Raw genomic sequence first — 111,601 nt, forward strand, 5'->3', positions numbered from 1 at the left:
CGGGGCGGAGCCTCCGGCTCCGTGGTGCGGGGGTGACGGCTCCGCCGTCACCGTGCGTGGTGCCCGGGGGCTCCGGGCTCCGCCGGGGGGTGGGGTGGTTGGAATGCGGCTCCGCCGCATTCGTTGGGGGGTGCGGGTGTGGTGGTGGGGGTGGCGTTGACGTTTCACCGCGTTTCCTTGGTTGGGGCCCTTCCCTGGGGGTTGCCGGTCGGGGCTCCGCCCTCGACTGGAATGCGCGTTGACGATTCACCGGAATTCCTTGGACCGGCCCTTTGCCGTGAATTCGGGTGAGAGGCCGGAGGCCGGGGCGCAGCGCGGGAGGGCCGGAGGCCGGCGCCGGGGGCCGGCGCCGGGGCCGTGACGGGCCTGGACGGGGCACGGGAGGCCCGGGGGCGGGCGCGGGCACCACGGGCCGGGGTGAACCCTCCACGGGCCCGTGACGGGCCGTCCTCGCCCCCGGGGTGGGGAGGCCGGGCTCCGCACCGGCCGGACCGGACGCGCACCCCGGGGAACGGGCCAGGCCCAGGCAGGCCCGGAAACGCCCCGGACGGGCCCCAGCGGCCCCACGGCGCCCCCTCCGGCCGCAGGCCCGCAGAGAGCCCTCCCCGGGACGCCAGAGGGCCACCAGGCCCCCGGGCACGGCAGGGCTCCGCCCCGCACGGCGCGCACCCCACCGGGACGACCGCCACCGGCCACCAGGACGACCGGGCCAGCCACCGACCGCCCGGGCGCAGCACCGGCCACCCCCACGGACAGGGCACCACGGGCGAGCACCGACCGGCCACCGGCACGGCAGGCACCAACCGGGCTCCGCCCCGGACCACGGAGCAGCAGACGCCACCACCCGCCACCCGGGGCCGACCGGCCACCGCCCGGGCACCACCCGACACCACCACGGCCACCGGCCAGCCCGGGCGCACCGCTGGCCGGAGACCGGACTCCCACCCACCACCGAGACGAGACACCAGCACAGCCACCCCGGGCACCGGGCACAGCACCGAGCCCACCGGCACCGCCTGACGACCGGGCGCAGCACCGACACCGGCACCACCACCAACAACCCACCCACACACGGCAGTTCACACACCCACCCACACACCCGGCTCCAACACCCAGACAAACCAACCCAGTTGAGAACACCCCACCACCGGCACCAACACCGGCCCGACGACAGCGCGCAGCACCGGCCACCGGCCACCCGCCGGACGACAGCCCACCGACACCGGCCACCCCCCACCACCACCCCAACCAACCGCGACCGGCAACAGCCGGACGCACCGCTGGCTGGCCTCGCGCGCACGAGGGCCCGCGGTGGTGGGTTGCTCTTCTTTAGAAGATGGGGGCACGCCTGTGACCTGGGCAAACGCAAAAGTTATATGCACTCAGGGGCGCATGGAACGGGCTGCTGTGGGACGCATTTGCATGCATCCCTTACCTGCATAGATCGGCGGACTGGCACACCAAGAGAGGCACGGGGTTGCACGGCGACCTCGAACGGCCGGTTGTCCTCACCCCGAGGGCGGACGACACGGCGAGATGCAGGCGAGATGCAGGCCTTTTCATATGCCGTCTGATATGTTCTCAGCCGTTCTGGAGGACCACAGAGAGGACGGCCGGTGACGGAGTCCACGCCTGGCCGGCGCCGCAAGACCCCAGCTCAGAAGGTCACCAACGGGCTGGAAGACATCCTTGGTGACAGCCTGCAGAAGCTGCACGAAGCCAACCCAGGGTTCGGCTTCACGCTGATCGCAGACACCAAGAAGCCCAAGAAGCGTGAGGCCACGACGCAGGGTGGCAGCTGGGCGGGCATCGACAAGCAGCTCTTGCGGAACATCCATCTGTTCGAGTTCTCGAACAAGGAACGCGCGGTCCTCGACAACATGACGGCCGACGCTGACCGGGACGGTCTCTGGAGGGGTACGCAGGCAGCCCTCGCTGTAACGCTGCAGTGCAACCAGACCACGGTCTCGCGGGCGATTGTTAGGCTAGATCGCAAGAACTTCGTCTGGAAGGTCGCGCGAGGCACATACCAGGTTAACCCGACCTGGGCATTCGGATGGGGTACCGATTACTCCGCCAAGGTTATTGCCAAAATCGGCAAGGATTTCATGGCCAAGAAGGTCATCAATATTCCCGGGAAGAAGGCGGCCTGATGAGCTCACCCGCTGAAGGAATCCCTCAGACCCCTCACGAAGAGTTCTGGATGAACTCTCTGGCGCACGAGTACTTGCCGAACGCCAAGCTCACTTCAACGGAGCGGGACGTCCTGGACATTCTGTTCAGCCGGCAGGAGTTCGGCGGTTTGGTCAATATCACCCAGGCCAAGCTGGCAAAGCGCTTGGGCGTGCAGCAGCCGAACATCAGCCGCGCACTCACAGGCTTGGCGCAGCGTGGCCTCATCGACCCGCCCGAGATCCGACGGCGGGGCCAAGTCCGGATCCATCCCTTGTTCGCGCGCTACCCCAGTGCTCGTCACGCCTCGGCGGTCCTGCAAGACCCCGACCTCGTCACCTGGCCTCTGGCCATCCCCACACCTGAGATGCGACCTCCGCGCTTGGAGGTCGCATCCCGGTCGGCAGAACGGTCTGGGCGAGGTCAGCGTCCAGACCTCCGAGTAGTCCGAGGCTGAGCGGTCCGCCATGGTGCCACGATCCCCAACTGGGCCTGGCACCATGGCCTTTGCACATGCGGGCGGAGATGTATGCGCGGACCATGTGCGGATTGATATGAACTACAGGCAGCATCCCTGCCCCCGCCGAGGGCGCACCAGGGGCCCTCGGGAGATGCATGCACGAACATATCCCGTTTGATATGTAAGGCCCATCGTGAAGCGCCTGGCCGAGACTTCGCTGGCCGCGGTCGGCCTCCAGGCTTTCCGCCGTTGACCTGCAGCTGTCTTGCGGCAGAGCGGATCACTGTTGCTGAGGATCACGGTGATCCGCACCGTCCATCGCGCCTGATCGGCCCGGCCGCCCCTGCGGGGACGATGCCTTCGCACCTGGACGTCGCCCGGCCGGCGCGGCGATCTGGACGAGGGCAGCGTCTGGGACCCCGGGGCCCGCGGCTGCTCATGCTCCTGCAGAAGGTGGGCGTCATCCCGGGGGCACGGGTCCCCTCTGCGCATCACTGTTGCGGGCAGTAACAGTGATGCGCACGGATCGCCAGCGGCCTCGGTCGCTCGGCCGATCCGCCCAAACGGACCGCGAGCCACTGGCAGCTGGTTGCTCCGGGCCGGGCCTGTCGCACGAAGCCGAGCTGCATGAAGGGTGCCCCCCGCCGCCGCCGTGGTCCGCGTCCACTCATGACTGACCTGGCCGACGCCGCCAGCACCCGGGCGGCCTCTCCTGCAGGGAATTACCAGAGGTTGTTCATAATCCCGCACCCATGGCATCTGAATATATTCGCAACGGCGGCGAAAAAGCGGCAATTGGGCAATTGGATGGCTTTATGGATTTGAAGGTCCGGAGTCAGGCCTCCGACTGGCTAAAGGTCACCGAAAGTACTCGCCTTGGTCGCCAGACAGGCTCCGGCCAGCCGGGAGCACCTGACCACTAGAGGTCTGGACAACTGGCCTCATGGCTCTCCCTGGCCTCTAAGGTCGTCAGACTCAGAGGCGGCGGAGTACCGCGACGACCTTGCCGAGAATGGTGGCGGTCTCGCCGGGGATGGGCTCGTAGGCCGGGTTGTGCGGCATCAGCCAGACCCGGCCGGTCTCGCGCTTGAGGCGCTTGACGGTGGCCTCGCCGTCGATCATCGCGGCCACGATGTCGCCGTTCTCGGCCACCGGCTGGCGGCGGACGGTGACCCAGTCACCGTCACAGATGGCGGCCTCGATCATCGAGTCACCCCGCACGGTGAGGGCGAACAGCTCACCCTCGCCGACCAGCTGACGGGGCAGCGGGAAGACGTCCTCCACCGTCTGCTCGGCCAGGATCGGACCACCGGCGGCGATCCGGCCGACCAGCGGCACGTACGAGGTGGAGGGGCGGGCTGAAGCAGGTGCGGGGGCGCCGACGATGCCGAGACGGTAGTTCGAGAGGCAGTACGCCCGCGGGCGGTGCGGGTCCTTGTACACCAGACCCTTCTTCTCAAGAACCGACAGCTGGTGGGCCACCGAGGAGGTCGAGCTGAGGCCGACGGCCTGGCCGATCTCCCGCATGGACGGCGGGTATCCGCGCTGCTGGACTGAGTCTCGGATACACCGGATGACCGCTCGCTGGCGATCGGTCATCCCGTCGTCGCCGGTGCGGATGCCGGGCGGCCGGCCGGAGCGCACGGAGGGCTGGGTCTCGTCCGTCACGGCGCACTCCTTCTGTGTGGATCTTGGGGTCGCACTCTATGCCCGCCTCTCTGGCCTCGTCCATACACTTTCCGCACTCCGACCTGCGGTGATGTCGTTCTGTCCAGCTCGCGGCATGGCCAGTGCGGCAGGGCGTACGGTGCCTGTGCCGAATCGCGCGGCGGCGCGGTCCAGGACGGGTTCCAGCGTTCGGGCGGCCTCGGTGGTCGCGTCGAAGGTCAGCTGAACTCCGCTCACGGCCCGCGTGGTCAGGCCGCCCGCTCTGGCGGTGACCGCTCGTACTCGGGCCCGTTCCAGCCCCATCCCTGAGAACAGGGCATAGAGCGCGTCACGGAGGACCGGGCTGTGGCCGGTCGCCTCCGCCAGGGTCTTCGACCTGGTGGTGGCTGACCGGTCCGCGTATGTGACCTGCAGCTCGACGGTACGGGCGCCCTGGCCGGCGGTGCGCAGCCGGGCGCCGAGGTCGAGGGCGAGGGCGAGGAGGTCGCGCCGGATCTCGTCGGGGTCGAGGACGTCGCGGTTGAATCGGCGGGTGGAGGTGATGGTGGCGGGCGGTCCGGCCGGGGTGATGGTGCGGCGGTCGGTGCCGGTGGCGCGCTCGGCCAGAAGCCGTCCGGTCGCGGCGCCAGCGATCCTCTGGACGGTGGCCACCGGGACGGTGGCGAGCTCCCCGATCGTGTCGATCCCGTACCGGCGCAGCTTGCGTTCCAGCGCCGGGCCGACGCCGGGCAGCAGCCGGACGTCCTGGTCATGGAGGAAGGCCCGGGCGGTGACCGGGTCTTCGGGCAGGACCTGGATGGTGCCGGGTCGGGCGGTGTCGGCGGCGATCGTGGCGTACAGGCGGCTGGCGCCGAGTCCTCCCGTGCTGACCAGGCCGAACCGGGCGGCCAGGCGGGTCTGCAGCAGATCAGCCAGCTCTGCCGGGGACTGCCCGAAGTACTTGACCGCACCGGCGAGTTGGAGCAGGACGGCGTCCGGGGGGAGGGCCTGGATGACGGGGGTGATGTCGGCGAGCACCGCGAAGGTCTGCCGGTAGGTCTCGAAGGTCGGCCGGTGGCAGCGAAGGTGCAGCACCGTCGCTTTCGCGCTCGTGCAGGCGTTCACGGCGTTCACCCTGGAGAACCCTGGGAGGCGTGCCACATTCGGCCCGGTCCGCCCGGCCGGCCGTCGGGGGCTCGGTCCGCGGCGCCGTCGTCGTCGCGCCCCGGATCAGTGGGCGTGGCGAGCAGGGCGCGGACGCCGGCGGTGCCGCCCTCTGCGCGGGCTTCGGCAAGGGCGGTGAGGTCCCAGGCCCGGTGCCCGACGACCGAGAGGGAACGCCCCCGGTGCTGGAGCTGGCCGCGCACCACCAGCAGCCAGGAGTGGAAGAGGGTGTGCGCAGCCGCCTCGGAGTCGGGTCCGGAGAAGAAGGCCAAGTCGATGGGCAGGCCGCCGGCGCCGTCGTCAAGGGTGATGAAAATGGTGCGGCGTCCGGACTTCTGCGGCGGTGTCTGGATCGCCACCTTCGCCCCGGCGACCAGCACGGTCTCCCCTGCCTCGACCTCGCGCAGCCGGGTGGAGGGGGTGACGCCGAGCTCGGCCAGCAGCGCGTGGTGCTCGGCCATCAGGTGCCGGGAGGCGTCCAGGCCGATCACCTCCAGCTCGGCTGCCAGCTCCTCCCGGGGGGTCATGACGGGCAGGCCGCTCGGCGCGGGCGGCTCGGCGGGTGCGGGCAGGGCGAGCTGGTCCGGGACGGCGGTGCTCCGGCGGCCGTGGTGGAGCTCGTCCAGGAGCAGCAGCAGGTCCCGGCGTGGCAGGTGGCCACCCGGCACTGCGGCCAGTGCGCCGATCCGGGCGAGATGCTGGGCGGTCGGCAGGGACGGGCGGGCCCGCTCCCACAGGTCCGGCACCGAGCTGAAGGGGCGGGCCGCGGTGATCCGGGTGACTTCCTCCTCGGTGATCCCCTTCACCGAGGCGAGCGCGATCCGCAGGCCTGCCCGGCCGTCCGGCCCGGCCTCGACCCGGTAGCCTGCCTCGGAGGCCTCCACGCACACCGGAAGCACCGGCACACCGCGGCGGCGGGCGTCGGCGAGCAGCAGGCGTAGCGGGTACATCCCCGGGGCTGCTTCGAGGATGCCGGCGTAAAAGGCTGCTTGGTGGTGGGCCTTGAGCCAGGCCGACTGCACGGTGGGCACCGCGAACGCGAGGCTGTGAGACCGGGCAAAGCCGTAGCTTGACATGCCCATGACCATGTTCCACACCGTGTCGATGACCCGCTGGTCGTACCCGGCCGCCGCGGCCCGCGTGCGGAACCACGCCTCCAGCGCGGGCACCCGCGCCGGCTGGCCCAGTGCGCGGCGGGCCTCCTCCCCCATGGCCAGATCCGAGCCGGTGAGCACCGAAAATGTCTGCGCGACCTGCTCGTTGAACACCAGCACGCCGAAGGTGACCTTCAAGGACGGGATCAGGTCGGGGTGCGGGTACTGCGGGGGGCGCTTCCCGTGCCGGGCCAGGAGGTACGGCCGCACCATGTCCGCCGCCAGAGGCCCCGGTCTGAACAACGCCAGCTGGTTCACGACGTCCTGGAAGACCGTCGGCTGGGACCTGCCCAGCAGGTCCCTCTGGCCGGGGCTATCGAGGCTGTAGACCCCCAGGGACTCTCCCTCGCGAAGCAGCTCGTAGGCGGCCGGGTCCTCCAGCGGCACCTGCTCGGGATCGTCCAGGTCGACCCGGACGCCGGTGGTGCGCTCGATCTCGCGTACCGCGTACGCCATTGCGGACTGCGTGCGGGACCCGATGACGTCCATTTTCAGGAGACCCAGGCCTTCGCCCTCGACGTCGTGCTTGTCGAACACCGACATGGGCAGGCCCTCTCCGGGCGTGGGCATCACGGGGGTGCGGGCCAGCAGCGAGCTGTCGGACAGCAGCACGCCGCACGGGTGCATCGCGATCCCGCGCGGGAGTGCGTCCAGGCCCTCGACGAGGTCCCAGAAGCGGTCCCCGTACCGGTCAGCCTGGGCGGCGACCTGGCGCAGCTCCGGCAGTTCTGCCATCGCCGAGCGGACGTGCTTCGCGGCGATGTGCGGGAACGCCTTCGCCAGCCGGTCGATCTCGGCCGGGTCGATGCCCATCGCCATCCCGGTGTCGCGGATCGCCCACCGCACCCGGTAGGTCTCCGGCATCGCCAAAGTAGCGACCCGCTCGGGCCCGAACCGGCCCAGGATCGCCCGGTAGCAGTCGATCCGCCGGGCGGACTCCACGTCCACGTCGATGTCCGGCAGGCTGGTACGCCGGTAGTTCATGAACCTCTCCATGATCAGCCCGTTGGCCACCGGGTTGGCCACCGAGATGCCGAGCAGGTGCACCACCAGCGAACCGGCAGCCGACCCGCGCGCCGCCACCCGGATGCCCAACTCCTTGATGTCCTGGACCACTTGGCCAACCGTGAGGAAGAACGCGGGCCACCCGAGGCCACTGATCACATCGAGCTCTTCCCGGAGCCTGAGCTCGGTTGCGGGATCACCGGCGTACCCGCGGGTCACCATCGCCGCCTCGCACCGCTCGCGCAGCACCTTCGCGGAGGTCCCCGGGGCGATGCCGAGCCGGTCCTCCTCGGGGAAATGCACCCGCCCGATCCCCAGATCCGAAGCCGGGTCGAGGCGGCACTCGTCCGCCGTCCGGGCGGTCACCGCCAGCAGCCGCTGGGCGCCGGCCGGTCCCAGCCCGGCCGCCTGCGCCACCTCGGCCGCCAGCTCCGCCATCGCGCCGACGTCCTTGAGCCACCGCTCGCCGTTGCACGTCGCCCCCCTCTGCACGGGGCGCAGCAGCCGGGCCGCGTCGAGGACGTCGGCGACGGGGGCCTGGCGAGCGTCGGCGTAGCGGACCGCGTTGGTGAGCACCGGCAGGAGATCGAGCTCGGAGGCCAGGCCTACCGTGCGGGCGGCCAGGCGCAGGGAGCCGGGGCCGGTACCGGTGCGGCGCAGGTGGACCGCCTCCAGCCGCAGGTGCGGGCCGAACCACTCCCGCCACGGCGCCAGCAGGGTGGCGGCGCGGTCGGGGCGGCCGGCCGCGAGCGCGCGCACCGGCTCCGACGCGGGGCCGACCAGCGCGGTCAGGCCCTCCGCGTGGGCGGCGAGCACCTCCAGCGGAACGACGGGCTGGCCGCCACCGCGCTCGGCCCGCACCGCCCACGCCGTGGAGATCAGGGTGCACAGGTTGGCCCAGCCGGTCCGGTCACGGGCCAGCAGCGTGACCCGCGGTGCGGACTCGTCCACAAACGCCCCGCCCCTGGCCGGCGTCCGGCGCCGCGCCGCGGCCTCGGGCTGCTCGACCAGACCGACCGCGAGGTCCGCCCCGAACAGCGGCCGGAGCCCGTTCGCCGCGCAGGCCTTCGCATGCCGGACCACCCCCGACACGGTGTCACGGTCCGTCAGGGCCAGCTCGCTCAGGCCCCGTTGGGCCGCCCGCTCGGCCAGCAGCCCAGGAAGCGCGGCACCGAAACGGACCGAATAGCCGGAGGCGACGTGCAGATGCGCGACCACCACGTCACCTCCGGCCCTTCGGTCAGCCCCCTTCGTCGCTGGTCCGGCTCCCCTCCGGTGTGGCCAGCGTAGACCTTGTTCGATTATTTGTTCGAATCATTACCCCAGGTGGGCGAGGTGTCGCACCCCGTGCCCCGCACGTGGGCATCACATGGTGTCCTCAACGGGCCAGAACACCCCGGCGGTATAGCTACGCTGACCACAGTGCCTTCGGAGGGAGCAACGGTGAGCCAGCGACACGGTGCCGCGTCGCCCAACCGCGGGGCACTGGAGCAAGCCGGTGTCGACCTCCCCGCGATCCTGGACGCCACCGTGCCGCTGGCCCGGCGGGGCAGCGGCAAGTGGCACGTCGCCACCCCGAACCCGATCCGGCACCGCTGGGGCGGCGGGTGCCCGCACGCCCACGGCCTGAAGGCCGACGAGAACATCGAGGTCCCGTTCCTCGACCTGCTGGACGGCGTCTGCGCGAAGTGCGTACCGGCCGCCGCCCTTCCCGACCCGGTACGCGGCCTGTGGACCGCCTGCCTGGCCATCACCGAGGCGGACCACCGGGCCCGGTCCCTCGTCGGCGGCTCCGGACTCAGGACCTGGCCCGGCTACGCCCGCGCCCTGGCAGCCGGTGCCCACCACGACGACGAGGCCGTGCGAGCGCTGCTCAAGCCCTGGCTCGACCACGACGAGGTCGGAGAGCAGGCATGGATCGCTCTCGCGGCCTGGACCGCGGTGATCGAGCGATCGAACCTGGCCCTGGCCGACTACCAAGCCGCCGCGCCGGCCGCCGACACGACGGCTGCCATCAGCCGGGCCTGCGACACGGTCGCGGAGGACCCGGCCGTCCACGCCACCTCCCGCGCCCTGGACACCGCCGTCGGCCGCGAGTACCGGTACGGCCCGGCGCACACCTCGCTCTGGCCGCTGGTGCGCGCGGTCTGGAGTGCCGCCCGGCGCCAGGGCCGGTGCGCAGAGGCTGCGGTCACCCTCGCCCTGACCGCGGCGCAGGAACGCTGGGGCGCTGCCCGGGTCCGGGACGTCACGGTCCTTCCCACCCCTGCCCGCGTCCCGGCCGGCTCGTACGCGACGCCGGCGGCCTGGGCTGACGAACTGCTGCGACTGTGGTGGAGGGAGGCGGTCACCACGTGGTGCACCCGACTCGAAGACGCCCTCGATGTGAGCGCGACTGAAGAGGACGGGCGGACACTGCTGCTCGTGCGGGACTGGCCCCTGACAAGGCCGGGCGACGAGGAACTCGCGTACCTCTCGCAGTTTCCGCAGAGGGGCCCCACGGTCCCCGACGAGCGGGACGCCGACCCCTACAACCGCACTGCCAGCCAGGCCGTGGTGCTCTCCGTCCCGCACTACGCCGCCGACCAGGCCGTCGAGCATGCCCGCTACCAGAGCGGCCGGATCACGCCCGGCGGCCCGGACGACGCCCGCACCAGTGACCCGGGCCCCAGCGCCCTCGCGCTACTGCGGACCGTCTACCCGTACCTTCCCGAGGACGTCTTGGCCGACGGGGCCTCATCCGAACCGTCGGCCGCGGTCCGCACGGCCCGCGCGGCGGAGCGCGCCGCCCGTGATACCCAGGAACAGCCGCACTGGTCGGAGAGGCACCGTGCGGCCTCCACCGCGATGTGGCAGGACGCCTTCCGCAGTGGCAGGTGGACCTGGGTGCCGGACGACACCGACAACGAGGCGGCGCCGCCGCAGCTGACCACCCTGCTGCAGCCTTCCCACGACTGGCAGGTGATGCGCCTGCACGTCGAGTGCGGGCCGGCCGGTGACACCAGCCTGCACACCCTGTTCGGCCACCCGGAGGGCTGGGACTCCCGCCGAGGCGCCCTTCGCTTCCGTCCGGCGCACGGCCACCGGACCGTCACCGTGGCGCAGCACCGGATCGTCGGCCTGACCGGCGACCCTTATCGGCGCGGTGGCGGCCGGGCGCCGCTGTGGGAGGCGTACCGGAGTCCGCAGGCTCCCCGGAGCTGGTAACGCGGACCGGCACGGGAATGGCGACCCTGGCCCCGGTCAGCTCGCTTCGCCGCTGCCAGCCGGTTCCGGAAAAGGCGATGCCCGGCCAACGGTCCTCCCCCTATACATGAGGGGACGAGAACTCCGCGCCCGGCCGACTGCCGGGCCGACCCGCACCACGCGGGCCCGAGCGAACGGCGAGCACCTGGTGCTGAGTCTGGAAGAGCGCATCAACCGAGTCTGGTACCCGGAGGTCCGGCCGCTGGTCGCGGACGCCTACCGCTGCCACAGCACCGGCACACCCCGAGCCGCCATCGTGGCGACCTGGACGGCGGTCTGCGCCGACATCATCCACAAGCTCTACCAACTCGCTGAGGACGGTGACGGGAAGGCCACCGCGATCACCGCGAAGCTCGACGAGGCCCGGGGAAAGCTCGACACCGAGGCGATCAAGATCGTGGAGGACCTGGAGAAGAAGATCCTGGAGCACGCGCTCGAACTGGAGCTGATCGACGGGATCGAGCACCGGCAACTGCTGCGCTTGAAGCAGGACCGCAATCTCTGCGCACACCCTTCCCTCCACGCACTCGGGGACGTCTTCGCCCCGACCGGCGACTACGCACGCGCCCACCTCGTGACCGCGCTGGACGCCCTGCTGGTGCACCCGCCCACCCAGGGGCGAAAGGTGTTCGAACGGTACATCGCGCACGTGAGCGACCCGTCCTTCGTGGGCAACGCCGACTACCTGGTGCAGATGTTCGCGCAGCGGGTGAAGTCCAGCTCCTGGAAGCTCATCGTGGGCATCGCGGCCAAGCACGCCATGCTGGATCTGCCGGTGCCCGAGGACAGTGGCATCACCGCGAGCGTCGCCGCCGATCGGCACGCGCTCTGCCTCGTCGCCTTCGCCCAGCACGACCGGGAGGCCGCGCAGAAGGCCGTCGTCAAGGCGATGCCGGCGTTCAACGGGCTTCCCATCGAGCAGCAGGTCAAGGTGCTCGGGCGCCTCGGCAGCTTCGAGGTGTTCGCGGACGCCTTGGACGCGTCGGTGTGCGAGCAGATCGGAACCTACGTCGAGCGTGGCTCGACCCTCCCCGCCAACAACGCCTCCTGGTCGTTGGCACCGGGGCTGACCCCTCTTTACTCTCTGGTCGGAGTGGAAGCCCTCCGTGGCCGCATCCCCGCCCTCGCCGTTAAGTTCACGAGCCTGCACCCGCTCCAGCAGGCGCACATCATCGAAGGGCGGCCCTGCGACTACTTCACCGACTTCCTGGCGGGCATCCTCACCTCGGCCGGTAGCTTCCGCTCGGCGGAGTCTCTCACCAAGGCGGCGGTCATCCCGTGCGCCCGGCTGATCAAGCCCGACCAGCTGAGTCCCATCCTGACGGCATGGGCCTCGAACTTGGAGTGCCGCGAGGCGGGCGGGATGCCCGAGCTCGCGGTCGAACTCTGGGAGAGGGCGACCGCGCTGCAGTCACATCCCGCATGGACGGTGTTCGTCGCGGAGGTGCAGGCGGTCGCGGCGAGCGAGTGGTACGAGTACAAGGATCTGGCCGCCCGCATCGGCTGGAAGGGTGCCGCTGGCACCGCATAGTCGGCGGCGGGCGGCCCTATGCCGCGCTGCTCGACGCGGTCGCCGAGTATCACCTCGACAGAGCGGGATCTGAGATGGCACCCCGCCCATGGTGACCGGCCGGGCTTCGGTGACGTCCACCGCCTCGGTACGGTGGCGAGCCCACCACCCGGCGGGACGATGGGCGGTAGCCCAGGCGCGGCGGCGGCCGTGGCCGGTTCCTCCGGGGCGGTGCGGGCTCGGTGCTGGGCGGCGAGCCCGGGCCCGGCCACGAAGTGCAGACGGCCGGGCCCGGGAGCGACGGGGGAGCGCTCCGAGGGGCCCGGCCGGCGGGAGGCGAGCCGTGCCGGGTCATGGCACGGCTGCTCTGCTCGGCGGTCCAGTGAGGCTGTGGTGGGACCGCCGTGGCCGGAACATTAGACCTGGCTGGCTATCCACCGCCAGGGCTTTGACCTGGGAGTTTCCGGCCGCGGACATGCCATCTGCCGCCTTGGTGACGAGATGGGCCGCTCCTCCTACCGAACGGGCCAGATCCGGCGGCTCAGTACGGCGGGCGGCAACCGACGGGGGCAGGAAGGTGCCGTCGTACCCGGCGAGAGGGACGGTAGGCACCGGCCCGGGGTAGCAGGCCCGTTCGAGCCACTGCCCCTCCTCCGGGTACGCGGCCCGGGCCTGGGCACGGAGATCGGCATCCCACTTCTCCAGGGCAGCCCTTGGGGCAAGGGTCTCGTCCAGGTCGGGCATCACGAAGTCGGGGTGCAGCGGCTCCTCGGCAGTGACAGCAGTGGCGGGAGCGTCTTCGGAGGTGATCATCTCGGGCACCCCGAGATGATAGGCGGCCCCGCCCACAACCGGTGCGTCGGCCCGCCGACCACCAGCCGGGCGGACCAGGGGATGATTTAAGGGCGATCGGTAGGCCGAGCCGTCTTCCGGCCACGGGGCTCGGCCCGTTCCTGGCCGGCCGCTGCGATGGGCGGCCACCCGGTCGCCGTACGCACGATGTCCGACGTGCCGGCGACCGGGCCCGACGTGCGAGGGCGTCCGGCGTCCTGGCTTCAGCACGGCTCCCGGGTCGTGCAAGTTGCCGGGAGCCGTGTCCAGCAGGCTACCGGCTGGTGGTCGGTGTGCCGTTGGCCGCGATGCGCCGACCTGCGTGGCTGCGTAGGCCTTCGGGATCGGTCGCCACCTGGCCGGCGTCTGTGATCCAGGCGTAGCCGCCTCCTACGCGGAAGGTCCAGCCGCCCGGAGCTCGCTCGAACCCTTCCGCCTCGGGCCAGACCTGCCGAGCGCTCGCGATCGCGGATTCCTCGTCCATCGTCACCCTTCTCTCTCTTGGTCGTACGGTTCGTCAGCGCGCCGATTGCTGCTGCGGGGCGGTGGCAGGGTGGTCAGGGTCGGTCCAGTCGACGGTGCGGACGGCGTTGGAGGCCCAGGCCCGCCAGCCGTGGATGCTGTTGTCGAAGTGTCCGTCCAGTTCGACGGTCTGGATCAGGACCGGGCGCCGGTCGTCGTCCCACTCCAGGACTGCGGTGACCGGGAGTCCGTCGATCACGGCCCACCCCCGGTGAGCGATGCGGGTGGTCCAGGCCGGCGGGGTGTTGATGCGAAAGTGCGGTGCTTCCTCGCGCTCGGATTTCCAGGTGAAGATGACGCCCGGCTTGGACCAGGCCGGATCAGATACCACCACGGCGGTCGGGACCGGGGGGACCGCCGAGGGGTTGTGGCCGGGCAGGCTGGATCCCTTCCAGGTCTTGGCGTAGATCTCGCCGATCCGGCTGCCGAGCATCCTGGCGAGGTCGGCTTCGAACAGCTCGGTGATCCGGGCGCTGACCGCCTCCCCGATTGCCTTCCGGGCCTGGGCGACCGTCATCACTGCCGCTGTACGTCCCACCGCCGCGCCCCTCTCCGAACCGGGCGGTCGACACCCGGATCCCGCCCACCGTAGCGAGTCACCCCGTCCCTGGAGGCTCGATCACCCGATCGAGTGAAGGTCGCGGCGCAGCGGATGACCGCCCCCGGTACCCGCCGCCCCGGCCGCCTGTTGAGCACGGCATGACGATGCACAGGACTCCGGGCCGGCCGACCCCCGAACAGGTCGCCGGTGAGGTGTGCGCGGTGGACCTGGTCGCAGCGTGCGCGCGGCGGGACGGCGCGGAGGCGCTCGCGCTGGTGAACGTGCTCACGGGCCAGGATCTCCTGGTCCGCCACATCGCGCAGTTGAAGCTGGCAGAGCTGCTGACCGACGCGATGGGCCGAACCGGTGCTGGCCCCGGTGATGCCGCCGCACCGGCGGCGCCCGCGCGGGTGGCGCAGGAGCTGGTGGTGCTGCTGGAGCGGGTGCGCTACCCCGACGGCGTCCAGACCGCGGTGGCCGCGCTGATCGCCGGCGACCACCGCCCGATCTCCCGGACGGACGGAACGGTCTCCCTGCTGGCGTTCGCCTTGGCCACCGCCGCGTTCGGCACGGCGGGATGGCCCGACGGCGGGCTGCTCGCCCTCTTGAGGGAGCGGCGCGAGCGGCTTGCTCTGTGAGCCGGAGCTCGACGGCCTCGGTCAGCCGCTCGCCGCGGCCGTCGAGGCCGCGACGTCCCGGCCGTCGGTGAGCAGCGCGGTCGTGCGGGTGGTGTGGGCGTGCCAGAGGGAGGCGAACCAGTCGCGTTGCTCGGGCTGCAGGTGGGGCAGCCACTGGTCGTAGGTGCGCCAGGCGTAGGTGTCGTGCTCGGGGCTGAGCCGGACGGGCTGGCCGTCGGGTACCGGGTCGGCGTCGAAGGCGAAGTCGATCACGGGGGGCCAGCCGTCGGCGGCGGAGCGGTAGTCGATGACGAGCGGGCGCAGGGTGCCGGTCGGGAGCAGGCCGGTCTCCTCTTCGACCTCGCGCCGGGCGGTGCGCGCGGGCTGCTCGCCGAGGTCGCCGAGTCCGCCGGGCAGCTGCCACCAGGCGGGGTGGCCGGGGTAGGCGCGGGCCTGGTGGAGCATCAGGATGCGGCCCGAGAGGTCGGTGACCAGCACGGTGGCGGAGACGGCGTGCGGGGGGAGGGCGGCGGCGAAGTCGGCGGGGGTGATGGTGGTGGTTGGGCTGGTCAAGCGGATCGCTCCTTCGGGTGTCCGTGAATCGAGCGTATCGCGATCAACAAGCCTTCTGAACAGGGCAGTTGACCTATCATCTGATCATTTCAGTCGTGGCCGGACGGTGGTCTACAGTGCTGGGCAGTCCCTGCAGCCGATGCCGATCTGAGCGAATGGACACCCACCCCGACCCCCGCACCACCGCCGTCTTCGGCGCCCCCTCGACCCGAACAGGAACCCCGTGACTGCCGCCCTGCTCCCCGACCGCGTGAACCTGGCCCAGATCGGCCAGCTGGCCTGGACCGGCCGGGCCGCCGTCGCCAACTGGCGCAAGCGGTACGTCGACTTCCCGCGCCCCGTCGGCGGCACCGACATCAGCCCGCTGTTCGAGCGGGCCGCCGCCGAACACTGGCTGCGGGAGCACGGCCTACTCCCCCAGATCGCCATCCCGACCCCCGCCGAGCGTGCCGATGCCCGCCTCACCGCGCTCCAGGCCGTCCGCGTGCTGATGCCCGGAGTGCTGGCCGGAGCGTTCGCGGACAGCTACGAAGGGGAGGCACCGCAGGAAGGCCGGGCGGCGATCGCGCTGCTGCGCGACTGGACGAAGGTCGCCGACACCTTCACGGAGGTCCTCCCCCTGCTCCTGGAGCTGGGCTACCTCACCGCCTCCGCCCTCGCCACGGTCAACCAGTTCGACCGCGCGCGCGTCGACGCCTGGCTCTCCGCCCGCACCGACGCCGCCGACGAGCAGGCCGGCGCCGACCCCTCCCGCTTCGGACTGCGGGCGGACGCCACCGCCGCGGCCATCGCGACGATCGCGGCCGAGGTGCTGTGGGTCGTTGACCGAGACGCCCTATACGAGCAGCACGTCGCCCGTACCGGCCGCCGCCTGTGGGCCGAATCCCGCGTCACGGGCGAGGAAGCGCAGGTTCGCCGGTTCGAGCTGGTGCTGTCCGCAGGCTGGCTCGCCGCACACGTCCTCGCGCCTGCTCTCGGAGGGCGCCCCGCACGCATCGACGCCCACCTTGAGGCCCTGGCCCGTCACATCATCGACCGCCGGACCGGGTGACGACGGCCCGGCGGCGGTGACCTTCGCAACCCGGGCACCGACCGGGAACCGGCCGCACCACGTCCAGCTGGCGGCACGCCACGAGGCGGAATCCATCCCACCGTGCGGCCGGCCTCGATACGCTGCCGGTGGGCCGTGCGGTGTGTCGGTCCCGGACCGCTGACGGCCGCGACCGGCAGCACCAACGTCCTGACGGTGCTCCGCATCAACGCCCGCTCGTAGCAGTCCCGGTGCCCTCCAGCGGCCCGGATCGCGGGCCGGTGCCAGCTAGGACACCCACATGGTGAAGAACCACGCCCGGAAGAACGCCGCCCGGGCCCGGACCGCCGAGACCGGCGAGAGCCACCAGGCCGCCGTCGCCGCCGTCCGCGAGCGCCCCTCCCTCCTGCCGCCGCCCCCGACCGCCGAAGAGATCCTCGCCGAAGGACGGGCGACGATCGTCGCCGCGCTCGGCGAACTCGCCCAGCAGACCGCCCACCCGCAGCGGCGGGCCCTGTACCTGGAGCTCCAGCAGGAGGTCGAGGCGTCCACGACGTTCGCCGACATGCGCAAGGCTCGGGGCACCTTCGCGTTCCGCCAAGCCGACGGGTACTGGCTGGACCGCTGGAACGCGCTGTCGGCGACCCCGGCCGGGACGGAGGGGGTCCTGGAGGGCATCAACCGGTGCTACTGGGCGCGGCGGACGATGTACGAGTGGGTCTGGCCCCGGGAGTGGGACAAGCACCTGTACGGGACGGGGTACTGAAGACACGCCCTGCCCCAGGCCCCGGCCTGCGGGCGCAGGCCGCCTCCGACGGAGGGGTTCCGCCGGAGGCGGCTGCGTTGCGGTCGGGCTGTTCTACGCGGGGCCGGCTGGTGTCACAGTCCGCTGAGGCATTCCCGGGTGAAGCAGGGGCGAGTGTTCCCCTCGTACCGGCCGGGGCAGCAGCCCCTTTCGATCGGGTGCGCGGCCTCCACGGCGGCCCCCTCGTCGGAGGCGCGCCGCCACCTCAGCGATCAGCCGCTCTGCCCGGGCAGTGACGGGTGTTCCGGCGGGGTGGTGAGCACCGGGCCGTCTTCCTTCCGGCAGTAGTGGCAGTGGGCGCGGTCCGGCTCGTGGTCGTCGGCAAGCAGACTCAGCTGGTTCCAGGGGACGAGCGCGGGGCCGGTGGTCTGGAGCGCCTCGACGGCCGCCACCAGGCGGTCCGACTGGGCCGGCATCATGCCGGGGATGAGGGTGGCTTTCCCCTCGTGCCAGGTGACGTGCTCGATCGCCGCCGCGATCGTCGCGGCGCTGCCGATGGCCGGCAGCATGACGACCTGGTCGGTGTCGGTGATGACGAAGCCGACCGTCCTCGGCGCGGACTCGGTTGTCTGGGTGGGCACCAGGACCAACTCCAGTGGCCTGCCAACCAGTTGTTCGCCGGACGGGGGCTTGGGGACCGGGCTGTCGTGCCCGGCCGGGGTGTGGACGGACTCGTAGGGGGCCGCTGTTCGGCGCGGTACGTGGAAGGCGAACAGGGACGTCTCCTCGGCGGTGGCGCACCAGGTGGGTCCTGCGGGCAGCCTCCAGGAGGCCAGGGCGCTACGGGCGACCGCCTGTGGGTGGCCTTCGAGTTCGGCGAGGACGCGCTGGGCCCGGAGGCTGGAGGTCCGCTCGGCGTACGGGGTGATGCGACCGGTCAGGAGCGCCCGTAGCTGCCGGGGTAGGGCGGCGAGGTCGATGACGGCGGTGCCCACGCTGCTGGGGTCCCCGAAGATGGCGAGGGCGTCCTCGGCCAGGCGCTGGGAGGGGGATTGCTCCATCAGCCACTCCAGGCCCTCGAACATGTCGCCCTGCTGCCGGGGCGCGTCGGGGAGGCTGAACTGGACCGGGACCTGCCAGATGGCCGGGTCGGCGTCTGCCGGCAGCTCGCCTCGGTTGCTGCCGAGCTGGGACTGCCAGGCGTGCGCGGACGTCGACCACCAGGCGGCTCCGAGATTGCGCACGGAGTCGGCGAGGGCGCCGGAGCGGGTCGCGGCGATGCTGGCGCAGCGCTGGTGGAAGGCCCAGGCGGAGGCGAGGGTCGGCGGTAGCTGGCCGCCGGGGGGTGCGGATGCCGGGTCGGTGTGGACGGCAGCCACCAGGTCGGCGGTGGCGCAGCCGGGGGGCCACAGCGGCAGGCGGTGGCCGAGCGCGGTGACGAGGTCCTGGAGTTCGTGGCGGTCCAGGCGGTGGAGGCGGCGGAGCCGGTCGTGGAGGTCGCCTCGACTGGGGTCGGGCTTGGAGTCGCTGGAGTAGAGCTCCAGCAAGCGGGCGGTGGTGTCGGGGGCGGTGAAGGTCGGCCGGTCGGTGGTGGGCAGGAGCAGCAGGGTGCCCAGGTGGGTGTCGGGGTCGTCGGGGTCGTGGTCGTGATGGTCGGTGATGAGGTCCTGGACCAGGTGGGCGAGGGGGGTTCCGCGCTCCCACGGGCGTGGCCATCCGAGCAGGCTGCCGGTCTCACTGGGGATGAGGGGTGTGACGATCCAGAGGCTGGGTGCGTCGTGACCGGGGGTGTCGTAGCGGGCGACGTGGACGTCGACCGGCTGGGGGGCGAAGCGGCCGACGTTGCGGGTGTCGCCGGGCGAGAGGTGCAGGGTGCGGGAGTCGGCCGGGCGCAGGTGCGGGCCGTCGGGGCCGGGCAGGAGCCAGGAGGCCGTCTCGGGTGGCAGTCGGCGGCCGGTGGCCGCGCACCAGCGGGCGATGGTCTCGAACTTCCAGCGTGGTCTGGTCTCTGTGCTGCCCTCGCCGTCGGGCTTGGGCAGGGGCGTGCCGTCCTGGGTGTGGAGCAGCTGGGAGATGCGGCTGCGGTGCAGGCCGGTCAGGGCGGCGATGTCGCCGCTGGCGAGCGTCGGCGGGGTGGTCCGGGAGCGCAGGGCAGGCAGTCTCAAAAAGGCCATGCCAGAGGCTAACAGTTTTGTTTAGCATCCTCATGGAAACAGAGAATCCCCTCACGACTGGTTCTTCCGACCAGTTGCCGCGCCATGCCGCATTCAGGGCAGAGATGTGAAGACGACCTGCCCTGTTGCCTGCGACAACCACCCGGAAGACCCTGGAACGTGGGGCCGAGAGCGGGGAGAGTGACCAGATGGCCCTGGAGACGAAGGCTGGTACAGCGACTGAAGTGCGTGCCGCGTCAGCGCGGGACGCAGAGGAGCTGCTGAGACTGCGCGTCGCCGTGCTGGCCGGCGAGCCGGTCACGGCGGAGTGGCGAGCAACCTTCCTGGCCGACATGAAGTCCCAGCTCGGCCGCAACCTGGACCTGGTCGGATACGTCGCCGAGACCGGCGACACGCTCGCGGCGTGCGCGGTGGGGACCGTCTACCGGGGCATCGGCGGGCCCGGATACCCGCAGGGCCTGTGGGCGCGGATCCACCTCGTGGTCGCCGACCCGCGCTTCCGGCGCCGCGGCCTGGCTAGCGAGTGCATGAACGCCCTCGTCGCCGACCTACGGGCACGCGGCTGCACCTCGATCGAGCTGCGCTCCTCCGACGAGGGAGTGCACCTGTACCGGTCGCTCGGCTTCGTCGAGCACGGCACCTACATGGCTCTCCCGCACCTCACCGGTACCCGGTGAACCGGCCCGCCCCGGAAATCGCTCTGGGTGATCTTCCCGTTACCGATACCCTGCGGTCTATGACTGAGGCATCCCGTCCCGTTCGCGTCCGATTCGCTCCGAGCCCCACCGGCATGTTCCACGTCGGTGGCGCGCGCTCGGCTCTGTACAACTGGGCGACGGCACGACAGCAGGGCGGCACGTTCGTCCTGCGGATCGAGGACACCGACGCCGCCCGCAACAAGCCCGAGTGGACCGAAGGCATCATCAGCGCGCTCGCCGCGATCGGCATCCACGGAGGCGACCGGGCCTTCGAGGGCCCCTACTTCCAGTCCGCCAATGCCCCCCTGCATCGCGCCGCCGCCGAGAAGCTCCACACCGCCGGCCGCGCCTACTACTGCGACTGCACCCGCGAGCAGCTGACGACGCGCACCGGCTCGCAGCAGCTCGGCTACGACGGGTTCTGCCGCGACCGGGCGCTCGGCTTTGAGGAGGGCCGGGCGCTGCGTTTCCGCACCCCGGACGAGGGAGCCACCGTCGTGGTGGACCTGATCCGCGGCGAGCCGGCGTTCCCGAACTCCGCCATCGAGGACTTCGTCATCGCCCGGGGCGACGGCTCACCGGTGTTCCTGCTCGCCAACGTCGTCGACGACATCGACCAGGGCATCACCGAGGTCATCCGCGGCGAGGAGCACCTCTCCAACACCCCCAAGCAGCAGCTCCTCTGGCAGGCGCTCGGTGCCACTCCCCCGGTGTGGGCTCACCTGCCGGTGATCGTGAACGAGAAGCGGCAGAAGCTGTCCAAGCGCCGCGACAAGGTCGCGCTGGAGGACTACCTCGCGGAGGGCTACCTGCCCGAGGCCCTGGTCAACTACCTGATGCTGCTCGGCTGGGGCGTGAAGGACGACGTCGAGATCCGCCCGTACGCCGAGCTGGAGCAGCTCTTCAAGGTGGAGGACGTCAACGCCGCCTCCGCGTTCTTCGACGTCGCGAAGCTGCGCTCGTTCAACGGCGAGTACATCCGGGCCTTGACCGTGGATCAGTTCACCGCGGCGTGCGCGCCGTGGCTGGCCGCGCCCCGGGCCCCGTGGCAGCCGGAGGCGTTCGACCCGACTGTGTTCGCCGTCCTCGCCCCGCTCGCGCAGTCCCGGATCGCACTGCTGGGTGAGATCACCGAGCAGGTCGACTTCGCGTTCCTGGACACCCCGGTCCGCGACGAGGCGTCCTGGGCGAAGGCGATGAAGGATCCGGTCGGCGCGACGGCACTGCTGCGCAGCGTTCGCGAGCGACTGGCCGGCGCAATCTGGGAGGCCGACGCACTGAAGGCCGAGCTGGAGGCGGTCGGGGCCGAGCACGGGCTGAAGCTCGGCAGGGCCCAGGCGCCGGTCCGGGTGGCGGTGACCGGACGGACGGTCGGCCTGCCCCTGTTCGAGTCAATGGAGGTGCTCGGCCGCGAGCGGACCCTGACCCGCCTGGACGCCGCCGTGGAGCGCCTGGCCTGACCGGTCGCACAACAGAGCGCTGCCCACCCCGAGGATCTGGGGTGGGCAGCGCTCCGTTGTCCCCACCAGCGGCCTGCAGCCGACAGGTCGGACGACGCCCGCACCCGGCAGCCCGGGTGCGTGGGGCACGTGCTCCAGCTGGAGCCTTGGCCTCAGCGCAGGTCCACCAAGCGCTTCTCGGTGGACTGCTCGGCGGGCGTCGACCAGAGCGGGCAGACGGGGATGGTGGTGCGGTCGCAGTCGCTGCTGGCCAGGGTCTTGCCGAGGTGGTCGTAGGCTGCGCAGCCGCCGCCGCAGGTGGAGCTGTGGGAGCAGCTGAGGCAGTTGGTGGAGATCTTGTTGACGAGGGTGAGTTCGTTGATGCCTTGGTTGGTGAGGCGGGGGTGGATGGCTCCGTCGCGGATGACGCCGTAGTGGAGGTCGGTGTCGAAGAAGGCGCTGCAGATGTAGACGCGGCCGTCGGGGAAGATCGCCAGGCGTTCCAGGTTGCGGGCGGTGCAGCCGCCGTATCCGGCGGCGCGGAGTGCGGGGAGTTGGTCGGGGGTGGCGAAGGCGGGCGGGTAGAAGACGCGGACGCGGCGGCCGGCGGCGGCTTGGCGGATCTGCTCGCACAGTTCCATCCACTCGGGCGGCGGGATCTGGAGGTGGGGTTTGTCGGCGCCGATGCCGGTGGGGGTGAAGTAGTGCAGGGAGAGCATCTCCAGGCCGGTGGTCTCGGCGAGGTCGATGGCGTCGAAGACGTCGGTGCGGTTGGCGGTGGTGACGGTCATGATGGCGCGGGTCTGGAAGCCGGCGTTCACCGCGCGGGCCATGCTGGTCAGCAGTGGGCGCCAGGTGCCGGGTCCGCGCATCGCCTCGTGGGTGGCCTGGTGGGCGCCGTCCATGGAGAAGGAGAAGGAGTCGAGGCGGCCGTCGAGGGCGGGCCAGACCTTCGGGGCGATCAGGCCGTTGGAGGTCAGGACGACCTTGTAGCCCTGGGTCTTGCAGACGGTGAGGATCTCGTCGAACTGCGGGTGCGTGGTGGGCTCTCCGCCGAGGAGGTAGACCTTGTACTGGCCGTATGCGACGCGCAAGGTGGCGAGGATCTGCTCGACCTGGGCGGGGGTCATGCGGCGTTCGGCGTCCAGGCGTTGGCGGCCCATGTAGCAGTGGGTGCAGCGCAGTTGGCACTTCTCGGTGATGTAGAGGAAGAGGAACGGCTCCTTGGCGGCGGTGGCGTGCGGGCCGGCCTGGGCGAGGAAGTGGGACGCGGGCGGTGCGGGCGGGAGCTGGGTCACGGGGGTCCTCTCAGCGCAGGGCGTGCAGGGAGTCGTCCTGGCGGGCGCCCCAGGCGGAGACGGTCCACAGGATGCACAGCGGGGTCGTCTGGCGGTCGCAGGAGTAGAAGCCGCTGTCGGCGTAGGCGGGGATCTGGGAGTAGGCGGGGCAGCCGCCGCCGCAGGTGCCGGTGTTGGGGCAGCCGGAGCAGACCGGGTCGGCGGTCAGGTAGGCGTTGAGCTCGTTGGCGGGGTCGGGGTTGAGGACCAGGCGGTCGCCGTCGAAGGTGGCGTAGTGGCGGCCGTCGTCCATGAAGACCGGGCAGGCGAAGACCGTGCCGTCGGGGTAGACGTGGGGGCGGTCCAGGGTGCGGGCCGGGCAGCCGGGGTAGCCGCGGTCGAACCAGGCCTGCTGGTCCTCGGCGGGGACGAAGGTCGGCGGGTAGTAGACGGCGAGGCGCGGCTCGGGCGGGTGGGCCTCGATCTCCGCGCAGAAGTCCATCCACTGGTTCGGGGCGAGGGGCTGGAGGAAGCGGGCGCCGTTGCCGGTCTTACCGAGGTTGTGGAAGCTCAGAGTGTGGGCGCCGAGGTCGGCCAGGAACGGGATCAGGTCCAGGGCCCGTTCGCGGTTGGCGGTGGAGACGGTGCACATGACCCGTACCTGGTAGCCGAGCTTGCGGGCCATTCGGATGTGCCGCACGACCTGGCCGTGATTGCGGGGGTTGCCGCGGATGCGGCGGTGGACGGTGGGGTCGGCGGACTCCAGCGAGAAGTTGAAGGAGCTGAGCTTCTCGGGCGGGATGCGGTCGAAGAGCGTGTCGTCGAAGTCGCCGTTGCTGCTGATGGTGACCTGGTAGCCGCGCTCGCGGCCGGCCGCGACGATCTCGGGCAGCTCGGGGTGCATGGTCGGCTCGCCGCCGAGCAGGTACAGCTTGTCGTGACCGCCGGTGATCCTGAAGTAGTCCATGACCTCGACGGCCTTCTCGACGGACATGGTGTTGGCGGCGTTGAGGCGGGTGTTGCCGACGTAGCAGGTTTTGCACCGCAGGCTGCAGGCGGTGGTGGGGTAGAGGAAGACGAACCGCTCGCGGGTCTGGCGGTAGATCGGCTGCGGGGTGCGAATGCTCGGCAGGCCGAGCGAGACTGCGGTCATCGTGAGGGTCCTTCCGGTTCGGTGTGCAGGTGGGCCAGGCACTGGGCGGTCAGCGCGGCTGCCACCGACGTGGTGGCTGCGGGCAGCGGGCAGGTCCCGTCGGCAGCAGCGGGCCCGGTGACGGCAGTGACGGGGTATGCGGGCAGGGCTGCAGTGCGGCGGGCGAGCTCGGGCCCGAACCACCGGCCCAGCCCGGTCCCCACCGGGGTCGCGGTCCAAGCCGGTGTGCCTGCCCGGGCCTGCCACAGGGCGGCGAGCCGCTCCGTCCCTGCCCCGGGCGGCAGAGCGAGAGTGCTCTTGTGGGGCTGGATGCGGGGCATCGGCCAGGTGGTGAAGTAGCGGCCGGCCCGCGCCTCGTAGGCGGCGAGCCGGTCGTGCGGGTCAACGGTGTGGATCTTTGGGTCGGCCAGGAACTTGAACACCACGTCGCCCTTGCGGAAGACCGACAGCGGGCAGTCGGCGAGGTAGCAGGCGGAGCGCTGAACGCCCGGGTTGGCGGCCAGGCACCGTTCGGTGAAGGTGAGCAGCTGCTCCAGGGTGGTGCGGTCGAAGATCTCCCCGCAGTGGTCGAAGGTCAGGCCCGCGCGGTGGTGGAGGTCGCGCAGCGCGTGGGCGAAGGCGTCCTCGGCGGCGGTGTCGCTGGTGCGGGTGAGGGTGAAGACGTCGATGTCGCTGGTGGGCTTCGCCTGGCCGCGGGCGTAGGAGCCGCCGACGAACGCGAAGAGGAGGTCGGCGCCGAAGATGTCGTCGGCGAGTCGGACGGCGGAGCGGCAGGTGTCGTTCACGCGCTCACCGAGCTGGTGGCCCGGGTGGCGAGGTGGTGTTCGGCCGCGGCGAGTCCGGCGACGGCGGCCTGCAGGATGCCCTGGGCCAGTCCGCCGCAGTCCCCCGCCGCGTACAGCCCCGGCCGGGAGGTCTCCATCCCCGGGCTGAGCTGCATCTCGTCCCAGAGGTTCTCCAGTTCCAGACCGGCGACCGTCACCTGGCGCAGCGCGTCCTGGGTGAGGCCGCCGGGGAGGAACGCGGCCATCAGGTCCTCGAATGCCTCGGTGAGGGCGGCGTGCACGTCGTCGGGGAGCACGGAGTCCAGGCGGGTGACCTGGTAGTCCGTCAGGGAGGGGCGCAGGCCGGTGCGTTCGGTGAGCTGGGTCAGGTCGCGGTAGCGCAGCAGTCGGTCGCGGAAGTCCGGGTACCACTGGATGACCGGCTTGCCGGGCCGGTCGGTGCGCAGGCTGCGGTAGGGGGTGAGCAGGTGCTGGTCGATCCAGGCGGTGTCCCGGGGCTGGCCGTCGGGGGCGCGGAGCTGGGCGAGGAGGGCGAAGTTCGAGGCCCCGGAGTGGTGGCCGGCCTCGGCGATGACGTGGCCGTCCAGCAGGGTGTGGCCGGCGTCCGCGTAGTCGGTGAACTTGATCCGGCCGCCTCCCGGTCCGGCGCAGAAGCAGAACGTCTTCACCTTCACCCCGCTGCGGGTCAGGGTGGTCTTGAAGTCGTCGTGGACGGCCGCACCGCCGGTGAGCAGGTGGGTAGGGCATTCGAAGCGGACCCCGACGGAGGGGGCCGGCGGGCGGTGGTCGAGGTCGAGCGTGGTGACCTGCCGGTGCCACCAGGCCTGGCCGCGGCGGCCGACGGCGGCCACCACCGACCGGGCGGTGACGGTGCGGGTGCCTTCACGGCTGGTGAGGCGGGCCGTCCAGGTGCCGTCGTCTGCAGGGGTGAGGTCGGTGACCCGGGTCAGCATCCGAAGGTCCACGCCGTCGCGGCCGGCCAGGCGGTGGTGGAGTCGCTCGATGACGGCGCGGACCTGGTCGGAGGTGAGGGAGGCGACCGGGTAGTCCTTCACCGTGAACGGCAGGGTGTTCGCGGCGGCCCGGCGGAAGGCGGGCGGGGTGGGGCCACAGAGCAGGTCGAGGGCCTGCTCAGTGAGCGGTTCCGCGTCGGCGCCCAGCTGTTCGGCCAGCCGGCGGCCGGAGGGGAAGCGGGAGAGCTTGACGCCGTCGCCGTAGTGAATGGAGCCGCCGAACCCGCTGATGACGTTGCAGATGCCCCGGCATCCTCGGCAGGTGCGCTGCAGGTCGACCGGGCAGGTGCGCTGATCGTAGGGGCGGCCGGTGTCGGCGACCAGGACCCGGGCCCCGGCGGCGGACAGGCGCTCGGCGGCCACCAGCCCGGCAGGTCCCGCGCCGATCACCAGGACGTCGGGAGCGTCCAGGGCGGCGGTCATTCCGGTGTTCAACGGGTTGTCTCCTTCATCCGGCCGGCGATCCAGGCAGCGGCCTGCGCGGCGCGTTCGGCCGTGGTCGCGGTCGCGGTGGCGATGGTGGCCAGCACGTCGTCGTCGTGCAGGTGGCGACGTCCCGGGCCCGATGCCAGCAACGGGGTCGCGCACAGGTCGACCACCTGCTGGCAGCCGTCGTTGGTGGCTAGGTTCGCGATGGCGGTGCGGTACGCGTGGTCGATGCCGTTGGTGGCGAGCACCAGGTCGAAGCGGTGCCCGGCCAGGTCCTGCCGGGCCGCGGTCAGGCGCAGCGCGACGGCGGGGGTGCCGGCCCGGGTGAGGGTGTTGCGCAGGCTCTTCGGGTCACGGGTGATCATGATGACCGCGCGGTCGTGGGCGAGGTCGGCGGCCACCGCGCGGGCGAGCATCCCGCCGCCGACGATCGCGGTGAACCCGGTCGGCGTCCCGGCGGCCGGTCCGGGTTGGGTGAGCAGCTGGCGGGTGAGGTCGGTGTAGTCGAAGCGGGATTCGAGGCCGAAGCGGCGTCGTGCCTCGGTGGCCAGGAGCAGTGGTTCGGCGGCGGCCCTGCGCAGTGGGTGGGTGACGGGCAGGGCGGCGAAGGCGTGGGAGACCTGGCGGTGGATGAACGCCTCGCCGGGGATGACGGACAGGCAGCCGGCCGCGATCTGGGCGAGCCGGGCGGTCGCCGCGTCGTGGCCGACGATGCGGGTGTTGAGGTCCAGGACGGGGCCGTCGGTGGTGGTGGAGTACCACTCGGTGCGGTGGCAGGTGCGCAGCAGGACACCGGTCGGGGACGGGGCGGGCGGGTTGGCCAGCAGGTGCTGGTGGGCGGCGGCCAGGTCGGTGAGCGTGTGGGTGGTGCGGTCGTTGAAGGTGACCTGGGCGATGCGGCCGGCGGCCGGGGCGGGGGTGGTTCTGCTGCTGGTTCGCAGGGTGTCGGACATGGCGGAGCCCTCCGTACGCGGGAGACGGGGGTCGGATGGCCAGCTGGAGGCGCGGGGCCGGTGACCAGGAAAGCCCCCCGGGCCGGTGTGAGGCGATGTCAGAGAGCGGAAAGGGAAAGGAAATTGGGCCTATCCGGGGTGGGGTCGGCGCAGCGGGGGTGTGCGGCGGGTGTCCGCTTCGCTACCGTCAGCTGTGACATCGGGTGCGTGGGGGAGTCGGCTGTGGCCAAGACACCGAACGACGTGTTCCGCCGGGTGCGCGAGGTGGAGTGGGACATGAGCCGCCTGCAGGCCGCCGCGTTCATCCGCGAGAGCGGCCAGAGCCTCGGCATCCCTGTCGAATGCGGCCCCCGCACGATCACGACCTGGGAGGACGGCACCGTGGCCCGGCCCAACCCCGACTACTGCCAGCTCCTCTTCAAGCTGACCGGCCGCACCGCCACCGAGCTCGGCTTCGCCCCGCCCGGCCGCCGTCCCCGCACCCCGCGAAACAGCCAAGCCGCCGCGCAGACCCGCCCGCCGCAGCAACTGGACCGCCGGGCGGTGTTCGGCGCGGCCGGCGCGCTGCTCCTGACAGCCACCGCCCCGGCCACCGAGGGGCCAGGCCGGATCGGGGCCGCCCAGCTGCGCGCCATCCACGAAGCCGAGCAGGTGCTCTACGCCGCCGACCGCGAGCACGGATCCGCCGACCTCGACCACAAGGCCCGCCAGGCCCTGGCCGCCGCCCACACCTGGATCGGCCGCGGCACCTACGGCCACGACACCGGACGGCGCCTGCACTCGGCCACCGGCGCACTGTCGGTCGCCGCCGGCTGGCTCGCCCTGGACGGCGGCCACACCGGCGACGCCCGCACCCGCTACACCGAAGCGGTCACCAGTGCCCGTCTCGCCGACGATCCCCGGCTCGAAGCCCACGCCTTCGGCTGCCTGTCCCTGCTCGCCCACGCCACCGGCCGACCCCGCGAAGCAGTCGCGGCAGCCCAGGTCGCCCAGCGGGCCGTCGCCACCGAGGGCTCCCCACGCTGGCTGTCCCTGCTGGCGATGCGCGAGGCCCGCGGCTGGGCCCTGCAGCGCGACCGCTCCCAGACCGAGAGCGCACTGGTCCGGGCCCACCACCACTACGCTGCCGGGCCCCGTGACGCCGACCCGCCCTGGCTGGAGTTCTACGTCCCCGCCGAACTGGCCGGCCTGGAGTCGCTGTGCCGCTCCGACCTCGGACAGCACGGCCGAGCCGGACACGGCGCCGAGCAGGCCGTCATGCTCTTCGGCACCGGCCACGCCAGAAACCGGGCCCTGTACACCGCCGACATCGCCCTGCACCGCCTACGCGGACCCAGCCCCGACCTCGACGCCGCAACCGAGGCAGCCCTCAACGCCCTCGGCCACCTGCGCAGCATCCGCTCCGCCCGGCTCGAACGCTCCCTGCAACAGGTCGCCCTCCAGCTCGCCACACACCCGGGCCCCACCACACACGACGCCCTCGACGCCTACCGCACCGCCCTGCCGGCCACCGGGAGCAGCACATGAACACCCCCACCGAACTCACCCTCCGCACCCACGGCCCGCAGGCCACCACCGCCATGCTCGACACCCTCACCGACATCTGGACCGCCGCGCACACCGGCCACGACGACGTCGCCGACGCCGGGTTCACCCCCGACGCGCTGCGCCGCCAGATCACCGGCCACACCCGACACGACCACTTCACCCTGGTCACCGCCCACCCCGCAGGCGAAGGGGCGCCGATCGGCTTCGGCTACGGCTTCCGCTGCTCCCCCGCCTACTGGCTCGGCCCCACCCTGCTGTCCACCATCAGTAGCCCGGTCACAACCGTCGACACGCTCGCGGGACTGTGCGAGCTCGCGGTCCTGCCCGCCTGGCAGGGGCGGGGCGTCGGCAGCACCATCCACCACGCGCTCGTCGACGCCCTCGCCACCGACTGGGCCTCCCTGCTTGCGATGCCCGGCGAAGACCGTCCCGAACAGCGCCTCTACCGCCGACTCGGCTACCACTACGCCGGTCCCTACCAGCCGGCCCCGGACGCACCGGTGCTCGATCTTCTGCTGCTGTACCAGGGCTGCTGAGCAAAGTGTCCGCCGCGTCCCGACCAGTACAGGAGCAACATGACCACCATCCGCCGCCCGTTCCCGCCCGGCTCCGCTACGGGAGGCGGAGACCGGCCGGGTAGACCCGAGGAGCTGCGGGCGGTCGAGTTCTTCGACGCACCGCACCTTGACCTGGTCGAAGTAGCGGCACCGGCGCTCTCGGCAGCTGAGCGGCTCGGCATGGACCGGATCTGGGCTCGCGACGCCGCCCGCAACCCTGCACTGTTCGACGGTCCCGTGATCGCCTGCACCGCACTGGAGCGTTCCACCCTGGGGAAGCTGGTCCTGTCCTGGGCACCGGTCAGCTACCGCTACCGGGCGCTGCGCCAGGTCAGTGCCGCATGGAAGCCGTCCGCTGTCTTCGTCACCGTCCTGCAGCCGGTCACCGGCGGCGGACTTGTCGTCGGACGCGAGTCCGCGTCGACCGCCCACCCCGGCCGCTGGCAGATTCCCGGCGGTTCCGTCGAACCACCGCCAGCCGGGCAGCCCCTCGACCTGGACTCGCTCCGCCAACACGCCGCTCGCGAACTCGCCGAGGAAGTCGGGCCGAAGGTCGAAGCCGACACCCTGAAGCTGTGGGCGGTGTCGCGCGGCGAGCACGGCAACGTCGGAATCCACTTCGTGAGCCAGCCACTGCCCGAAGACCTGGTGCGTCGACACCACCGGGAACTGCTGTCCTCCCTGGGCGATGGCGTCGAACCAGAGCTGGAGCAGATCGAGATCGTGGAATCCGAACAGCAGTTGGCTGCTCTCGGGCGCACCGTGGACTACCTGGCCCCGCTACTGGGCCGGTGGACAGCGGCACCCCAGGCGTCTGCCGCCGACCCGGCTACTGGGAGCGGCGGGTGATGCAGCCCGGCGAGTGGGACAAGCACCTGCACGGCCACGGGGTCCTGACGGCGTGGCCTGACTCCCGCCACGGCTTTCCCGAAGTCGTCCTTGGGCGGTGCCCGGCAGACGCGCTCACCGCGGCTACCCCCGGCGGATATCTTCCGCCTGGGGCAGCCACCGTTGCGGTCGGGCCGTCTACGGCTCTGCCCCGAAAATACGAGGACTATCCGGCCGGGGCGACCGCCAGCCGGGATGCGGCACCGGCAACGGCCGGGCATTGCGCCGATACGGGCATGAGCGGCTCGGCGGAAGCGGGGCGCGCCGACCTGCGCCCAGTGCCCAGGGTGTGCCCGCCTGATCCTCTTCGGGCTTCGGTCAGCGTCGTTCGACGCTGAAGCCGCTGTCGTGGAGCGCGGCGTTCCATCGGTCCCGGTCGAACCACTGGGTGATGTCGGGCGACATGGCGGTGATCTGCTTCATCCGGTCGTTCCAGTCGTGGCCGGAGGGGCCGCGGCTGCCCTCACACCCCTCGCACCCGTCCTCGCCGTGGATGTGGCCAGCCATCCACGCGTTCACGGCGAGGTTGATCATCACCGCGTAGAGGTCGCCTCCGGTCTGCGCCAGGGAGTCCGGGACGCCGGCGAGCAGCAGGGCCAGTTCCGGATTGTCGACCGGCGGCATCGGGGCCACGCCCACGCTGGAACTGTCGCTGGACTCCTCGAACTCCCTCTGCTGCTGGGCGATCGCCGTGGCAAGCCCGGCCGAGTCGAAGTACCGCCAGGCGGACCGTTCCTGGATGCCCAACCGGGCGGCGACCTCGGTCATGTTGGCCTCGATGATGTCCGCCACGGCCCCGGGCCGCACCGTAACCCCGAGGCGGGCGAGTTCGGCCAGCGTCTGCGCGACCGCTTCGTTGAAAACCTTCGTGTTCCTCACAGCAGCAGAGTAGGGCCCCGTACTCAGCTGCTGCTCGGGCCAAAGGGACTCCAGGGCCTCGCGGTTGACGGCGGGGCGGCTCTGGCGGGAGCGGGCCTCGTACGTGGTCAGCCTGGACAACCGTGCCCACGGGCCACGGTTGTCCGGCGCGGAAACCCGCTGGCCAGCCCGGGGCACCTCTCCGTAGGCTCCGCTGATGATCAACAACGATGACGACATATCGACTCCCCCGCAGGACCTGGTGGACGCCGGGAACGAGCTCCACACGGTGCTGGAGCGTTACCTGGCCACCCCGGACGCCCCTGATGCCCGGACCGACATCTTCTACGCCCAGGAGAAGCTGGCCCTGGCCGTCACCGGCTACACGCACTGGGAGTCCGAGGACGGCCAGGCCCTGCACACCGCTGTCCGCGACCTGGCCGGCTCCATCCAGTACGGCCACGGCGCCACGCTCACCGAACTGCGCGCGGCGCTCGACCAGCTCAACGCCCTGTAGTTGCGGAGGGCGGCGGGCCGACCGGCCCGCCGCGCCAGGCGTCCGGCTACGCGTAGACCTGGAACGCCAATGCGTTCTCCTCCGCCCTGTTCCCGGCCGCCCGTTCCTGCGCCTTGCGGCCCGAGGTCCAGCGCAGGTCCCGCACCTCCAGCTCGCAGAGCCCGTCGGCGCTGGCCAGCTTCATGGTGCAGCCGGAGCGGTCACTGAACCCGGTGTCGGGCTCAGAGCAGTGGCACCAGCGACCGGTGACCGTGACGTCGAGGCCGACCAGGGGGTGGGTGAGCAGCTTGAGGATCCGGGAGTGATCCGGTGAGTTGGTCATCTCCAGCTTCCACCGCCACCCCGGCCGCATCGGGTCGGACCAGAGGTCGCTGCCGCCGTACCCGCCCGGGAACGCCGTGACGTTGATCCGGCGCAGCAGGGCGCTGCTGAAGTAGGGGTCGAGCCGACGTGCTGCTCGCCACTGCTCGACGTCGCGCTCGGCCAGGCAGATGTCCGGGGACCGGAAGCAGGGGTGCTCCTCGCGGGCGAGGGCCTGTTCGGCGACGGCGGCAGCTGCGCGCTCCCACCAGTGGACGGGGAAGCCGGTGAGCTTGACCGCGGCGCCGGTGCCGAGCTGGGTCAGCAGGACGTGGTGGCTGGTGGTGGTGTAGCGCAGTCCGCCGGCGCCGTGCACCAGGTAGTCCGGGCCGGGGTCGACGGGGAGCAGGCCCTGCGCCCAGTGCGAGATGGCGTACGGCTCCGGCTCCAGCGTGATGGTCAGCAGGTCGCCTTCCGGGTGGAGGGACCGGATGCCCATCGGGTGCGCCGAGACGGTGGACAGGCCCCGGCCGCGGTGCAGCACGGTGCACTCCAGCCGGGCCTGCTCGACGGTGGACGCTGCGGGGATGACCGGCTGGCCGGGCTCCCAGGTGCGCAGCAGCCGCTCCAGGGCGGCGCGGTACTTCTCGCCGGTGACCTTGGTGCGCAGCTTGGCCATGTGCTGAAGCTGCGTGGTGGTGTCGTTCATCGCCGATCCCGTGCACGCGCAGCCGGGCCCCGGGCGGCGGCGCGCTGCGTGAGCGGGTCGACGGCGTCATGCTGCGGTGGTGCCAGAGTGCCGAGGCTGGGGACCGAACTCGCCTGCCCGGTCGGGGCCGCGCGGCAGACGACGGTCGGGCGCTCTGTCTGCCCGCGGACAGCCAAGCAGCCGGGTCGCCAGGCCACCGGGCAACGCGCCGCACTGTTCACACGGACGGCTGACCGGCCGGCTCGCGGGGGTGGGCACTGCGGCCGGAGCCGCCCGGGCCGCACCGCCCGCGCAGCCGTGCCGCAGTGTCAGTCGGCGCCGGGGTAGAGCATCCCGTCCACGCCGAGCGCCGCCGCCTCCCGCCGGTTCAGCGCCTCGTTGAGCAGCTGCTCCCCTTCGTGCAGGTGGTCGATCACCTGCTGTGCGTGGAGCTCCTCCTCCGCACGGTCGGTGCCGTCCGGCCTCGACCGGAAGCGGATTGTCTCGTCGGCGGCTTCCAGCAGCTTGGCCGCCGCGGCGGCGAAGCCCTCCTCCGTCCGGCCGCCGGTGTCCAGCGCGACGGCGCCCGGGGCGGAGAAGTCCTCGGCGAGCACGGCGAGGTGGCCGTCAGCCCGGCCGAGATGGCCAAGGACCGCCATGCGGTGGTCCTCGTGCACCGGCCAGGCCAGCGGCTTGGCGAGGTTGGCGATCTCCACCGCCGTGCTCGGGTGGGCGGCGATCACCAGGTTGAAGCTGGCGTGGTCGGCCGCGCGGCGAAGGTGCGCGGCCAGAACCGCGGTGCGCACCTCGTCGTCCTCGTGCTCCAGAGAGGCGGGAACGTCCACGTCCAACGCCGCCAGGGCGGCGCGCAGTTGACCCTCGGTCGGGTTCAGGTTCTCGTACACGCCGGGCATCATCCCGCTGGCCGCTGCTCGACAGGAAGCCGCGGTCACCCGATCGGGTGGCGTCCGTTCGGCACGATGTAGGGGCGCAGCAGGACGGCCAGTCCCATGGTGACGCCGAAGGCGACCGGTCCGGCGAGCCCCAGGACAACCGTTCGGGCGATCCCGTCGAGCAAGTTCTCCGCGACCAGCATCAGGGTGATGGCCAGGGCGACGCCGCCGCCCAGGAGCAGCGCGAGTCGGGCTCCGACCGGCAGCCACGCGGGCCCGGGCTCACTCAGTACTTCCCGGGCGTGGGCCGCGTGGCCCTGCAGATCACCGGTCACTGCGCCACATTGGCAGACCAGGTGCGTGACGTTCTGCCCGGCGAGGGCGGAGGCTACGGGGTCGTTCTCCCGGACGGGTCCGTGGCGTCCGTCGTCCATCGGGGGCCTGCGCACATTGACTTCCTTCGGCCGGTTCGAACTGCGATCAGAGTATCGCGGGCGGGTGGCGCCGGTGGCTCGCTCGGGAGCAATGGCAGCGCGGGCCCGCCCCGGGGCCGGTGCGGGCGCATCCTGGGATTGAGTACCTGGAGGAGGCGTCCCGTGCCGAAGGCCCCGAAGACGGAGACCACCTCCGGGGTGGTGCCGTTCGACCTGCCGGTGGAGCTCGCGCTGGCCCGCCCGGTCACCGAGGTTCCGCCAGAGGCACCGGGCCGCTGGTTCGAACCGAAGGTAGACGGCTGGCGGTGCTGTCTGCGCACCGGTCGGGACGCCCGGCTGTTCTCCCGGCACGGAACCGACCTCAGCCAGGCGTTCTCCGACATCGTGGCCGCTGCCGCGGGCCTGCCGGACGCGGTCCTGGACGGTGAACTGCTGGCCGTCCGCCCCGACGGCACGCTCGCCTTCGGACTGCTGCAGACCAGGGCGGGCGGGCGCGGCCCCCGCCCCCGAGAGGGCTTCCAGACCCAGATCGCCGCATTCGACCTGCTGGCCGAAGGCAGCAGGGACCTGCGTGCGCTGCCGCTCGGGGAGCGCCGGGCGGGCCTGCTCGCCGTCCTGCCCGCAGGCGGGGCGATCTGGCCGCTGCCGACCACCGACAGCCCGGACCAGGCGAAGGGCTGGTTCGGCTCGCTCGGCGGTGGCATTGAGGGCTGTGTGGTCAAGAGCTCCGCCCGGCCCTACCGGGGCGGGCACCGGTCCGACTGGCTGAAGTACCGGGTGAAGGACAGCGTCAGCGCCGTCATCCTCGGCATCACCCCGGCCGCGACCCCCGCCTCCCAGTCGGCGGTCCTCGGTCTGCCCGGCTCCGACGGCCGGCTGCGGGCCGTCGGCGTCAGCCTCCCCCTGCCGGCCGCCCTCCGCGCCCACCTGGCCACCCGCCTGCGCCCCACCGGTAGGGGCCTGGCCGAGCTGCCCGGAACCGTCGGCGGGCTTCCGGGCAGTGCCCCGGTCCGGTACCAACCCGTGGAACCCACCACCGTCGTCGACATCGAGGTGGACGCCGGCCAGCAGGAGTACGGCCGCTACCGTCACCGCCCGCGGGTCCTACGGCTTCGCGCCGACCTGGAAGCGAACGACCTCGCCCCACGTTGACGGCTGCCACCCCGATCGGGTGATTCCCGCGCCCCAGGGCCCCGGTGATGTCGGGCCCCTCCCCTACCGTCCAGAGCATGAACTCTGTCACCGCCACAGCACCGTCCGGCACCACTCTCCTGCGCCACCCGGACACCAGCGGACACCCCGCGCTGGGGGGCGCCGCCGTTACCCACATCACCAGCACGCTGCGAGCCGCCCTGATCGAGCTGGGAGCCCACCTGGATCCGCCTGGCGCGGCGGCCGACCCCGACGGGACCGCGTGCGAGGCGCTGCGCCTGGTGGTCGCGGGCGCGTACGACACTGCCGATGCGGGCGAGGAGGCGGGGCAGCTCTACGTCACGCCGTCCGTCGCCGAGCTGGGGCACCGGCCGGTGTGGCTGCGCAAGGCGCCGCACGGGATCACGGCCGGCTTCCCTGCAGAGCACTGCTGACCGGCTTCGGACGGAACAGCGAAGGGGCGGACCGTGATGGTCCGCCCCTTCGCCGTGGGCCGGTCATCGCGGCGGGCTGCCGACTGGGACCCAGATCACCTCGGCACTCCAGTCGGGCACCTCCACGGCGACGGCCTCGGCTGTTCCGAAGAGGAAGCCGTAGTCCTCGACCGGCCAGACATCTGCGACCTCCGCCTCGTACTCCAGCTGCCAGGGGTACGGGTTGTTCTCCTCGTCCTCCTCCCCGAACCAGAAGATGGCGCGGCGCTTCTGGCCGTACTTGGTGGGCCCGATCGGCTCGTCCGAGACGAGACCGCCGTCGGGCAGGTCATCGGGGAATCCGGCCTCCTGCAGCTCGGCCACGGTGAAGGTGCGGGTGAGGGGTACGGCGCTCGGGCGGTCGTTCAACGGCGTCCTTCCAAGGCGGAGCCGGGGGCTGGGCAGCCCCCGGCCGGTGGGGTGATCAGGCACTGCTGGGCAGGTGGGCCTGTCCCGTGTGCAGGACGGGGGCGGTTCCGGCGATGTGGCGCAGCAGGTGGAGCAGGCGGTCGGCGGTGCCGGGTGGGGTGGGCGTCCTGTACTGGCCGGTGGTGGGGTCGAGGTCGGCCCGCCACATGCAGACGAGGGTCTGCACCCGGTGCACCCGTCCGTAGCCGGACGGGAGGACGGTCCGGTAGGTCTTGAGGGGGCGCAGCGCGTCGCCGAGCGGGGCCAGCTCCATGTCCCAGAGCACCACCGTGCGGTCGGCGAGGGTCGCGGCGAGTTCGTCGAGCGCGGGTGCGGCTTCGACGGCGTCGGCCGGAGCGCCCGGGGTACGGGGGCCGGTCAGGCGCAGCGTCTGGTCGAAGAGGGCGTGGGCGTCGCGTGCGTCGAGGACGGTGATCCGGGCGGCGGCCGGCGGCCGGGGCTTGCCGATGTCGGCGGGCGGCCGGGGCGTGTACTGGACACCGAGGACCGCCAGGTGGTCGTTGGCCAGGAACTCGGCGGCCTGTCCGCCGGCCACCCGGGACCGCTCCGCCGCTGCCTCCTGCGCGGCCCGCAGCCGCTGGATGTGGCTGCAGACGGCGCACAGCTGCTTGCCGTCGGCGGTCTCGGGGTGGGCTCCGCATTCGGTGCAGGTGCGGAAGAGCGTGGTGCGGCGGGCGGCGAGCTGGACGGCGGTCGCGGCGGTGGGGACGGACTCGTTGATGTCGTAGAGCTCGAAGGTCCCCTTCTTCCCGCCCGGGTGCCTGGCGGTGATGGTGGCCCGGGCCGGGCCGGCGGGCTGGCGGGGAAGGTCGAGGGCGGACAGGCGGGTCTTGGTGACGAGGTGGTTGGGCAGGTCGCCCCACCAGGAATATTCGGGGAGCTTGGTCATGCCGGTTCCTGTTCTGTGAGGGGCTGGAGGGTCAGGCTTCGTCGTCCTCGGACTGCGGCAGCTCGGGGTTGCCCGCGTGATCGTCGTCGTGGTGCTTCCACGGGTCGGACCCGTCCGGCAGCTCGGCCGGGCGCAGCTCGCCGCACCCTCCGCGGACGGTGCAGAGCGTGAGGTGGTCGGGGTGCCCTGCTGCGCCGCGGGTGTAGCGGTTGCGGACAGCGGTCTCCTTGACGCCCAGACGCGGGCCGATGCGGGACCACGGGACGGGCGGTGCACAGACGTCGCGCAGCGCGAGCACGAGTTCGTCGGCCAGGCCGTCGAAGTGCCGCTGGGCGGCCGAGACGTCAGCGAGCAACCCGAGCAGGGCGTCGGCGCGCTGGTCCTCGGGAGCGGAGTACAGCCGCTGCTGGATCAGGGCCAGGTGTTCGCTGGCCCTGAGCGCGGACTGGACGAACTCGGCGGTGCTTCGCCCGTCGGGGACGAGGGCCACGCTCCACGTCAGTGTGTTCCCGGTCGACCTGCTCGGGGTTGCGGGGGTTGAGCGCGAGCGCGCGGGCCCGGACGATCTGGGTGCGGCGGTGATCGTCAAGGGCGCCCACCAGCGCGGTCACCGTCGCGAGGATCTCGGCCCGGCGGGCCTGGACGTTCTGGTCCTGCTGCTGGGCGCGGGAGGCCCGCTGCTGCAGAAAGTGCCCGAGCAAGGTGCCGCCGAGCGCGGCGCCGGCGCCGACGAGTGCGGTGCCGACCGTGACGATCGCGGTGCTGTCCATGGGGTCCCCTCCGTGTGCGGCTTCGTTCGGATGTGCTCAGGCGAGCGCCCGGTGCGGGCCCCCGTCGGCGAGCGGTGACCGTGGGGCCGGTGTCAGCGCTGGGCGCTGGGAAGCTCGGCGGCAGCGGATAGATCGGTTTCCATGGCATCGGCGTAGTCGTCCAGGGACTGGCAGAGCCGGGCGGTGGTGTCCAGGTCCAGCGGCGCTCCCCCGCCCCGCCACTGCCTCCAGAGTTGGGCCATGCCCCTCACCAACGCAGTCACCTGATCGGCCGGGATCATCAGCTGGCCGTCGACGCGGTGGACGGCCAACTGGACCGGCTCCCCGTCGCCGTCCAAGGGCTGCCGGTACTCGTCCTCGACGAACGGCTGTCCGTCCGGCCTGCGGGGTAGCTGCGGCTCCCGGGGGGTCATGGCGCGGGCCAGCTGCTCCTTCCGCTCGGCGACGCGGGCGGCGGCCCGCGCGGCCAGCTCAGGGGTGATCGACGGCGACTCCGGGGGAACGGAGACACCGCCAGCGGCGGCTTCGAGGCGGGCCCGCTCGGCTTCGACCACCAGCCGCTCCTCGACGGCGGCGGCGCCGGCCATCCACCCCCGGACGTACTCGTCGCCGCTGTCGCGGGGGCTCCTGTGCGCGGCCGACTCCGCGACACTGACCGCCCAGTCGAGGACGTCGAACTCGTCCCGGGCGACGGCCGCCAGGGCGTAGTCGCGGGAGTGGCCGGCGTCCATGAGGTGCTGCGCCAGCAGGTACAGGCCGTAGCCGTTCATCGGGTCTTCCTCCAGTCGGGCGGGGCGGGGGTCAGTGCGTCGGCTCGCTCTTGCCGTGCTGCTCGTACAGGGCGTCCAGCAGGCTGATCTGCTGGGTCGTCAGCTTCCCGGCCGCGCGGGCCTTGTCCTGCTTGCCCAGCCAGCTACCGGGTCGGAAAGCGGGGTCGGCCTCCCCACCGGTGCGGTTCACCGGGCCGTCCAAGGTCCCGTCGCCCGCGAGGTAGGCGACCATGCGCCGGTAGGAGCGGTTCCAGTCCGGGTGCAGCCGCCACAGCGGGTCCAGCTCGTCGAGGAGCTTGGCCTGCTGGGGGGTGAGGTCGGCCTGGCGCTGGCGTACCAGCCAGCGGCCGACGTTGTACGCATCGAGCTGTTCCGTGAACTTCGCGGCCAGATGGCCGTGGATCTCCCGGAACGCCTTGGCGTAGGCCGCACCGCGCACCCAGGCGTGGGCGTGCTTGTCCCAGATCATCCCGATCGCGTCCAGCTCGGACACCCGGGCGGCGTCCAGGCTGCCCTTCTCCCGGAGGTAGCGCTGGTTGCCGAGCCAGGTGATCAGCTCCCGGTGCTGCTCCTGGTCGGTGACGTCCAGGTGCTTGTGCTCGATGTAGAACTCGGCGGCGCGGGCCCACATCCGCTCCCACTCCTGGGTGCGCGGGCTGAACATCCTGAGCTTCAGCGAGCGCAGGATCTCGGCCGCGTGGGCACGGGCCTTGATGCGCAGCCACTCGATCGGGGACTCCACCGTCGTCTCCGCCACCTCGACCTCGACCCCGGCCCCGTTCTCCGCGTCGCCGGTGTCGGCCTGCGGGGAGGTGACCTTGAGCCGGGATTCCCCGGTGTTGAAGGTTGTGCCGGGCTGGGAGCGGTGGGTGCGCAGGTCGGCGATGCGGCCGACGACCCGGGAGTCGACCCCAGCGAGCGCGCGGAGGACGTGCAGGACGGCGCGGAAGGCCGAGGACTGGATGGCGATGTCGGCCTCCTCCTGGACCTGGGGGCCGGCCGGGCTGACGATCGCCGGATCGGCGACGGGGAGGTCGTCGGCCTCGTCGTCACCGGCCTCGTTGTCGGGGCTCGCGATGTAGACCGGGATGATGACGTAGGCCGTCTTGCCCTGGTTGGGGGCCTGGCGCACGGCCCGGCCGAGAGCCTGCACGATGTCCACGGGACTGCTTTTCGGGTCGGCGAAGACGATCGCGTCGACCGTGGGCATGTCGATGCCTTCGGCGAGCAGGCGGGCGTTGCACAGGATGCCGCACTCCTCGCCCTCGTCGCCGTCCCGGAGCCCGGTGTGGGCGCGGAACTCCTCGAACGTGGCCTGGCGGACCTTGCGCGGGTCGGTGCCGGCCACGGCCTTGGCCCAGATCCGCTCGGGCCGGTCGTAGTCCGGCAGCAGGTCGGCGGTCTCCACCAGGGAGGCCGCGAACTTGCGCGCGTAGTCGATCCGGGCGTGGAAGGAGATGACCCTGCGAAGCCCCAGGTCGGCGATCGCCCGCAGGACCGCGACCTGCAGCGCCAGCCTCTGGAGGTCCTCATTCGTGCGCTGGGAGCGCAGGTCGGCGACGGCGGGCAGCGACAGCAGCTCGCGCAGGTCCTCGTCGGTGACCACCGGAACAATGATCTTGTAGTCCGCGATCCAGCCGCCGGTCACCCCCTCCTCGAAGGTCCACCGGAACGCGGTGCGCCCGAACACGGCCTCGTCGTCCATCGAGTACAGGGAGCGGGAGGTGCCCAGGACCAGGTCGGACAGGTCACCTTCGGCGGGCTCGTCGGCGATGCGCGGGGTGGCGGTGAAGTACAGGCGCCGCTGGGCCGGGACCTTGGCGTCGTCGTGGACGGCCGCCCAGGTCTTGTCGAGGGCGCCGGCGGTTCGGTGGGCCTCGTCGATGATCACCAGGTCCCACTCCGGCAGCCGGAACTCGGCGTGCGCCTTGACCAGCCTCTCCAAGCTGGCGTAGGTCGCGTACACGGTGACGGGCCTGCCCGCGGGCACCCTGGCGACGAGGTCGGCGAGTTCGGCGGCATCGGTGGTGACGTGGCCGTCGACGTGCCCACCGGCCTCGGCGCTCTCCAGTGCCTCCTCCCGGGAGCAGGCGGCGATCGCGGTGCCCGTCCGGCCGCCGAGGGTGCTCCACGACTTCGCGGTCTGCTCCAGAAGCTCGATCGTCGGCATCAGCACCAGGACGCGCCCGTACCGTGCGAGGCGCTTGGCGCAGTTGGCGGAGACCAGGGTCTTGCCGGCGCCGCACGCCATCTCCAGGATCGCCCGGCCGCCGACCTTGACCTCGCGGTAGGCCGCCGAGACGGCCCGGCGCTGGTAGTCGCGCATCGGCGCGATCCTGACCTTCGGCGGCACCGGGTGGCGGCCCTGCGTCACGGCTTCGGCCAGGGCCCTGGCCGAAGCGATGTCGGCGGCGGCCTGCTCGGACAGCTCGGCGTCGCCCTGCCGGCCGGTGGTGGGGTTCACGAGGGGCGTCCTTGTCTCTGGTGCGAACGGTGCGGAGGGAGGAGCGGATCGGCGGATCGGGGCCCGCGCGGGGTGGGCGCGGGTCAGGACCGGGGTACCCAGCCGCGGACTTCGAGGTACTCCACCGCGGCGTCGGGCACCGCGCGGCCGGTCTCGACCAGCCATTCCTGGACCGCCTCCGTGACGTCGCCGTGGTGGCGGGCGACGCGCTGCGACCAGTCCGCCGCGTTGAGGCCGCCGTTCTGCGCGTCCCCGTACGCGCGCTCCTCGGTGCCGTCGGGCCGGGGCTGGTACCCGCGCTTGAGGCCTGCGGAGTCCTTCTCGGACCCGGGCGACATCGTGAACTGGTTCGCCTTCATCCGTACGGTGAAGGCGAGCCGGCCCCGGGGGTTGGCACCGGTGTCGTGGACGACCTTGGCGAGCTGGGACGCGCCGGTGCTGATCGCCTGCCGACCGGCCCGGCCGGTCATGCTGGTGCCGGAGACGATGATGTCCTTGCCCCGGACCCGGGCCTTGTCCCCGCCCTTGGTGGTACGGCGCTTGATGTTCTGGTCCGCGATGCCGGCCAGGGCCTCGGTGTCCCGCTCACCGCCGCGCACCGCCCGGACCAGCTGGCGCAGCGCGGTGACCATGCTCGCGCCCTTGCCCTTGGTGAAGAACTGGGACACCAGCGAGGCGTTGCGGCCGAGCAGTTTGGCGACCTGGTTCTTGGTGTAGCCCTCGTCCAGGAGTTCCTGGGTGAGGCGGGCCGCCTCGTTCGGGTTGTTCGGGTCGGCGGGGCTCATCGGTTACTCCCTTCCAGCGGGGTGTTCCAGGCCTGGTGCATCCGGTCGAGCGCGTCGCCGTCGCCCCGGCGGGCGGCGTCGGCGACGTCCAGGGCGGCGGCGGTCGTGGCGAAGTGGGTGCGGCCGAGGTCGCGCAGTTCCAGCAGCCGGTCCTCCGTGGTCGGGGCGTCGACCGGGCCAGGCTGGTAGCCCTTCAGCAGGTACTCGCCCGGCTTGCCGAAGTAGGGCCACCGGATGGGTTCGGTGCTGTAGACGGCGTCGGTGCGCAGCGCGACGACAGATCCGGGCGGCAGGTGCAGTGCTCCGGCCTGGCCGACAGCGGTCTTGCCGTCGCGGATGCTCATGTCGAGCAGGGCGGCGCGGGCGTCCGACCAGACCCCGGCGGCCCACTCGGGGTGGGCCCAGGGGTCGCGGGCGAGGCTGGTGACCCGCTCCCAGGTGGTGACGTGCTCGTCCTGGCCGATGATCATGGCGCCGTCGGGGACGGGCTGGTCGATGGGGGTGGTGCCGGTGTTCACGCGGGGGCGGCGGGCGAAGTCGCCGATGCCGTAGAGCAGGATCGAGCGGATACCGCGTGAGGCCAGGTGCGCGGCGCGGCGGGTGCGCTCGTCGCCGTGGACCCGGGAGAGGCCGACCAGGTCGGACCAGGCGCTCTTGAGGCCGACGGCCCACTTGTCGAGAGGGTCGCCCTCCTTCCACACCAGGCCGTCCAGGATCTCGATCCGCCACGGCGTCTTCTGGGGGTTCTCCATCATGGCGAGGAAGACCTCGTTGCCTCCCGCCCAGGTGGTGAAGGTGGTGCCGGGGTTGGCCGGGTACTCCCAGGCGCGGTCGCCGGGGACCGGCGCGGGCAGGATCCCGACGTGGTTCCAGTCCTGCGGGACGGTCGCGCGGATGTGCCAGTGGGAAGGGTCCTTGAGTGCCTTGCGGCGCTGCTTGGCGTCCATCGCCTCGAACATCCGGGGGGTGATGCGCTGGGGGGCGCCGACACCGGAGCGGTGGGTGTGCCGGCCGTACGCGAAGGTCCGGTCGGCCTCGTACAGGCCCTGCAGGGTGCCCGGGACGCGCGGCGGCACGATGAGCTCGGTGCGGCCCTGCCCAGCGGTCGCGTGCATCAGCGCCCGGAGTTCCTCGCTCATCACCGGGAAGCCGCCCGCGAACTGGCCGCTGGTCGGGATGGTCCGCTTCCACAAGTCGCGGCCCATCGCCGAGGGGAAGGCCATCATGACCACGTCCGGCCACTGCCGCTGCAGTGCCTCGTAGATCAGCCAGAAGGCGTGGCGCACCAGGGCGACGTCGGCACCGTCTGGGGTGAACCAGGGCCCGACAGAGTGGATCTCGACCTGACGGGCGTCGCGCTCGGCGCCAGACGGGATGTAGCGGCCGACCGGGTTTCGGGGGTGGACGAGGTGGCTGGCGAACTGGTCGCGGTTCGCGCCGCGGCCCCGGCTCTCCGTCCAGCGGGGGCCCGGGGTGTTGAGCCAGGCCGCCACCGCCTCCTTGAGGGTGGGGTAGCGCTGTGAGCTGAGGTGCCAGGGGTCGCCGGCGGTGATGTAGATCCGCTGCACGCCGGGGACGACGGACGTGACGGCGTCGAGGATGTCCCCGGGCGTGCGGGCGCCGAGGTCGACGCGGCCGACGTGGCTCTGGGTGGCCAGGTCACCGGTCTTGGCGTCCAGCCAGACGGTCTCGTACCAGTTCTGCTCCCAGGTCGGCCGCTTGTTGTGCAGGCCTTCGGTGAGGGCGGTGTACCGCTCCCCGGCCGGGCCCTGCGGGATCGAGGGGAGGACCCGGACCTGGTGCTGGGCCGGGACCGGGGTCTGCTCGGCCGGGACCCGGTCCTCGGTCGGCACGGCCGAAGCGGCGCTCTCGTCCGTAACGGCGTCGGCGGAGGCCGTCTCGGCGGCTGCCGGGCCGGGGGCAACGGGCTCGGTGGCCGGGGTGCTCGTTTGTTCCGGCGCGTCGGGCTCGGGCCGGGTCTCGGCCGGGGAGTCCCGGAGGGCGGCCGGGGTGGGGTCGAGCAGCGGGGCGATCCGGACGACGTCCGCCAGCTTCAGGCCTCCGGCCTTGGCCACGGTGTCACCCTTCGCGCCCTCGTAGCCCGCGAGCTCCGCGACGGCGCGGGCGCGCTGCCGGTCGAGCGCGTCGAACTTCTCCTTCTTCGCGGCGAGCACCTTCTCGGCGGCCGTGAGGTCGCTCTGGGCCTCCTTGATCCGGTCGCGCAGGGCGCGCAGCTCGGTGAGCTTCGCGGTGAAGGTCTGGCGGTCCATCAGGTTCACTTCCCCTCGGTGGCGGTCGGCGCGGTGGCGGTGCGGGTGCTGACGTAGGCGATCGGTCCGCTCGACTGGGACAGCAGGCGGGTACCGAGCAGCAGGTCGGCCAGGCGTCGGTCGTCGGTGCCGGCCGGGGCAGAGGCGATCTGGTTCTCCGGGTGGGTCAGGTCGGTGAGGTATCCGGCGAGGCGGGCGCCGGTGAATCTGTATCGGGCGCCGGTGCCCGCAGTCCCGTCGGCCGTCCAGTCGTCCAGGCCGGTCAGGACGGCAACGACGAAGCCCGCCACGGTGACCGGCAGTACGGCTGCAGCCGCCACCCGGGCGGGGTCGCAGCGCCACCAGCCGGAGAAGGCGGCCAGCATCTGGCCCTCGGTCAGCTCGGTGCCGAAGCCGGTCCAGCCGCGGTCAGGGTCGACGACGTGCTCGGCGCTGCCGGTCCGCAGGACCGCGACCTCCTGGTGGCGCAGGGTTGAGAGGTCCGGCCCGCCCCTGTGCTGGAGTTCGTGGAGGGCGGCCTGGGGGATGATCTGTCGGCCGCGATCCAGGACTCCCGGAACGACGCCGGTGGCCAGCAGCTTCCTGACGGTCGGGATGGAACATCCCAACGCGGTCGCCGTCTGGCCTGTCGTGACGTACACCGACACCTCCACGTATTTTCATCTAGCTGAAGCAACAAGCTCACTCTACGGCGTTCCGCTGTCACTGTCCACGTGTTTTCAGGAAAATGAAAAGACGTATAAACGGTGTGCCAGGCCCTCCCGAAGGGCAAGTCCCCGCCCGCACCCGAGCCGTGGTCAGGGATCGGCGGGATCGTCCGGCTCGGGGGCGCGGCGCAGCTTGCGGGCCTCGACCCACAGCGGAACGTCCCGGGCCCAGGCACCCCCAGGGACGCCGTAGACCCGGCGGTAGGCGTGCAGGGCCTGCCACAAGTTGAGCGACCTGACCAGGTGCGGCGAGGCAACGGCCGGCCACGGCTCGGCGGAGAGCACCAGCAGGTGCCGCGCACCGATCGGCATGATGGTGGCCTCGGCGTCCGCGATCGGGTCGCCGATGCGCCGCGCCGGAGAGCCGCCGGTGCGACTGATGGTGAACGCGGCGGCGTCGCTGGTCACGAAGGTGTCGTCCGGGTCCTGCGGCGTCAGGATCAGCGGGGCCAGGCTGGCGACTGCCGCCTTCGCGTCCCGGAACAGGCCCTCCACGGTGTGCCGCATCGCAACCGAGTGCGGGTGCGCGGCCTCGGCGTGCGCCCGGAGCCGGTCCACGAAGTACCGCCTGCCCTCGGGGCCCGCCACGTGCAGCCCGAAGTGCCCGGCCACGGCCGCCTCGAACGGCGCCCGGCCGGCCCCGTCGACCTCGGCCTGCACCTGCGCCTGCACCTCGTCCTGGGCCTCGGCCCAGCCCGCCTCGCTGGTGTTCCTCGTATACGGGCAGCGGATCCAGTGCAGCACCGCGAGGTCCCGCAGCGCCGCCCAGTCGACGGCCGTCAGAGCCTCTCCTGTGTCGAGCCGCTTCAGCGCGTTCCCAGCCGCGGTCTCCGTCTCGCCCCAGAGGATCTCGGCACCCACCGAGTCGGCGGTGAGCCAGTCCGTGAACCGCGCGCAGGCCCGCGGAGCGTAGTGCTGGCGCCTTCGATCCGGGTGCTTGAAGTCCACCATCTCCAGGCGCTGCGCGCCCCGCGCGGGGGTGCTGGGACCGGTGTGCCGGTCCAGGATGGATTCGGACGTCATGTGCTGACCGGCGATGTGCAGCGGGCGGCGCTTCATAGCCGTACATCGTCCCAAGGTCAACCACACTGGCGCAAACGGGTTCTGATGCCGCATAACCCGGGCATATGATCCGGCTCATGGCACTCAACAGCCGCACCGAGGTAGTGGCCGCCCTCAGCTCCGGCCGGCCCCAGGACCTGCTCGGTACCGCGGAGAACGACTGGCTGGACTTCAAGACAGCCCCCTACGACCTGAAGACACCGCACGGCAAGGCCGAACTGGCCAAGGACGTCGCCGCGTTCGCCAACAGGGGCGGCGGCCTCATCGTCTTCGGGGTCAAGGCCGTCCAGCGGTCCGGCGAGCTGTACGAGACTGCGGAGCAGCTCACCCCCTTCGACCCCGCGCGGATCTCGGCGGACACCTACAACAAGGTGCTCGCCAGCGAGGTCCGGCCGCTGCTCTCCGTCAAGCTGAAGCTGTTCGCCCACCCCGACAACCAGGACGGGACCACCGGCTCCTACCTGGTGCTCGATGTGGAGCAGCTCCCGGAGGACCAGCGCCACGCCCTGGTCCGGCGCACGATCGTGGACGGCAAGGTCACCGACGGCTGGTGCGTGCCGGTCCGCAACGGGGACCAGACCGCGTTCATGTCCGCCGACGACATCTACACCCTGATCAACAGCGGCGTGCGCAGCCGCATGTATCCCGTCGCCCCGGCCGCCCCGGCGACGGCACTCGTTCGCGCCGACCCGGCCCGGGCGAGGCAGGAGCTGGTCGAGCACCAGGGCTGGGACGACCTGCCGGTGCTCTTCTGGCAGAGCACCCCGGACATCCCCCCGTCGTTCCTGCTCGGGCCCGACGAGATCAGCGGCAAGCTGGAGCAGCAGGAGGTGTTGCGGCACATGGGCTTCAACTTCTCCTTCGAGCACAGCCGCCCGGTCCCCTTCACCGACGGCCTGCTGCTCACCGAGCCCCGCCGTGCCCTGGCCGTGTCCCTCGACGGCACGGTCACTGCTGCGGCCATCGCGACGGAGGACATGCTGTGCTGGGCCATGGGCCAGAACTACGGCGATCCGAAGCGTCTCAACGTCCTCACCCTGACCGAGCTCACCTACGAGTACCTCCGGCTCGTGGACACGCAGTTCGTCCCGGCCGTGGACGGCTCCTGGCACCACCGTGTCGTCGGGACCGGCTTCGACGGTCTCAGCCTCGCCGCTGGATCGAACCCGGCCTTCCCCGGCATGGGCGCACCGCGGCCCGCCACCGGTGGGGAGTTCAATTTCGACTGGCCGGCCACCGGTGTCCCGGAGACCGACTGCTTCAAGGCGCTGGCCCGGATCTACAGCCCGTTCGGCCTCGGTGGCGGCGACAACCCGTACATCCGGGACGAGAAGCTGGAGCCGCAGTTGCTCGCCGCAGCCACCCGGTGACACACCGGCCGTGTCCATGTCCGGCCTACCCCGCCCGAGGTACGGCGAGGAGGCCGGACGGGTGGTCGAACAACGGAGGCCGTTCCGCCTGACGACCACTTCGGGTTGATCAAGGTGTCGCCGGAGGGACCGGCGGCACCCGATCCCACCCAGGAGCGGCCAGTACGTCGCTCATCCAGGCGAGTGCCCGTACTCACGGCCCTCCTTGCCTATCTGGGGTGCCCATGAGCCGTACGGAGCCGGGCGCGGGTGGCGGTGGTCACCGGGCGGCCCTGGGAACGGTGAGGCTCCCGTCCTCGGTGATCTCGTACGGGGTGCCGGTGGCCTCGCACTGCGCGCGCATGAGGTCGACCGCCGAGGTCTTGCCGCTCCTCGTCTCGCCGATGATGACCGGCCCGCCGAGGGTGAGGTCGATCCGCAGTCGGCCGGCGCCGGTGGTCCCGCTCGTGTCGGTCATGGTCTCGCCTTCCTGGTGTTGCTCGGCGCGGTCGACGTCGAGCTCCTGGTCGTGGTGGTGGGTGGGGTTACTGCTGGCCGCTGCTGTCCGGCTGCGGCATCGTCGGGGGCGGACTGCCGTTGTCCGGCTCACCGCGCATACGTCGGACCTGGTGTTCGGGGTGAGCGCTGGGTCCGATACGGTCGCAGATGCTCGGGTGTGCCGTCCGCTCAGGGGCTGTCGCCCACCCAGTCCCATCGGTCGGGGTCGCCCGGGCGCGGTTCGTACTCAGCGCGCCCGCCGGGGCCGTATCGCCCGTTGTTGGTGATCAGGGCTGCGCCGTTGGCCAGCGACTCAGGCGTCCAGCCGGTGACCTGAACGAGAAGTCCGTCGAGCGGTCCGCCGCACAGCTCCCGGTAGTCGTGGCCCTCCTCCGGGCCGGGGTCCTCGTCGTCGTCGGCTCCGTAGACCCTGCGGTTCAGCATGGGAAGTCCTCCTTGTCGCCCGTTGCGCGTAGGGCTCAGGCTGGGCGGTTTAGTCGTGGCAGGCCGGGCTGTGGCAGAGGCGCACGGTGCCGTTGTCGAAGGCTTCGCCCGGTGAGACCCGGACCTCCCAGGAGCGGGAGGTCCGGGTGCGGTCCGCCGTGCTCGCCGGTGGGCCGGTCAGGCGGCATTGGCCTCGATCCACGTGATCGTCACCGGGGAGGGCAAGGTGTCCAGCTTGAACGTGCCGTGGCCTGCCAGGAGGGCGCCGTAGGCGATGAGGCGGGTGTCCGCGTCAACGAACTGGCCGGGGAGTTCGCCGGGCGCGGGGAGATCGCGGCCGTGAGCGCGCGCGGTCTCGGTGAAGTCGGCCACGGTGATGTCGCGGCCCTCCTGCCGGGCACGGTCGCGGACGGTGTCCAGTTCGAAGGGCACCTCCCCGCCGAGGACTGCGCCGTAGGCCACCAGGGAGGCTTCGCGGGTCACGTAGGTTCCGGGCAGCCAGGTGCCGCTGAAGGTGATGCTGTAGGTACTGCCGGAGTCCCCGTCGGGCAAGCGGTGGAGGACACCCAACGAACCGATCTCTTCGGACTCGGCACCATCCTCCAAGGGAGCCTGGGGTGGCGTGGCGGGGGGTGCCGGCTGCGGTGCCGGGGAACGGTCGTCGGCGTCCTCGCCCCAGCCGCCGGTCTTCGGCTCCCATGCTTCGGAGAACTCCCGGTCGGCGAACATCTCGGCCATGCCGGTGGTCTGGGCGAGGCGGCAGCAGCCGGGCGATCACCTCGGCGGAGGACGGTCCGGGTGCGGTGATCCGCAGTCGGCGGGCCGTTTTGGTCGCGGCGCGGGCCCGGCGCAGCCGGGCTTCGTCGACGTCGAGCACGGCGGCCAGATGCGGCAGGTACTGCGGGCCGGGGGTGCGGCCCTCGTAGCCGGTCTCCCACCGCCACACGTCGGTGCGCGTCGGGTGGTAGCCGGAGACGGCCGACAGCTTCCGTGCCACGTCTTCCTCCGACAGCCCCAGCTGTCGGCGGCGGGCCGCGATCAGCTCGCCGATGCGCTGTTCCCCGGTGCCGTGCTCGCCCATGCCCGTCCCGCTCCTCCGCGCCGCGGCCGTGTAGTTGGACCGTACCCGCCGGGACAACGCCTCACCGGCGGTCAGGGACACTGGGCCCATGACTTCCGCCCGGCGCCCGTTGTGGCAGCCCTTCTCCGAGTCCCCCTCCGACCCGCCCGCCGCGCCGCCCTCTCCCGAGGCCCGGCTGACGGCGGTGGAGCGGGCGCCGTTCCTGGAGCCCGCCACCGAGGACGGCCCGGCACAGTGGCCCGCGCCGGGCGGTCGGCGGCCGCTGGGCCCCGGTGGTCTGGCGGCCGCCGGCCGCTGACCGGGACGGCCCGCACCGTCCCGGCCCGGCCCCTCCTCCTACATGCCGAAGTGACTCTCGGCGGTGGACGCCAGGTCCCGCAGGAGCGACGCCGCGAGGCTGGACAACTCCGGCTCCTCGTCGTCCAGGTCGTCGTCGTAGGTGAACTCGGCCATGTCGCCGTCTCCTTCACGCTGTCCCGGCGGGCGCCGAAGCGACCCGCCGCCTGTGTGGCGCGCGCCACACTACCGGCGGCGCCGTGGCGGCCGCCGCCGAGTCGACCGGCCCGGACAGCCCCGGACACGGCGAGGGCCGGGACAGCGCGCGCTGTCCCGGCCCTCGCCGTGTCCGGACCGGCTACTCCTGCCCGGCCGGGTAGAGCGGCGTCGTCCGGCCGCCGTCGCTGATCACGTTCCAGAACCCGCCGGTGGCGTGGGCCAGCGAGACGTAGCCGAGCGCGGCGAGCTCGCGCTCCAGGCGCTCCGGCTCCCACTCCCCCACCCCGACCACGACGTGCGTCCGGATGTCGGCGGTGGTCGTCTCCACCAGCGACACCACCCACGCGTCCTCCTCCGGCGTCGGGTAGGCCAGGGCCAGCAGATCCGTACCGGTGCGCATCGCGGCGCCCAGCGCAGCATGGACGTCGGCACCGAGCGGGGCGACCGGGATCGACGGGTCCGGGAGGTAACGGCTCACGGGGGTTCTCCTTCGGTTCGGGCATGATGAACAACGGCGGGCCGCCCCCATCGACACTGGGGGCGACCCGCCTTCTACGTGCCGGGCGTCACACTCCGGTGACCGTGCCGCCCGGGGCGGCGGGGTCAGGTGGCAGGGCCGGCGGTACCCGGCGTCCTGGAGTAGCGGGCCGGTACGTCGTGGTCCTCGGCGAGTTGCCCGTTGCCGCCGTGGTGGTGCATCCAGGCCCGGATCAGGTACTCGCGCTGGGCGGCGAGGGCCTTGTAGTGCCTGCGGCCGGTGTCGGTGCCGTCCTCGGGGACGGCGAGCGCGAGCTTCGTGAGCCGGTCGGCCTCGGCCCTCACCCCTTCCTCGCTCTGGCGCGGGGAGAGGCCGTGCAGCAGGTCGTCGGTGGTGAGGCCGGCGGCATCCTGCCGGGGCGCGCGGGTGCGGGTCGGGTACAGGGCCCCGCTGATGCTGACAGTGGTGTGCCAGGACACGGAGGACTCCTCTCGGGTGGTCAGCTCAGGGCGGCGATCAGCAGCGCGGCGGGGAACAGGCCCACGACGACGTGGGCGGCCTGGTCGGCCAGCGGCGCCCCGCCGGCCGCTTCGAAGGCGGCGGATCCGGTGTGCCGCATCCACCAGGAGATCGGCCACCGGCGGTCGATCAGGCCGTGCGAGAGGCCGACCCACCCGATCCCGGCGGCGGCCGCCACGGCGGAGACGTGCAGGCCGGTAGCGGCGCTGGCGGCGAGCAGCGCGGCGACGGTGGCGGTGACGTGGCATCCGACGTGCGCCAGGGCGGCGCGCGCGCCCGTCCAGGACCGGGCGGCTTTGTGCTCACTGATGTGATCAGTCTGAAGAAGGTAGTCGCCGGCGAAGTGACCGACGAACAGCACGACGAAGAGGGATGCGAACATGAAGGTGTCCTCCGTGGTCAGGTGATGGCTGGTGGGACAAACGGGGCGGCCGGCCTTCTTCGCGGGATGACGGCCGCCCCGTACTGGTCCTGGGTCAGACGCTGGCGAACCGGCGGATCTCGGACTCCCCGAGGGCGTTGCGCAGGTCGAGTTCGTAGGCGAGCGCCTCGACCCCCCGCCAGTACCGGCGCAGCAGCTGGACGGCGCGAGTCTGCGCGTCGCGCAGCGCGGGCCCCGGCCGGAGGCCTTCCTCCTGTGCGGCCCGCTTGAGGTGGTTCATGTCCTGGGCGGCCTGCTGCTCGGCGAAGTCTGTGACGGTGCGGCTGGCGTCGATGCCGCGCAGCCACAGCAGCGCGGCCTGGTGTCCGGCCGCGATCATCGCCAGGTGCTCCCCGATCGGCAGCGCGGCGGCGCCGCCGCGCCTGATGGCGTCGGCGAGCAGGCGCAGCGCGGCGGCGGCCGCCGGGGCGAGGGCGCCGAGGTGGGCGTCGTCGCGGACCTGGTGGCGCTCGGCGGCCGTCTCGACGCGGACGACGCGGGCGATCTCCGTGGTCGGTTCCATCAGGGGTTCTCCTCTGGTCAGGTGATGGCTGGTGAGGGGTGGTGAGGGGTGGGACGGCCGGCGGGGCGGCCGTCCCACGGTGGGTCAGGCTCCGGCGGCTCGGGCGATCGCGGCCTGCACGCGGGCCTCCGTCGCGGCCGGGTCGGCCGACTCCAGCAACAGGTGGTCCACCAGGCGGGTGGCAGCGGCCTGGTCGGCGCGCCGGATGGCCGCCGTGATCTGGGCGATCATCACCGCCTCGAACGCCGAGGTGTGCGGGTGCCCGTCGTCCTGGGGCAGCAGGTCCGCGCGGCGCAGGCCCGCTTCGTGCCGCCGGCGCACCTTGGTCCGCAGGCGCGCGGGGTCCGGCTCGTCGGGATCGGTGAGCCTGGCCAGCTCGCTCCAGCTGACGTCTCGCGCCTTGAGCGCCACGATCAGGGCGTCCCGCCGGTGGTTCAGCAGGTCGACCAGCCAGGAGACCGCGCGCAGCTGCGCGGCCGCCTCCGGGTCGTCGGCCCGCGCCAGGGCATGGCCCATCGGGTCGCCCAGGGCGGTCAGCGCGGCATCCAGGTAGCCGGCGTCCCGGGCGTACAGGACCCAGCCGCCCGGGTCCTCGGCGGCCGTGATCCGGCGCTCCCAGCCCTGCCCGGTGCCGTCGGACAGGACGAGGACCGGCGCGTCGCCGTCCAGGCCGCGCGCGGCGCGGGCGAGGACCGCGGCGACCCGCTCCGGTTCGGCCAGCACCGGCAGGCCCAGCGCCGCGCGCGGCGAGTTGGAGCCGTCCGGGCGCAGCGCGGCGTAGGACCAGCCGGTCTCGGCGGACCAGGCGGCGAGCAGCCCGGCGCGGTAGGGCTCGGCGGTGACCTGCGGGTTGTCCGGGTTCCAGACGAGGACGGCGGACGGCGCGACGACGATCCCGTCCTCGGCCAGGTCGTCGGTGTCCGGGACGTCCAGGACGTCGGGGCGCAGCCCAGCGGCGTCCAACGCGGTGAGCACCGGACCGAGGTAGTCCTCGGCCTCACTCATCGTGATCATGCAAACCTCCATAGCGCTGTGCGCTTTTGCACACAAGAGAGAGTGTGCGCTTCTGCGCACAGCTCCGCAAGGGGGCTGCTGACATTCCCTCAGACGGGTGACGCAGGCACACACTGGCAACAGGCCCGCGATCCCCGGCCCCACCGGCCGGCGCCGCCCTCCGGCTGGCCGTCGCACCACAGCGGCCGTATCGTCCGGCCATGGACGACAGCAGCACCGGACCGCGCTGCTGGTGGTGCGGCACCGCCCTCACCAGCGCCCGGCAGCGCTACTGCCCGCGCCCGCGCCTGTGCCGCGACCAGGCCTACCGGGCCCGGCGCCGCGCCCGCATCCTCACCCCCGAACGCGGCGCGCTCGCCCGCGCCGGCCACCGGCTCGACACCTACCTCACCGACGTACGCGAGGTACTCCTCCAAGCCGTCCTTGGCCCGGGGTGTTCGCCACCGCCGCCGCGCACATCGACCGGTACGCCACCGACCTCGTCCGCGTCTGCGTCGTCCAGGAGCGCACCGCCGGCACCTCCTGGGCCGTGATCGGCGCAGCCTTCGGCATCAGCGCCGACGCCGCCCGCAAACGCTGGGCCCACTACGCACTCGCCCACCGCGAAGAACCGGAGCCACCCCAGCAGTAGGCGACAACACGACAACTGCCGGACCCCGGCTGCGCCCGAGGCGGATTCCCGCTCGGGGAGGCGGGCGAACCATCCGGCCGCGCGCCGCCGCTCCACGTGAATATGCTGCCGGGCATGGGACTTGATCGGCACGGCTGCCGGGGTGAGGGTCTCGACCAAGCACGCCCCCGCCCGAACGGGGGCTGTCCTCCGATGCCTTCACCCACCCGGGAGATCCCATGGAACGCCTCGTCAAGCAGCTCGCCGACGGGCGCACCGTCCACGTCCGGCCCGTGATCACCGCCAACGGAGCCGTCACCTACACCGCCGTGGACGACGACGGCCGGACGGTCGCCGGCGGCTGGCTCCAGGAGGCCCGCGAGCACGGCGTCCCCGAGGCGCAGCGGCCCGAGGGCCACACGCACCTCATCGCCGGCACGCTCCGGCTGTGGTTCACTGCCGCCGAGGCCGAGCGGCTGACGGCGCTGGGCGTCAAGGCCGAGGAGGCCTTCACGGCCTCCCCCGATGGGCAGCGGCTCGCCGCCTGGCGCCGGGACCAGGAGGAGTTGCAGGCGGCGGAGGCCGCCGCGACGGCGATCCTGCGGACTCCCGAAGGAAGGGCCCGGGCCGGGGAACGGGCGGGCCTGAAGGAGGCGGCCAACGCGATTGCCGCCGCTGACGACGCGCAGCGGGAGCGCGCCGAGGACAGCGGTGAGCTGGGCCTCTACTACCGCGAGCAGCAGCCGGCCAACGAGGCACGGCTCGCGCAGGCCCTCGCGCGGCTGGACGCCTTCGACGCACAGCACCCGCAGATCGTCGCGGCCCTGGACGCGGAGAAGGAGGCGCGCACGCGCCGGTTCCTGGAGACCGACTGACGGCGCCCGGGCTGCCGGTCCGGAACGTGCGAAAGCCCGCCGACCGTCCGGGCAGGGCCGGCGGTCGACGGGCTGACACGGTGGAACCCGCTACGGGTCTGTCAGGCGGGCACGGCGGCGCGCAGCGCCTCCAGGTCGTGGATGACGATCGCGCCGTAGTTGGTGGTCAGGGCGCCCTGCTTGCGCAGCTGGCGCAGCGTTCGGACGATCGCCTCGCGGGAGGCCCCCACCCACTGGGCCAGTTCCGGCTGGCTGAGCTGGAGGCTCACGGCGCCCGTCGCCTCGTCGGTGACGCCGAGACGGGGCATCAGGGCCAGCAGGCGGGCGGCTGCCCGCTGGGTGACGGTGTGCGAGAGCTGCTCGACGTAGGCCTGGTCCGCGTCCCGCCGCTGCTTCGAGACGATCCGGTAGAGGGCCAGGGCCGCCGCCGGGTCGGTGTCGACCAGGGCGCGGAGGTCGGAGCCGGGGACGGCCAGGGCGGTTCCGTCGGTCAGTGCGACCACCGAACTGGTCCGGGGGCCGCCGGCGATGGCCTCGTGGTCGCCGACGGTCTCGGGCGGCTCCCGCAGGGCGACGACGATCTCCGTGTCGTCGCTGTCGCCGTGCCGCAGCACCTTGACGGCTCCGGTACGCAGGGCCAGCACGCCGTCGGTGGGGTCGCCCTGGTGGATGAGCGTCTCGCCGGCGGTGAAGCGCACGAGGGTGCCCTTCGCGGTGAACAGGGCCTCCAGGACGGGGTCCAGCCCGGGAGTGCCGGTGTCGGTCACGGGTTCTCCTTGACGTCGGGTGAGCGCTCGCCCATCACGGTAGAGCAGTCCGGTCGCGGACGGCGGTCGGACCGGCACTCCGCCGGGTGCCCGCGGCGGTTGGCCGCGCGCACCCGGCGGGGGTCGTTCAGGGCCGGTTCCACGGGTCGGCGGCGGCGACCGTGTCGTCCTCGATCTCCAGGTAGCCGATGCAGGGGCGGGACCAGCCGTTGTCGTCGTCGGCGAATCCGGTGCCCCCGCAGGCGGGGCAGTCCTGCGGGTGGGGCGGGGCCGGGTTGCCGCGGTCGCAGGTGTCCGGCTCCTGGTGGACCGCGACACCGTCCTCGTGGATGTAGGTCCGCACGAAGCCCTGCCCGGCGCAGCCTCCCTCGCAGTTCCAGGGGTGGGGGCCTTCGGTCTGCCAGGTGCGGTAGGTGGTCCGCAGCCAGGTGCGGGCGGTCTCCCGCTCGGCCGCGCCGATGCCGTCCAGGTGGCGCAGCTCGTTGACGGCCTGGGCGCATTGGGCGGCGCTGTGGATGTCGCCCTGGGACTGGAGGGCGACGATGTCCAGAGCCACCGCGTGCAGGAGCAGGTGGGTCCAGTGGTGCTGGCGGGTCAGGGCCGGGTCGGCGCCGGGGGCGCGGCGGGCGTCCTGCCACAGGTGGTAGTCGGTGGCGGCCTGGACCCTGAGCCGGCCCACCGACGGCAGGTCGGGGTAGGCGTCGCGGACGGCGGCGCAGGCGAGCGCCTCGGTGACCGGGTCGCTCTCCGGGTGGTAGCGGACGATGTCGGGCGCTGCGCCCGGGGCGCCTGTGACGACGAAGCCGATGGGCTGGCGGGCGGCGGCGAGGGCGCGCACCGAGTAGGCGGTCTGGCGGTCGCTGGTGTCGGGGGTGAGCGGGTTGGTGGCGAAGAGGGTCACGGGGGGCTCCTGGGTGGTCGGATCGGTTGGGGAGGGCGTGCGGCCGCGTCGCGGGGAGCGGGCGGTCGGGTCCTTGGGCCGGGGGGTGGCTGGCCCGAGGGTGGTGCTGGAGTTCACCGGGCCCGTAGGCGGCGGGGGCGTGCCGGCGGCGGGTTGCCCGGGTCGGGCCAGTCGTCGGCCGACAGGCCGTAAGTCGGCGGTGACCAGGTGGCCGGGGCGTGGCGGCGGTAGACGTCCTCCCACGGGGCCTTGAAGTAGGCGGCGAGGAGGCCGCCGGTGTTGGGGATCGGCGGGGGTGCGGCGGCGTTCTGTTCGCGCAGTTGTTCGGTGACCCGCTCGGCGTGGTCGGCGTGCCGCTTGCAGTACCAGTGCGCGGGTCCAGTTCCAGCACCCGGTGGTGGGAGTCGGCGCCGCAAATCTTGCGTTCGTTGCGGTAGTCGATCGGCGGCACGTAGCCCGGGTAGGCGTGCACGACCGGGGCGGGAGGGCGCCGCAACGGCACGACCGCCTCGTCGGCCGGGGCGGCGGGCCTCGGCCGGTACGTGTACGGGCGCAGGCGCGGGGCCTCGCAGGCCGGCGCCTCGCTCGGGCCACAGTCGTCCGCCGTACGGGGCGGCTCGTAGCGGGGGGCGTCGTCAGCGATCAGGCGGTCGTAGCGGGGGTGTCCGACCGCGTCACGGCCAAGCACCTGGGCGGCCCGGTTGAGCACCCTGCCCTTCTCGACGCCGGGGGCGACGAACAGGGCGTAGGCGACAGCGAGCAGCAGCTCCTTCGCCGACGGGGTGGCCCGCCGGTCGCGGTAGATACGGTGGGCGACCTCGGCGTACTTCTGCGCCCCGTCCAGGCGCGGCGGTCCGTCCGCCGCGCTCACACCCGGGCTTCCACATGGCGGGCCGTCACCGGGCTCTCGTGCGGATGCGGGGACTTCGGGCGTGCTCCGGCCCGTCGGTGCGGAGGGCTCGGTCACAGCTCCCTCCCGTCGCGGCCGACGTAGCCGTCGGCCGTACGGTGCGGCTCCCAGCACCCGGCGTGCGGGTTCTCGTCCTCGTCGTCGTCCGGGCCGTCCTGCGAGGCCCATTCGGCGGTCCTTCGATGTCCTCCTCGCCGTGGCCGTGGTAGGCGACCACGGCGCCGTCGGGGCCGGTCTCGGTGTACGACGGCAGGTCGAAGTCGTCGTTCTCGTCGCCGGTACCGCACGTACGGCGTCCGCACGGGCAGCCCCAAATCGACCCGGCTTCGACCGACAGCGGGAGGGGGGGCCCGGAGCACTCCGGGCAGGCGGGCGTGGAGACCAGGAGCGCGGACCGGCCCTGCCTCTCGCGGACCGACCAGCCGTTCGCCCGCAGCAGGTCGGCGTAGGCGGACACCAGGACGTACTCCTCCGCGGCGGCGTCAGCAAAGGTCAGCCCGTTGAGCACGCTCGGGAACCGGGTGCGGTGGCAGACCCGGACCTTCCCGGAGCCGGGAGCGCCCGGGCTGCACAGGAACCCGGCCGTGCTGACCCTGCGCGTAGCGTCGAACTGCGCGGCGCGGTATCGCGTCAGGAGGAGGTCCCGTGCGGCGTTGGACACCGCTTCGTCACGGTCCGGCAGGCTGGGCGTTGTCATCGCTGCGCTCCTTCGATCAGCTGCGCGACGGCGCGGACCAGCACGCCGTTCTCGGCGGCCTCGTCCGCCTCCTCCAGGCGCTCCAGGGCGTCCTGGACGGTCACCGTCGGGTCGGCCGCGGAGATCTCCCGGAGCGGGCGGTGCAGTTCCTCGTAGCCGGTGGCGTAGCCCGTGTGGTAGCGGCACAGCCCCTCGCACTCGTCGCAGGCCGGGCACTCCTCCCAGTCGGCGACGTGCGGCGCGATCTCCATCGGCATGTCGCTGGCGGGCAGCAGCTCCAGCACGGCGTGCGGCCGGGCCATGCCGAGCTCGCGCTGGGCCCAAGTGTCGGGCAGGGCGCGCAGCTGCATGGCGAGTGCGGCGGCGACGGCGGGCTGGTGCTTGGTCAGACGCTGCCACAGCGCGTTCGCGCTGGTCAACGGGTCGGGTGATGACGTCATCGCGGGTCCTTCCGGACGGAGTGGACGGAGTTGGCGGAGGGGTCGGAGGCAGCTCCGGGCGGGGAGCGCCCGGGCCGGGCCGGGCGGGCCGTCAAGTGGCCCTCTGCGGACGGATCTGGGCGACGTAGGCCAGGCAGCGCTGGCACGTCGCCAGCTCGCCGGTCGGTTCGTCGGTCAGCTGCAGCGGCTTGGTACGGGCGGGCGTCTCGCACAGCGCCCGTCCGGCCAGGTGACGCCGGTGGCGCCCGGAGACGGCCTCGCTGACCGGTACGACGTGCCGCAGGCGTTCACGGCCGCCGCCACGCACCCGGCCGTGCCGGTTCTCGCGGACCACGACTTTGACGAGGCAGGTGCGCAGGACGGTCGCCCACGCAGCGGCCTCGGCGCGGTGCCGTTCGGCGGTCCGCTGCTCCCGCAGGACACGCAGTGTCTCCGTGAGCCGCGCCTCATTCTCGGCGGCGGCCTGCCGGACGAGCTGGGTGCGGGTGACCGGCGGTTCGGGTTCGGCCTGCATCGCGATGTGCAGCAGGTACAGGGTCGGCCAGTGCCCGGTGGAGACGATCCTGGTGCCGACGATGGCCGCCGCCCAGTCACGGTTGTGGAAGTACCGCGCGGCGCCGACGATGTGCGGGTCGATGAACCGCCCGGCCTCGTGGTGGGCGCGTTCGCGCAGCACGGCGATCTCCTCGTCGGATAGCCGCGTCGGTCGGTCCGGGTCGGCGCCGGTGGGCGCGCCGGGCATTTGGAGGGCGGCCTGGGGGTTGTCGGGGCCGACGTTGATGGGGCCGTTCTTGAAGGTGGTCAATGGGGTTCCTGGTTGGTAGGGCCGGGCAGGTGGTGGCGTGCTGCTGTTCAGGAACTGTCCGGGGACTTCACCGGCTGGTGCTGTCGAGCAGTTCTCCGTCGATCGCGGCCAGGCGCAGCCGGGGTCGCTGTGGGACGGGCTGGCGTCCGGGCAGGGGCCAGTCGTCGGCGCGCATGCCGTAGACGGGCGGCTGCCACTGCTGCCCGAGGACGTGCCGGTAGACGGTCGCCCACCCGGAGTTGAAGTCGTAGTAGCAGGGCATGAGACCGCCCTGGTTCGGGATGGGTTCGGGTGCTCGCTTGTTCGGTTCGGCGAGCCGGCGGCGGGCGCGTTCGAGTTCGCCGCGGTGCCGGGTGCAGTGCCAGTGGACCTGGTGCCAGCCGGTCTCCGGGTGCTTCTCGATGACGTGGTCGCCGGCTTCGCTGCCGCACACGCCGAGCCGGTTGCGGAAGTCCTCGTCGGAGTCCTGGCCCGGCCGGCCGGGCGCGCTGGCCGGGGCCGCGGTGGTCTTGTGGCGGAAGGGGCTTTGCCCGGTGGTGTCGAGGTCGATCGTCAGGCTGAGCGGGGCGGGGTGCGTCGGTGCGGGCTTGTCCAGGTAGGGGCGCAGGCGCGGGGCGGAGCACCGTCGGTGGAGTTCGCCGTCGTGGTGGTGGTGGCTGTAGTGGGCGGGGGACCTGTAGCGCGGGGCGTCCTGGGCGATGGTCCAGGGCCCGCGTTGTCGGGGGCGGCAGGGTCGGTCGCGAGGATGCTCAACGGGGCTCCCGGGTGGTCGGGTCGGGCATGGGGCCGGTGCGCCCCGGAGGCGGGTCGCACCGGCGAACGGGGCTTCAGTAGCAGTGCGGGCAGTCGTCCGCGTAGGGCGGGGAGCCGAGCACGGCATCGCGCAGGTCCTTCGCCGAGTAGGCGGACATCCACGCCGGTCCCCCGCAGTCCGGGCAGGTGATCCGCGCCCGATAGCAGACGTCGTCGGGGTCGTCCTCGTCGGTCCACCGGACGGGCAGCTCGCGGCCACCGACGACGAAGGCGCCGGTCAGGTAGCCGTCCTCGTCCTCACCGTCGTGACGAGTGAACAGCCGGGCCAGGTCGCGGCCGAAGGCCCGCTCGATGTGCGCCACCGGGTTCGTCTTCTCCCCTGCGGCGCTGCGCTCCAGGATGACGTCCAGGACCGGCAGGTCGCGAGCGTGGCGCACGGCGGTGAAGCCCTCGCCGGGAAGTCCGGGCAGGGACTTGGTGAGCTCCTCGTGCTGGGCGGCGATGATGTCCGGCGGCACACGCCGGTCGCGCGCCGCGTTGCGGGCGAGAGCAGTGTCGAGATCCACGTCGACGACCAGGGCGACGACGGGCATGCCGTGGCTGCGGCCCGCAGCGATGAGGTCCCGCCTCACCCATGCCTCGGCGTTGACGGCGTCGACCACGGTGGGCACGCCTTCGCGTACCTGGGTGCCGAGCCGGTGGTCGAGCTGACTGTGGAGCATGGCCCACGCCGCGCGGGAGGCGTCCTGGTTGCCGGGGTCGCCGGTGAGGACGTCCCGGAGGTGGTCGGCGCTGAGCACCGCGGCCGCCGGGAAGAGCGTGTTGGCCAGGGTGGTCTTCCCCGCGCCGGAGATGCCGAGCAGGACCAGGAGGCAGTCCTGCGGCAGCCCGAGGGCGGCGAGGGTGCGGCGGGTCGCCTCGGCGCTCACCGGCCGGCCTCCGTCGTCCCCCGCAGCGGGAAGTCGGTGCCTTCGAGCGGGGCGACGGCCGCCGCGGTGGCGAGGCCCTGGAGGAACAGGGTGCGGGAGGTGCCCGGCTCGATGCCGCGGATCAGCCCGGCCTGGAAGTCGCCCAGAGTGGCCGTCAGGGCCATGGCCTCGCGGGCCGTCCGGTTGTAGGCGTCCAGCCGGTCGGTGGGCGCCGTGGACGGCTCCGGGGTCTCCGGCGGCTGGTGGCGCAGGGACCGCAGGGTCTGGAGGACCTGGTCGAGGTCGAGGCCGGTGCCGGGCTCGGCCAGCAGGCGTAGCGCCTGCTCGACGGTGTCGAGCACGGCGTCCTCGACGTCGTCGGTGAGCTCCTCCAGGACGTCGTCGTCCAGGTGGGCGCTCGTGCCGTAGTTGACGAGGGTGGTGCGGGGGTCGGTGCGGTGCTGGTGGTGCATTTGCGGGGCCTTTCCGGTGTGAGGGGCGAGGCGGGCCAGCAGCGGCCACAGCCTGTCGCTGCGGCCCCGTCGGACGTACGGCGGGGCCGCGGTGAGCGTCAGGACGACGCGACTGCGGTCTCAGGGCGGCGAAGCACTCGGCCGTCGACGTCCACGGGGTGCGCGTGGCGGGTGCCGGAATACCGGCAAGAGGTCGCCGGGTCGCCACCGCAGTTTTCGACGACTGTGGCGGCCTGCAGGGTGATGACGGCCCCCTGTTCGCTGAACTCCTTGGCGATCCACAAGCCGTCGAAGTCGGTTCCGGTGAGCAAGTCGACGGCGTCGCCGACATTGAGGTCACGCAGGTTTTCGCCGTTGTCGAGCTCGATCGTCCAGGTGTGGATGGTGATCTCGCGGACCGGGGCGGGGGTGGTCATGGGGAGTTGCTTCCTTCAGTCATGAATCGGGCAGGGTGGCGCAGAATCCGCAAGGCCTGCGTTCGGTCAGGACTCCGGGAGTGCCGTGCCGTACAGCCCGGTGAGCAGGACGTTGACCGTCTCGTAGAGGTCGGTGTGCTCGGTGATGGTCGGGTCGGCCACGTCGTAGTGGCCCAGCGGCCGGCGGCGGTGGGTGAGCCGGGCGGAGTCGAACCGGAAGCCGTAGGCGTGCTTCTCCCAGCCCTCGGGGTTCGGGTCGTAGGTGAAGATGGCGACAATGTCGAAGCTGCGGCGCCGGTGCTCGGTGCGGGCCTCCACGGCGAAGTGGATCCGGTCGCGGCTCTCGCCGTAGGTCTCGCCGATGGAGCGGACAAAGCCGGGCAGGCTGGTGACGTTCTCCACGAACAGGCCGGCCTCGCCGGTGGTGTAGTCGCGTACCTCGCCGTCCTGGTACCGGATGGTGATCGCGTGCTCCCCCTTGGGCGTCTCCTCGGGGAGCAGGCCGGGGAAGATGAACTCGCCGCGGCTGTAGGCGTGCCATTCCGGCTGGGCGTTCTCGACGGTGCTGTTCTCCCGGGCGCACTTGTTGCACACCGCGTCGATGCCGTCGATGACCACGGAGCTGAACGGGCCTCCGCAGCAGCCGCAGAGGAACCCGTGGAGGTCCCGCGTCCAGTAGCTCAGCGGCTTCGTGTTGAGGACCAGGTTGTTCCAGGAGCCGATCGGCTCGGTGACGGCGTCCTGTCGGTCGCTGGCGTACTCGGCGTAGACGGCGGCTGCCCTGTCGCGGCCGTGCACGGCGACCAGGGCACGGGACCAGGCCCTCTGCATCTCCTTGTCCTGCCGGGTGAGGTCGGGGCGGCCGTTGTACTTCACCAGGACGCCCAGTCCGGCGTCGTCGGCGAACAGGCGTCCCATCTCGGCCAGCAGCCGCTTGCGGGCGCTCCGGGTGGTGACGGTGGGCATGTCGTACTCCTTGCTCTGAGGTACCGGATCCGGGGCTTGCTGGTGTGCTGTGTTGCTGTTGCTGCCGCTCGGTATTCGCGGCGGGAGCCGGCCGAAACTGGCAGCGCAGATGGGACCGGACGACCTCGGCGGTGGCGCCTTGGTCGCCCGAGTCGCCGCTCTCCAGCGCATTCAGCGCGTCCAGGCAGATGACCTCCGGAGAGGGCACGCCGTGTGTGAGCTGGGTCCTGCCGCTTGCTCGGGGCTGTGCGCCCTCCGTTCGGGGATAGGCAGTGGTGGCCAATCCCCGGACGGGTCCCGCTACGGGGCGAGGTGGTCCAGGGCGGCCTGCAGCAGGGGCCGGTGCGCGGCGTAGAGGGTGCGTCCGTCGGCGGTGATCGCGGCTTCGAGCTGGTCGAGGGAGGCGAACGGCCACCAGCCGGCGTCGCGCGCGTCGTCGGCCCCGACGGCGGGCATCGTGGCGGGCAGCTGGAGGAGCCCGTAGGCGGACGCGACCCAGGACTGGTCGGTGTTGCGCCAGTCGTCCACGACCTGGCGGCCCAGGATGACCGGCTGGTGGCCCCTCAGGTCCACGCCGGTCTCCTCCAGCAGCTCGCGGAGCAGGGCGTTCTCAACGGTCTTGTCCGGGTCGTCCTCGGCAGTCCTGTCCGCGTCCTCGATCATGCCGCCGGGCGTCGCGGCGACGCCGATGTCGTCCCGGGTGATCAGCAGGACCTGCCGGTTGGCGCCGGTACCGGCGACCACGATCGCGTCGGCCGCCGCGTTCTCGCCCCACTGGCCGAGGCGGCGGCCGGTCTTGCCGGTGCGGCCGGCGGGGTTGAGCGGCCGGCCGCGGACGTCCAGCTCGAACCACACCATCGCGGCGGCCTGGCGCGCGGGCCAGTCGGTCACGGCGTCCGGGGTCGGCGCGGCTTCGGCCCAGTCGGGGACCTTCGTCTCCAGGGCCTGCGGCAGCAGCTCCGCCGGTGTGACGTCGGTGGGCGTGTAGGGGTCCATGAAGGATTCCTCCTGGTCGTGTGGTTTCTCAGGGGAGAGCCCCGGGGCACGGTGCCCCGGGGCCGGGGCAGGGCTGACCTGGGGTCAGGACTCCTGGGGGGCGGTCCTGGAGGCGTTGTACTGGGCGATCCACGCGCTCGGGTCGAGGCTGAGGGCCACGGCGGTCTCGAAGGCGGCCTCGATGAACTCGCCGCTGTCGAGCTCGTCGCTGATGGCGGCGGCGACCTCGTGCGCGCGGCGGGCGTCGATCCGCTCCAGCGCCCGCAGGGCCCGTACGGCCACGTGGGAGGAGCCGGCCACCGCGAGGAACGCGTCCGCCAGCGCACCGTCACCGGCGTAGCGGGCGTCCTTGATCGCCTCGTCGGCGACCACCATCCGCCGGAGCATCTCCCAGCGGATCGTGGAGAACTCGTCGTCGCCGTCGGGCAGCGGCAGCACCTCCACCGGGCGGCCGTCGGCCGCCGCGGAGGCGTGGGCGAGGGGCGCCTGCCACCCCTTGGCTACCGGCGCCTGCACGCCGACGAAGTCCTCCCCCAGCACGAGGAGGCTGCCGTCGTGCTCGGACACGCCGAGCCACACGTAGTCGCCGATGCCCTTCCAGCGGCGCAGGGTCGCGGTGTCGAGGGCGACCGGCTTCGGCGCGGTGCCGGTGGAGGGCTCCACGCGGGCGGCGATGAACGGCCGCCAGCCGCCGCGCAGAGGGAACTTGGTGGCGCTGACGGGCACGCGCAGGCTGCTGGTGAGCGTGGAGGCCTCCAGGCGGTCGGGGGCGACGATCAGACGGACGTCCTCGTCGTAGCCGCGGGTGCGGGCCCAGGCGGCGAGGCTGTCCGCGTCGTCGTCCTGGAGGGTGGTGCTCCACGGCTCGCCCTTCGCGCTGTCCGGGCCGCTGAGCGCGGCGCTACCGACGGCGACGGTGTAGCGGGAGGTGGTGACGGCGTGCAGGCGGACCGGGTCGGCGTCGAGCAGCGTGACCGAACCGTCCTGCCACGTGTCGGGCTTGGAGCGGTGGGGGGCGGTCTGGTCGAGGATCCGGGCCAGCTCGGCGGCCCGCAGGATGCTGGTGGCGATCATGGTCATGGCGTCCTTCGGCGGGTGTGGGCAGGGGCGGCCTGCCGGGCGGCGCGGCCGCGGTGAGGTGCGAGGGGTGTCGGGTGGTGCGGGGTCCGCTCGCTCGCCGGGCCGCGGGCCGGCTGGTCGGCGCGGCCGGGGCGGAAAGGGCGGTGGCTGGACCGGCGGCGCGGGTGGCGGTGTGGTGCCCGCCGGGGCGGGCACCACACGGGGTTCGGCGGCGGGTCAGCCGGCGATGTCGCCGTCGACCGGACGCAACCAGCGCTTCAGGTTCCGGCGCAGGTGTTCGCGGCCCACGCCCATGGTGTCCGCGACCTCGGCCTGGGTGCTGGCGTCGATCTCGGCCCGCACCGCACGCCAGAACTTCCGCTGGGCTGCGCCGATCTCCCGGTCCAGCTGCTCGGCTGCGGCGTCCAGGCGTCCCTTCGGGGTGTCGGGGTGCGTGCGGCGGGCGGGGGTCTCGTCGGGGGTGGTCATTGCTTCTCCGGATCAGTCGGGGACCATGGTGGTCGGGTCCCGGCCGTCTGGATCGGGTCCGGTGCCTCGGGGCGGCCGCGTGGCCGGCCAGCTCAGTCGGCCGCCCCGAGGTGGCTCAGATGCGGTGCTGGACGTCGCCGGTGCGGGAGTTCGCGGTGAGCCGCACGTGGTGGTGCCGGGCGAGCCCCCGGGTGTGGATGTCGCCCGAGACGGTGTTCAGGGTGACGGTCGCGGGGCGGTTCACCCCGTCCGGGGTGCGGACCTTGATGTCGCCGCTGGTGCTGGTCGCGGTGAGCTCGCCGCCCCCGAAGCCGCGGAGCGGGCCGGGGGTCCGGGCGGTGTGCTGGTTCTCGGTGGTCATGGGTACCTCTCGGTTCTGCCCCGGCAGGCCTGGGGCTCGGCGCCTGCGGGCAGGCGGCGGCGTTGCGGCGCGGTGGGCGCCGGTCGCGAGGGGCGGGCCGCGGACTTGGTGGTCCGCGGCCTGACATCCCCCATCATGCCACCGAAATGGAGGCCTCACAAGGCGAGGCCTCCATTTCGGTGGCGTCATTGAAGTGTTGGCCGCCCGGGGCTGGCTACTGCCCCGGCCCGCGGACGATCCGGCGGGGCATCAGGACCGGACGGCCCCGGCCAGGCGACTGGCGTAGGTGTAGCGGAGCCAGGACAGGGCCTCTCCCCCGTCGGCGGGGACCAGCCCGGCCACGGCGCGCAGTTGGTTGGCCGCCTCCACCGCGTCGGCCGACGCGGGGTCCGCGCCGTCCCGCAGCGACGCGACGTCCAGCGCCACCGCGTGGGCCAGCAGGTAGGCGTGCTCCATCCGCGCCGCGGCCCGGTCGTCGCCGGTGCCCCCGGGCGCCGTGCCGCTCCCGGCCACGGTGCCCTGCCACAGGTGGTAGGCCTCCTGCGAGCGCCGCAGCAGCGGCGGGAGCCGGAGGGGTTCGCCGTAGGCGGCAAGCACGGCGGCGTCGCCGGCGGCGAGCGGGCGGACCCGGGCGTCGGTGACGGCGGGGTGGTAGCTGACCACTGCGCCGTCGGGCAGTACCAGGTCCAGCGGCACCCGGGCCTGGGCCAGGTAGAAGAGCGTCTCCTGGAGCTGGTCGGGCGAGGTGTCGACGGTGACGGGGAGGGTGATGACGGGCCGGGCGGGCATCGCGTGGGTGGTCACTGGGCCTCCTGTAAAGGGGACGCGGAACGGTCTGGGGCGGATGTCGCCCGGCGGCCGGGACGGGGCCTACCGGGCGCGCAGCGCGTCGGCGCGGGCCTGGTAGATCCGGGAGAGGTGGGGGTGGGTGGTTCCGGCGGCGGCCTCCTGGTAGGCGCGCACGAGGCTGCGCCGGTCCGTGTGGACGGTGTGGTCGGGCGCCGGGTGGACGGTGCATTCCGTGGTCTCGCAGAACGGGTCGAGCGGCTCGGGCGCGCCCGGGGCGGGCTCGACGGGCGGCCGCGGGTAGCGAGGGGCGACACGTCGGCCGGCGAGGGAACGCAGCATCGCCGCGGCGAGGACGCGGCCCGGCTCGGCCGTACGCTCCCAGGCCGTGATGGTCATGCCGGCCTCGGGCAGGTGCTGGGCAATGACGGTCACGGCGTCGTAGCGCAGGCGCAGGTCCGGGGTGTGGTGTTCGACGGCGGCGAGGATGCCGTGCCCGGGCCGGCCGGTGTCCGGGCCGTACCGGTGGGTGTCGAGCCGGGCGGCGGCGCACTCCAGGGCGTCGGCCAGGGCGTCGAGGTCGGCGACGGGGGCGGGGGCGATCCTGCGGTGGGCGGCGGCCACGTCCCGCAGCTCGGCCCCGGTGGGGCGGTGCGGGCTGCGCGCGCCGTGGTCGTGCAGCGCTTCGACGCTCTGGCGGGTCAGTTCCCGCAGCAGCTGCGCGCTGCCGCGGGCGGCGAGGGTGAGCTCGGCGCCGAGGGAGGTGTGCCGGGAGCGCTCCAGGATCCCGGCGACGATGTGCGGGTGCATCTCAGTTCTCCTCGTGGCACGGCGGCCGGGCAGGCCGCGCGTCCGTGGGCGGGCGGGAATCGGGTCCGGGGCAGACCGGCGGGGCGCACGGGCCCCGCCGGTCTGCAGGCGGCTAGGCCAGGCGGTTCACCGGGCGGGAGCCGGAGCACGGCTGGGCGGCAGGCTCCAGCTCAGGAGCCGCCTGGTGACGGGCCGCATCCGGCAGCTCGGGCCGCCCGTCGGCCAGCGGCTCCAGGACGGCGAGCACGTCCGCGCCGGTCTGGACGACGACGTCCTGGCCGTCGGAGCTGACCGTGAAGCGCTCGTCCCACGGCACGGGAGTGCGTACTCCGCCCACCGACGGGGCGGGCCGGTAGTGCAAGACGGCGCCGAAGGGCAGGTCGAGGGTGGCCGACCCGTCCGGGGCGCCGGTCCAGGGGGCGGAATCGCGCAGCGGGCCGTCGGCGCCCAGGATGCCGCCAACGACGCCTACCAAGGTGTCCCACCAATGCTTTGACCTGCGGGTTCAGCGTTTACGCGCCAACCTTGGTGACAGGGTGCGCGAGGGCCGCTGCCTCCACCAGGCCCTCCAGGGACCAGGCCGGCGCCGGGGCGGGAAGGCGTCCCGGGGCAGGTCGTCCGGCGAGTCGGGCAGGCCGGCGAGTGCCGTGGGCCAGCCGGTGAACGTCTCGCCCTTGTCGTCCAGGTACACGATCGCGCCCGGCTTGACGTTCGTGACCAGGATCAGGTGTTCGGTCTCCCAGTAGTTGGTCTCCGCGCCGGGCAGCACGATGACCTTGCGGTCGATGTGGTGGCCCAGGTAGTGCGCGACGGCCTCGTGGTGCTCGCCGCCCCTTGCGGTGAACACCACGATCCGCCAGCCGCCGTCCAGGAGCGCGCGGATGCGCTCGACGGCACCGGGCAGGGGCGCGCCGCGCAGGCGGCCGCCGTCCCACGGTCCCTCGGGGTGGATGACCCCGTCGAAGTCGACGCAGATCGTCCGGGCGGACGGGGAGTCAACGCGGGCGAGGTCGATGGCACGGGTGAGCAGGGCGTTCATCGGGGTGGCTCCATGGGCTGAGGGTTGGCCGGGGCCGGGCGATCGCCGGCCCCGAGGCGCCGAGGGGTCAGGGCTGGTCCAGCGGGCGCCGGGGCGCCGGGACCACCGGGCCCGGCCGCACGGCGACGGTGACCAGGGCTGCCACCAGGACGGTGCGGTGGATCGTGATGTGCGGGCGCAGGAAGAAGGCGAGGCCGCGCAGGGCCGGGAGGGACACGGCGGCGAGGACGGCGGCGGTGACCGCGGTAGCGACGGTGCGGCCGCCGTCCGGGCTGGCCTGCCAGACCGCCGCCAGGGTGCCCGCTGACCAGCTGGTCCAGGCGATCCGGGCGACGGTGGAGCGCAGGACGCACGACAGCAGAGCGGCCGTCAGGCCGGTGGCCGCCCACAGCCGGTAGGCGTCGGCGGCGCTCAGCGGGAGGCCAGCGGTGTGCTCGGCGAGGTAGTGCCGCACGGGCCCGGTGACGGTGCCGGCCATCGCGCTCAGACAGGCGCCCGCCCCGCTGGCGGCGAGGACCTGCGCGGCCGCGGAGTAGAGGACGACGGCGGCGCCGGTCACGCCCAGGACGATCAGCAGGCGGGTGACCAGGCGTACCCAGCGGGCGCCGGCGCGCCAGCCGTGGTCGAGTGCGTCGCGCACGTCCTGGCGGCGGCGGTCGAGGAACATGCCTGGCGCGGTCACCCGGGCCCAGCGTTCGCGGGCGGCCATCCTGAGGGTGCGGCGGGCGGTCCCGGCTGCCGGGCCGGGCTCGGTGGTGGGCGGGTTGGTGGTGGTCATGGTCTGCTCCCGGGTCCGGGTCTGTGGTGGCTCGGTGCACGGAGCGGGCCCGGCCGGGGACGGCCGGGCCCGCTCGGGAGGTGAAGGCGCGGGGTGGTTCAGCGGCCCGCGATGGCGGGCGCCTTGGTGACCTCGGCCCACGGGCCGTCGGTGAGCAGGAGGGCGGAGCCGGCGCCGTAGGCCGGGGAGGGGTTGTCGGCGTAGAAGGGGAGGAGCAGCGGCACTCCCCCGCGCCAGCCGTCGTAGTGGCGCCACACGAAGCCGAGCGGGTTGTACGGCTCGCCCTCGGACAGGTAGGCGACGGTCAGGTCGTACTCGCGTCCGTTGCCGGGGTCGGTCCACCGGGTGGAGCCGATCTCCGTCTCCAGCATGGGGTTGCCGTCGACGTCGATGCGGCGGGCCGGCCAGGTGAGGGTGCACAGGTAGCCGGCGTGGTCCCAGCTGTTCGGGTGCGGCTTGCCGGGCTGGTGGATGTCGACGTGGACGGCCAGGTCCCGCAGGGGCTCGCGGCCGCGCAGGGCGGCGACGGCCAGCTGCGCCCGTCCGGCTTCGACGGGCAGGGTGTAGGGGTCCGTGTGGGTGCCGCTGCCCTCGGCGTTGGCGATCCAGCCGCGGAGGGTGGCGTAGACGCGGCCGTCCTGGTCGGGGGCGGCCTCGGTGGTCTCCCAGTCGGCGAGGACGAGTTCGCGGCCGTCGGTGAGGGTGACGGTGGCGTGGTCGCTGTCGGCGATGCGGTGGCGGTCGGTGTTCCAGGACTTCATCGGGAGGTTCTCCTCGGGTGCGGGCGGTCCCGGGAGGGGGCGGGCGGCGCGTGGGCGACGCCCGCCCCCTGCCGGTGGTAGTGGTGGCGGTTCAGGAGCCGGGGCTACGGGGCCACCGGGCCGGGCCCGGCGGTGCCGGCGTGGTCGGCGCCGTCCTCGGCGGCGGCCTGCTCGGCGAGGTGGTCCACGGCGCAGTTGCTGCACAGGTCCTCCAGCAGCAGCTCCGGCACCCACGCGCAGCCGCCCGGGCACGGGTCGTCCTCGGTGCAGCCGCAGCGAACGCACCGGGCCACGTCCGGTTCGGCGAAGGCCTCGACGAGGGCGGTGAGGAGGAGGCGGCTCGGGCCGGAGTCCGGGTTGGCGAGGGTGACCTGCCAGGCCCGCTCGGCGGCGGCGACCGCCTGCCCGCCCGCGCCCTTCCAGCGGAAGCGGACGGCGTCCGGCGGCATCCAGTCGCCGAACCGGGTCCACACCTGGCCGTTGTACGTGGTGACGACGATGCCCTCGGGCCGGGGCCCGTCCGGGGTGTCGGGGTGGTGCTCGACGTAGAGCAGGCCGTGCCGCTCGGCGGCCTGGCGCAGGGCGGTGAGGACGTCCGGGTCGTCGACGATGCCGGAGACGGCCTCGCGCTGCGCCCACCTGTCCAGGTACCAGTCGGGTCCCAACTGGCCGGGCTGGGAGCACTCGGTGACGTAGCCGGACCTGTTGCACAGGGCCAGGACCCGCACCAGGCCGGGGGTCTGGGTGGTCTCGGCGTCCGGGCCGAAGTTCGGCGCGTACCCGGGTTGTGAGGCGAGCGTGCCCTCCAGCCACCGGGCGGTCAGCTGGCCGAGGTCGGCCAGGGAGGTGGCGGAGCGCCAGGTGCGCCTGTCGGCGCGGGACATCCACAGGTGCTGCTTGAGCATGGTCAGGCCGCCGTTCGCAGGGCGCGCAGGTCGAGGCAGGGCGCGCAGTTCTGGGGCTGCGGGGTCAGGACGCCGTCCAGCCAGAGGTGCTGGCTGCAGAAGTGTCCGCCGCAACCGGTTACGGCGTCGTCGCCGGTGCTGGTGCCGCACTGGGTGGCGGGGCCGGGGTCGATCTCGTCGCCGCAGCTCGGGTCGGCGCAGGTGGTCACGGCGTGGTCGTCGGGGTCCTGCACGGCCGGGGCGGCCTCGATGCGGGCAGGGGCGTGGGAGGCGATGGTGGGCACGGGTTCCTCCAGAGGATCCGGTCGGCCGGTCGGCCGGCAACGCCTCCGAGGGACGCGCCGCCCGCCGCGCTGGTGTGCGGGGCGGGCGGCGCGGACCGGGGGCGAAGCCGGGCGACCGGTCAGTGCAGGTGCTGGCCGGCCAGGAAGAGCAGGAGCCCGATGGGCCCGAGGATGCCGAGCAGGTAGACGAAACGCATGGTGTGGTTCTCCTTGGGTCAGCGGCGGCGCCGGGCGTCCACACCGCCTCGCCGACCGCGCACGGTTGGGCGCGGCGTGCGCGGCGTGGTGGTGGGCGGCGTCACGGTCTGGACGTAGGTCGGGCGGAGGGCGAGCGGTCTGTCAGATGCGCTGGTAGCGCTGGGCGGCGGGGTCCCAGCGGGCGGCGTAGACCAGGCGGTTGAGGTCCTCGACGGCGCCGGGGGCGTTGGCGGGGCAGGGAATGAGGCCCATGCCGGGGACGTCGCGCACCCACCAGTCCCATTCGCGGCATTCGGCGTCGCCGGGCCACAGGCCGCTCCAGGTGCTGCGGCAGTCCTCGTCGTCCTCGTCGTGGCCGCAGGTCAGGCGCTGCCCACCGGTGAGGGGGCAGTGCGCGGTGTCGCAGCCGTCCTGGTGGAGCTCGCCGATGGCGGCCTGGCAGTCCGGGCAGCGGGGTACGGGGTGGGGCATGGTGGTGGTCTCCTGGTGATCGGATTCAGCGGGTCGGCAGGCGGGGCCTCGGAGTGGGGTCAGCCGTTGTGGTTGTTGATGGATCCGCGCCATCCGGCGGACTGGCGGCCGATGGTGGTGGTGTGGGTGCGGTGTACGAAGGCCAGCACGGTGCCGGTGGCGGAGGCTCCCTCGCCGCTGGCCGTCGCGGCGGGCGCGGTGCCGGGGGCCGCCGTGGTGGTGAGGGAGCGGAGCTTGCCGAGCAGGGTGGCCACGCCGAGGACGACGGCGCCGACGAGGACGGCCGTCCACTTCAGGAGTTCGCCGATCTTGTCGGCGTGCGGGGCGACTTCGGCGATGGCGGCGCCGAGCATCCACATCGCCCCTCCGGCGGCCAGCGCGGCCAGGGAGCCGAAGACGATGTACTGGCGGACCGCCAGCGGCAGGCCCTGGTCGGCGGCCGGCGCGGCCGCCGGGACAGGGGCGGGGGCCATGGTGTCGACGGCCCGGCGGTGGGCGGCGATGCGCTCTTCGGCGGCGTCCACGAAGGCGGTCACGTCGAAGACGGGCACGGCTTCGGCCTGGCCGTCGACGATCGCGGGCACGAGATCGGTGTCGTCGCGGTCCCGGCCCACCGTCATGGCGACGATCCGTCCGTTGATCCGCGCGGCCGTGTAGCCGTCTGCCAGGAAGGTGACCTTGGCCGGGTCGAGGAGCAGGCCGTTGTCGGGGCTGTTGTTGGGAGTGGACACGGAGAACTCCTTCGGGGGATGGATCAGAGAGGGGTGAGGACGCCGGGGCGGGGCCCTGGGCCGCAGCGGTTTAGCGCTCGGCCGGGCCCCGCCTGTGACGGGGCGAACGGTCCGGACGTCCGGTCAGATCAGGGCGCCGGCCTCGAAGGCCTCCAGCACAGCGCTGGCGCCCTGCGGGGTGAAGCTGCGGGTCTCGCGCCAGCGGCGCCCGCCGTACTCGGCCGGCGTGTACTCCAGCGACACCTCGACGTACTCGTCGGGGCCGTCGGGGCTGTCCTCGCTGTCGTCGAAGGCGAGCAGCAGGTCGGTCAGCTGACCCATGGTGAGGTCGCGCCGTTCCACGTGGTCGGAGACGTCGTCGGTGAGCGTGAGGGTGACTTCGGTCAGGTCCGTGGCGGCCGGGACGGTGTCGGCGGCCTGGGGGACGGTGACGGGTTCGGGTCGCACGAGGGGCTCCTGTCCTCGGTGGTGGGCTGGGCGGGTGGAGTGCCGTCGGGTGGCGGTCAGGCGCCGGGCATCGGCGGCCAGGTCCGGAACAGCACGGGCTCGCCGAACGGCAGGGTCAGCAGGCCCGTGCCGGGCAGGTCTTGGTCCTGGCCGCTGCTCCCTGCCCCGGCGAGGAGCTCGATCCGGCTGCCGTTGGCCAGGGTCCGCCCCAGCGGGCCGGGCACGGACGTGTCGGGCCGGTCCACCGAGCGCAGGCTCAGGCCGCCGCGGCGGGCCCAGCGGGCGATCGCCTCCAGCTCCCGCCGGATCCGCTTGTCCTGCTTGATCAGGTCGGTCAGGCCGACCAGGGTGAGGGTGACCAGGGGCTGATCGGCCGTCGGCCGGTATCCCTCGAAGGTGGGCTGGAGGACGTCGTCGTGGACACGGGCGAGGACCAGCTCGCGGGCCTCGTTGAGCAGTTCGACGGCGCGCTCCATGGTGTCCGCGTGCCGCTTCGGCGGGCGGTGCGCGGTGTGGGCGCTGTGCAGGTCCACCGTCCAGGGCTCCACCAGGGTGGCGGCGTGCTCGGCGTCCCACAGCGTGTTGAGCAGCGTGCCGATCTCGCTGCCGGCACGGCCGGTGATGGTGGCGGGGGTCGCGCCGTCCGGGCTGTACAGCTCCAGGACGGCGTCGCCGCCGTCCGGGTGGCGGCCGATCGCGACGGTGCCCGCGTCGGCGTCGAACAGGGTCTCGGCGTTCGGCCGGGCCGACGTGGCCTGCCAGGCGGCGAGTTGGGCGGTGGTGAGGGCGTTGGCGGAGAAGTGGTGGTGCACGGAGTTGTCCTTCCGGGGATGATGCAGGGCGCGTCAGCCGCTGCTGCCGCGCCCTGTGGGGTGTTCGGTTGTCGGCGCCCGCCGGTTGGCGGCAGGCTGCCGGGGCCCGGTGCCCGTCTCGCCGGGCCCGGGCTGGTCCGGGGGTGTGCCGGTCAGGCGGCCAGGTTGGTGAAGAAGCCGGTGACGGAGTGGAGGGCGGCGGCGATCGACGGCGCCATGGCGGTCTGGTCCAGGCAGAAGCCGAAGACGACGAAGACGGCGGCCCTCCAGTACGCGACGTGGTGGCGCCAGAGCTGGTAGCCGGCCAGGACACCGGTGATGGCGATGAGGGAGACGGAGACGATCACGGCTGGACTCCAAGGACGGAAGGGGTGGGGTGGCGGCGGCCAGGGTGGCCGGAGTTGGACAGGGGCCGGGCCGTGGGGCGGCATGCTGGTATCTGTGCCGCACGGCGCGGCCGACACGACCGGGAGGGTCTCCCTGTGGCGCACCTGCATTACGTCTGCTGGAACTGCGAGGCGGACTGTGTGGTCCACGGCGACTACTGCGGCTGCTGCGATTCCGTGGATGTGCCGACGGAGTGGGACTGCTGGGACTGCGGGGCGGTGAACAGCACCCCCGAGGACGACTGACCGCTCCGGGCCGTCACCGGGGCGCCCGTCCCGGGGGTGGCGGCCGCGGTGTCGCGGCCCCGCCCCCTGGGGGTCAGCGGCCGAGCTTCTGGAGCGCGGCCAGGGCCTCGTCGCCGGAGCGGATGTTGCTGCGCCCGGGTAGCTGACGTCCCTTGCCGCCGCCCTTGCCGTTCCCCTTTGCCCCGCTCTTGCGTGCGGGCTTGGGCTCGTCGTCCATCCAGGAATCGTCCTCGTCCGGCTCGTCGCCGAACTCGCCCGGCCGGGGCGGCACCGTCCAGTCGAACCACAGGCCGCGCGCTTCGAGTCCGGCGATCTCGTGGGCGGTGAGGCCGAAGACCTCGTCGGGGAACAGCGGCGCGATGGGCTTGTTGAAGTCAATGAAGAGGGTGCGCAGCATCTCCGGCTTGCGGCCCGGGACGATCCACCCGACGCCGCCGGTGTTGGAGTCGGAGGGAGGCTCCGCCTCGCCGCTCAGGATCCGCTTGATCCGGCCTTCCGCCTCCGGGGAGAACGAGCGCGGCAGCGGGTCCGGGATGTTGTCGGGGGCGATGCCCAGGGCTTTGAACATGCTCGCGACCTTGTCCGCCGCCACTTTGAGGATCACCGGGGCGGGCGAGTTCTCGCGGATGTTCTCCTTCAGCAGCTGTGTGAAGCCGTCCTGGACGTAGATGCTCTGACCGGCGACGTTTTCGCCGATGCCGTACTTGCGGCCCTTCACCGTCCCGGACTCGGCACGGTCCATGATCTCCTGGCCGTAGTCCTCGTCGCGGGCTGCGGACAGGAACTCGTCCCAGAACACCGCGAGCGGCCGGTACGGGCAGCCGGGCTTGCCCGCCTGCCATTCGTGGACCTTGCCGTCGGCCCACGGCATCGTGCCGCGGATCTCCATCAGCGCGTCGAGGGCCCGCAGCGCGCGCACCATGTACAGCGGTCCGACGCCGTACCGGTCGCAGTGCACGCCCAACGCGGCGGTCTTCTCGTCCGGGGCTTCCGTCACCAGCCAGATCACGGCGCCCCAGTGGGCGTTCGCGCACACCGCCAGTGCCATCAGCTGAGTCTTGCCGCCGCCCGACGGTGCCACGAAGAGGCCGTGGGCAGCTCCCCGGTCGGTGTGCACGCGGTTGCGGGCCGGCTGGCCGTTGGCCAAGTACCCGGTCGTGTACCAGCCGTCCGCGTCCGGGGTCAGCAGCTCGCGGGTGGCCGGGTAGACCTTGGCGAGCGGGGAGACGTCCCACACCGACACCAGGACATCGCGGCCGTCGAAGTCGACGAACACCCGGCCGTCCTCGTGCCGGGCGCCCAACGCCCGGGCCAGCGCCACGTGGTCGACGCGCGGCTCGCCGGCGGAGTCGGGCAGCCGCGCGGTCCAGCGGGTAACGCCCCGCTCGTCGTCGCGGAACCGGTTGGTGTACCGGGAGCCGGGGATCGCGTCCTCTCCGATCCCGTCCTCCCACCACTCGGCGGTGGTGGGCTTGGTACGGCGCCGGTGGCGTTCGTCGGGGATCACCTCGGCTTCCTGCCAGCCGGGGCCTGCCTGACGGCCGGCCATCTGGGTGGTCTCGACGAGCCGGATGTCGTCCTCGTGGGCGCCGAACGCGGCGGCGATGTCGGCCTTGCGCAGTCCGCTGATCGGTCGCCCCGGCTCGTTGGCCCGCAGCAGCACGGTGAAGTCGTGGCGCTGGCCGGGGTGGGGCTTCGCGACGACCACGTGGGTGCGGGCCGGGTCGCCGGCCTTTTTCCACAGGATGCGCACGCCCTGGGTGAACGGGTCCGCGCCGTCGTCGGTCGGCTCCGGAGCCTCTTCCTGCGGGGCGGCGGTGAGCACCGGCGCCTCCGGAACGGCGGCCAGGGCCTTGCGGCGGCGCCGGTAGCGGCCGGTGGTCCGCGCGATCGGCACCACCGCGCAGCACAGCCACGCCCAGCCTCCGGCCAGCGCCGCGTCCCACCCCCAGCCGGGGATGCGGTAGGCGGCGTAGTCGACGGCGGCGGCCAGGGTCAGCGGCGCCAGCCGCACCAGCCAGCGGCCGGCGCTGTCCTTCTCCGTGCACACCACGATGAGGCTGGCGGCGACGCCGATGCCGCCGGCGCAGGCGACGGTGACGGGGACGGGGTGGTGGGCGGGCAGGCTAGCGGCCGCGCCGAGAAAAGGAGCGGCCGCCAGGTACAGGGATCGTTCCAGCTTGACGGCGAAGGCCACCGGGGAAGTCCTAATTCGTGAGTAGTGGTTCCAGTCGGCCCGGTTGGGCCGGTGGACTTGCTGTCGGGTGGAGCCGGTTCTCGTCAGGGTTTCCAGGCCTGGAGCGAGTTCGGCCGTTCCATCCGGGGTGGGTTTCGCGGTGGTCACGTGGGCGCCGGGCTGACTCCTCTGTGGTCCCGGCCCGGCGAGGCCTTATGAAAGACCGGTGGCGCCCGGCGCTCTCGGGCCACCGCGAACTCCGCCCGCCGGTTCGAACGTTGATCGTTGCGGTGTGAGCTCTCCGCAGGGCGACCTCTTCGATTCCTCCCGAGCCGTCGAGCTCTGTCGAAGATGGAGGCCCCTGCGGTCCGCTGGTGCCGCGAACGGCTTGTGAGATGGCGGACCGATCGAGTCCTGGAATTAGGTCGCCGCGTGGCCCGCACAGGCTCACCACCTGCGCGAACAGCAACAGAACGGAGATGGATGTGACAGTGTTCTGCGGCATCGACTGGGCCGAGTCCCACCACGACGTCGCCCTGGTCGACGAATCGGGCAGCCTGCTCGCCAAACGCCGCATCAGCGACGACGCGGCCGGCTACCGGCTGCTGCTGGACCTGCTCGCCGAACACGGCGACAGCCCTGACGAACCGATACCGGTGGCCATCGAGACCGGCCGAGGCCTGCTCGTCGCCGCCCTGCGGACCGGCAAACGGCCCGTCTACGCGGTCAACCCGCTCGCCGCCGCCCGCTACCGCGACCGGCACAGCGTCTCCCGCAAGAAGTCCGACCCCGGCGACGCCCTGGTCCTGGCGAACATCCTGCGCACCGACATGCACGCCCACCGGCCGCTGCCCGCCGACTCCGACCAGGCCCGCGCCATCGCGGTCCTCGCCCGCGCCCAGCAGGACGCGGTCTGGAACCGCCAGCAACTCGTCAACCAGGTCCGCTCGCTTCTGCGCGAGTACTACCCGGCCGCTCTGGACGCCTTCCTCGGCAAGCAGTACGGCCTGGCCCGCGCGGAGGCCCGCGCCGTGCTGGCGGCGGCCCCGACCCCGGCGAAGGCCGCGCGGCTGAGCCTGGCCCAGCTGCGGTCCGCCCTCAAACGAGCCGGCCGACAGCGCGGCATCGACGCCGAGGCCGAGCGCCTGCGGGAGGTCTTCCACGGCGACTACGCCCGCCAGCCCGCCGCAATCGAGGACGCGATGGGCTACCAACTGGCGGCACTGATAGGCCAGTTGGATGCGGCCTGCGTCGCGGCCAACGAGCTCGCCGAGGCGGTGGAGACCCATTTCCGACAGCACCCGGACGCTGAGATCATCCTGAGCTTCCCTGGACTCGGGGTCCAGCTCGGCGCCCGGGTGCTCGCCGAGATCGGAGACGACCGGACCCGCTTCACCGACGCACGCGGCCTCAAGGCTTACGCCGGCTCGGCGCCGATCACCCGCGCGTCCGGCAAGAAACGCTACGTCGGACGCCGCTTCATCAAGAACAACCGGCTCATCACCGCGGGCTTCCTCTGGGCCTTCGCCGCCCTGACGGCCTCGCCCGGAGCCAACGCTCACTACCGGCGAAGGCGAGACCAAGGTGACTGGCACGCCCAGGCCCAGCGCCACCTGTTCAACCGCATGATCGGCCAGCTCTACCACTGCCTGCAGACCGGACAGCTCTTCGACGAACAACACGCCTTCACCTCCTCATCGGCAGATCTGGCCGTCGCGGCTTGACTTGTTAGGCACGTGAGATGTCTTTCAAGGAGCGGGGTGGGCACGCCGTCGTCGGCGTGCCCACCCTCGGGGGGATGGTTGCGGTGCGCTACCGGGAGAAAAAATCCGGCTTCGGGGTGCGCCACTTTCGGCCCTTGCGGACACGGTGCAGGGCGCCGTAGTACTTCGCGTGGGCACGCCGGACCGAGTAGGCGTCCTTCGCGGCCTGCTGCGCGGCGCGGAGCATCTTGCGCACGGCCCTGGCGGCCTCGGTCTGGGCGGTCGAGACCTCCTGGGTCATCCCGACGAACACATCGTCGAGCTGGGCGCGGTTGATGGCGTCGGCCGCGTGGGCGGCTTCCTTGGCCGTGGCGCGGGCCCGCCGGTCCAGGCCCTCCAGGTGGTCGACGGCGGCGGTCATCGCCTCGATCACTACCGTCAGCTTGTGCTGGACGGCCTCGTACCGGTGGTCGCCGTCGCCGACGGCCGGGACCCGGCGACGACGACGGCGGATCTTGGAACTCTTCCGCGGCACGAGTGCGGCTTCGGGCTCCGGGATTCCGCCGGCGTCGACGGGGGTGAGGGCGCTGCCGGGGCCGGGGACGGCCGGCAGGCCGCCCGTCTGGTCGCTCATGGGTGTGCTGTCTCCCTTCCTTCTAGTCGTGGTGCACGGCGGCGGAGGCCATGTCGAGGCCGGTCTCGTCCATGGCGGCGCGGTCCTCGCTGTAGACCCGTGCGACCGCGTGGGCGGCGGCGGCGGACACCGTCGCGGCTGTCTCGGCTTCTGTGGCCAGGATCTTGGCCTCGCGTGCCGTGATGGCCGCGAGGTCGGCCAGGTCCGCCAGCAGGTTGGTCACCTTGGCCTCGATGTTGTGGTTGCCGACCAGGTCGCCGCTCATCTCCCGCAGCGCGATCGCGAGGAACTCCAGGTGCCCCACCGCCTGCAGCACCATCTGGTAGTCGTTCTCCGAGTTGACCGCGATGTTGGTCATCAGGGCCAGGTACTCGTCCAGGGTGATGTCGGTGCGGTGCTGACGCGCCATCTGCTGGCGGCGGCGCCTGCGGGCCCTTCGGCTGCGGTCCGGCCGGACCACCGGCGACTTCTCCGAGTCCGGCTCGGGTGGCGGGGTGGGCACCACCGGCGCCACCGACGGCTCGGTGTCCTCCACGATCACGGCATCCGGGATGCCGTCCTCGTCAACGCCCGCCCCCGCCACGCCGGCGGGAGCCTGCCCGGTCATGCCCGCGCCGGGCTCGGATGGCGGGGTGGGCACCACCGGTGCCGCCGGCGGCTCGGCGTCGTCCACGATCACCGCGTCGGGGATGCCACTCTCGTCGATGCCCGCGCCGGGTCCGGGCTGCGGGGTGGGCGCCACCGGCGCTGTGGCCGGCTCGGTATCCTCCACGATCACGGCATCCGGGATGCCGTCCTCGTCGACGTCCGCCCCCGCCGCGCCGGCGGGAGCCTGCTCGGCCCTGCCCGCGGCGACCGTCTCCGGTTCCGGATCGGGCCCCGGCACTCCCCCGCCGGGCGGCGCCTTGTCGTACACCCGGTCCTTCAGGAAACTGACCCAGCCGTCGCCCGTACTCGCACCCGGGGGCGGCACCTCGGCGCCGGCGTCCGCTGCGCCTTCGTGCACGGGTCCGGGTTCCGCTTCGGGATCGGGGCCGTGAGCCGACGGCCCTTCACCGGGGTTCTCGTCCCTCGGAGTCTTCGTCAGGTCGACCTTCAACGGCGGCTCGTCGATCTTCAACGACGAGGCGTCCGGCTCCGACGACACCTCGTCGGACTTCGACTCCTCGTCGCCCGCCTTCAGCTCCGGGACCTCGCCCTTCACCGCCCCCTCGTCGGACTTCGACTCCTCACCGTCCGCCTTCAGCTCCGGGACCTCGCCCTTCACCGCCCCCTCGTCCGGCTTCACCGCCCCCTCGTCCGGCTTCGACGCCTCGTCGTCCGGCTTCACCGGCGTCTTGTCGTCGTCCTCCTTGCCGTCGGAGGAGTCCCGGAGCCGCTTGAGGCGCTCGGAGACGGCGCCGGCGAGCGTGCGGGGGGCGTCGCCTTCGCTCTCGGCCTGGCGGCGTGCCTTTCGCTGTTCCCGGCGGTCGCGGCGGTCGCCGTAGTTGTCGTCCCAGACCCGCTGCCGGTTCTGGCGGCGCTGCGCCCGGTCCGCGGTGCGGTCGCCCAGGTTGGCGGCCTGCCGCGAGGACTGACGCTCCTGGAAGCCGCGGGAGAGCTCCGCAGCGGCGCTGGTGGCGGGCGATCGGCTGCCGCCGTCCGCCGAACTGCCGCCGCTTCCACCCCGGCCCCCTCCAGACCCGCCCTGGCGCCCACCGGAGCCGCCGGACGACTTCGGAGTCCCGTCGGGGCCACTGGACCCGCCAGAGGAGCCCCCGGGGCCCTTCTTGGTACCGCCGGAGCCCAACCCTCGGTCGCCGCCGCGGTCATGAGGCCCGCCTTGCGGCCGGCTGGTGTCGCGCCCACCACTCGGGCTCCGGTTCGTCGAGCTGCCACCCGACCCTCCGGAACCACTCGGGCCCCGGTTCGTCGACCCGCCACCCGACCCTCCGGAACCACTCGGGCCCCGGTTCGTCGACCCGCCACCCGACCCTCCGGAACCACCCTTGTGGAATCCCTTGCCCGTGTCCGCGCCGCTACCGGTGGCCGCGCCCTTTCCGCGCGCCGCAACCAGGGCGGCGCGGGCGTCGACATGGGCTTTCTGCAATTCGTTGTGCTGCGCCAACAGCGACATCTCGCGTTCGGTCTGCGCGTTCAGGCGCGCGACTTTGTCGGCGACCTCCGCTTCCCGGAAAGGCGCGTGTTCGTCCCTTTCGGCACGTGCGCTGTCGACCCGGAATTGCAGCCAATCCGCGATCAGATCGGCAAGGGAGCGACGCTCGTGGTATTCGCCGTATTCCTCCTCCTCGCTTTCTTCGTATTCCTCTTCTTCGGGCTCGGCGGCCTGTCGGGCGGGGATTCCCTCGGACCGCATGTAGGAGGCCGGATTCGGCAGTCTGGGGGCCGCCGGGATTTCCGGCGTGGGCGCGGGGGCTTCCGGCTCCCGGGCGGTGTCCGCGTAGCGCGGAATCGGGGGTGCGACGTACGGCTGGTCGCCGCCGCCAGGGAAGGTGATCACCCGCCCGTTGGTGTCGTCGGACACGCTCGTTCCCTTCGAGGGGGGTTGACAGAGGGTGGGGTTCTCGTGCACGCGTGCACGCGTGCACGGGTGCACGCGATACGCGCGCGCGACGGACCCGCCGCCGGTGCGGCGGGGCCCTCGTGGTGACGCTTGGTTACTTCGGGGGGAACTGGTCGGTGACCGACTTCGCGTAGACCTGGAGGTCGTCCCAGACCCGCGGGTCGCCGGCCGCCCGCCGCTGCATCGCGGTCAGGAACAGCCGGAGCACCATCGCCCAGCCGCCGAAGACGTCGGTGCGACCGGCTTTGAATTCCTGGACTACCCATTTGCGGGTCACGCGGAGCCAGGATTCCGCGCCGCCTTTGTCGTCGCCGCGCAGCTCGATCGCCTGGGATTCGCCCTCGACGTAGAACCGGCGCTGGTTCGACTGGCGCCTCTCGATGCCGATCTGCGGCCGCGTCATGCCGACCGCCTGTCATTCAGATCGAACATCGTCCGGGGCTCACTGTAGCTGCTCTTCTGCGGCAGAGGAACCTGGCCGGCACTCTTGTTGACCGGCAGCGATTTCGAGCGGCTCTTATTCGCCTTTTTCAGGGCCTTCGCGGACCGTTTCACAGGAAGCGCGGCCACCTTCTCGTCGTAGCTGCGCCGCTCCAGGGTGGCCTTTTCCAGAGACTTCGCGGTTTTCTCCAGATTCTTGATGAGCGATTTCAGCTCGCCCTCGACCGGCCGGGCCCGCACCCAGGCGTCGTAGAACCGGTCGCCCGGGACCTCGGTACCGCGCAGCTCGACCTGGACCTCCTGGGCGAGCTGTCCGATCGCCTTCCGGAGCGTCACCAAAGTGCCGTAGACGTCGCCGAGGTAGCTGTCGAAGGCGACCGGGTCGGCCGCGACAAATTTCAAGGCCTCGCGGGTCAGGGGCGGGTTGGCCTCGGGGGTCTCGTTTCTGGTCATCACTGCCTCCAGGAGAGGTTCGGGATCGGTCGCGGCCTGGCCGTGACCTGGTTCTTCTTCGACCCGGGCTCCGGCCGGTCGGCCGGGTCGTGAGGGGTGCTCGGCGCCGCAGCGCCTTCCCCGGCCACCAGGACGGCGTCCTGGTGGCCGGAGGAGGGGCCGGGATCCGGTCGTACAGGGCTTCTCAGGCCTCCAGGGCCTCGGCGTCCGGTCGGCCCCTGTAAGCGGCCCAGAACAGCCGCTGCAGCGGACTGTCGGGGTCCTCCAGGTGCTTCTTGGCCAGGCCCCGGCGGGTGGAGGCCGTCCCGGTGGAGCAGCCGAGTTCGCGCTCGATCACGTCGTTAGTGACCGTGTTCTCGTCCTCGGCGGCCACCAGCAGGCCCATGATCCGCACCACGTCGAAGTCGACCTGGCCCAGCCGCTCGCGAGCAGCGGCTTCAGCCACGCGCGCCCGGCTTTCAGTCGCGCGCCGCTCGGCTTCAACGGCCCGCTCGGTGTCCGCGGCCGTCTTGGCCCGGAACTCCGCCGCCGCAGCGCGGGCCTCCTCCGCCGTGCGCTCGTCTTCAGCGGCCGTGCGGGCGACTTCAACGGTGGCCTGGCGGGTTTCAACGGCCTTGCGGGCGGCTTCAGCGGCGTCCAGCTCGTTCTGCTGGGCGGTCAGCAGTTCCTCCGACTTGGCCAGCCGGCCAAGTGCCCCCATCCTGGCCGCGTGCTCGGCGGCTTCAAGCTCGATCTGCTGGTTCTGCCGGTCCGCTTCGACCTCCAGGCGCTTCTCCTCCATCCTGGCCTTGAGCTGCTGGTTCTTGCGTTCGAGGTCGGCCAGGAAGCGCCGATTGGCGGTCTCGTCCTGGATGGCCTGGATCTCGGCCGCCGCCTCGTCTTGAACCTTCTGCAGTTGGGCTTGATGATCGGCCGCCTGCCGTTGAAGCTCGACTTCCCGGAGTTGGAGCTCGTTGTCGATCGCGGCCTTGGTCTCGATCTCCGCCAGCTTCAGCTGGCCATCGGCACGGATCTCGGCGGCCTGCGCTTGAAGGCGTTCCTCGCGGATTTGAAGGTCGGCGTGGATCTGTTGAACCTCGGCCGCCGCTCGTTGAAGGGCGGCCTCCCCGGTCCGGCGTGCGGCCTTCATCTCTTCCTCGAAGGGGATCGCCAGGGCCTGGTCGACGCTGAAGCCGGCCTGGGCCATCTTGAAGGGCAGAAGCTCGTCCGGCTTCGCCTTCGTCCTCCACTCCTCACCGTGCTTCTGGTGTAGGCGCTCCTCGTACACCGCCAGCCCGTGGGCCATGGCCACGACGATGGCGTAGGGCTTGTTCCACAGCACCATCTGGCGTGAGTGGTGGGCGGTTTTGAAGGGCGAGAGGATCCACCGGTTGAGTGGCGGCATCCCGAGGTCGGCGGCTCCGTGGAGCAGTTTGTTCCGGCGGCCGATGTAGTGGCGGGCCGCCTCGACGGCCGCGATGTAGAGGATGGGGATGATGCCGTGCATCGCGGCGGCGAGCGGGTCCTTGAGGATCGGGCCCGAAGCGGCGGCGTTGAAGGCGATGGTGGCCAGGGTCAGCCCCAGGGCGATCCAGCGCAGAAGCGGGAGGCGGACCCGCTTGTGGACCAGGTAGAGGTCGATGGCTTGCAGCGCGATGATGCCCGCGTCGATGCCGATGGGGAACAGGTAGGAGAAGTCGCCGAAGTTCTTGCGGTCGGCGAGGTTGCGCAGCGTGCCGTAGGAGCCGATGAACCCGATGCCGGCGACCACCGCGCCCATGCCGACCGCGCCCGCCGTCAGGACGCTCAGGTATCCGCCGTCATCCTTCTCCTGCTGCCCGTCGTCGGGCTGCGCCTGGAGGTCGTCGTGGTCGTAGGTGCTGTCGGGCTTGTCGTGCAGGCCGGGCGGCCTTTCGGTGATCGAGATCAGTTGGGAGGGCAGGAGGCTCGGGGGGTGGCCGTTCGCCTTCTTGATGGTGGGGACGGTCACGGCGCCGTCGGCTCCTTTCGGGGGGAGGTGGGGGCGGGCATCGCGAGGGCTGCCCGGTGCGGGTTCGGGGTACTGATGGTGGCCAGGTGCCTGTCCAGCCGGTGCAGTTGGTCGTCCAGGGCCTTCGACCTGGCGGCCAGCCGTGCCTCGGCGGCGAGGGCCTCGGCCTGGAGCTCCTCGGCGGCCCAGGCCTTGTCAGACGCGGGTTCTTCGGGGAGGTAGACCGGCTCGAAGCCGGCGGCCTCGATGTCCGCGACCTCGGCCGGGCTGAGCTGGTCCCCCGGTTCGTAGACGTCGGGGGCGGGTCGGGTGCGCCGGGCCCTGGCCAGTTCCGCCGCGGCGATCAGCAGCAGCACGGGCAGGAGCGCGAGCGCGGTCGGTACGGGCGGAACGGGCATGAGCGCCTCCGCAGGTCGTGCTGGCCGGTCCTTCCGGCTCTCCGGTCCGCCCGGCCGCACCTCGGGAGAGGTGGGCCGGGCGGACCGGGCAACCGGCGGACGGGCCCGGCGCGCGGGACCGGAAGGTCCGCGCGCCGGGATGTCGTCCCCGCCGGGAGGTCCGGCGGATCAGACCAGGTCGAGCGGCAGGACGCTCCGGGTGCCGTAGCCGTCGGTGACAGTGCAGACGGCGGTGGCCGGGGTGCCCTTGCTGCCGCCGCCGGCCTGCGGGGTGGAGCTGCCGTTCGGCGCGGCCACCGGGCCGGCCTTCACGGTGGCGCCGGTGGCCTTGGCGGCGCTCTGGCTGTTCGTCATGATCTGCCTCCTGGTGGAGGCCGGGACGGTCCCGGCGCTCCCCATCGCCCAGGGGCCGCCGCGAGGCGGACTCCCTGGGATCAGGGCAACAACGGGGCGTGGGGTCAGGCCCTGGTGGACGGGGCGCAGTTGAGGATGTTGACCGCGGTGGTCACGGCGTCGGCCCAGCGCTCCAGGTCCTTGACGGCGCGCGTCGCGGTGCGGGCGTCGTAGGTGCTGGTCAGGGGCTCCAGGAGGGCGCCGGCCGTACGGACGGTCTCCACCGGGTAGCGGAAGGACGCGTCGGTCAGCGCGTCAGGAGCGCGCGGATCCCGGTGTCGATCCGCCCGGCCTGCGAGCGGACCCGGGCGTCGCCGGCGTTGTCGGGCGCGCTGCGCAGCGTCGTCGCGGTGCGCAGCCGGCTCATCTCGGCGAGGTTGAGGGCGAGCTCCGCCAGGGTGAGGCGGGCGTGGGCCTCGTTGCTCTGCTCACGTCGGCGGGCGACCTCGCCGACGGTGAAGCCACCCCGGCTCTCGCGGATCGTCTTCTCGATCGCGCGCTCGGCGGTGTCGCGGTCGAGGCGGACGGTGTGCCAGGCCGACCTGTTGTCCTCGCTGTCCAGCCACTGGCCGAGTCGGCGCAGGTCGCGGAGCGGGTCGTCGGCGTCCAGGCGGTCTTCGAGCCACTGGGGAAGGGTCATGGTCTGGTGTTCCTCTCGGTGTTGGTGGTTGGTCGGTCAGGCGGAGCGGGCGCGGTTGCGGCCCGCGCGGCGCTTCATCGCGCGCCGCTCCTCCGCGCTCATGCCGCCCCAGACGCCGTCGTCCTGACCGGTCTCCAGCGCCCACTGCAGGCAGGTCTCCATCACGGGGCACCTGCGGCAGACCGACTTCGCCTGCTCGGCCTGGAGGATGGCCGGGCCGGTGTTCCCGAACGGGAAGAACAGCTCCGGGTCCTCCTCGCGGCACACGGCGCGGTCGCGCCACCGGCGGTCGGGCTCGTGAACGTCGAGCATCCTCACTTGCCGTTCTCCTTCGGGGTGGCGGGCTTGCAGTCCTTCTTGTCGCCGGTACCGTCGGCGAAGGCGCGGCAGGGGTACATCGAGTCCTCCTTCAAGGACGGTTGGAGCAGGGAGGGGTCAGCTCGCGGGCCGGGCGCCGGTCAGGCGGCGGCCTGCTGGTCCGGCCGGCCGGGCCCCTGCCGGCGGCGGACCGGGGGGCAGGCGTGGAGCGGGGTGGTCCGCGCCGGCGCCCGCTCGGGCCGCGGGACGGGACCGTCCGGGGTCTTGCCGTCCGGGTAGCGGCCGGAACGGCAGACGTAGCGCGAGTCGGTGCGGTGCTTCTCGAACGGCGAGAACCGCGCGACCAACGCGGTCTCGGTGGCGGTGCGCCACTGGGGGTCGCTGCCGCCGTCGCCGTGGTTCGTGGTCTTGTGGGTGCCGACCTTGGGGCTGGGGCCGTGATTGCTGGCCACGTGGCCTCCTGAGTGTGTGATGGAGGGGACCGGGTCGGTCCCGGAGCTCCCCCTTCGCCCCCGGGCCACGGACGCCATCACGCTGGAGCGTGGGGCGGTTGGCCGGGGGATCGGGGCAACCACGGGGCTGCTCGGTGTGCTGCGCCTGGCCGTCGCGCGATCGCGGCGGCCGGGCACGCCCGCCGACGAGGCGGGACTGGCCGGCCTGACGAGGCCGGCTTCCGGGTGGGCATCAGATCCGCCTGCTCACCTACGACGGGGCGACATCGCGCGGGGCGGGTGGCACACCGTGAGGTGTGTTCTCCAGAGCCGGGCCGCTTGGCAGATGCGGCAGGACCAGTGGTGGGTCCTGCGTCGCCGACGGCATTCCCTGCCGTCCTGGGGGGCGATCTGTCACATCTCGCCCTCACGTCCAGGACCCGCTGGTCCCCCGCGCCCGAGGGCGCCGTGCCTGCCAGCACGAAGGGGGAGCAGCTGGGGCGTTGGCCGGGCGCGGCTACTCCCCGGAGGGGGCAATCCACGCCTGGCCGCGGCCTCCGCTTTCGCGGCGATCCTGCAATGCACATGACACGCTATGGAGTTCTCAAGTACCGGGTGCTCACGGATACAGCCCTTCCGAGGCGGCCTCCGGGCCTTAGATTCGACTTACGGCGAGCCACCGTCAGACCACGAAGAGTGATCTCCGAGTGGCGGAGCAAGGTCCTAGCCAGGTCCCCAACCCCCGCGCCCGCCAGGCGGGTTGTTCGCGGGGTATGGGCAGTCGCTAGAGCTGCTGCTCAGAAGGAGAGGTCAGGCCTGGCGGATCTCGACGGGCGGCACCGTCGCACCCCGGCCCCGAGCGGCCCTGTCGGCCCTGCCGCGCGCCGGGACATCCCTGCTGGCCCCAACCCGGTCGGCCGAGACGTCGTGCCGAGTGACCGAGCCCTTCTCGGTCCGCCCGAAGGCGAGGAAGCGCTTGTCGCTCATCCCCGACCCCCCGTCCCGGTGTTCGCCTCGGCGACCCGGTCCGCGTGGGCCCGGCAGGTCTGGGCGAACTCGGCGGGCGTCTGGGCGGGGATCGGCGGCGTCGGCACCTGCCGGCCCCCGCCCTGCTGCGCCTTCGGGCTGGCCTGGGCACTCATGCCGCCACCTGTCCGTCAACCTCGACCCGGACGGTCACGGCGAGCCGGCCCGTGCGGGTGGCCTTGGCGATGGTGGTGATGTCGTCCGTAGTGCTGATGTCCTCGGTGTCCAGGGCGCAGACGATGGACCCGAAGCACTCCAGGGTGACGGTCCCGAGGTCCAGGCTGCCGACCGCGCCGGCCAGGACGGCGCGGTCCAGGAGCTCGATGATGTCGAAGTGGCGGACTTCGGCGAGCTCCTCCGGGGAGAAGTCGTCCGGGAGCGCCTGGGGCTCTGCGGGGGAGGCCGGCGCGGTGCGGAGGTTCAGCACCGGCGCGACGGCCAGGAAGGTGTTCGTGGGGTCGGTGTAGGCGGGCAGGGCGTCCTGCGGCATGATGCTCACGGCGAGTTACTCCCTCAGGTCTGTTGAGGTCGAGGCGATCGCCATCAGGTGCGGCCGCGAACCGCACCAGCTGCGGGTCCAGGAGTGCGAATCCTGGGCCCGCAGTGTCGTTTCCGGGGGTGCGAATCCCGGTCCCGACACAGCGATCTGGTGTGCCACCAGCGGTGTTCGGGGTGCGAACCCGTTCCGCTTGGCGACGAGATAAGAATGACACACCATCAGCGGCATGGTCAAGGCTATGTCGGCATAGCTGCAATTCTGAGCCCCTGTGTCGGCATGGCGCGAAGTGTGGTTCACTACTGCGTACGACCGTGACCACAACGAGTACAAGGAAGGGGGATCCGGAGTGGCCCTCAAGTGGGAGCAGCTCGCAGAAGATCTGGCCCGGACCTGCGCTGACCTGCCGGCTGGTGCCCTTCTCCCGAGCGTGAAGCAGTTGATTGCGGAGGGGCGAGGGTCGAGGACCACGGTTGGGGAGGCCTTCAACGAGCTGACTCGTCGGGGCCTCGTCAGGGGGAGGCCCGGGAAGGGTTACGTCGTCCTGCCGCAACGCCGATCGAAGATTCGTCTCACCCGGCAGGGCGGAAGTGGGCTTGGTCCCTTCGGCCTCGAAGGCGACGGGCGAGTGGTCTTCATCCGCCATACCTTCGGCGAGCCGCTGGCCAGCGTCGCGATGAAGCTGGCTCTGCCAGAGGATGATCTCCACGTCGTGGAGCGGGTCCACCACTGCGCCCGAGCTGAGGATGGGGTCGAGGACCAGGTCATTCTGATCCAGCACAGTTGGTACCCGGCTGCTGTCGCCGCTGTCGCGGGCTTCGATGACGAAGGCGCTACCCCCGAGGGTGTCCTCGCGGCGTTGGAGGCAGCAGGTCTGGTCGGAACGGCAAGCGATCGGGTCAGCTTCCGGCTGGCAACCGATGCCGAGGCTCAGACTCTGGGCCTCGCGCCCGCCCAAGCCGTTGTGCAGATCGAGCAGCTCCTGGTGGAACGGACTGGCCGCCCAGCCGGGTTGATCCGGCTCGTTGCGCCTGCTGAGCGAACCGAGCTCACGTACAGCAACCTCAGCCTCTTCACAGGTCCGAGTAACGAGTAACACTCGGCTCCCTTTCGTCGTCATTTCAACATCGACAGCTCGGCAACCGTGACGCGAAACGACACCCCCAGAAAGTGACATGACGGGGTGACAACTGAAATGTCACCAACGTCTGTCACCTCCGAAGCACGACCCCCCGGTGCCAGACTCGCCCCCACAAGGCGCGTTGAGGAGGATCTGAAATGTCTGAGGACCGTCCCGGCTGGGCCCGCCGAATGGTCGAAGAGAGGGCCGCCCGCGGCTGGTCGCAGATGGATGCCGTGCGCGTGATGATCGCCTACCTGCCTCCGGACGTAGAGATGTCCGAGCAGGATCTGCTTCGTCAGTGGAAGCGCTGGGAGGCTGGCGAGGTCGGCGAGCCGAAGAAGTACAAGGCACAGATCGCCCGGACCTTCGGCACCACAACGGGAGCGTTCTTTCCGGAGCGCGGCCGGCGGGACGGGCGGGCCGAGATAGTGCAGGTCAGCGGAATGGACACCATCGAGATCATCGCTCGCCTGAGGGCAAGCGATGTCGACGACGCGACACTGGACGCGCTCCGCATCACGGCGGATCGGCTGTGCTGCGAGTACGCCTACATGCCCGCCGACCAACTTCTCGTCGAAGGCCGCGCCTGGCTCGGCAGGGTCGTTGGCCTCCAGCATCAACGGGTGAGCCTCGCCCAGCACCGCGAGCTCATCGCGCTCGCCGGCAAGCTGTCGCTCTTGGTCGGCTGCGTGGAGTACGACTCGGGCCAGCCGCGCCACGCCGAAGCCACACGGCAGGCCGCGCTCATGCTCGGCGAGGAAGCCGGTGAGCGGGGGGTCCAGGGATGGGCGCACGAGATGCGAGCCTGGTTCGCACTGACCCGAGGAGACTTCCGCGGCGTCATCGCGGCAGCCGAAGCCGGAATCGCCGTGGCCCCGACCGAGTCGGTTGCTGCTCAGCTATACGCTCAGCAGGCCAAGGCCTGGGCCCGGTTGGGGGACCGTCAGCAGACCGAGGTCGCCCTGGACAAGGGCCGACAGCTGCTCGAACGGCTTCCCTACCCCATCAACATCGAGAACCACTTCGTCGTGGACCCCGCCAAGTACGACTTCTACCGGATGGACGCGTACCGAAAGGTCGGCGAAGACCGCCTCGCGGAGCAGCTCGCCTTGGAGGTGATCCGGGCCAGCACCGACTTCGACGGCGAGGAGCGAGCCCCCATGAGGATCGCCGAAGCCCGGGTCACCCTCGGCGTCATTGCTGCCCGGGACGGCGACCTGGACACCGCACTCGCCTTCGGTGAGAAGGCGCTGCAAGGCCACCGCCAGTCCCTTCCATCGTTGGCGATGGTCGCCGGGGACCTGGGGCAGGTTCTCCAGAACCGCTTCGGCCACGCGACAGAAGCTGTCGAGTTCGTCCATCACCTGCGCGAGCTGCGTGGCGGGCAATGACGACGCGCGGTAGGGCCAGGCGCGGTGCCACTTCGTTGATCGACCGAGTACTCTCGGTGATCTATAGTGCGCTTCTGTGCCGACACACGACGTCTGTGTGTGAATGGCGTGGCCTTCGAGGCGCACCGTGGGTTTAGGATCAGGTGCTGACCGCAACGTGCTAGCAGGGGGTGGAATCCCTGCCAGGCGGTGAAGGTCGCAAAAAAAGTTAAGGCCCCGCTGCAACCGCGGCGGGGTTGGAGGACCCGCCGGACTCGGTTGCCCGGGGCCGGTGAGCCAGGAGCTGTGTAGTGGCGGCTCGACTGGCTCGATAGCAGTACACCTTTAGCTAAGGGAGGTGTGCGCTGTGATTCAGCGTACCCGGTGGACGACCCAGCTGCGCAATAGCGCCTGGTCGATGTCGCGCGGCACTGTGCCGCGCCCGGCTGTGTTGGGCACCTGGTCTGAGATTTCCCTGCTCAGCGGTGGTTTCCGCCTTGTGGGGTTCGCCCGTTCGCGTGTCGCCTGTGTTGAGGGCTTGATCCGATCGGGTTCTGCTGCGTTCCGCGCCTTCAGGAACGTGGTCTATGCCACAGCCACCTTGGGTGGCTGGCCTACTGCGGGGGTGGGAATGACCTAGGCCCTCTGGGGCGGCGCCCGTGTCCGCTTGTCCTCCTGCCAGGGAGGTATTGCGGTAGCGCCGCCCGGGAGCTCAACCGGTAGCAGCCGGTGTCGCACCCAGATCGCCCTCATTGAGGGACCGCCCTGCCAGGGGCCAGTCGCCTCGCACTTCAGTGGTTCGCCAGAACCTGCTCCAGTCCAGAGAGCGCCTTTGGCGTTTTCCGAGACAGCAAGGAAGCAAGCACATGATGCAGCATTGTGCTGCCCAAATCCACTCCGGCGTGCCCGCACGCTGGGCCAACCGCCTGTTTCCGGCCGTCTCGGCCGTGCAGGCCCGTCGCGTTGTGCCGTCGGTAGCCCCCTGGGGCGGCCGGTGAGCGCGAACGCGATCTCGGCGTCCCGTCCGTCCGCTTCCCGGCCTCGCCCGGCGGGCCGACGGTGGCTTCGTGCTGTCCCGACCCAGCAGGAGTCGCCGGAGGCGCTGCGGTTGGGCGAACCGAACGAGACAGGGGCCTCGGAGCCGTGGTCGGCCACTTTGGTCGACTCGGCTCCGGGGCCCCTGAGGTCGGAGTGGCCGCTGACGGCGAGCGCCGCCGGGCGGTACTGCCGGCAGCGCGCTGCCGCTGGTGCAGTGGGGTCAGCCTTCCAGGGCTGGCGCCGACACCTTCTGGTCCACGAAGGCCCACTGGCCCCCGGGGGCGGAGAGCGGTGTGCCTGGCGGGACGGTCATCCACAGGGATCCGTCGTCATCGACGAGGAGCAGGCCTTGTGCATGCAGGGAGTGCACCGATCCGCGGATGTCGTCGGCCGTGGAGCCCATCGACTCCTGCAACTCGGCGGCCAGGTCACTGTCCTGCAGGATGACGTCGAGGTGGCCGGCGGCGGCAAACGGCACCTTCGGGCCGTAGATCGTGCGGTACTCCAGCATCTTGCGCATCGCGAAGACCTCGCCGGAGTCTGCGCCGAAGTCCTCAGTGAGCTTACCGAGCACCTCCTCGTCGTCGCCGATCGGCGTGTGCCACTCCTGGTAGTAGGCGCCCGGCGGCTTGAGGGAGTGCAGGGTGCGCGGGCGGGGCGTCATGACTGGGCGGGGGCCGATGCGTTCGGCTGCCGCTGCGCGGCGGGCGGCTTCGCGGGCGCGACGCGCGCCGGGGTTCTTTTTGGCTGCCATGTCCGTCACAACGAGCACGGGTTCCCCACGGCACGTCATTCGGGGGTGTCGCTGTGATGGCGGAGTCGGTCGCCGGGTACGGGGCGCCCCGTACTCACAGGACGTCGCTTGGACCGATCCCAGGTCAGCGGGTAGCGCGGAGCCGCGGGTGGCTTCGTGCTGTCCCGAACCAGGCTGTCTCGCCGGAGGCGCTGCTGCTGGGTGAGCCGATGCGGCTGCGGCTGCAGGCGGCGGTGCACGCTCTGCTGGCGGACGAGTCGGTGGCCGGCCTGCCGGATGCCGCGCGTCTGGCCGCCGTGGTGGTCTTTGCCAAGGGCGCGGTGGAAACCGGCAGGACGGTTCTCTGGTCCGGCGAGCTCGCCAAGTGGCTCGGCGTGAGCGTCTCCATGGTCAGCCACAAGGTGCTGCCGCCGCTGCGGGCCCGGGGCGCGATGCGGACCTTGGTGGTCACGAACGAGGCCGGCGAGCCGGTGGCGCTCGACCTCAGCCTGGAACCGGTGGCGCGGCTTCGGCGCGCCCGCGACGTCCGGCACCCACTCGCACTTTCCCTCCCGGACTTGGTGACGCTGATGCGGCTGTGCGAGGCCTTGTTCGGCCCGGGGCGCACGCCCAAGGACGCGGCGCCAACCCCGCCCGGCTTGCTCGCCCAGCGCGTGCGGGAGCAGCGGCACGGTGCGGCGACGGATCGGCTGGCGCTTCTGCTGCTGGTGCTGGCGTGCCGGGAGAACGGCTGGCTGAAGCTGTGCTCCGGCTCGTTGAAGGCCCCGGAGCTGGGCCGTGGTGCGGCCACCCTCGGGCTGCTGATGCGTGGTGGCGCGAAGGCGGTCACGCCTGCGGCTGCCGACCGGTTGCTGTGCCGCCTGGAGGGCAACGGCATGGCCCAGGTCGAGCGGGACGAGAACGGGGTGCCGACGGGCCGGGTGACGCTGCTGCCGGTGGCCGAGAGCTACGCGGCGGCGCGTCCGGCGAAGAAGGTCCCGACCGCGCGTCCGGCTGCCCGGCCGCGGCTGCGGGAGGTCGAGGTGCCGCAGGCTGCTGCGCCGGCGGCCGGTCCGGCGTGCCCGGATGCGGAGGCTGTCCAGGAGGCTCCGGCGGGTTCTTCGTTGCCCTCGGTAAGTACCGAAGGAGATCTTGGAAGCCCGGAGGCACCGCCGGAGGCTCCGGCAAGCTCTGGACCTGCGGAAATGCCGGTTGAGGCGGCGGGTTCACCGGTTTCGGCGAGTGCCGAGTTCCACGCTCCCCACGCTCCTGTGGTTACTCCTAGTGGTTCTGCTGACGAGGTAGATGGCTCTTCCGGCGCTTGCGCCGTTGGGGCTAGCCACCGTCGGCCGGAGCGCGCGGACGCGCGCGAGGACCGCCAGGAGTCCGGTCTGCCCAACCTGCGGCTCGTCGGGGCTGCGGACGACCCGCTTTGCGGGGAACAGCCGAACACCCAGCTCGACCAGAACACCGACAGGCAGCAGGTGGCGGCCCCGGACCAGCCGGTGCCGTACGTCGGCCTGCCCTCGGACGGCTACCTGGCCCGGGCGATCTCGCCCGCCGAGGAGCTGTGGGTGCGCCTGACCAACCCCTCCACCAGGGACTTCGTGCTCAAGCACGTCCGGGCGGCTCTGGAGGGCATCACGGTGTGGACCGGCGCGGATGCCGCCCCGGAGGCCCTGGCCGCACGGCTGGCGTTCCGGCTCAAGCGCCAGCGCACCCAGGGCAACCCGACCGTCACCGACCCGGTCGGCTGGTTCCTCAAGCGCGGGCTGCCCCAGGAGCGGCTGTGCTCGCACCCCGCCTGCGACAACGGCATCCGCACCGGCAGCGACGCCGACTGCAACTGCGAGCTGCGGGTCCAGGACCGGCGTGCCACCCGGCGTGCCGTGATCCGCCAGGTCGTCCAGCAGATGCCGGGCGCGGACTTCGAGCAGCGGCAGGCCCCGATCGAGCAGGCCCTGGCCGAGCACGCCGCGCACCGCGCCGCCGTCCAGGTCGAGACCGAGCGGCGGGCCCGTGAGGAGGCCGCCCGCTGGGAGACGCAGCGGCCGGAGCGGGAGGCGCTGGCTGCGGAGGCTGAGCGTGTTCGGCTGGCGGTGCCGTGTGCGGACTGCGGCGCCGGGCAGGCCGGCGGGCTGTGCCGGAGCTGCGCCCGTACCCGCGAGATGGCCGAGGTGGAGCGGGAGTGCCTGGTGGTGGCGCTGGCGTTCCTGGCCGACCTGGCCGACCTGGCCGACGAGCGGCCGGTGCGTCAGGTGCGGGAGCACCTGGTGGAGCACCTTGCCAGTTCGCGGGAGTTCGCGCGTCGCGGGGCGGTCGATGACCTGATCGACGGGGCTGGGCAGATCGCCGAGCTCAGCGCGGTCAAGCTGCTGCTGGCCGACTACCGCCAGCTCGCCCTGGAGCACTTCGCCGGGTCGGAGCGGGCCCGGGCCGAGGCGGATGCCGCGCACGGCGCGGTGATGCGCGCTGCCCACCGCTACCCCAGCAAGGCCGCCGCCCGCGAGCAGGCCCAGGCGGACGCCGAGCAGGCCCGCGGCCGGGCCGCCCGGTGGCTGCTGGAGCAGCAGCTCGCTGTGGTGGCGGACTGGCTTGCCCGGACGGAGCCGCAGCCCGCGGCCCCGGCCGTCGGCGAGGCGGGTCGGGGCGCGGTCGGTGCGGACCTGGTCCGGGCGGCCGTGAACGAGCGCCTGGCCGCCGAGCTGGACCGGGAGCTGCGCGCGACGGTGCGGGAGTGCATCGACGTCGCGGTGGCGGCCCGGGCGGAGCTGTCGGTCTACGCCTCGGTCCGCGAGGTGTGGGAGCAGACCCGCCAGGAGGTGCGGCGGGTGCGGGATGAGGCCCGGGCCGGTGCGGCCGAGGGCGTGCGGGGGCAGGCCGAGCTGTCGGCGGTACGGCGGATGATCGCGGAGTACCGGGAGGAGGCGTTGGAGTGGTTGATGGACTCCGACCGGGCGCAGTGCGCGGCGGAGACGGCGTTCGAGGCCGAGTTGCGGCTGCGGGCCTACCAGGGCGAGCGGGCCGCCCGGGCCGGGGCCCTGCGGGCGGCGGACGCCGCGTGCCTGCGGGTCGCGGAGCAGGACCTGGCCCGGCTGGTTGCCGAGGTCCAGCGGCGGCGCGAGCGGGCCGGCGGTTCGACGGCCCGGAAGGCAGGCTGAACTGTGTTTTCCAACAAAGAAGTTGAGCACATGGCGGGCGCAGCGGCAGGAGGACTGTGCGGATCCGGGCACTACCGGTGGACCGCGGCCTGCACCCTGGCGCTGGGGCACGGCGGTCCGTGGCACCCAGGGCCGGCCCCGGACACCGGGGTGCTGATCCGTTTCCGGGCCACGCCGGAGGTCGAGTACAGCCAGGAGTGGAACCCGTGGGAGCTGGAGGACGACGGCATGCCCGAGCCCGGCAGCGGGGAGTGGGTCACCCTGCACTACCGGGTGTCCGACCCCGCGTCCGCGGTGGGAGTCCCGGACGACCTCGACCGGCGGGTGCTGGGGGCCGCCGTGCCGGATGGCCCGTCAGAAGAAAGTTGAGCCAAACCCGAAGCGCAACCTCGACCAGCACTGCGACGGTGGTGCCGAACGTCAGATACGGTCACCGACGAGACCCCTATCTCCTCCTCCACCTCTAGGAGCAAGCCAGTTGGCCAGGACACGAACCGGCAAGCAGCGCAGCGGGAACCCAGCCCTGCGCTTCGGGAAGCCCGCAGTGATCGTGCCCCGTGACGGCGAAGTTGCGACCCCGCAGGCCCCGCCCGTGGAACCCGGCATGGCTCCCTCGGTGGAACCCGAACCCAAACCGGCCTCCGCAGCGAATACAGCGGCCATCGACGTACTCGACCTCGACTTCGGCTCCGGGTGGATGCATGCGGTCGAGTTCGACTACGGCCGGCTCCGCTCTCCGGAACGAGACCGCAGCCCCCACCACGGCGGCGGGTTCAGCATTGAACTCCCCGCCGTCCTGGACCTCCTGGAACACATCGCCACCGGCGCTGTCTCCCCCCGCACGGCCCGGGAGGTGCTGCAGCAGGCCGCGGCAAACATCTACCTGCCCGTGACCACCGTGCACTTCGACGCTGCCGTCCTCCAGAGGCGTTGCGAACGCGACCAAGGCAGCTGCCCGCTGTGCGAACTCCGCCAGGACTGGTTCGAGGGCATGCTCAACGAGTGCGACCGCTGGTGGGAGTGCTACACCCAGCCCGAGACATTCCCGTACATCGCAGGCGCAGAAACCGTTCACACCGTGGCCTGCCCCGCCACCCGCCGGAAGATGCCCGACCGGTACGAGCGACCGACCGGGGAGGATTACCGGCAGGAACTGCGGCGCTACGCGCACTCCGTTGACCCCACCAGCGGCCGCTCCGCTCTGGACCTTGGTTCGCGCTACCCCGGGTGGAAGGCGATGACCGCCGACGAGACGAAGGACTGGATGAAGGCCCACACCGGACCCAAGGGCGGCCAACTGTACAAACTCTGCCAGCGCTGCGCCCCGACTCCCTGAACACTTCGGGCGTGAAGCCGGGGCTGCTCGAACCGGCGGCTGGATCTGGTGGGTCGCCGTCACAGTGGTGCTCTGCGTCGTGGCCGGGTGGACGACGTCGAAGGTGGGGTCGCTGCTGGGCCTGGGCGACATCGGCTTGCAGCGCCTCGCGCTGTTCACCAGGATCGGGGTGCTCGTCGGATCGAGCATGTGGCTGCTCTTCGAGCCGGGCGCCCAGTCCCCCCGCGTCGTGGCGGTCACGGCCGGCTGCGCGTTCACGATCACGGTGGTCCTGATGGTCCTGCTGGTCTGAGCACGCCGCGCTGCCCGGGCCCGGATACGGGGTCCCTCAGGGCGATACCGTGTGCTGTGTTCGCACCGTCACGATCGGTCAGGGGAGCCCCAGTTGGGAAAGAAGAACAACTCGACGAGCACGAAGGCCAAGAAGGTCGCCCGTCAGCGACGGGCTGCGACGAACCGGCCGCCGGTCTCCCCTGCGCCGCTGATGGCCGCGGAGGACCCGTGGGCGGACCTCGGTGTGGAGGACGAGGACGACTACAACGCCGCCTGGGACGACATCACCGCCACCTATCCCACGCTGCTGAACGCGCTGGAGGGCGCTCAGGCGGGTGAAGTCGTGGAACTTCCTGGTCACGACGACGGGTACTCTCTGCGCCAGCTCGTCCGCACGGACGACGGCAAGGTGGTCTTTCGGGAGACCCTCGCCCCGGATTCCGATGTTCGAAGCCTGGTCGCCACCGTGCTGTTGAACCATCCCGGGAACCAGGCTCGGACGGAAGCAGCCCTGACAGCTTTTCTGCTGGAGAAGATCCCCTCCGGGGTTCCCCGTGGCCAGGTCGAGGTGGTCCGGCTGCCAGGTGCGGACGACGCCCTGTTTCCCCAGCTCGGCTACCAGTACGAGGCCGACGTGCAGCACCTCCAGCGCTGGGATGAGCTCGGACCTGCGCTCGAAGCCTTCGATCCGCTGATCCTGGAGTGCCTGGACTCATCGGGGATGGAGGTGGTCACCGAGACCTTCGCGGAACTCCGTGCGCGTGGTCTTAGGGCAGTCCAGTGCGAGCTGTGCCAGGAGCCGCTCACCGATGGGCATCCCGACTGGTCGGGCGTGTGGGTGTCCCTCGGTGACCTCGGTGGGCCGTCTTGCGAGCAGAATCTGCTTCGGGGCGCCGGTGGGGTCTACTCGATCATGGTTCCCGGACCCCACCGCTTTGCACAGAATTGACTGCTGACACCGGTCGGCGGGGCCCGCCGACCGGCGCGAGTACTCCACCTACGAACTCGGTACTGCCCCGACGAGTACGACGCCCACCTGGAGGTCGGCTTCGGCGTGTTCGGCGACGATGTGAAAGCGGGAGTGGCATGACGGACCAACTGGCGGGGAAGCGCGGCCAGCTCCCTGCGGCGATGCTCGCTGAGGTGTATCCCGCGCTCGTGGCGACCTGGCATCCGGGGCGCAACGGCTCACTCACTCCCGACCGGATCTCGGCCAAGGCGGCGTTCGTTGCCTGGTGGCTCTGCCCGGCCGGCCACGAGTGGGAGGAGAAGGTCAGCGCGCGGGCGGCAATGGCCAAGTGGAAGAACGGCGACGTCGCCGCCTGCCGGCAGTGCACCGGTTTCCGGGTCCCGTACACCTACCCGGGCTGCGGCTGCACCGTGAAGGTCACCGCCGAGGCGGCCGAGCGGCACCGGGAGAAGGCCCATCCCCGCTGCTTCAGCTGCCATAGCAAGTGGTGGCGGGAGAACGAGGTCAAGGTCAAGGCCGAGATGTCGAAGGCCGCGAAGGGGGCCGCGGCGAAGGCCGGCAAGCTCCTCGACCAGGTGGCCGTGCCCGCCGACGTCCCGCCCCCGCTGGTCACCGAGTGGCGGTTCTGGGCGGCCAAGACCCTGCAGGGCGCGTTCGGGGCCGAGGCCGCGCTGGAGGGCCGCCAGGGCGAGGTGAGCGCCGCACTGGTGCGGGTGACCGCCCAAGCCGCCGCGATGCCGCCCACCGAGGCGGAGGCCGGACGCGCCTCCGCCGCGGGCGGCGTGCTGAAGATCCTGGACCACGCTCACTGGGCCGAGGGCTGGCTGCACCACCTCACCGGCCGCCGTCCCCGACCGGTCGGCGCGGACGAGCTGGACGACATGGCCGAGGAGTTCTCCGACTGGTTCGCCGGCTGGGCCGACGCCGCCCTGGTCGAGGCCCAGCAGGCGCAGGGCGTGCTGAGTACCGCCGCGTTCACCCGACTGCTCACCAAGCAGGTCGGCGATCTCGGCCGGTCGCTGGAGGGCATGGTCCGTGCCCAGCCCTACCGGGAACTGCGCCTGCCCGTCGTGCCGCCCGGCGCCACCCGCTACGGCCGCCTGGACACCGTCATCTGCCAGCCCGGCGCGGCCGACATCGTCGTGGAGATCGACTCCGCACCCAACGCCTCCTCCGCCGCCAAGCTCGCCTTCGCCCGCGACGCCGGCGCCGTACCGATCTGGATCCGCTTCGGCAAGGGCAGCATCGACGCTCCGGACGGCGTGGCCGTCATCGACCTGCGCGCGGTCGTCAGCGGCATCCAGGGCACCGCCGCCGAGCCCGTCGAAGGGGGTGAGCGGGCGGACATCATTGATCGCGTGCAGCGCGCGATTCCGGAGCTGGACCACTGCACGTACTACGAACTCGACTACCAGGGCGAGACGGTGTGCGTCGCTGTCGACTTCAGCCTGCGTGGCGTGTGGGCACTGCGAAACGGACGTCTTCGCGGACTCAGCCCCGACGCCGATCCCGAGTTGGCCGCTCTCCTGCTCCGGAACGGAATCCGGCTCTGACCGGGCCTCGGAGCGGGCACGCCGTCCGGCTCGCCGCGGCCATCCTGCTGCCCGTCGTCCCCGGCGCCGAGCCGCCGTCGTTCTCCGACGGCACCGCCCGGCTGCTGGAGCTGATCGCCAACTGGCGCGACGTCGCTCTCGACCTCGGCGAGCTAGCCCGCCTGCCCCGTCCTGCACGTCATCCCCGGCAGCCGGGCCGGTCGCCCCGGGCCGGCCTGTCAGCGCCGGTCGCCGCCGACCTCAACACCGCCGTCTCCGACATCACGACCACCCGCAGGGGGAACTCGATCATGGGTAAGAACCCGGCCAAGAAGGCCAAGCAGGCCCCGCCGCTGTCCGCCGACCGGCTGCGAGCAGGCTGGCAAGGCCCTGCCGGTACCCGCATCCACCTCGCCCGACCGCAGGACGCCGCAGCCGCCGACGCGCTGATGGCCACCACCGGCGAGGAGATGCGGTTCACGTCCGTCCTGCGGAGGGCCATCGAGGACGGCTCGGCGTCCTCCACCATGGTCGCCGGGATCGGAGGCGAGAACGCCTACCGCGAGGCCGCCGTCCACACCTTCAGCACGCTGACCCTCGACCGGGCCTCGACCACCGTGTGCCTCACCCTGGTCGCCACCGACGAACACGACTGCGTGGTCGGCGTGCTGTCGGGCACCGCCCCCGGCACGATCATGAGCATGGCCGCGAGCAACGGGTACAGCCCCGCCCAGGCCCGGGTCCTGAGCCTGGTCATCGCCAAGGTTCACGGCCTGGCGGTCGCCGAGCACACCCGCGGCCAGGGCATCGCCACCGCGCTCCTCAAGCGCGCCTGGCAGGTCTACCAGCAGCTCGGATACCTCCTGCTGTACGGCTCGTACGAGGCCGACCGCGACCTCACCGCCTTCTACACCCGCAGCGGCTACACCGTCCACGCCCCCGGCGCGCTGTTGTCCCTCGAACGCCTCTCGCTGCCCTTCCGAGTCGGCGCCGGCCCCGACGAGTGCCTGTTCACCCGCTGGCGCCCCCGCCGCTGACCCCGGACCGGTGGGGCACAGCCATAGGACCGGCGGGTAGAGCACCGCTCCGCCACGGCTTCAGGTCACGGTCGCGGTCGGGCCGTCGGCTCGCTTCGGTTGTGGCCGCTGGCCGGGTATGGGAGGGATGTCGTGAACGACGAAGGTCGGCTGGGCGCCTGCGGCAGACTGTCCGCATGACCTCACGGCTGTTGCGGATGCACCGGCGGTTCCACACCTACGTCTACCAGGCGACACGGAGCAAGGACGACCGTCGGTGGGGCGGCTGGTTCTGGTGGGGTGTCGCCACGGTCCTGCTCTGCGTCGCGGCCTGGTGGGTCACCAGCCGGGTGGGCGAGCTCCTGGACCTGGGGGACGTGGGCCGTCAGCGCCTCGCGCTGTTCGGCAGACTGAGCGTGCTCGCCGGAACCGGGATGTGGCTCTCCACCGAGCCGGAAGCCCAGTCCCGTCGCGCGGTGGCGGTCATCGCGGGCTGCGTGTTCAGCGCCGCGGCGGTTCTCACGGTCGTCCTGACCTGACCGAGGCCGTTGCGGTGGCGGCGGGGAGAGCGGCCAGGGGTTGCCCGCGCCGTGGGCCGGACGGGAGCGAGGCCCGCGTCCCGTGGGGCGTGGTCCGCGGCAGGTCATGCGCAGAGGAAGAGCCGAGGAAGCCGGCCGACCACCTGCAGTGCCGACTTGTAGTTCGTCCGGGCTCGCTTCACCGAGCGGATGTCGGTGAGCAGCTCGTCGTAGAGCTGGCGGGCGTCCTTGCCCCGGGCCTGGCACTTCGCGCTGAACGCGCCCTCCGCCGTTTCGGCGGCGCTCCTGGTCGACCAGCTGGCCTTGGTCACCCGGAGCAGCTCTGCGGCTTCACGGGAGCAGGGCAGGCAGACCTGCAGGTCCTCGATGGTGGCCCGCGCTTCGTCGTTGCGGACGAGGCCCAGGACCTGGCCCTGGAAGAAGTCGTCGCGGCTGACGGGACGTGAGGACGGGGGCTGCCGGGGGCAGCGTGGCGCGTTTGACTGTGGCGCTTCGGCGTCGTTGAATCCGGGTGGACCTGTGGGCGCCCGACCGCGCGGTGACGGTTCCCCCGAGCCCCGCCGCCGAGTACTGGTCATAAGCTCACGTCACGACCTTGTGCTGGCCATGGCCTACGAGACGCAGTGCCGGTGATCGGGGGGCTGCGGCCGGCACGCGAAGGCGCCCTGGTGCACGGCATCGACTCCCCGCTCAACGCCTCCCTGCTCTCCACGGCCGACCGCCGTCGTTGCACTGGTGAGCCCTACTGGTACCTGAGGAGCCTGGCCCTCTCGGGGGCGGACACCGCGGCGATCCCGGAGGCCGAGCCGCAGCAGATGGATCTGGAGACCGATATCTACCTGGCGGTGTGCTCGATCGGTGGCCTGTCCGCCCATCCCAACGGCATCCGCGAGGTCCGCCCCGCGCCGGCCCAGCTGCAGATCCGCCTGCTGAACGAGCCCTACGTCATCCGCCACTGGGCCGACTTCCTGGTCCCCGCCCGCTCCGGAGACCCGGGCGACCGTCCGCGCGACCAGGTCAGCGGGGTTCCCGGCCTGCGGTACCGCGTCGGTGGGCAGGGGGTTCACCTCTACCGTCCCGGCCACGATGGCGTGGTCGTCCTCCGCGGGTTCAACCTGCGCTGGTGGGAGCGGGCCGTCGCCGCGGCCATCGCCAGTTGTCCCGGTCGCGAGCCGCTGTTCACCGAACCCGGCTGGACCCCGGTCGAAACGCGCTGCCCACCACAGCCAGCGGCCGCCTGGCGGCGAGCCGAGCCTGTTGCTGGCCTCCGCGCTGCTGCGGCGTATCCGGGCGACGGCCGGGCCGGGTCCGGTCAACGCCACCGACGCCTGGTCCACCGGGGACACCCTGCGGGTGGAGGCGACCAACGGGCCGCCCTGCGAGGAACTGGTCAGCCTGCTGACCGGGCAGACGTGCGGTCCCGGGTGGACGCTGGACCACGCGTGGTGCACCTGCCAGCAGGACAAGACCGGGTGCACCCTCGACTTCGTCGTTCCCGCGACCGGCCAGCGGCTGGCCTACGGCAACGGCCACTGGGGCCGGACCATGGACGAACGCCGACTCGACGACGTGGCCGGCCTCAACGGGTGGGCGTTCGGCTGATTCCTGCGCGGCCCGCCCGTCCGCCGGGGCGCTGTGGAGTCCGTCCCCGGCGGACGGGCGGGCCGCGCCGAGTGGGCGGATCGCGGCGCCTCAGCCGGCGGCGTCCGGGCCGGAACGGGTCGCGCGTCGCCAGCCGTCGGTGATGTGCGCCCCGGCGTCGTGGTCGACCACCAGGTCGAGAATCCACCGGCGGTCGTCGGCCTCGGTGTCCTCGACGCGCCAGTTCATTGCCACGATCTGTGCGTACGGCTGGTCGGACATCCACCAGCCTGCGGCGTGGAGGATGTCGCTCTCCTCTGCGCCGGTGAACGTCACCACTTCGAAGGGCTGCGTCGCGCTCTTCCGGTCGACCGGGCCGTGGTGGAACGTGACCGGCTCGTCGACGCCCGGCACCACGCGCTGCACCACGACCTGGTCTTCGTTGTCCTCGTTCGCCATGGCGTCGATTCTGGCGGCCGGGCCGTCTCAATCTGCAGGCGTTTCCGGATCACCACGCGAGATCATCTCCATCGGCGCGGTGGGGCGTTGGACGCTGCCGGTCGGGCCGGAAGGCTCAAGCGCGCCGACAGGGGTGTTGGTCAGCAGAGGGTGTCCTGTTCGAAGTCTGGGAGGCCGAGGTCGGTGATCCGGGCTCGGTCGAGGCCCGCTTCGACAAGGAGGTGGGCCTCGGTGGCGTTGCGGACGAAGATGCGTTCGCCGTGCAGGTCCGGGCAGCGGGCGGCGAGGGCGGGGCAGGGCCGGATGACGCCGACGGTCCCGCCACCGACTCGCTGCGGGTGCGGTTCGACGGCACCTGCCTGCTCACGCCGTCCGGGGCGATTCCCCTCGCCGGCCTTCAGCTCCCGGCAGCCGAGGCGCCCGTCACCGCGAGGTGAGGGGGCGGCCCTGGTCAGGACTTCGCCGCACGGTCCGTAGGTGGCCTCCGGCCAGGTCAACGTCCAGCGCCGACTTCGCGGGCCGGCCCCCCGCCCGGGCGGGGCCGATCTGTCCGTTGGGCCTCCCGGAAGCAAGTCTCGGTGGGACGATGAACTGTCCACGACCGAAGGCCAGTTAGGGGTTGGCGTTGCCAGGTGACAAGCGACGGATTCAGACGGCGGTGCTGAGCGGAGCCACATCGGACGTTCCGCTGATCCTGCCGATGGAAGCGATCGAGCTGGACGCCTTCCGCCGGGAGCACTCCGCCGACACCTTCTGGTGCGGTCTGCTGCTCGGCGGCTGCGGCACCCAGCTGTCGACCAAGCTGTACACCGACAGGGTCTGCCACTTCGCCCACCTGCCCGACCCCACCGGCCTGCACGTGTGCCAGCGCCGCGCCCGGGACGTCTCCAGCGCCGACCACCTCTACGTGAAGTCCGCCGCTCTGGCTTGGCTGGTCGACCAGGAGCACCAGGGTGACGTCCACCTGCGCGAGCCGATCGGCTCCGTCGTCGACATCGCCTGGGAGCACGGGACCCGCGGCCTGCGCCTGCACCTGGACGGCGAGGTGGCACCGGCGTGGGACAACGAGCTCGTCGAGCCGGTCCTCGGCACCTCTGTGCCGGTGGACGTCGACACCCTGGTGCGGCGCCGGTACATCCACCGGGTCCGCCTGGACAGCGTCGGCACCGCGCGCCGGGTGCGCATCGGCACTCAGGCCCCGGCCCGGGACACCGAGTGGTTCACCCTGGGCGAGTGTCACATGTCCCCGGACGGATTCCGTACGCCGGCCGTCGAGGAGATCCTCGCCGCCGCGGAGCGCACCGCCTGGTCGCCCTTCGCCGGCGTTGTCGCGAAGGGCACCACCGCCGTGCAGCGCCTCGAAGCCGCGCTGAAGTCCAAGTCAATGGCGATCCTGCGCTCTGACTGCCGGACGGTCGAAGCCGGCGGACCGTACGAGGGCACCGAGGCCCAGGAGGTGGCCGGCCTGCTGGAGCGGGCCCGGCTGTGGCTGGAGGAGCAGGAGAAGCTGCGAGCGGACCTGTTCGGACGGCTGGCGCAAGCCGTGCGGGACGGTGAGAGCGAGGAGGTGACCTCGCTGCTCACCCAGGCGGACCGCAAGGCCGCCCGCGAGCGGACCCTTGAGCAGCACGACATCGCCCGGCAGGCCGCCGCTTTCCTGAAGGACGAGAAGCGCCGCGCCGCGCAGGCCGCCCGCGAGAACAAGGTCCCCGGACCGGTGGCGCGCAGCCGGTTGAAGGCTCGCGTGGAAAGCAAGGTGGAGCGCGCCCAGTCCCTGCGCGAGTCCCAAGCGCACGGGCGGATGCTGGATCTTCTGGGCCGTCTCGGCCGTGAAGCTGACCAGCTGCCGGTCCGCGAGTTCCGCTACCGGGTGTTCACCTTGTCCAAGGAGGCGGAGGAGGCCCGCGCTCTGGTCACCGCGGAGGAGGCCCGAGCGGTGGAGGGCTGGCTGGCCCGGGCCGAGCAGTCCGAGGGCGGGGCCGAAGCGGCGGTGCGGCCGGGCTCCGGTACGCCAGCGGTTCCGGCTGCGCGCCGGCCGGCACCGGTGCTGGCCGAGACGGCGGCTTCGATGCGGAGCATGTTGAAGTTGATCGCCCGCTCCGGCTCCGCTGTCTCGACCTTGAAGCACGGCCGCAGTCTCGCCGAGGGCCTGCACCGGCTTCACCCCGAGGACCAGGTCCAGGTGCTCATGGCGATCGAGGACAGCACCCGGCCGAAGGAGCCGCTGCTCTGCTCCGTGCTGGCCCTCGCCGACACCGCCTCCCCCGACCTCTACCGGGATCTGGCGTCCCGTCTTGGCCGGCAGGTGCCCGCAGGTGCCAGCGAGGCGGACGAGCACTGGCAGGCCGAAGTCCTCCGGCTCCAGCAACACCCCCACCGCTGACACCAGCACCTTGGGCGCACTGCACGGTCCCGGCCCGCCCGGCCGCCCCGACGCCCGCCAGACCCACCCGTCCACGGAAGAAGCCCGCATGCCCACCGACATCTCCACCGCCCCGCTGCACGACCTGATCACCGACCTCGCCGTCATCAACCGCCCCACCGACCCGGGCACCTGGGGAGGCATCCACAACGCCCAGCAGCAGGCCCACGAGGAACTTTCCCGCTGGCAGAAGGCCAGTGACGACATCGCGGCCGGGGCCGCGAGCGACATGCGCCCGGGCACCGTCGTGCTCGGCCTGGCCGAAGCCCGCGATGCGGTGGCCCTCGCCGAACTCGCCCGCGACTTCGCCGAAACGACCACCCTGCGGGCCAGGGTCGTCCTCAGCCACGCGGGCACCGACCGCTACCGCCTCGACTACCAGGGCGTGGCCATCGCCAGCGCCTCCCGGGCACTCCTGACCACCCTGGTGAACACGGTGACCGACCGCACCAACGGCTACACCGCAGGCCCGGCCCTGCGCACTGCCTCGGTCGTGCTCGCCCCGCTGCTGGACCGCGAGGCGGCGATCCGCCCGCTGGAACACAACGGCCAGTACGACCCGGACCAGGCAACCAGCAACTGGAGCGCCCGCCTGGACGATGCCCTGCTCGCCCTCGGCGGCGCCCGCCGCAGCCACACCGGAGACCTGCCCGTGAAGGAGGTCACCGCCTGGATGGAGACCAACCGCAATCCGCCCGCCGTCCTCACCAGCGGCCTGATCGCCCATCAGATCTCCCAGCCGATCGCAGCGGTGTGGCTGGTCCTGGAGCAGCTCGCCCTGGACGACACCGTCGCTCACGGTGCTGGCGGCTGGACCCTGCTCACCAGGTGATGCGCCCAGGCCGGCCGGTTCACGGGCGCGGTGTCCAGCCGGCCATCTGCTCGGCACTCACCTCGGCCGACAGCGGCCGGGTGGCGTGTCGCCGCACCGTCTCGTCGAAGCCGATGTCGAGGTAGTAGAGGAATCTGCGGCTGTGGTGGCCGGCCACCAGGTCGGTGAACATGGCGCCGTACCGGCCGGCGCCGACGATGCCCTCGACGACGGCGTGGAAGCCGGTGTCGAGGGCGTGCCGGGCCACCAAGCCGATCAGGCCGATGTTGGCGCCGGCGGCGACGTCCCGCTCGTGCAGCACCTCACGGCGCAGCTGGTCCTGCCCGACGATCGCCAGGCCGCAGCCGTACGCGGAGCTGCGCCTGGCCCGCCGAGCCGGGGGGACCTGGGCGGCGAGTTCGATGCCGCGCACCCGGCGCAGCCAGCGGGTCAGGCCGGACAGGGAGGCGGCTGTGGTCGTGCAGGCGGCCACCCCGATGCCTAGCAGTCGGTCGAGGCCGCCGGTGGCGTCGATGCCGACGGCCATGGTGCCGGTGGCCGCTGCGATCGCGGCACCGGTCCGCGAGCCGGCGCCGAGCACCCAGTCAACGGGGACCCACAACACCCCGACGGTGTCATGCAGACGCAGCCGGAGGCCCGCCAGCAGGTAGCCGACGGCCAGGGCCCGGCGCCACCAGGGCGAGGGCACGAGGCCGGAGACCGGGTCGCCGGCTAGGTCCGCCAGCCACGCCCGGCGCAGATGCCCACGGCGGGGCCCCGCGAGTGAGAGCCCGACCCGGGCCAGCACCGGCGGCCGCCGCTGCTCCTGCTGGAACATCATCAGCAGCTCGTAGTCCCTGAGGGCGGTGAAGCACACGTGGGTAGTCGTGGTGGGAGGTCTGCTTCCTTCTCACCAGGGCGTGCCCTCGCTGTCGTCGGACGGAGGGGCGGGCGGGGCGGAGGGCTCGATGCCGCGCACCCGGCGCACCCAGCGGGCCAGGCCGTAGAGGGAGGGAGCGGTCACCGAGCAGGCCTGCACGCCGGTGGTCAGCAGCTGGTGCAGGCCGCCGGTGGCGTCGATGTAGAGGGCGAGGGCGCCGGTGGCGGTGACGACCGCACCGGTGGTGCGGGAGGAGGTCGTCAGCACCCAGTCGGCCGGCTTCCACAGCACCTCCATGGTGTCGTGCAGGCGTAAGCGGACGGCCGCCACCAGGAAGCCGGCGGCCAGGGCCCGGCGCTGGCGGGAAGAGGGCACCAGGCCGGAGGCCGGGTCTCCGGCGAGGTCCGCCAGCCAGGCCTGGCGCAGGTGGCTGCGGCGGCTGCCCGCCAGTCGGACGGCCGCACCCGCCAGCAGCCGGGAGGGCCCCCTCCCCGCGTCGTCCCATGGCTGGCCGAAGGCCTCGGTCCACCGGTCGGTGGCCTCGTACAGGGCGGTGAGGGCCTCGCGTCGGGCGGCGATGTACGGCTCGACCCTCGCCCCCAGGGTCAGGTCCATCTGCAGGGCGTAGGTGATCGTCTTGAGGGGGCCGCAGCGCCGGGAGAGGCACTGGTACAGGTGGGGTTCCTCGGCCCGGACCGCCTCGTGCAACGCCTCGCTGCTGGCGAGAAACGCGTCTACGCACCTGGTGCGGACCCGGTACAGCTCGTCCGGGTCCGGCGGCGGGGTCGGTTCGCCGTGGTGGGTCACGCCGTACCTCCGGCGAGGCGCAGGACGGAGGTGCGCCGGGTCGCGCGGGCCTCCAGGGCCTGCGCGGCCCGCAGGCGCCCGTCGGCGGTGAGGCGGTAGAACAGCCGGCCCGGCCGGCCGGGGTGCGCGGAGGTCTCGGGCCAGGACTCCACCCAACCCAGGTCCGCGAGGCGTTCGAGGATCGGGTACACGGTGCCGGAGCCCAGATCCGCCTCGGTGCAGATCCGCAGCCCCCACACGGGGTCCGAATCGTCGGCGGTGAGCAGGCAGTTCAGTACCCCGATGGTTGGCTTCGTCAGCCGTGGAGAGGTCATGGCTGAAGTGCAGCACACCATCTGACCATATGTCGAACTCGATACATGGAGGGGGGTGTATCCGCAGGTAGAAGGCTGCTTCCGAACTCCCGCAGTCCCGACAGCGGGACTCTGGCAAGAGGGCCCGGCCGGCACCGGTTCCCGAGCGAGACCGCGGCCCGGAATCGGGCGGCGGAGCGGGCGGAGGAGGCCCGGGCGCGCGCTGCCGAGTGGCTGCTGCGGCGCCGGCAGGCGGCGGTGGAGCAGCACCTGGCCCGCGTTGCGGCGCGTCAGGGGCAGGGCCGTGCGGCGGCGGATTTGGTGGATCCGAACGTCGCGGGTAGGAACCGGGCACGGGCCGGCCGAGCGGCGGGCGTCTCGCGAGGCGGGATGCTGACGGCGGGCGCGGATGGGCGGGTCGTTGGTGTCCCGGCGTCGGGTGCACCGGTGGAGTCGACCGGACGGTGCGCTCGCCACGTCGTCGGCGGGATTGGCCGGTTGTTGGTACGACCGCGGCGTGCGGGCGCCGCGGGGCGGCGAGCGGGTCACGACGCGGCCGGCGCCGGTCACGGGCGCTGACCGGGGCGGGCGGGATGTCGTGAAGGCCCTGGGCCGGTGCTGCGTCTGCGGCAGACTGTCCGCATGACCTCACGGCTGCTGCGGATGCACCGGCGATTCCACACCTACGTCTACCAGGCGGCTCGAAGCGGGACTGATCGTCGGTGGGGCGGCTGGATCGGGTGGGCCGCCGTCACGGTCGTGCTCTGCTTCGTGGCCGGGTGGATGGCATCGAAGGCGGGGGCGCTCCTGGACCTGGGTGACGACGGGTTGCAACGCCTCGCCATCTACACCAGGCTCGGGGTCCTCGTCGGAACGGCCATGTGGCTGTTCTTCGAGCCGGGCGAGCAACCTCCGCGCGTGGTGGCGATCACCGCCGGGTGCGTGCTCACCGTCATGGTGGTTCTGATGGCCCTGCTGAGCTGAGGCCCGGGCGTCGCCGGCCCTCCCCCCGGCGGGTCCGGCGCCCGCAGGGCGCCTGGTCCGCGCGCGGTCCTGCCGTAGGGTCCGGAGCAGGCGCTGCCTCAACGCCGGCGTGGAAGCCGCAGCAGGGCCGGGCACCGAGGAAGAGCCCGCGGGAAGTCGGCGGGCCGTCTCCAGCACCGGCCCGTCGTCGACCCGGGCCTGCGTGACCGAGCTCGCGCCGGCAGGAGGCCGCCCTGGAGCAACAGACGGCCGGGCGTCGTTACCCCGCCGCTCGCGCACCCCGAGCCGACGCCTGGTCAGACCCGGTGCCGGGCTGGCTCCTCGGCCCGTACGATCCCCTTCAGCGATCTCCCATCCGGACGGCGGCCGCCGGCACGACCACGGCCACCTGGACGCGCAGGAAGGCTCCATGGGCGGCAAGAGGAAGACCGGGCAGCGGCGAAGCGGCAACCCCTCCGTGCGGGGGGGCGGGTACGGTCACGGTGCCGCGGCAGACTGTCGAGCCGGGTATCACCCTGCTGAACGACGGAAGGGTCGATGTCAAACTGAGCACTGGCGTGTCCCTCCCGGGGGTGATGTTCGATTTCGCGAAGGGGTTCCCCCCGGAACGGGAACGCGACGTGCGCGAAGGGTGGGGCTACGGCATCGAGCTGCCGGCCGTCCTTGACCTCCTGGGCCTGGTCCAGGACGGCCGGGCCGATCCCGCCCAGGCCCGGGAGCTGCTCCTGCGCGCGGCCCGCGAGCTGTACGTCCCGTTCGAGGCGTACACCTTCGAGGACGAGGGCGACCTGGAGGCCCGCTGCCGGCAGGACCCGCGCAACTGCCCGGTCTGCCGCGCGCACCGCGGGTGGTTCGAGGGCGAGCTCAACGCCGCGGACGAACTCTGGGCGCGGTACTCGAAGCCGGAGGCGTACCCGTTCATCGCCGGCCGCAGTGGCCTGCACGAGGTGGCCTGTTCGGTCGTCCGGCGGGCGATGCCGCAGGCCTACGCCCGCCCGGCCGGGGACGCCTACACGACCGAACTGCGCCGGTACGCGCACTCGGTCGACCCTCACAGCGGCGACTCCGACCTTGAGTACGACCGGGGCTACCCGCACTGGAAGGCGATGACCGCCGCCGAGACCCGGGCCTGGACGGCCGAGCACACCGGGCCCAAGGGCGGGCGTTCCTACAAGACCTGCCGCCGCTGCGCCCCGACGCCCTGAGCCGCGCGCCGGGTTCTCGCCCGGGACGCCCGCCGGCCCTGGCGCGCCACGCGGCAGCGGGCCCCAGCACGTGACGAGAGAGCACGAGGAACGGATCATGGAGCAGCCCCCGGCGACGGTGGACGGCATCGTCGAGCGGATCCTGTACGTCGGAAGCAACGGCTTCACCGCCCTGCGGCTGGGCCTGGAGGGCGGGCAGAGCCTCACCGCCAAGGGCGAAATCCTCGTCGGCGTCCAGCCCGGCGAGACGCTCCAGCTCACCGGGACGCACGCCCAACACCCCTCCTACGGCCCCGAGTTTCACGCGGTGGAGTGCCTCTACGTCGAGCCGGCCACGATGCACGCCATCCGCAAGTACCTCGCCTCGGGCCTGGTGCGGGGCATCGGCCCGAAGCTGGCCGACGCCATCGTCGACCACTTCAAGCTGGACACCCTGCAGATCATCGACACCACCCCCGAGCGGCTGCGGGAGGTCCACCTGATCGGGGACGCCCGCTACGCCGGCATCGTCGAGGCGTGGCAGGTCCACCAGGAGATCCGCCAGCTGATGGTGCTCCTGCAGAGCGCCGGGATCTCCCCCAGCCACGCGCCCCGGATCGCCCACCACTTCCGGGTGGAGCGGCAGGAGGCCCACGACGTCACCGACGTGCTGGAGATCGTCCAGGAAGCCCCGTACCGGCTCACCGAGGTCTACCGGATCGGCTTCGCGACCGCCGACAAGCTCGCCCTCGCGCTCGGCTGGCCGGAGCGCAGCCCCGAGCGGCTGCAGGCCGCCCTGGTCCACACCCTGGAGGACTCCGCCGTCCGCGACGGGCAGACCTTCCTCTACGACACCGAGCTGTTCCGCCAGACCGTGGAGAACCTGCGCGACGAGACCCTGGCCGAGTTGCTGCCCGCCCAGCTCGACGTCCTCGCCTCCGAGCGCCGGGTCGTCATCCAGGACCTGCCCCACCGCGGCCGGCTGCGCCCGGCGGTGTTCACCCCGCGCCTGCACGCGGCGGAGACCTCGGTCGCCGCGCGCATTGCCCGGCTGCAGGCCACCACGACGCGCCTGGGCTCCCTGCGCCCGTGGCGCAAGGGGCCGCTGCCGCTGATGGACAGCGCCAGCCGGCTGACCGAGGACCAGGAGGCGGCAGCGCTGATGGCCGTCACCGAGCCCGTGTCCGTGCTGACCGGCGGCCCCGGCTGCGGGAAGTCCTTCACCGTGAAGGCGATCCTCGACCTGGTCGACGCGGTCGGCGGCCGGGTCGGCCTGGCCGCACCCACCGGCCGTGCCGCCAAGCGCCTGCAGGAGATCACCGGCCGCCCGGCCGGCACCGTCCACCGCATGATCGGCAAGCCGAAGGAGGACGACACCGGGCCGCTGAGCCTCTTCGACGCCTACGACCCGCTGGAAGCGGACCTGATCGTGGTCGACGAGGCGTCCATGCTGGAGGTGGCCCTGTTCGACCGGCTCCTCGGCAAACTCGCCCCCGGTGTGCATCTCCTGCTGGTCGGTGACGTCCACCAGCTGCCGAGCGTCGGTGCTGGCCAGGTCCTGCGGGACCTGCTGTCGGTGCCGGAGATCCCGCGGACCCAGCTCAGCACGATCTTCCGCCAGGACGGCGCCAGCACCATCCCCCTCAACGCCCAGCGGATCAACCGCGGCGAAGACCCCCGAAGCGGCGGCGAGTTCTGGTTCCTGCCGGTGCCGGACCACCAGATCACCGACACCGTCGTCGACCTCGTGACCCGGCGGCTGCCCCGGACGTACGGGGTGGGGCCGGGCGACATCCAGGTCCTCGCGCCTGCCACCAAGGGCCAGGCCGGGACCCGCGACCTCGCCCTGGCCGTCCAGGCCGCCGTCAACCCCCACCAGGACGGTACGCCCCAGCACTTCGCCGACGGCCGGCCCTTCCGCCTGAAGGACCGCGTCATCGCCATCCGCAACGAC

General features: G+C 72.3%; 121 protein-coding genes (1 of these 121 cut by a window edge). 38 read left to right on the plus strand and 83 right to left on the minus strand.

Annotated elements, in window-relative coordinates:
* Nucleotides 1–1,616: 1,616 nt before the first annotated feature.
* Nucleotides 1,617–2,153: a hypothetical protein gene (locus tag OG556_RS39875; protein ID WP_331731250.1), complete on the plus strand. Its 537-nt coding sequence runs from the start codon at nt 1,617–1,619 to the stop codon at nt 2,151–2,153.
* Nucleotides 2,154–2,203: 50 nt separating this feature from the next.
* A complete protein-coding gene (locus OG556_RS39880; RefSeq protein WP_371523223.1) occupies nt 2,204–2,629 on the plus strand; it encodes a MarR family transcriptional regulator in 426 nt (141 codons plus the stop codon).
* A 978-nt stretch (nt 2,630–3,607) separates the two neighbouring features.
* On the opposite strand, the gene lexA is transcribed toward OG556_RS39880, so the two are convergent.
* Genes lexA through OG556_RS39895 form a run of 3 tightly spaced genes read right to left on the minus strand, consistent with a single transcriptional unit; the run spans nt 3,608 to nt 8,823 of the window.
* Nucleotides 3,608–4,300 carry a transcriptional repressor LexA gene (gene lexA, locus OG556_RS39885; protein WP_331731253.1) on the minus strand — a complete coding sequence of 231 codons (693 nt, stop codon included), beginning with the start codon at nt 4,298–4,300 and terminating at the stop codon, nt 3,608–3,610.
* 36 nt (nt 4,301–4,336) lie between these two features.
* Nucleotides 4,337–5,404: a hypothetical protein gene (locus tag OG556_RS39890; RefSeq protein ID WP_331731256.1), complete on the minus strand. Its 1,068-nt coding sequence runs from the start codon at nt 5,402–5,404 to the stop codon at nt 4,337–4,339.
* Between the two features lie 5 nt (nt 5,405–5,409).
* Nucleotides 5,410–8,823, minus strand: coding sequence for a DNA polymerase III subunit alpha (locus tag OG556_RS39895; protein ID WP_331731258.1), 3,414 nt, complete (start codon nt 8,821–8,823; stop codon nt 5,410–5,412).
* Nucleotides 8,824–9,045: 222 nt separating this feature from the next.
* Here OG556_RS39895 and OG556_RS39900 point away from each other — a divergent pair, with 222 nt between their 5' ends.
* Nucleotides 9,046–10,809, plus strand: a complete 1,764-nt coding sequence (locus OG556_RS39900; protein WP_331731261.1) for a hypothetical protein — start codon at nt 9,046–9,048, stop codon at nt 10,807–10,809.
* 187 nt (nt 10,810–10,996) lie between these two features.
* Nucleotides 10,997–12,379: a hypothetical protein gene (locus OG556_RS39905; protein ID WP_371523225.1), complete on the plus strand. Its 1,383-nt coding sequence runs from the start codon at nt 10,997–10,999 to the stop codon at nt 12,377–12,379.
* Between the two features lie 330 nt (nt 12,380–12,709).
* Here the strand turns inward: OG556_RS39905 and OG556_RS39910 are convergent, their stop codons facing one another.
* The 3 genes from OG556_RS39910 to OG556_RS39920 form a co-directional block, all read right to left on the minus strand.
* On the minus strand, nt 12,710–13,180 hold the full coding sequence (locus OG556_RS39910; protein ID WP_371523227.1) for a hypothetical protein: 471 nt from the start codon (nt 13,178–13,180) through the stop codon (nt 12,710–12,712).
* Nucleotides 13,181–13,463: 283 nt separating this feature from the next.
* A complete protein-coding gene (locus OG556_RS39915; RefSeq protein WP_331731269.1) occupies nt 13,464–13,673 on the minus strand; it encodes a hypothetical protein in 210 nt (69 codons plus the stop codon).
* A 33-nt stretch (nt 13,674–13,706) separates the two neighbouring features.
* Nucleotides 13,707–14,228, minus strand: coding sequence for a hypothetical protein (locus OG556_RS39920; RefSeq protein ID WP_331731272.1), 522 nt, complete (start codon nt 14,226–14,228; stop codon nt 13,707–13,709).
* Between the two features lie 182 nt (nt 14,229–14,410).
* Here OG556_RS39920 and OG556_RS39925 point away from each other — a divergent pair, with 182 nt between their 5' ends.
* Nucleotides 14,411–14,890, plus strand: coding sequence for a hypothetical protein (locus tag OG556_RS39925; RefSeq protein ID WP_331731275.1), 480 nt, complete (start codon nt 14,411–14,413; stop codon nt 14,888–14,890).
* Between the two features lie 21 nt (nt 14,891–14,911).
* Here OG556_RS39925 and OG556_RS39930 read toward each other — a convergent pair whose 3' ends face one another.
* A complete protein-coding gene (locus OG556_RS39930) occupies nt 14,912–15,442 on the minus strand; it encodes an NUDIX hydrolase (RefSeq protein ID WP_331731277.1) in 531 nt (176 codons plus the stop codon).
* A 223-nt stretch (nt 15,443–15,665) separates the two neighbouring features.
* Here OG556_RS39930 and OG556_RS39935 point away from each other — a divergent pair, with 223 nt between their 5' ends.
* Together OG556_RS39935 and OG556_RS39940 are read left to right on the plus strand one after the other, a co-directional pair.
* Nucleotides 15,666–16,493, plus strand: coding sequence for a hypothetical protein (locus tag OG556_RS39935; protein WP_331731281.1), 828 nt, complete (start codon nt 15,666–15,668; stop codon nt 16,491–16,493).
* A gap of 280 nt (nt 16,494–16,773) precedes the next feature.
* The gene (locus OG556_RS39940) at nt 16,774–17,238 is read left to right on the plus strand and encodes a hypothetical protein (protein ID WP_331731284.1); all 465 of its coding nucleotides are present in this window, start codon (nt 16,774–16,776) and stop codon (nt 17,236–17,238) included.
* 251 nt (nt 17,239–17,489) lie between these two features.
* On the opposite strand, the gene OG556_RS39945 is transcribed toward OG556_RS39940, so the two are convergent.
* Nucleotides 17,490–19,382 (minus strand): hypothetical protein, encoded by a 1,893-nt coding sequence (locus OG556_RS39945; protein WP_371523230.1) that lies wholly within the window; start codon nt 19,380–19,382, stop codon nt 17,490–17,492.
* A 197-nt stretch (nt 19,383–19,579) separates the two neighbouring features.
* On the opposite strand from OG556_RS39945, the gene OG556_RS39950 reads away from it, so the two are divergent.
* Both OG556_RS39950 and gltX read left to right on the plus strand, forming a co-directional pair.
* Nucleotides 19,580–20,068, plus strand: a complete 489-nt coding sequence (locus OG556_RS39950) for a GNAT family N-acetyltransferase (protein WP_331731289.1) — start codon at nt 19,580–19,582, stop codon at nt 20,066–20,068.
* Between the two features lie 59 nt (nt 20,069–20,127).
* On the plus strand, nt 20,128–21,549 hold the full coding sequence (gene gltX / locus OG556_RS39955) for a glutamate--tRNA ligase (protein ID WP_331731292.1): 1,422 nt from the start codon (nt 20,128–20,130) through the stop codon (nt 21,547–21,549).
* Nucleotides 21,550–21,701: 152 nt separating this feature from the next.
* Here the strand turns inward: gltX and OG556_RS39960 are convergent, their stop codons facing one another.
* The 5 genes from OG556_RS39960 to OG556_RS39980 are packed head-to-tail and all read right to left on the minus strand — an operon-like array spanning nt 21,702 to nt 27,138.
* Nucleotides 21,702–22,826, minus strand: a complete 1,125-nt coding sequence (locus OG556_RS39960) for a radical SAM/SPASM domain-containing protein (protein ID WP_331731294.1) — start codon at nt 22,824–22,826, stop codon at nt 21,702–21,704.
* A 10-nt stretch (nt 22,827–22,836) separates the two neighbouring features.
* Nucleotides 22,837–23,958: a radical SAM/SPASM domain-containing protein gene (locus OG556_RS39965; protein WP_331731297.1), complete on the minus strand. Its 1,122-nt coding sequence runs from the start codon at nt 23,956–23,958 to the stop codon at nt 22,837–22,839.
* Nucleotides 23,955–24,743, minus strand: a complete 789-nt coding sequence (locus OG556_RS39970; RefSeq protein WP_331731300.1) for a nucleotidyltransferase domain-containing protein — start codon at nt 24,741–24,743, stop codon at nt 23,955–23,957. Before OG556_RS39970 ends, OG556_RS39965 begins: the two co-directional genes overlap by 4 nt.
* Entirely contained in the window at nt 24,740–26,191 is a 1,452-nt protein-coding gene (locus OG556_RS39975; protein ID WP_371523232.1) for an FAD-dependent oxidoreductase, read from the minus strand. Before OG556_RS39975 ends, OG556_RS39970 begins: the two co-directional genes overlap by 4 nt.
* Nucleotides 26,188–27,138 (minus strand): hypothetical protein, encoded by a 951-nt coding sequence (locus OG556_RS39980; RefSeq protein ID WP_331731303.1) that lies wholly within the window; start codon nt 27,136–27,138, stop codon nt 26,188–26,190. The genes OG556_RS39975 and OG556_RS39980 overlap by 4 nt, the downstream gene beginning before the upstream one ends.
* A gap of 222 nt (nt 27,139–27,360) precedes the next feature.
* On the opposite strand from OG556_RS39980, the gene OG556_RS39985 reads away from it, so the two are divergent.
* Genes OG556_RS39985 through OG556_RS39995 form a run of 3 tightly spaced genes read left to right on the plus strand, consistent with a single transcriptional unit; the run spans nt 27,361 to nt 30,092 of the window.
* Nucleotides 27,361–28,665, plus strand: coding sequence for a hypothetical protein (locus tag OG556_RS39985; RefSeq protein WP_331731306.1), 1,305 nt, complete (start codon nt 27,361–27,363; stop codon nt 28,663–28,665).
* A complete protein-coding gene (locus tag OG556_RS39990; protein ID WP_331731309.1) occupies nt 28,662–29,222 on the plus strand; it encodes a GNAT family N-acetyltransferase in 561 nt (186 codons plus the stop codon). Before OG556_RS39985 ends, OG556_RS39990 begins: the two co-directional genes overlap by 4 nt.
* Nucleotides 29,223–29,261: 39 nt before the next feature.
* On the plus strand, nt 29,262–30,092 hold the full coding sequence (locus OG556_RS39995; protein ID WP_331731312.1) for an NUDIX hydrolase: 831 nt from the start codon (nt 29,262–29,264) through the stop codon (nt 30,090–30,092).
* Nucleotides 30,093–30,449: 357 nt separating this feature from the next.
* Here the strand turns inward: OG556_RS39995 and OG556_RS40000 are convergent, their stop codons facing one another.
* Complete coding sequence (locus OG556_RS40000; protein WP_371523235.1) at nt 30,450–31,010, minus strand: hypothetical protein; 561 nt, start codon at nt 31,008–31,010, stop codon at nt 30,450–30,452.
* 196 nt (nt 31,011–31,206) lie between these two features.
* Between OG556_RS40000 and OG556_RS40005 the strand changes: the two genes are divergently transcribed.
* A complete protein-coding gene (locus OG556_RS40005) occupies nt 31,207–31,506 on the plus strand; it encodes a hypothetical protein (RefSeq protein WP_331731317.1) in 300 nt (99 codons plus the stop codon).
* Nucleotides 31,507–31,552: 46 nt separating this feature from the next.
* On the opposite strand, the gene OG556_RS40010 is transcribed toward OG556_RS40005, so the two are convergent.
* From OG556_RS40010 to OG556_RS40020, 3 genes are all read right to left on the minus strand, one after another.
* Nucleotides 31,553–32,515 (minus strand): hypothetical protein, encoded by a 963-nt coding sequence (locus tag OG556_RS40010; RefSeq protein WP_331731320.1) that lies wholly within the window; start codon nt 32,513–32,515, stop codon nt 31,553–31,555.
* Nucleotides 32,516–32,823: 308 nt separating this feature from the next.
* A complete protein-coding gene (locus tag OG556_RS40015; RefSeq protein WP_331731323.1) occupies nt 32,824–33,399 on the minus strand; it encodes a hypothetical protein in 576 nt (191 codons plus the stop codon).
* Between the two features lie 44 nt (nt 33,400–33,443).
* Nucleotides 33,444–33,836 (minus strand): hypothetical protein, encoded by a 393-nt coding sequence (locus OG556_RS40020; RefSeq protein WP_331731326.1) that lies wholly within the window; start codon nt 33,834–33,836, stop codon nt 33,444–33,446.
* Nucleotides 33,837–33,983: 147 nt separating this feature from the next.
* On the opposite strand from OG556_RS40020, the gene OG556_RS40025 reads away from it, so the two are divergent.
* Both OG556_RS40025 and OG556_RS40030 read left to right on the plus strand, forming a co-directional pair.
* Nucleotides 33,984–34,973, plus strand: a complete 990-nt coding sequence (locus OG556_RS40025; protein ID WP_331731329.1) for an ATP-dependent DNA ligase — start codon at nt 33,984–33,986, stop codon at nt 34,971–34,973.
* A 77-nt stretch (nt 34,974–35,050) separates the two neighbouring features.
* Nucleotides 35,051–35,407, plus strand: coding sequence for a hypothetical protein (locus OG556_RS40030; protein ID WP_331731332.1), 357 nt, complete (start codon nt 35,051–35,053; stop codon nt 35,405–35,407).
* Nucleotides 35,408–35,470: 63 nt separating this feature from the next.
* On the opposite strand, the gene OG556_RS40035 is transcribed toward OG556_RS40030, so the two are convergent.
* The 3 genes from OG556_RS40035 to OG556_RS40045 are packed head-to-tail and all read right to left on the minus strand — an operon-like array spanning nt 35,471 to nt 37,254.
* Nucleotides 35,471–35,815 (minus strand): hypothetical protein, encoded by a 345-nt coding sequence (locus tag OG556_RS40035; RefSeq protein WP_331731334.1) that lies wholly within the window; start codon nt 35,813–35,815, stop codon nt 35,471–35,473.
* Nucleotides 35,816–35,870: 55 nt separating this feature from the next.
* Nucleotides 35,871–36,764, minus strand: a complete 894-nt coding sequence (locus OG556_RS40040; RefSeq protein ID WP_331731336.1) for a hypothetical protein — start codon at nt 36,762–36,764, stop codon at nt 35,871–35,873.
* A 31-nt stretch (nt 36,765–36,795) separates the two neighbouring features.
* On the minus strand, nt 36,796–37,254 hold the full coding sequence (locus OG556_RS40045; protein WP_331731338.1) for a hypothetical protein: 459 nt from the start codon (nt 37,252–37,254) through the stop codon (nt 36,796–36,798).
* Nucleotides 37,255–37,267: 13 nt separating this feature from the next.
* Here OG556_RS40045 and OG556_RS40050 point away from each other — a divergent pair, with 13 nt between their 5' ends.
* On the plus strand, nt 37,268–37,612 hold the full coding sequence (locus OG556_RS40050; RefSeq protein ID WP_331731341.1) for a hypothetical protein: 345 nt from the start codon (nt 37,268–37,270) through the stop codon (nt 37,610–37,612).
* Between the two features lie 14 nt (nt 37,613–37,626).
* Here the strand turns inward: OG556_RS40050 and OG556_RS40055 are convergent, their stop codons facing one another.
* The 6 genes from OG556_RS40055 to OG556_RS40080 form a co-directional block, all read right to left on the minus strand.
* Entirely contained in the window at nt 37,627–38,304 is a 678-nt protein-coding gene (locus OG556_RS40055; protein ID WP_331731344.1) for a hypothetical protein, read from the minus strand.
* A 31-nt stretch (nt 38,305–38,335) separates the two neighbouring features.
* A complete protein-coding gene (locus OG556_RS40060) occupies nt 38,336–40,768 on the minus strand; it encodes a Helicase associated domain protein (RefSeq protein ID WP_331731346.1) in 2,433 nt (810 codons plus the stop codon).
* A gap of 83 nt (nt 40,769–40,851) precedes the next feature.
* Nucleotides 40,852–41,553, minus strand: coding sequence for a helix-turn-helix domain containing protein (locus OG556_RS40065; protein ID WP_331731347.1), 702 nt, complete (start codon nt 41,551–41,553; stop codon nt 40,852–40,854).
* Nucleotides 41,550–43,823, minus strand: coding sequence for a hypothetical protein (locus tag OG556_RS40070; protein WP_331731841.1), 2,274 nt, complete (start codon nt 43,821–43,823; stop codon nt 41,550–41,552). Before OG556_RS40070 ends, OG556_RS40065 begins: the two co-directional genes overlap by 4 nt.
* Nucleotides 43,824–43,828: 5 nt before the next feature.
* A complete protein-coding gene (locus tag OG556_RS40075) occupies nt 43,829–44,464 on the minus strand; it encodes a DNA-binding protein (RefSeq protein WP_371523237.1) in 636 nt (211 codons plus the stop codon).
* Between the two features lie 156 nt (nt 44,465–44,620).
* The gene (locus OG556_RS40080) at nt 44,621–45,589 is read right to left on the minus strand and encodes a DUF4238 domain-containing protein (protein ID WP_331731353.1); all 969 of its coding nucleotides are present in this window, start codon (nt 45,587–45,589) and stop codon (nt 44,621–44,623) included.
* Between the two features lie 80 nt (nt 45,590–45,669).
* Here OG556_RS40080 and OG556_RS40085 point away from each other — a divergent pair, with 80 nt between their 5' ends.
* Nucleotides 45,670–46,962 carry a helix-turn-helix domain-containing protein gene (locus tag OG556_RS40085; RefSeq protein ID WP_371523239.1) on the plus strand — a complete coding sequence of 431 codons (1,293 nt, stop codon included), beginning with the start codon at nt 45,670–45,672 and terminating at the stop codon, nt 46,960–46,962.
* 259 nt (nt 46,963–47,221) lie between these two features.
* Here OG556_RS40085 and OG556_RS40090 read toward each other — a convergent pair whose 3' ends face one another.
* From OG556_RS40090 to OG556_RS40100, 3 genes are all read right to left on the minus strand, one after another.
* Nucleotides 47,222–47,419 (minus strand): hypothetical protein, encoded by a 198-nt coding sequence (locus OG556_RS40090; protein WP_371523241.1) that lies wholly within the window; start codon nt 47,417–47,419, stop codon nt 47,222–47,224.
* A gap of 209 nt (nt 47,420–47,628) precedes the next feature.
* Entirely contained in the window at nt 47,629–47,883 is a 255-nt protein-coding gene (locus OG556_RS40095) for a hypothetical protein (RefSeq protein WP_331731360.1), read from the minus strand.
* A gap of 177 nt (nt 47,884–48,060) precedes the next feature.
* Complete coding sequence (locus tag OG556_RS40100; RefSeq protein ID WP_371523243.1) at nt 48,061–48,612, minus strand: hypothetical protein; 552 nt, start codon at nt 48,610–48,612, stop codon at nt 48,061–48,063.
* 440 nt (nt 48,613–49,052) lie between these two features.
* Here OG556_RS40100 and OG556_RS40105 point away from each other — a divergent pair, with 440 nt between their 5' ends.
* Nucleotides 49,053–49,262: a hypothetical protein gene (locus OG556_RS40105; protein ID WP_371523245.1), complete on the plus strand. Its 210-nt coding sequence runs from the start codon at nt 49,053–49,055 to the stop codon at nt 49,260–49,262.
* Nucleotides 49,263–49,598: 336 nt separating this feature from the next.
* Here OG556_RS40105 and OG556_RS40110 read toward each other — a convergent pair whose 3' ends face one another.
* From OG556_RS40110 to OG556_RS40130, 5 genes are all read right to left on the minus strand, one after another.
* The gene (locus tag OG556_RS40110) at nt 49,599–49,937 is read right to left on the minus strand and encodes a hypothetical protein (RefSeq protein ID WP_331731366.1); all 339 of its coding nucleotides are present in this window, start codon (nt 49,935–49,937) and stop codon (nt 49,599–49,601) included.
* Between the two features lie 125 nt (nt 49,938–50,062).
* Nucleotides 50,063–50,416, minus strand: coding sequence for a hypothetical protein (locus OG556_RS40115; protein WP_331731369.1), 354 nt, complete (start codon nt 50,414–50,416; stop codon nt 50,063–50,065).
* Nucleotides 50,417–50,436: 20 nt separating this feature from the next.
* Complete coding sequence (locus OG556_RS40120) at nt 50,437–50,838, minus strand: DUF3307 domain-containing protein (RefSeq protein ID WP_331731372.1); 402 nt, start codon at nt 50,836–50,838, stop codon at nt 50,437–50,439.
* A 94-nt stretch (nt 50,839–50,932) separates the two neighbouring features.
* Nucleotides 50,933–51,400, minus strand: coding sequence for a hypothetical protein (locus OG556_RS40125; RefSeq protein ID WP_331731374.1), 468 nt, complete (start codon nt 51,398–51,400; stop codon nt 50,933–50,935).
* Nucleotides 51,401–51,484: 84 nt separating this feature from the next.
* A complete protein-coding gene (locus OG556_RS40130) occupies nt 51,485–52,414 on the minus strand; it encodes a hypothetical protein (protein WP_331731376.1) in 930 nt (309 codons plus the stop codon).
* Nucleotides 52,415–52,847: 433 nt separating this feature from the next.
* Here OG556_RS40130 and OG556_RS40135 point away from each other — a divergent pair, with 433 nt between their 5' ends.
* Together OG556_RS40135 and OG556_RS40140 are read left to right on the plus strand one after the other, a co-directional pair.
* Entirely contained in the window at nt 52,848–53,045 is a 198-nt protein-coding gene (locus OG556_RS40135; protein WP_331731379.1) for a hypothetical protein, read from the plus strand.
* 218 nt (nt 53,046–53,263) lie between these two features.
* Nucleotides 53,264–53,899 (plus strand): hypothetical protein, encoded by a 636-nt coding sequence (locus OG556_RS40140; protein ID WP_331731382.1) that lies wholly within the window; start codon nt 53,264–53,266, stop codon nt 53,897–53,899.
* Nucleotides 53,900–54,000: 101 nt separating this feature from the next.
* On the opposite strand, the gene OG556_RS40145 is transcribed toward OG556_RS40140, so the two are convergent.
* The 28 genes from OG556_RS40145 to OG556_RS40280 form a co-directional block, all read right to left on the minus strand.
* Nucleotides 54,001–54,666 (minus strand): Crp/Fnr family transcriptional regulator, encoded by a 666-nt coding sequence (locus OG556_RS40145; RefSeq protein WP_331731385.1) that lies wholly within the window; start codon nt 54,664–54,666, stop codon nt 54,001–54,003.
* A gap of 127 nt (nt 54,667–54,793) precedes the next feature.
* Nucleotides 54,794–55,567: a hypothetical protein gene (locus OG556_RS40150; RefSeq protein WP_331731389.1), complete on the minus strand. Its 774-nt coding sequence runs from the start codon at nt 55,565–55,567 to the stop codon at nt 54,794–54,796.
* A gap of 113 nt (nt 55,568–55,680) precedes the next feature.
* Complete coding sequence (locus OG556_RS40155; RefSeq protein ID WP_331731392.1) at nt 55,681–55,983, minus strand: hypothetical protein; 303 nt, start codon at nt 55,981–55,983, stop codon at nt 55,681–55,683.
* Between the two features lie 480 nt (nt 55,984–56,463).
* Nucleotides 56,464–57,174 carry a hypothetical protein gene (locus tag OG556_RS40160; protein ID WP_331731395.1) on the minus strand — a complete coding sequence of 237 codons (711 nt, stop codon included), beginning with the start codon at nt 57,172–57,174 and terminating at the stop codon, nt 56,464–56,466.
* A complete protein-coding gene (locus tag OG556_RS40165) occupies nt 57,171–57,614 on the minus strand; it encodes a hypothetical protein (RefSeq protein WP_331731398.1) in 444 nt (147 codons plus the stop codon). Before OG556_RS40165 ends, OG556_RS40160 begins: the two co-directional genes overlap by 4 nt.
* A gap of 91 nt (nt 57,615–57,705) precedes the next feature.
* Nucleotides 57,706–58,419, minus strand: coding sequence for a hypothetical protein (locus OG556_RS40170; protein ID WP_331731401.1), 714 nt, complete (start codon nt 58,417–58,419; stop codon nt 57,706–57,708).
* Between the two features lie 67 nt (nt 58,420–58,486).
* Nucleotides 58,487–58,852 (minus strand): hypothetical protein, encoded by a 366-nt coding sequence (locus tag OG556_RS40175; RefSeq protein WP_371523251.1) that lies wholly within the window; start codon nt 58,850–58,852, stop codon nt 58,487–58,489.
* A gap of 394 nt (nt 58,853–59,246) precedes the next feature.
* A complete protein-coding gene (locus OG556_RS40180) occupies nt 59,247–60,101 on the minus strand; it encodes an AAA family ATPase (protein WP_331731407.1) in 855 nt (284 codons plus the stop codon).
* Nucleotides 60,098–60,553: a hypothetical protein gene (locus tag OG556_RS40185; protein WP_331731410.1), complete on the minus strand. Its 456-nt coding sequence runs from the start codon at nt 60,551–60,553 to the stop codon at nt 60,098–60,100. Before OG556_RS40185 ends, OG556_RS40180 begins: the two co-directional genes overlap by 4 nt.
* A gap of 98 nt (nt 60,554–60,651) precedes the next feature.
* Nucleotides 60,652–60,969 (minus strand): hypothetical protein, encoded by a 318-nt coding sequence (locus OG556_RS40190; protein ID WP_331731413.1) that lies wholly within the window; start codon nt 60,967–60,969, stop codon nt 60,652–60,654.
* A 66-nt stretch (nt 60,970–61,035) separates the two neighbouring features.
* Nucleotides 61,036–61,935: a hypothetical protein gene (locus OG556_RS40195; protein ID WP_331731416.1), complete on the minus strand. Its 900-nt coding sequence runs from the start codon at nt 61,933–61,935 to the stop codon at nt 61,036–61,038.
* Nucleotides 61,936–62,235: 300 nt separating this feature from the next.
* Nucleotides 62,236–62,931, minus strand: coding sequence for an NUDIX domain-containing protein (locus OG556_RS40200; RefSeq protein ID WP_331731419.1), 696 nt, complete (start codon nt 62,929–62,931; stop codon nt 62,236–62,238).
* An 84-nt stretch (nt 62,932–63,015) separates the two neighbouring features.
* Complete coding sequence (locus tag OG556_RS40205; protein ID WP_371523254.1) at nt 63,016–64,005, minus strand: hypothetical protein; 990 nt, start codon at nt 64,003–64,005, stop codon at nt 63,016–63,018.
* Between the two features lie 222 nt (nt 64,006–64,227).
* On the minus strand, nt 64,228–64,479 hold the full coding sequence (locus tag OG556_RS40210) for a hypothetical protein (protein ID WP_331731424.1): 252 nt from the start codon (nt 64,477–64,479) through the stop codon (nt 64,228–64,230).
* 115 nt (nt 64,480–64,594) lie between these two features.
* Nucleotides 64,595–64,840 (minus strand): hypothetical protein, encoded by a 246-nt coding sequence (locus OG556_RS40215; RefSeq protein ID WP_331731426.1) that lies wholly within the window; start codon nt 64,838–64,840, stop codon nt 64,595–64,597.
* A gap of 249 nt (nt 64,841–65,089) precedes the next feature.
* A complete protein-coding gene (locus OG556_RS40220) occupies nt 65,090–65,644 on the minus strand; it encodes a hypothetical protein (RefSeq protein ID WP_331731428.1) in 555 nt (184 codons plus the stop codon).
* A 66-nt stretch (nt 65,645–65,710) separates the two neighbouring features.
* Nucleotides 65,711–66,436 (minus strand): hypothetical protein, encoded by a 726-nt coding sequence (locus OG556_RS40225; RefSeq protein ID WP_331731431.1) that lies wholly within the window; start codon nt 66,434–66,436, stop codon nt 65,711–65,713.
* Nucleotides 66,437–66,548: 112 nt separating this feature from the next.
* Nucleotides 66,549–66,911 (minus strand): hypothetical protein, encoded by a 363-nt coding sequence (locus OG556_RS40230; RefSeq protein WP_331731433.1) that lies wholly within the window; start codon nt 66,909–66,911, stop codon nt 66,549–66,551.
* Between the two features lie 30 nt (nt 66,912–66,941).
* Complete coding sequence (locus OG556_RS40235; protein WP_331731437.1) at nt 66,942–67,475, minus strand: hypothetical protein; 534 nt, start codon at nt 67,473–67,475, stop codon at nt 66,942–66,944.
* Between the two features lie 67 nt (nt 67,476–67,542).
* Entirely contained in the window at nt 67,543–68,253 is a 711-nt protein-coding gene (locus OG556_RS40240) for a hypothetical protein (protein WP_331731440.1), read from the minus strand.
* A gap of 98 nt (nt 68,254–68,351) precedes the next feature.
* Nucleotides 68,352–69,014 (minus strand): hypothetical protein, encoded by a 663-nt coding sequence (locus OG556_RS40245; protein WP_331731444.1) that lies wholly within the window; start codon nt 69,012–69,014, stop codon nt 68,352–68,354.
* 104 nt (nt 69,015–69,118) lie between these two features.
* The gene (locus OG556_RS40250) at nt 69,119–69,919 is read right to left on the minus strand and encodes a hypothetical protein (protein ID WP_331731447.1); all 801 of its coding nucleotides are present in this window, start codon (nt 69,917–69,919) and stop codon (nt 69,119–69,121) included.
* 2 nt (nt 69,920–69,921) lie between these two features.
* Entirely contained in the window at nt 69,922–70,203 is a 282-nt protein-coding gene (locus OG556_RS40255; RefSeq protein WP_331731449.1) for a hypothetical protein, read from the minus strand.
* Between the two features lie 339 nt (nt 70,204–70,542).
* Nucleotides 70,543–70,872 carry a hypothetical protein gene (locus OG556_RS40260; RefSeq protein WP_331731451.1) on the minus strand — a complete coding sequence of 110 codons (330 nt, stop codon included), beginning with the start codon at nt 70,870–70,872 and terminating at the stop codon, nt 70,543–70,545.
* 59 nt (nt 70,873–70,931) lie between these two features.
* On the minus strand, nt 70,932–71,603 hold the full coding sequence (locus OG556_RS40265; protein ID WP_331731452.1) for a hypothetical protein: 672 nt from the start codon (nt 71,601–71,603) through the stop codon (nt 70,932–70,934).
* Nucleotides 71,604–71,726: 123 nt separating this feature from the next.
* Nucleotides 71,727–72,050 (minus strand): hypothetical protein, encoded by a 324-nt coding sequence (locus OG556_RS40270; RefSeq protein WP_331731454.1) that lies wholly within the window; start codon nt 72,048–72,050, stop codon nt 71,727–71,729.
* A 56-nt stretch (nt 72,051–72,106) separates the two neighbouring features.
* Nucleotides 72,107–72,862, minus strand: a complete 756-nt coding sequence (locus OG556_RS40275) for a hypothetical protein (RefSeq protein ID WP_331731456.1) — start codon at nt 72,860–72,862, stop codon at nt 72,107–72,109.
* A 152-nt stretch (nt 72,863–73,014) separates the two neighbouring features.
* Nucleotides 73,015–73,209 (minus strand): hypothetical protein, encoded by a 195-nt coding sequence (locus tag OG556_RS40280; RefSeq protein ID WP_331731458.1) that lies wholly within the window; start codon nt 73,207–73,209, stop codon nt 73,015–73,017.
* 135 nt (nt 73,210–73,344) lie between these two features.
* On the opposite strand from OG556_RS40280, the gene OG556_RS40285 reads away from it, so the two are divergent.
* Nucleotides 73,345–73,494, plus strand: a complete 150-nt coding sequence (locus OG556_RS40285; RefSeq protein ID WP_331731460.1) for a hypothetical protein — start codon at nt 73,345–73,347, stop codon at nt 73,492–73,494.
* Nucleotides 73,495–73,567: 73 nt separating this feature from the next.
* Here OG556_RS40285 and OG556_RS40290 read toward each other — a convergent pair whose 3' ends face one another.
* A complete protein-coding gene (locus tag OG556_RS40290; protein ID WP_371523259.1) occupies nt 73,568–75,691 on the minus strand; it encodes a chromosome segregation protein ParM in 2,124 nt (707 codons plus the stop codon).
* Nucleotides 75,692–76,149: 458 nt separating this feature from the next.
* Between OG556_RS40290 and OG556_RS40295 the strand changes: the two genes are divergently transcribed.
* Nucleotides 76,150–77,394 carry an IS110 family transposase gene (locus OG556_RS40295; protein ID WP_331731464.1) on the plus strand — a complete coding sequence of 415 codons (1,245 nt, stop codon included), beginning with the start codon at nt 76,150–76,152 and terminating at the stop codon, nt 77,392–77,394.
* A gap of 88 nt (nt 77,395–77,482) precedes the next feature.
* On the opposite strand, the gene OG556_RS40300 is transcribed toward OG556_RS40295, so the two are convergent.
* The 13 genes from OG556_RS40300 to OG556_RS40360 all read right to left on the minus strand — a co-directional run bounded on the left by OG556_RS40300 (nt 77,483) and on the right by OG556_RS40360 (nt 87,138).
* Entirely contained in the window at nt 77,483–78,007 is a 525-nt protein-coding gene (locus OG556_RS40300; protein ID WP_331731466.1) for a conjugal transfer protein TraB, read from the minus strand.
* Between the two features lie 22 nt (nt 78,008–78,029).
* Nucleotides 78,030–80,603 (minus strand): hypothetical protein, encoded by a 2,574-nt coding sequence (locus tag OG556_RS40305; protein WP_371523262.1) that lies wholly within the window; start codon nt 80,601–80,603, stop codon nt 78,030–78,032.
* Nucleotides 80,604–80,664: 61 nt separating this feature from the next.
* Nucleotides 80,665–80,973: a hypothetical protein gene (locus OG556_RS40310; protein WP_331731470.1), complete on the minus strand. Its 309-nt coding sequence runs from the start codon at nt 80,971–80,973 to the stop codon at nt 80,665–80,667.
* Complete coding sequence (locus OG556_RS40315; RefSeq protein ID WP_331731472.1) at nt 80,970–81,464, minus strand: hypothetical protein; 495 nt, start codon at nt 81,462–81,464, stop codon at nt 80,970–80,972. Before OG556_RS40315 ends, OG556_RS40310 begins: the two co-directional genes overlap by 4 nt.
* Before the next feature lie 184 nt (nt 81,465–81,648).
* On the minus strand, nt 81,649–83,433 hold the full coding sequence (locus OG556_RS40320) for a DUF2637 domain-containing protein (protein ID WP_331731474.1): 1,785 nt from the start codon (nt 83,431–83,433) through the stop codon (nt 81,649–81,651).
* Entirely contained in the window at nt 83,430–83,831 is a 402-nt protein-coding gene (locus OG556_RS40325) for a hypothetical protein (RefSeq protein WP_331731476.1), read from the minus strand. Before OG556_RS40325 ends, OG556_RS40320 begins: the two co-directional genes overlap by 4 nt.
* Nucleotides 83,832–83,999: 168 nt before the next feature.
* Nucleotides 84,000–84,185, minus strand: coding sequence for a hypothetical protein (locus tag OG556_RS40330; RefSeq protein ID WP_331731478.1), 186 nt, complete (start codon nt 84,183–84,185; stop codon nt 84,000–84,002).
* 104 nt (nt 84,186–84,289) lie between these two features.
* Complete coding sequence (locus OG556_RS40335; RefSeq protein ID WP_331731480.1) at nt 84,290–84,448, minus strand: hypothetical protein; 159 nt, start codon at nt 84,446–84,448, stop codon at nt 84,290–84,292.
* Between the two features lie 23 nt (nt 84,449–84,471).
* Nucleotides 84,472–84,864, minus strand: a complete 393-nt coding sequence (locus OG556_RS40340) for a hypothetical protein (protein ID WP_331731481.1) — start codon at nt 84,862–84,864, stop codon at nt 84,472–84,474.
* 36 nt (nt 84,865–84,900) lie between these two features.
* On the minus strand, nt 84,901–85,176 hold the full coding sequence (locus tag OG556_RS40345; RefSeq protein ID WP_331731483.1) for a WhiB family transcriptional regulator: 276 nt from the start codon (nt 85,174–85,176) through the stop codon (nt 84,901–84,903).
* A 146-nt stretch (nt 85,177–85,322) separates the two neighbouring features.
* Nucleotides 85,323–85,634 (minus strand): hypothetical protein, encoded by a 312-nt coding sequence (locus OG556_RS40350; protein WP_331731486.1) that lies wholly within the window; start codon nt 85,632–85,634, stop codon nt 85,323–85,325.
* Between the two features lie 962 nt (nt 85,635–86,596).
* Nucleotides 86,597–86,755: a hypothetical protein gene (locus tag OG556_RS40355; protein WP_371523267.1), complete on the minus strand. Its 159-nt coding sequence runs from the start codon at nt 86,753–86,755 to the stop codon at nt 86,597–86,599.
* Nucleotides 86,752–87,138 carry a hypothetical protein gene (locus tag OG556_RS40360; RefSeq protein WP_331731488.1) on the minus strand — a complete coding sequence of 129 codons (387 nt, stop codon included), beginning with the start codon at nt 87,136–87,138 and terminating at the stop codon, nt 86,752–86,754. The genes OG556_RS40355 and OG556_RS40360 overlap by 4 nt, the downstream gene beginning before the upstream one ends.
* Nucleotides 87,139–87,484: 346 nt before the next feature.
* Between OG556_RS40360 and OG556_RS40365 the strand changes: the two genes are divergently transcribed.
* Together OG556_RS40365 and OG556_RS40370 are read left to right on the plus strand one after the other, a co-directional pair.
* On the plus strand, nt 87,485–88,231 hold the full coding sequence (locus OG556_RS40365; RefSeq protein WP_371523269.1) for a GntR family transcriptional regulator: 747 nt from the start codon (nt 87,485–87,487) through the stop codon (nt 88,229–88,231).
* Between the two features lie 182 nt (nt 88,232–88,413).
* Nucleotides 88,414–89,649: an XRE family transcriptional regulator gene (locus OG556_RS40370; protein WP_331731492.1), complete on the plus strand. Its 1,236-nt coding sequence runs from the start codon at nt 88,414–88,416 to the stop codon at nt 89,647–89,649.
* Nucleotides 89,650–90,886: 1,237 nt separating this feature from the next.
* Here the strand turns inward: OG556_RS40370 and OG556_RS40375 are convergent.
* Nucleotides 90,887–91,438, minus strand: a complete 552-nt coding sequence (locus tag OG556_RS40375) for a hypothetical protein (protein WP_371523271.1) — start codon at nt 91,436–91,438, stop codon at nt 90,887–90,889.
* 191 nt (nt 91,439–91,629) lie between these two features.
* On the opposite strand from OG556_RS40375, the gene OG556_RS40380 reads away from it, so the two are divergent.
* The 8 genes from OG556_RS40380 to OG556_RS40415 all read left to right on the plus strand — a co-directional run bounded on the left by OG556_RS40380 (nt 91,630) and on the right by OG556_RS40415 (nt 100,226).
* Entirely contained in the window at nt 91,630–94,560 is a 2,931-nt protein-coding gene (locus OG556_RS40380; RefSeq protein WP_331731496.1) for a hypothetical protein, read from the plus strand.
* Between the two features lie 30 nt (nt 94,561–94,590).
* Nucleotides 94,591–94,929 carry a hypothetical protein gene (locus OG556_RS40385; RefSeq protein WP_371523273.1) on the plus strand — a complete coding sequence of 113 codons (339 nt, stop codon included), beginning with the start codon at nt 94,591–94,593 and terminating at the stop codon, nt 94,927–94,929.
* 235 nt (nt 94,930–95,164) lie between these two features.
* Nucleotides 95,165–95,896: a hypothetical protein gene (locus OG556_RS40390; protein WP_371523275.1), complete on the plus strand. Its 732-nt coding sequence runs from the start codon at nt 95,165–95,167 to the stop codon at nt 95,894–95,896.
* 79 nt (nt 95,897–95,975) lie between these two features.
* Nucleotides 95,976–96,188, plus strand: coding sequence for a hypothetical protein (locus tag OG556_RS40395; protein ID WP_371523278.1), 213 nt, complete (start codon nt 95,976–95,978; stop codon nt 96,186–96,188).
* 93 nt (nt 96,189–96,281) lie between these two features.
* Complete coding sequence (locus OG556_RS40400) at nt 96,282–97,118, plus strand: hypothetical protein (protein WP_331731503.1); 837 nt, start codon at nt 96,282–96,284, stop codon at nt 97,116–97,118.
* A 137-nt stretch (nt 97,119–97,255) separates the two neighbouring features.
* Nucleotides 97,256–98,692 carry a zinc-ribbon domain-containing protein gene (locus tag OG556_RS40405; RefSeq protein ID WP_331731505.1) on the plus strand — a complete coding sequence of 479 codons (1,437 nt, stop codon included), beginning with the start codon at nt 97,256–97,258 and terminating at the stop codon, nt 98,690–98,692.
* A gap of 290 nt (nt 98,693–98,982) precedes the next feature.
* Nucleotides 98,983–99,708 carry a GNAT family N-acetyltransferase gene (locus tag OG556_RS40410; RefSeq protein WP_331731507.1) on the plus strand — a complete coding sequence of 242 codons (726 nt, stop codon included), beginning with the start codon at nt 98,983–98,985 and terminating at the stop codon, nt 99,706–99,708.
* 176 nt (nt 99,709–99,884) lie between these two features.
* Nucleotides 99,885–100,226 (plus strand): hypothetical protein, encoded by a 342-nt coding sequence (locus tag OG556_RS40415; protein ID WP_331731509.1) that lies wholly within the window; start codon nt 99,885–99,887, stop codon nt 100,224–100,226.
* Between the two features lie 104 nt (nt 100,227–100,330).
* On the opposite strand, the gene OG556_RS40420 is transcribed toward OG556_RS40415, so the two are convergent.
* Nucleotides 100,331–100,537 carry a hypothetical protein gene (locus OG556_RS40420; RefSeq protein WP_371523281.1) on the minus strand — a complete coding sequence of 69 codons (207 nt, stop codon included), beginning with the start codon at nt 100,535–100,537 and terminating at the stop codon, nt 100,331–100,333.
* 946 nt (nt 100,538–101,483) lie between these two features.
* Between OG556_RS40420 and OG556_RS40425 the strand changes: the two genes are divergently transcribed.
* Nucleotides 101,484–101,828: a hypothetical protein gene (locus OG556_RS40425; protein ID WP_331731513.1), complete on the plus strand. Its 345-nt coding sequence runs from the start codon at nt 101,484–101,486 to the stop codon at nt 101,826–101,828.
* 90 nt (nt 101,829–101,918) lie between these two features.
* On the opposite strand, the gene OG556_RS40430 is transcribed toward OG556_RS40425, so the two are convergent.
* Both OG556_RS40430 and OG556_RS40435 read right to left on the minus strand, forming a co-directional pair.
* Complete coding sequence (locus OG556_RS40430; RefSeq protein WP_331731516.1) at nt 101,919–102,266, minus strand: hypothetical protein; 348 nt, start codon at nt 102,264–102,266, stop codon at nt 101,919–101,921.
* Between the two features lie 140 nt (nt 102,267–102,406).
* Nucleotides 102,407–102,763 carry a hypothetical protein gene (locus OG556_RS40435; protein ID WP_331731518.1) on the minus strand — a complete coding sequence of 119 codons (357 nt, stop codon included), beginning with the start codon at nt 102,761–102,763 and terminating at the stop codon, nt 102,407–102,409.
* A 203-nt stretch (nt 102,764–102,966) separates the two neighbouring features.
* Between OG556_RS40435 and OG556_RS40440 the strand changes: the two genes are divergently transcribed.
* Together OG556_RS40440 and OG556_RS40445 are read left to right on the plus strand one after the other, a co-directional pair.
* The gene (locus tag OG556_RS40440; RefSeq protein ID WP_371523283.1) at nt 102,967–104,649 is read left to right on the plus strand and encodes a hypothetical protein; all 1,683 of its coding nucleotides are present in this window, start codon (nt 102,967–102,969) and stop codon (nt 104,647–104,649) included.
* A gap of 88 nt (nt 104,650–104,737) precedes the next feature.
* Nucleotides 104,738–105,520, plus strand: coding sequence for a hypothetical protein (locus OG556_RS40445; protein WP_331731523.1), 783 nt, complete (start codon nt 104,738–104,740; stop codon nt 105,518–105,520).
* A gap of 19 nt (nt 105,521–105,539) precedes the next feature.
* Here the strand turns inward: OG556_RS40445 and OG556_RS40450 are convergent, their stop codons facing one another.
* From OG556_RS40450 to OG556_RS40460, 3 genes are read right to left on the minus strand one after another with little or no spacing between them, the layout of a single operon-like run.
* A complete protein-coding gene (locus OG556_RS40450; protein ID WP_331731526.1) occupies nt 105,540–106,376 on the minus strand; it encodes a hypothetical protein in 837 nt (278 codons plus the stop codon).
* A gap of 33 nt (nt 106,377–106,409) precedes the next feature.
* Nucleotides 106,410–107,186 (minus strand): hypothetical protein, encoded by a 777-nt coding sequence (locus OG556_RS40455; protein WP_331731528.1) that lies wholly within the window; start codon nt 107,184–107,186, stop codon nt 106,410–106,412.
* On the minus strand, nt 107,183–107,500 hold the full coding sequence (locus tag OG556_RS40460) for a helix-turn-helix transcriptional regulator (RefSeq protein WP_331731531.1): 318 nt from the start codon (nt 107,498–107,500) through the stop codon (nt 107,183–107,185). The genes OG556_RS40455 and OG556_RS40460 overlap by 4 nt, the downstream gene beginning before the upstream one ends.
* 621 nt (nt 107,501–108,121) lie before the next feature.
* Here OG556_RS40460 and OG556_RS40465 point away from each other — a divergent pair.
* The 3 genes from OG556_RS40465 to OG556_RS40475 form a co-directional block, all read left to right on the plus strand.
* On the plus strand, nt 108,122–108,463 hold the full coding sequence (locus tag OG556_RS40465; protein ID WP_331731534.1) for a hypothetical protein: 342 nt from the start codon (nt 108,122–108,124) through the stop codon (nt 108,461–108,463).
* 620 nt (nt 108,464–109,083) lie between these two features.
* Nucleotides 109,084–109,668: a hypothetical protein gene (locus OG556_RS40470; protein WP_371523286.1), complete on the plus strand. Its 585-nt coding sequence runs from the start codon at nt 109,084–109,086 to the stop codon at nt 109,666–109,668.
* Between the two features lie 97 nt (nt 109,669–109,765).
* Nucleotides 109,766–111,601, plus strand: the 5' portion of a protein-coding gene (locus OG556_RS40475; protein WP_331731540.1) for an ATP-dependent RecD-like DNA helicase. 432 nt of this gene lie beyond the right edge of the window; 1,836 of the gene's 2,268 nt are visible here — the first part of the coding sequence; its start codon is at nt 109,766–109,768; the stop codon falls past the right edge of the window.

It is taken from the genome of Kitasatospora sp. NBC_01300 (assembly GCF_041435235.1).
In the GTDB taxonomy this organism is placed as follows: domain Bacteria; phylum Actinomycetota; class Actinomycetes; order Streptomycetales; family Streptomycetaceae; genus Kitasatospora.

Bases quoted from the DNA above. Each gene is read 5' to 3' on its own strand.
- OG556_RS39880 (WP_371523223.1), top strand. From the start codon at position 2,204: ATGAACTCTCTGGCGCACGAGTACTTGCCGAACGCCAAGCTCACTTCA.
- OG556_RS39915 (WP_331731269.1), bottom strand. From the start codon at position 13,673: ATGGACGAGGAATCCGCGATCGCGAGCGCTCGGCAGGTCTGGCCCGAG.
- OG556_RS39920 (WP_331731272.1), bottom strand. From the start codon at position 14,228: ATGACGGTCGCCCAGGCCCGGAAGGCAATCGGGGAGGCGGTCAGCGCC.
- OG556_RS39925 (WP_331731275.1), top strand. From the start codon at position 14,411: ATGACGATGCACAGGACTCCGGGCCGGCCGACCCCCGAACAGGTCGCC.
- OG556_RS39940 (WP_331731284.1), top strand. From the start codon at position 16,774: ATGGTGAAGAACCACGCCCGGAAGAACGCCGCCCGGGCCCGGACCGCC.
- OG556_RS39950 (WP_331731289.1), top strand. From the start codon at position 19,580: ATGGCCCTGGAGACGAAGGCTGGTACAGCGACTGAAGTGCGTGCCGCG.
- gltX (WP_331731292.1), top strand. From the start codon at position 20,128: ATGACTGAGGCATCCCGTCCCGTTCGCGTCCGATTCGCTCCGAGCCCC.
- OG556_RS39965 (WP_331731297.1), bottom strand. From the start codon at position 23,958: ATGACCGCAGTCTCGCTCGGCCTGCCGAGCATTCGCACCCCGCAGCCG.
- OG556_RS39980 (WP_331731303.1), bottom strand. From the start codon at position 27,138: ATGTCCGACACCCTGCGAACCAGCAGCAGAACCACCCCCGCCCCGGCC.
- OG556_RS39990 (WP_331731309.1), top strand. From the start codon at position 28,662: ATGAACACCCCCACCGAACTCACCCTCCGCACCCACGGCCCGCAGGCC.
- OG556_RS39995 (WP_331731312.1), top strand. From the start codon at position 29,262: ATGACCACCATCCGCCGCCCGTTCCCGCCCGGCTCCGCTACGGGAGGC.
- OG556_RS40005 (WP_331731317.1), top strand. From the start codon at position 31,207: ATGATCAACAACGATGACGACATATCGACTCCCCCGCAGGACCTGGTG.
- OG556_RS40010 (WP_331731320.1), bottom strand. From the start codon at position 32,515: ATGAACGACACCACCACGCAGCTTCAGCACATGGCCAAGCTGCGCACC.
- OG556_RS40030 (WP_331731332.1), top strand. From the start codon at position 35,051: ATGAACTCTGTCACCGCCACAGCACCGTCCGGCACCACTCTCCTGCGC.
- OG556_RS40040 (WP_331731336.1), bottom strand. From the start codon at position 36,764: ATGACCAAGCTCCCCGAATATTCCTGGTGGGGCGACCTGCCCAACCAC.
- OG556_RS40055 (WP_331731344.1), bottom strand. From the start codon at position 38,304: ATGAACGGCTACGGCCTGTACCTGCTGGCGCAGCACCTCATGGACGCC.
- OG556_RS40065 (WP_331731347.1), bottom strand. From the start codon at position 41,553: ATGAGCCCCGCCGACCCGAACAACCCGAACGAGGCGGCCCGCCTCACC.
- OG556_RS40070 (WP_331731841.1), bottom strand. From the start codon at position 43,823: ATGGACCGCCAGACCTTCACCGCGAAGCTCACCGAGCTGCGCGCCCTG.
- OG556_RS40080 (WP_331731353.1), bottom strand. From the start codon at position 45,589: ATGAAGCGCCGCCCGCTGCACATCGCCGGTCAGCACATGACGTCCGAA.
- OG556_RS40085 (WP_371523239.1), top strand. From the start codon at position 45,670: ATGGCACTCAACAGCCGCACCGAGGTAGTGGCCGCCCTCAGCTCCGGC.
- OG556_RS40090 (WP_371523241.1), bottom strand. From the start codon at position 47,419: ATGACCGACACGAGCGGGACCACCGGCGCCGGCCGACTGCGGATCGAC.
- OG556_RS40095 (WP_331731360.1), bottom strand. From the start codon at position 47,883: ATGCTGAACCGCAGGGTCTACGGAGCCGACGACGACGAGGACCCCGGC.
- OG556_RS40100 (WP_371523243.1), bottom strand. From the start codon at position 48,612: ATGTTCGCCGACCGGGAGTTCTCCGAAGCATGGGAGCCGAAGACCGGC.
- OG556_RS40105 (WP_371523245.1), top strand. From the start codon at position 49,053: ATGACTTCCGCCCGGCGCCCGTTGTGGCAGCCCTTCTCCGAGTCCCCC.
- OG556_RS40120 (WP_331731372.1), bottom strand. From the start codon at position 50,838: ATGTTCGCATCCCTCTTCGTCGTGCTGTTCGTCGGTCACTTCGCCGGC.
- OG556_RS40125 (WP_331731374.1), bottom strand. From the start codon at position 51,400: ATGGAACCGACCACGGAGATCGCCCGCGTCGTCCGCGTCGAGACGGCC.
- OG556_RS40130 (WP_331731376.1), bottom strand. From the start codon at position 52,414: ATGATCACGATGAGTGAGGCCGAGGACTACCTCGGTCCGGTGCTCACC.
- OG556_RS40140 (WP_331731382.1), top strand. From the start codon at position 53,264: ATGGAACGCCTCGTCAAGCAGCTCGCCGACGGGCGCACCGTCCACGTC.
- OG556_RS40160 (WP_331731395.1), bottom strand. From the start codon at position 57,174: ATGACAACGCCCAGCCTGCCGGACCGTGACGAAGCGGTGTCCAACGCC.
- OG556_RS40165 (WP_331731398.1), bottom strand. From the start codon at position 57,614: ATGACGTCATCACCCGACCCGTTGACCAGCGCGAACGCGCTGTGGCAG.
- OG556_RS40185 (WP_331731410.1), bottom strand. From the start codon at position 60,553: ATGCACCACCAGCACCGCACCGACCCCCGCACCACCCTCGTCAACTAC.
- OG556_RS40190 (WP_331731413.1), bottom strand. From the start codon at position 60,969: ATGACCACCCCCGCCCCGGTCCGCGAGATCACCATCCACACCTGGACG.
- OG556_RS40195 (WP_331731416.1), bottom strand. From the start codon at position 61,935: ATGCCCACCGTCACCACCCGGAGCGCCCGCAAGCGGCTGCTGGCCGAG.
- OG556_RS40200 (WP_331731419.1), bottom strand. From the start codon at position 62,931: ATGGACCCCTACACGCCCACCGACGTCACACCGGCGGAGCTGCTGCCG.
- OG556_RS40205 (WP_371523254.1), bottom strand. From the start codon at position 64,005: ATGATCGCCACCAGCATCCTGCGGGCCGCCGAGCTGGCCCGGATCCTC.
- OG556_RS40210 (WP_331731424.1), bottom strand. From the start codon at position 64,479: ATGACCACCCCCGACGAGACCCCCGCCCGCCGCACGCACCCCGACACC.
- OG556_RS40215 (WP_331731426.1), bottom strand. From the start codon at position 64,840: ATGACCACCGAGAACCAGCACACCGCCCGGACCCCCGGCCCGCTCCGC.
- OG556_RS40225 (WP_331731431.1), bottom strand. From the start codon at position 66,436: ATGCACCCGCACATCGTCGCCGGGATCCTGGAGCGCTCCCGGCACACC.
- OG556_RS40235 (WP_331731437.1), bottom strand. From the start codon at position 67,475: ATGAACGCCCTGCTCACCCGTGCCATCGACCTCGCCCGCGTTGACTCC.
- OG556_RS40240 (WP_331731440.1), bottom strand. From the start codon at position 68,253: ATGACCACCACCAACCCGCCCACCACCGAGCCCGGCCCGGCAGCCGGG.
- OG556_RS40245 (WP_331731444.1), bottom strand. From the start codon at position 69,014: ATGAAGTCCTGGAACACCGACCGCCACCGCATCGCCGACAGCGACCAC.
- OG556_RS40250 (WP_331731447.1), bottom strand. From the start codon at position 69,919: ATGCTCAAGCAGCACCTGTGGATGTCCCGCGCCGACAGGCGCACCTGG.
- OG556_RS40260 (WP_331731451.1), bottom strand. From the start codon at position 70,872: ATGCCCCACCCCGTACCCCGCTGCCCGGACTGCCAGGCCGCCATCGGC.
- OG556_RS40295 (WP_331731464.1), top strand. From the start codon at position 76,150: ATGGATGTGACAGTGTTCTGCGGCATCGACTGGGCCGAGTCCCACCAC.
- OG556_RS40300 (WP_331731466.1), bottom strand. From the start codon at position 78,007: ATGAGCGACCAGACGGGCGGCCTGCCGGCCGTCCCCGGCCCCGGCAGC.
- OG556_RS40310 (WP_331731470.1), bottom strand. From the start codon at position 80,973: ATGACGCGGCCGCAGATCGGCATCGAGAGGCGCCAGTCGAACCAGCGC.
- OG556_RS40315 (WP_331731472.1), bottom strand. From the start codon at position 81,464: ATGACCAGAAACGAGACCCCCGAGGCCAACCCGCCCCTGACCCGCGAG.
- OG556_RS40325 (WP_331731476.1), bottom strand. From the start codon at position 83,831: ATGCCCGTTCCGCCCGTACCGACCGCGCTCGCGCTCCTGCCCGTGCTG.
- OG556_RS40330 (WP_331731478.1), bottom strand. From the start codon at position 84,185: ATGACGAACAGCCAGAGCGCCGCCAAGGCCACCGGCGCCACCGTGAAG.
- OG556_RS40340 (WP_331731481.1), bottom strand. From the start codon at position 84,864: ATGACCCTTCCCCAGTGGCTCGAAGACCGCCTGGACGCCGACGACCCG.
- OG556_RS40345 (WP_331731483.1), bottom strand. From the start codon at position 85,176: ATGCTCGACGTTCACGAGCCCGACCGCCGGTGGCGCGACCGCGCCGTG.
- OG556_RS40355 (WP_371523267.1), bottom strand. From the start codon at position 86,755: ATGAGTGCCCAGGCCAGCCCGAAGGCGCAGCAGGGCGGGGGCCGGCAG.
- OG556_RS40370 (WP_331731492.1), top strand. From the start codon at position 88,414: ATGTCTGAGGACCGTCCCGGCTGGGCCCGCCGAATGGTCGAAGAGAGG.
- OG556_RS40380 (WP_331731496.1), top strand. From the start codon at position 91,630: ATGCGGCTGCGGCTGCAGGCGGCGGTGCACGCTCTGCTGGCGGACGAG.
- OG556_RS40385 (WP_371523273.1), top strand. From the start codon at position 94,591: ATGGCGGGCGCAGCGGCAGGAGGACTGTGCGGATCCGGGCACTACCGG.
- OG556_RS40390 (WP_371523275.1), top strand. From the start codon at position 95,165: ATGGCTCCCTCGGTGGAACCCGAACCCAAACCGGCCTCCGCAGCGAAT.
- OG556_RS40405 (WP_331731505.1), top strand. From the start codon at position 97,256: ATGACGGACCAACTGGCGGGGAAGCGCGGCCAGCTCCCTGCGGCGATG.
- OG556_RS40410 (WP_331731507.1), top strand. From the start codon at position 98,983: ATGGGTAAGAACCCGGCCAAGAAGGCCAAGCAGGCCCCGCCGCTGTCC.
- OG556_RS40415 (WP_331731509.1), top strand. From the start codon at position 99,885: ATGACCTCACGGCTGTTGCGGATGCACCGGCGGTTCCACACCTACGTC.
- OG556_RS40430 (WP_331731516.1), bottom strand. From the start codon at position 102,266: ATGGCGAACGAGGACAACGAAGACCAGGTCGTGGTGCAGCGCGTGGTG.
- OG556_RS40440 (WP_371523283.1), top strand. From the start codon at position 102,967: ATGGAAGCGATCGAGCTGGACGCCTTCCGCCGGGAGCACTCCGCCGAC.
- OG556_RS40445 (WP_331731523.1), top strand. From the start codon at position 104,738: ATGCCCACCGACATCTCCACCGCCCCGCTGCACGACCTGATCACCGAC.
- OG556_RS40460 (WP_331731531.1), bottom strand. From the start codon at position 107,500: ATGACCTCTCCACGGCTGACGAAGCCAACCATCGGGGTACTGAACTGC.
- OG556_RS40465 (WP_331731534.1), top strand. From the start codon at position 108,122: ATGACCTCACGGCTGCTGCGGATGCACCGGCGATTCCACACCTACGTC.